83 protein-coding genes, 2 tRNA genes, 1 other RNA gene and 1 pseudogene (1 of these 87 running past the window's edge) are annotated in these 115,343 nt (G+C 66.7%); 51 read left to right on the top strand and 36 right to left on the bottom strand.

The features are described 5' to 3' along the window. Window positions 1-77 precede the first annotated feature (77 nt). Complete coding sequence (locus tag BP26_RS0108145) at window positions 78-1,457, bottom strand: DUF1254 domain-containing protein (protein ID WP_051748644.1); 1,380 nt, start codon at window positions 1,455-1,457, stop codon at window positions 78-80. A 54-nt stretch (window positions 1,458-1,511) separates the two neighbouring features. After that, window positions 1,512-2,882: a pyridoxal-phosphate dependent enzyme gene (locus BP26_RS0108150; RefSeq protein ID WP_029920084.1), complete on the bottom strand. Its 1,371-nt coding sequence runs from the start codon at window positions 2,880-2,882 to the stop codon at window positions 1,512-1,514. A gap of 205 nt (window positions 2,883-3,087) precedes the next feature. Between BP26_RS0108150 and orn the strand changes: the two genes are divergently transcribed. Then, entirely contained in the window at window positions 3,088-3,645 is a 558-nt protein-coding gene (gene orn / locus BP26_RS0108155; protein WP_029920085.1) for an oligoribonuclease, read from the top strand. Between the two features lie 127 nt (window positions 3,646-3,772). Here orn and BP26_RS0108160 read toward each other — a convergent pair whose 3' ends face one another. The 9 genes from BP26_RS0108160 to BP26_RS0108200 form a co-directional block, all read right to left on the bottom strand. Beyond that, entirely contained in the window at window positions 3,773-4,927 is a 1,155-nt protein-coding gene (locus BP26_RS0108160; protein WP_084182914.1) for a PilT/PilU family type 4a pilus ATPase, read from the bottom strand. A gap of 172 nt (window positions 4,928-5,099) precedes the next feature. Continuing rightward, window positions 5,100-6,443, bottom strand: a complete 1,344-nt coding sequence (locus BP26_RS0108165) for an ATP-binding protein (protein ID WP_029920087.1) — start codon at window positions 6,441-6,443, stop codon at window positions 5,100-5,102. Between the two features lie 137 nt (window positions 6,444-6,580). Then, the gene (locus tag BP26_RS0108170; protein WP_029920088.1) at window positions 6,581-7,258 is read right to left on the bottom strand and encodes a response regulator transcription factor; all 678 of its coding nucleotides are present in this window, start codon (window positions 7,256-7,258) and stop codon (window positions 6,581-6,583) included. A 38-nt stretch (window positions 7,259-7,296) separates the two neighbouring features. Further along, a complete protein-coding gene (locus BP26_RS0108175) occupies window positions 7,297-7,653 on the bottom strand; it encodes a hypothetical protein (RefSeq protein WP_029920089.1) in 357 nt (118 codons plus the stop codon). A 30-nt stretch (window positions 7,654-7,683) separates the two neighbouring features. Continuing rightward, window positions 7,684-8,244, bottom strand: a complete 561-nt coding sequence (locus BP26_RS0108180; RefSeq protein ID WP_084182915.1) for a glycine zipper 2TM domain-containing protein — start codon at window positions 8,242-8,244, stop codon at window positions 7,684-7,686. Window positions 8,245-8,382: 138 nt separating this feature from the next. After that, window positions 8,383-9,732, bottom strand: a complete 1,350-nt coding sequence (locus BP26_RS0108185; protein WP_029920091.1) for a DUF1329 domain-containing protein — start codon at window positions 9,730-9,732, stop codon at window positions 8,383-8,385. Between the two features lie 25 nt (window positions 9,733-9,757). Next, on the bottom strand, window positions 9,758-12,295 hold the full coding sequence (locus BP26_RS0108190) for an efflux RND transporter permease subunit (RefSeq protein WP_051748648.1): 2,538 nt from the start codon (window positions 12,293-12,295) through the stop codon (window positions 9,758-9,760). A gap of 912 nt (window positions 12,296-13,207) precedes the next feature. Continuing rightward, window positions 13,208-13,831 (bottom strand): CDP-diacylglycerol--serine O-phosphatidyltransferase, encoded by a 624-nt coding sequence (pssA, locus tag BP26_RS0108195; RefSeq protein ID WP_029920093.1) that lies wholly within the window; start codon window positions 13,829-13,831, stop codon window positions 13,208-13,210. Between the two features lie 7 nt (window positions 13,832-13,838). Then, on the bottom strand, window positions 13,839-14,465 hold the full coding sequence (locus BP26_RS0108200; protein ID WP_029920094.1) for a TetR/AcrR family transcriptional regulator: 627 nt from the start codon (window positions 14,463-14,465) through the stop codon (window positions 13,839-13,841). A 48-nt stretch (window positions 14,466-14,513) separates the two neighbouring features. Between BP26_RS0108200 and BP26_RS0108205 the strand changes: the two genes are divergently transcribed. From BP26_RS0108205 to BP26_RS29330, 5 genes are all read left to right on the top strand, one after another. Beyond that, window positions 14,514-15,137, top strand: a complete 624-nt coding sequence (locus BP26_RS0108205; protein WP_036516319.1) for an FMN-binding negative transcriptional regulator — start codon at window positions 14,514-14,516, stop codon at window positions 15,135-15,137. Beyond that, complete coding sequence (locus BP26_RS0108210) at window positions 15,134-15,931, top strand: NAD-dependent deacylase (protein ID WP_036516322.1); 798 nt, start codon at window positions 15,134-15,136, stop codon at window positions 15,929-15,931. The genes BP26_RS0108205 and BP26_RS0108210 overlap by 4 nt, the downstream gene beginning before the upstream one ends. A gap of 209 nt (window positions 15,932-16,140) precedes the next feature. Next, window positions 16,141-17,949 (top strand): vWA domain-containing protein, encoded by a 1,809-nt coding sequence (locus BP26_RS0108215; protein ID WP_029920097.1) that lies wholly within the window; start codon window positions 16,141-16,143, stop codon window positions 17,947-17,949. 333 nt (window positions 17,950-18,282) lie between these two features. After that, window positions 18,283-18,798, top strand: coding sequence for an RNA polymerase sigma factor (locus BP26_RS0108220; RefSeq protein ID WP_051748650.1), 516 nt, complete (start codon window positions 18,283-18,285; stop codon window positions 18,796-18,798). Beyond that, window positions 18,791-19,855, top strand: coding sequence for a hypothetical protein (locus tag BP26_RS29330; protein WP_157572422.1), 1,065 nt, complete (start codon window positions 18,791-18,793; stop codon window positions 19,853-19,855). The genes BP26_RS0108220 and BP26_RS29330 overlap by 8 nt, the downstream gene beginning before the upstream one ends. Before the next feature lie 155 nt (window positions 19,856-20,010). Here the strand turns inward: BP26_RS29330 and BP26_RS0108230 are convergent, their stop codons facing one another. Further along, window positions 20,011-20,802 carry an SDR family NAD(P)-dependent oxidoreductase gene (locus BP26_RS0108230; RefSeq protein WP_029920100.1) on the bottom strand — a complete coding sequence of 264 codons (792 nt, stop codon included), beginning with the start codon at window positions 20,800-20,802 and terminating at the stop codon, window positions 20,011-20,013. 206 nt (window positions 20,803-21,008) lie between these two features. On the opposite strand from BP26_RS0108230, the gene BP26_RS0108235 reads away from it, so the two are divergent. The 5 genes from BP26_RS0108235 to BP26_RS0108255 all read left to right on the top strand — a co-directional run bounded on the left by BP26_RS0108235 (window position 21,009) and on the right by BP26_RS0108255 (window position 28,154). Continuing rightward, on the top strand, window positions 21,009-22,454 hold the full coding sequence (locus BP26_RS0108235; protein ID WP_029920101.1) for a TolC family outer membrane protein: 1,446 nt from the start codon (window positions 21,009-21,011) through the stop codon (window positions 22,452-22,454). Between the two features lie 31 nt (window positions 22,455-22,485). Next, window positions 22,486-24,822 carry an HlyD family secretion protein gene (locus BP26_RS0108240; RefSeq protein ID WP_029920102.1) on the top strand — a complete coding sequence of 779 codons (2,337 nt, stop codon included), beginning with the start codon at window positions 22,486-22,488 and terminating at the stop codon, window positions 24,820-24,822. Further along, window positions 24,810-26,339, top strand: coding sequence for a hypothetical protein (locus BP26_RS0108245; protein WP_211254865.1), 1,530 nt, complete (start codon window positions 24,810-24,812; stop codon window positions 26,337-26,339). Before BP26_RS0108240 ends, BP26_RS0108245 begins: the two co-directional genes overlap by 13 nt. Then, window positions 26,336-27,241: a sulfotransferase family protein gene (locus tag BP26_RS0108250; protein WP_029920104.1), complete on the top strand. Its 906-nt coding sequence runs from the start codon at window positions 26,336-26,338 to the stop codon at window positions 27,239-27,241. Before BP26_RS0108245 ends, BP26_RS0108250 begins: the two co-directional genes overlap by 4 nt. A gap of 157 nt (window positions 27,242-27,398) precedes the next feature. Next, window positions 27,399-28,154 (top strand): SDR family NAD(P)-dependent oxidoreductase, encoded by a 756-nt coding sequence (locus BP26_RS0108255; protein ID WP_051748652.1) that lies wholly within the window; start codon window positions 27,399-27,401, stop codon window positions 28,152-28,154. 30 nt (window positions 28,155-28,184) lie between these two features. Here BP26_RS0108255 and BP26_RS0108260 read toward each other — a convergent pair whose 3' ends face one another. The 3 genes from BP26_RS0108260 to BP26_RS0108270 all read right to left on the bottom strand — a co-directional run bounded on the left by BP26_RS0108260 (window position 28,185) and on the right by BP26_RS0108270 (window position 31,224). Beyond that, window positions 28,185-29,669: a WS/DGAT/MGAT family O-acyltransferase gene (locus BP26_RS0108260; protein WP_029920106.1), complete on the bottom strand. Its 1,485-nt coding sequence runs from the start codon at window positions 29,667-29,669 to the stop codon at window positions 28,185-28,187. Window positions 29,670-29,780: 111 nt separating this feature from the next. Further along, window positions 29,781-30,242: an ion channel gene (locus BP26_RS0108265; protein WP_051748666.1), complete on the bottom strand. Its 462-nt coding sequence runs from the start codon at window positions 30,240-30,242 to the stop codon at window positions 29,781-29,783. A 223-nt stretch (window positions 30,243-30,465) separates the two neighbouring features. Beyond that, on the bottom strand, window positions 30,466-31,224 hold the full coding sequence (locus BP26_RS0108270; protein WP_029920108.1) for an SDR family oxidoreductase: 759 nt from the start codon (window positions 31,222-31,224) through the stop codon (window positions 30,466-30,468). A 149-nt stretch (window positions 31,225-31,373) separates the two neighbouring features. Between BP26_RS0108270 and BP26_RS0108275 the strand changes: the two genes are divergently transcribed. Together BP26_RS0108275 and BP26_RS0108280 are read left to right on the top strand one after the other, a co-directional pair. Further along, the gene (locus BP26_RS0108275; protein ID WP_029920109.1) at window positions 31,374-32,090 is read left to right on the top strand and encodes a hypothetical protein; all 717 of its coding nucleotides are present in this window, start codon (window positions 31,374-31,376) and stop codon (window positions 32,088-32,090) included. A 1-nt stretch (window position 32,091) separates the two neighbouring features. Continuing rightward, window positions 32,092-32,739, top strand: a complete 648-nt coding sequence (locus tag BP26_RS0108280) for a MalM family protein (protein WP_029920110.1) — start codon at window positions 32,092-32,094, stop codon at window positions 32,737-32,739. Window positions 32,740-32,823: 84 nt separating this feature from the next. Here the strand turns inward: BP26_RS0108280 and BP26_RS27460 are convergent, their stop codons facing one another. The 9 genes from BP26_RS27460 to BP26_RS0108330 all read right to left on the bottom strand — a co-directional run bounded on the left by BP26_RS27460 (window position 32,824) and on the right by BP26_RS0108330 (window position 57,662). After that, window positions 32,824-33,729, bottom strand: coding sequence for an alpha/beta fold hydrolase (locus tag BP26_RS27460; protein ID WP_051748667.1), 906 nt, complete (start codon window positions 33,727-33,729; stop codon window positions 32,824-32,826). A 267-nt stretch (window positions 33,730-33,996) separates the two neighbouring features. After that, on the bottom strand, window positions 33,997-34,299 hold the full coding sequence (locus BP26_RS0108290) for a hypothetical protein (RefSeq protein ID WP_029920112.1): 303 nt from the start codon (window positions 34,297-34,299) through the stop codon (window positions 33,997-33,999). 11 nt (window positions 34,300-34,310) lie between these two features. Then, entirely contained in the window at window positions 34,311-35,912 is a 1,602-nt protein-coding gene (locus BP26_RS0108295; RefSeq protein ID WP_029920113.1) for an alkaline phosphatase family protein, read from the bottom strand. Between the two features lie 45 nt (window positions 35,913-35,957). After that, on the bottom strand, window positions 35,958-40,880 hold the full coding sequence (locus BP26_RS0108300) for a type I polyketide synthase (RefSeq protein WP_051748668.1): 4,923 nt from the start codon (window positions 40,878-40,880) through the stop codon (window positions 35,958-35,960). Beyond that, a complete protein-coding gene (locus BP26_RS0108305; protein ID WP_029920115.1) occupies window positions 40,880-50,422 on the bottom strand; it encodes a type I polyketide synthase in 9,543 nt (3,180 codons plus the stop codon). Before BP26_RS0108305 ends, BP26_RS0108300 begins: the two co-directional genes overlap by 1 nt. Before the next feature lie 81 nt (window positions 50,423-50,503). Then, the gene (locus tag BP26_RS0108310) at window positions 50,504-51,322 is read right to left on the bottom strand and encodes a sulfatase-like hydrolase/transferase (RefSeq protein WP_029920116.1); all 819 of its coding nucleotides are present in this window, start codon (window positions 51,320-51,322) and stop codon (window positions 50,504-50,506) included. Window positions 51,323-52,295: 973 nt separating this feature from the next. Next, the gene (locus tag BP26_RS27465) at window positions 52,296-54,362 is read right to left on the bottom strand and encodes a hypothetical protein (RefSeq protein WP_029920117.1); all 2,067 of its coding nucleotides are present in this window, start codon (window positions 54,360-54,362) and stop codon (window positions 52,296-52,298) included. Window positions 54,363-54,720: 358 nt separating this feature from the next. After that, on the bottom strand, window positions 54,721-56,427 hold the full coding sequence (locus tag BP26_RS27470; protein ID WP_169740664.1) for an alpha/beta hydrolase fold domain-containing protein: 1,707 nt from the start codon (window positions 56,425-56,427) through the stop codon (window positions 54,721-54,723). Between the two features lie 194 nt (window positions 56,428-56,621). Continuing rightward, window positions 56,622-57,662: an acyltransferase family protein gene (locus BP26_RS0108330; RefSeq protein WP_169740665.1), complete on the bottom strand. Its 1,041-nt coding sequence runs from the start codon at window positions 57,660-57,662 to the stop codon at window positions 56,622-56,624. Between the two features lie 338 nt (window positions 57,663-58,000). Here BP26_RS0108330 and BP26_RS0108335 point away from each other — a divergent pair, with 338 nt between their 5' ends. Beyond that, window positions 58,001-58,270 carry a DUF2277 domain-containing protein gene (locus BP26_RS0108335; protein WP_029920119.1) on the top strand — a complete coding sequence of 90 codons (270 nt, stop codon included), beginning with the start codon at window positions 58,001-58,003 and terminating at the stop codon, window positions 58,268-58,270. Between the two features lie 25 nt (window positions 58,271-58,295). On the opposite strand, the gene BP26_RS0108340 is transcribed toward BP26_RS0108335, so the two are convergent. After that, window positions 58,296-58,913, bottom strand: a complete 618-nt coding sequence (locus BP26_RS0108340; protein WP_029920120.1) for a hypothetical protein — start codon at window positions 58,911-58,913, stop codon at window positions 58,296-58,298. Window positions 58,914-58,981: 68 nt separating this feature from the next. Between BP26_RS0108340 and BP26_RS29335 the strand changes: the two genes are divergently transcribed. The 3 genes from BP26_RS29335 to BP26_RS0108350 all read left to right on the top strand — a co-directional run bounded on the left by BP26_RS29335 (window position 58,982) and on the right by BP26_RS0108350 (window position 66,192). Continuing rightward, window positions 58,982-59,170 (top strand): hypothetical protein, encoded by a 189-nt coding sequence (locus BP26_RS29335; RefSeq protein ID WP_157572423.1) that lies wholly within the window; start codon window positions 58,982-58,984, stop codon window positions 59,168-59,170. A 393-nt stretch (window positions 59,171-59,563) separates the two neighbouring features. Beyond that, the gene (locus BP26_RS0108345) at window positions 59,564-60,748 is read left to right on the top strand and encodes a M48 family metalloprotease (protein ID WP_029920121.1); all 1,185 of its coding nucleotides are present in this window, start codon (window positions 59,564-59,566) and stop codon (window positions 60,746-60,748) included. Window positions 60,749-60,756: 8 nt separating this feature from the next. Next, window positions 60,757-66,192, top strand: coding sequence for an AAA domain-containing protein (locus tag BP26_RS0108350; protein ID WP_029920122.1), 5,436 nt, complete (start codon window positions 60,757-60,759; stop codon window positions 66,190-66,192). A gap of 159 nt (window positions 66,193-66,351) precedes the next feature. On the opposite strand, the gene ssrA is transcribed toward BP26_RS0108350, so the two are convergent. The 4 genes from ssrA to smpB form a co-directional block, all read right to left on the bottom strand. Further along, window positions 66,352-66,710: a transfer-messenger RNA gene (gene ssrA / locus BP26_RS28375) on the bottom strand. Between the two features lie 151 nt (window positions 66,711-66,861). Beyond that, window positions 66,862-68,298 carry an alkaline phosphatase family protein gene (locus BP26_RS0108355; protein ID WP_169740666.1) on the bottom strand — a complete coding sequence of 479 codons (1,437 nt, stop codon included), beginning with the start codon at window positions 68,296-68,298 and terminating at the stop codon, window positions 66,862-66,864. Window positions 68,299-68,479: 181 nt separating this feature from the next. Beyond that, window positions 68,480-69,580 (bottom strand): alpha/beta hydrolase family protein, encoded by a 1,101-nt coding sequence (locus BP26_RS0108360; RefSeq protein WP_029920124.1) that lies wholly within the window; start codon window positions 69,578-69,580, stop codon window positions 68,480-68,482. A gap of 496 nt (window positions 69,581-70,076) precedes the next feature. Next, the gene (gene smpB / locus BP26_RS0108365) at window positions 70,077-70,550 is read right to left on the bottom strand and encodes an SsrA-binding protein SmpB (protein WP_029920125.1); all 474 of its coding nucleotides are present in this window, start codon (window positions 70,548-70,550) and stop codon (window positions 70,077-70,079) included. Between the two features lie 10 nt (window positions 70,551-70,560). Here smpB and BP26_RS0108370 point away from each other — a divergent pair, with 10 nt between their 5' ends. Continuing rightward, the gene (locus BP26_RS0108370; RefSeq protein ID WP_245611753.1) at window positions 70,561-70,884 is read left to right on the top strand and encodes an RnfH family protein; all 324 of its coding nucleotides are present in this window, start codon (window positions 70,561-70,563) and stop codon (window positions 70,882-70,884) included. Between the two features lie 100 nt (window positions 70,885-70,984). Here BP26_RS0108370 and BP26_RS26505 read toward each other — a convergent pair whose 3' ends face one another. Continuing rightward, window positions 70,985-71,449, bottom strand: a complete 465-nt coding sequence (locus BP26_RS26505) for an outer membrane protein assembly factor BamE (RefSeq protein ID WP_084182918.1) — start codon at window positions 71,447-71,449, stop codon at window positions 70,985-70,987. A 107-nt stretch (window positions 71,450-71,556) separates the two neighbouring features. Here BP26_RS26505 and fur point away from each other — a divergent pair, with 107 nt between their 5' ends. Together fur and BP26_RS30315 are read left to right on the top strand one after the other, a co-directional pair. Then, the gene (gene fur, locus BP26_RS0108380; protein WP_029920128.1) at window positions 71,557-72,003 is read left to right on the top strand and encodes a ferric iron uptake transcriptional regulator; all 447 of its coding nucleotides are present in this window, start codon (window positions 71,557-71,559) and stop codon (window positions 72,001-72,003) included. A gap of 64 nt (window positions 72,004-72,067) precedes the next feature. Further along, window positions 72,068-72,415 carry a hypothetical protein gene (locus tag BP26_RS30315; RefSeq protein WP_051748674.1) on the top strand — a complete coding sequence of 116 codons (348 nt, stop codon included), beginning with the start codon at window positions 72,068-72,070 and terminating at the stop codon, window positions 72,413-72,415. A 39-nt stretch (window positions 72,416-72,454) separates the two neighbouring features. Here BP26_RS30315 and recN read toward each other — a convergent pair whose 3' ends face one another. Together recN and BP26_RS0108400 are read right to left on the bottom strand one after the other, a co-directional pair. Next, window positions 72,455-74,125 carry a DNA repair protein RecN gene (recN, locus tag BP26_RS0108395; protein ID WP_029920130.1) on the bottom strand — a complete coding sequence of 557 codons (1,671 nt, stop codon included), beginning with the start codon at window positions 74,123-74,125 and terminating at the stop codon, window positions 72,455-72,457. A gap of 16 nt (window positions 74,126-74,141) precedes the next feature. Next, a complete protein-coding gene (locus tag BP26_RS0108400) occupies window positions 74,142-75,071 on the bottom strand; it encodes an NAD(+) kinase (protein ID WP_029920131.1) in 930 nt (309 codons plus the stop codon). Window positions 75,072-75,210: 139 nt separating this feature from the next. On the opposite strand from BP26_RS0108400, the gene hrcA reads away from it, so the two are divergent. The 4 genes and pseudogenes from hrcA (at window position 75,211) to dnaJ (ending at window position 80,103) form a co-directional block, all read left to right on the top strand. Beyond that, window positions 75,211-76,251 carry a heat-inducible transcriptional repressor HrcA gene (gene hrcA / locus BP26_RS0108405; RefSeq protein ID WP_029920132.1) on the top strand — a complete coding sequence of 347 codons (1,041 nt, stop codon included), beginning with the start codon at window positions 75,211-75,213 and terminating at the stop codon, window positions 76,249-76,251. 86 nt (window positions 76,252-76,337) lie between these two features. Continuing rightward, entirely contained in the window at window positions 76,338-76,880 is a 543-nt protein-coding gene (gene grpE, locus BP26_RS0108410) for a nucleotide exchange factor GrpE (protein WP_029920133.1), read from the top strand. A gap of 73 nt (window positions 76,881-76,953) precedes the next feature. Beyond that, window positions 76,954-78,897, top strand: a pseudogene (gene dnaK / locus BP26_RS0108415) (molecular chaperone DnaK); the annotation flags it as partial. A 78-nt stretch (window positions 78,898-78,975) separates the two neighbouring features. Next, window positions 78,976-80,103 carry a molecular chaperone DnaJ gene (gene dnaJ, locus BP26_RS0108420; protein WP_029920135.1) on the top strand — a complete coding sequence of 376 codons (1,128 nt, stop codon included), beginning with the start codon at window positions 78,976-78,978 and terminating at the stop codon, window positions 80,101-80,103. A gap of 136 nt (window positions 80,104-80,239) precedes the next feature. On the opposite strand, the gene BP26_RS29345 is transcribed toward dnaJ, so the two are convergent. Continuing rightward, a complete protein-coding gene (locus tag BP26_RS29345) occupies window positions 80,240-80,437 on the bottom strand; it encodes a hypothetical protein (protein ID WP_157572424.1) in 198 nt (65 codons plus the stop codon). Window positions 80,438-80,576: 139 nt separating this feature from the next. Between BP26_RS29345 and dapB the strand changes: the two genes are divergently transcribed. From dapB to BP26_RS0108450, 5 genes are read left to right on the top strand one after another with little or no spacing between them, the layout of a single operon-like run. Then, entirely contained in the window at window positions 80,577-81,380 is an 804-nt protein-coding gene (gene dapB / locus BP26_RS0108430; protein ID WP_029920136.1) for a 4-hydroxy-tetrahydrodipicolinate reductase, read from the top strand. Between the two features lie 54 nt (window positions 81,381-81,434). Continuing rightward, entirely contained in the window at window positions 81,435-83,306 is a 1,872-nt protein-coding gene (locus BP26_RS0108435; protein ID WP_211254867.1) for a potassium transporter Kup, read from the top strand. 6 nt (window positions 83,307-83,312) lie between these two features. Further along, complete coding sequence (locus BP26_RS0108440; RefSeq protein ID WP_029920138.1) at window positions 83,313-83,792, top strand: GNAT family N-acetyltransferase; 480 nt, start codon at window positions 83,313-83,315, stop codon at window positions 83,790-83,792. Window positions 83,793-83,794: 2 nt separating this feature from the next. Continuing rightward, window positions 83,795-84,535, top strand: a complete 741-nt coding sequence (locus BP26_RS0108445; RefSeq protein ID WP_029920139.1) for a class I SAM-dependent methyltransferase — start codon at window positions 83,795-83,797, stop codon at window positions 84,533-84,535. A 53-nt stretch (window positions 84,536-84,588) separates the two neighbouring features. After that, on the top strand, window positions 84,589-85,653 hold the full coding sequence (locus BP26_RS0108450; RefSeq protein WP_029920140.1) for a PA0069 family radical SAM protein: 1,065 nt from the start codon (window positions 84,589-84,591) through the stop codon (window positions 85,651-85,653). A gap of 25 nt (window positions 85,654-85,678) precedes the next feature. Here BP26_RS0108450 and BP26_RS0108455 read toward each other — a convergent pair whose 3' ends face one another. After that, window positions 85,679-86,686, bottom strand: a complete 1,008-nt coding sequence (locus BP26_RS0108455) for an acetamidase/formamidase family protein (RefSeq protein ID WP_051748677.1) — start codon at window positions 86,684-86,686, stop codon at window positions 85,679-85,681. A 391-nt stretch (window positions 86,687-87,077) separates the two neighbouring features. Between BP26_RS0108455 and carA the strand changes: the two genes are divergently transcribed. From carA to pnp, 19 genes are all read left to right on the top strand, one after another. Further along, window positions 87,078-88,217 (top strand): glutamine-hydrolyzing carbamoyl-phosphate synthase small subunit, encoded by a 1,140-nt coding sequence (gene carA / locus BP26_RS0108460; protein WP_051748679.1) that lies wholly within the window; start codon window positions 87,078-87,080, stop codon window positions 88,215-88,217. After that, entirely contained in the window at window positions 88,214-88,879 is a 666-nt protein-coding gene (leuE, locus tag BP26_RS0108465) for a leucine efflux protein LeuE (RefSeq protein ID WP_029920143.1), read from the top strand. The genes carA and leuE overlap by 4 nt, the downstream gene beginning before the upstream one ends. Before the next feature lie 16 nt (window positions 88,880-88,895). Further along, on the top strand, window positions 88,896-92,126 hold the full coding sequence (gene carB / locus BP26_RS0108470) for a carbamoyl-phosphate synthase large subunit (RefSeq protein WP_029920144.1): 3,231 nt from the start codon (window positions 88,896-88,898) through the stop codon (window positions 92,124-92,126). Window positions 92,127-92,147: 21 nt separating this feature from the next. Beyond that, window positions 92,148-92,621, top strand: coding sequence for a transcription elongation factor GreA (greA, locus tag BP26_RS0108475; RefSeq protein WP_084182919.1), 474 nt, complete (start codon window positions 92,148-92,150; stop codon window positions 92,619-92,621). A 26-nt stretch (window positions 92,622-92,647) separates the two neighbouring features. Next, window positions 92,648-93,277 (top strand): RlmE family RNA methyltransferase, encoded by a 630-nt coding sequence (locus BP26_RS0108480; RefSeq protein ID WP_029920146.1) that lies wholly within the window; start codon window positions 92,648-92,650, stop codon window positions 93,275-93,277. 70 nt (window positions 93,278-93,347) lie between these two features. Further along, complete coding sequence (gene ftsH, locus BP26_RS0108485) at window positions 93,348-95,273, top strand: ATP-dependent zinc metalloprotease FtsH (protein ID WP_036516332.1); 1,926 nt, start codon at window positions 93,348-93,350, stop codon at window positions 95,271-95,273. A gap of 113 nt (window positions 95,274-95,386) precedes the next feature. After that, window positions 95,387-96,178: a dihydropteroate synthase gene (folP, locus tag BP26_RS0108490; protein ID WP_084182927.1), complete on the top strand. Its 792-nt coding sequence runs from the start codon at window positions 95,387-95,389 to the stop codon at window positions 96,176-96,178. Next, window positions 96,175-97,515: a phosphoglucosamine mutase gene (glmM, locus tag BP26_RS0108495; RefSeq protein ID WP_084182920.1), complete on the top strand. Its 1,341-nt coding sequence runs from the start codon at window positions 96,175-96,177 to the stop codon at window positions 97,513-97,515. Before folP ends, glmM begins: the two co-directional genes overlap by 4 nt. Before the next feature lie 161 nt (window positions 97,516-97,676). Continuing rightward, the gene (gene tpiA, locus BP26_RS0108500) at window positions 97,677-98,447 is read left to right on the top strand and encodes a triose-phosphate isomerase (protein WP_029920150.1); all 771 of its coding nucleotides are present in this window, start codon (window positions 97,677-97,679) and stop codon (window positions 98,445-98,447) included. Between the two features lie 51 nt (window positions 98,448-98,498). After that, a complete protein-coding gene (secG, locus tag BP26_RS30980; RefSeq protein WP_029920151.1) occupies window positions 98,499-98,969 on the top strand; it encodes a preprotein translocase subunit SecG in 471 nt (156 codons plus the stop codon). A gap of 67 nt (window positions 98,970-99,036) precedes the next feature. Further along, a tRNA-Leu gene (locus BP26_RS0108510) sits at window positions 99,037-99,121 on the top strand. A gap of 413 nt (window positions 99,122-99,534) precedes the next feature. Further along, window positions 99,535-99,611 (top strand) — tRNA-Met (locus tag BP26_RS0108515). 107 nt (window positions 99,612-99,718) lie between these two features. Further along, window positions 99,719-100,195 (top strand): ribosome maturation factor RimP, encoded by a 477-nt coding sequence (gene rimP, locus BP26_RS0108520; RefSeq protein ID WP_245611755.1) that lies wholly within the window; start codon window positions 99,719-99,721, stop codon window positions 100,193-100,195. Window positions 100,196-100,205: 10 nt separating this feature from the next. After that, the gene (gene nusA, locus BP26_RS0108525) at window positions 100,206-101,696 is read left to right on the top strand and encodes a transcription termination factor NusA (RefSeq protein WP_029920153.1); all 1,491 of its coding nucleotides are present in this window, start codon (window positions 100,206-100,208) and stop codon (window positions 101,694-101,696) included. A gap of 15 nt (window positions 101,697-101,711) precedes the next feature. Further along, on the top strand, window positions 101,712-104,348 hold the full coding sequence (gene infB / locus BP26_RS0108530; protein ID WP_029920154.1) for a translation initiation factor IF-2: 2,637 nt from the start codon (window positions 101,712-101,714) through the stop codon (window positions 104,346-104,348). Beyond that, window positions 104,348-104,776, top strand: coding sequence for a 30S ribosome-binding factor RbfA (rbfA, locus tag BP26_RS0108535; RefSeq protein ID WP_084182921.1), 429 nt, complete (start codon window positions 104,348-104,350; stop codon window positions 104,774-104,776). The genes infB and rbfA overlap by 1 nt, the downstream gene beginning before the upstream one ends. Window positions 104,777-105,001: 225 nt before the next feature. Next, a complete protein-coding gene (truB, locus tag BP26_RS0108540; protein ID WP_051748683.1) occupies window positions 105,002-105,964 on the top strand; it encodes a tRNA pseudouridine(55) synthase TruB in 963 nt (320 codons plus the stop codon). A gap of 110 nt (window positions 105,965-106,074) precedes the next feature. Beyond that, a complete protein-coding gene (gene rpsO / locus BP26_RS0108545; protein ID WP_029920157.1) occupies window positions 106,075-106,344 on the top strand; it encodes a 30S ribosomal protein S15 in 270 nt (89 codons plus the stop codon). A gap of 73 nt (window positions 106,345-106,417) precedes the next feature. Next, complete coding sequence (gene pnp, locus BP26_RS0108550; protein WP_029920158.1) at window positions 106,418-108,520, top strand: polyribonucleotide nucleotidyltransferase; 2,103 nt, start codon at window positions 106,418-106,420, stop codon at window positions 108,518-108,520. Window positions 108,521-109,120: 600 nt separating this feature from the next. Here pnp and phaR read toward each other — a convergent pair. Both phaR and gluQRS read right to left on the bottom strand, forming a co-directional pair. Then, a complete protein-coding gene (gene phaR / locus BP26_RS0108555; protein WP_029920159.1) occupies window positions 109,121-109,618 on the bottom strand; it encodes a polyhydroxyalkanoate synthesis repressor PhaR in 498 nt (165 codons plus the stop codon). A gap of 67 nt (window positions 109,619-109,685) precedes the next feature. Beyond that, window positions 109,686-110,693, bottom strand: coding sequence for a tRNA glutamyl-Q(34) synthetase GluQRS (gene gluQRS / locus BP26_RS0108560; RefSeq protein ID WP_157572425.1), 1,008 nt, complete (start codon window positions 110,691-110,693; stop codon window positions 109,686-109,688). 49 nt (window positions 110,694-110,742) lie between these two features. Here gluQRS and BP26_RS0108565 point away from each other — a divergent pair, with 49 nt between their 5' ends. The 3 genes in view from BP26_RS0108565 to BP26_RS0108575 are tightly spaced (at most 32 nt apart) and all read left to right on the top strand, a layout consistent with a single transcriptional unit that may run on beyond the window. Then, window positions 110,743-112,335, top strand: coding sequence for an FAD-binding oxidoreductase (locus BP26_RS0108565; protein WP_029920161.1), 1,593 nt, complete (start codon window positions 110,743-110,745; stop codon window positions 112,333-112,335). A gap of 32 nt (window positions 112,336-112,367) precedes the next feature. Then, window positions 112,368-113,900, top strand: a complete 1,533-nt coding sequence (locus BP26_RS0108570) for a glycerol-3-phosphate dehydrogenase/oxidase (RefSeq protein WP_029920162.1) — start codon at window positions 112,368-112,370, stop codon at window positions 113,898-113,900. Continuing rightward, a protein-coding gene (locus tag BP26_RS0108575; RefSeq protein ID WP_029920163.1) for an FGGY-family carbohydrate kinase crosses the window boundary here: on the top strand, window positions 113,897-115,343 show its 5' portion. Its footprint extends 113 nt past the window's final position; 1,447 of the gene's 1,560 nt are visible here — the first part of the coding sequence; its start codon is at window positions 113,897-113,899; the stop codon falls past the right edge of the window. Before BP26_RS0108570 ends, BP26_RS0108575 begins: the two co-directional genes overlap by 4 nt.

The raw sequence follows: 115,343 nt of genomic DNA on the forward strand, positions 1-115,343 counted from the left end.
ACCATGCCGCACTCTGTCCGACTTGCACTGCGCAAAAATGACCGCCGTCGCAGGCGCGATTCATTCTGTTACAGGCTCTAAGGATCGATCCGCTCGATGGCCGGATAGCGGAATTGCCCCTCCAGCAGTTCCCGCCGCGGCTGGTAGGCGCGCATGGTCAGGCGGAACGGGCCGGCCGGTGCCGGCAGCCAGTTGGCCTGACCAGCCTCGTCCGGCGCCTGCCGCTGGATCAGGATGTCGAGGCTGCCGTCGGCGTTCTTCTTCAGGCCGGGGGTGCGGTCGCCGATGGCATACCGATGGATCGGATTGTCGACGAAGTAGCCGTGGCCGTCCGCTTCCATCGAATACAGGCCCAGCGACCAGAAGGCATCCGCCGGCACGCCGCCCGGCGGCAGGCGCAGCCGGTAGCGGTGGGTGCCGTTCAGGGGCTTGCCCTGGCTGTCCTTGAGGCCGTTGGCGTACAGCGCCTCTTCCGGCGGCAGCGCCATCAGGCCGAGCAGGGCTACGGCGGCGCGCACGTCGTAGTCGGTGCCGAAGTTGCCGATGTCGGCCGGCAGGTAACTCCAGCCCTGGACCAGGTGGCGCGGCCGCGCTACCGCATGGGCCAATAATTTCTGCGCCAGGCCGAAATCCTTGTCCCAGTCCGCGATGACGGTTTTGTCGGGGGTCTGCGTGACGGGGGCGATGCCGGCCTTGGCGATGCGTTCCAGCATGGGCGCGTCGTCGCGGGGCGGCGGGTTCTCGGCCAGGGCGCGGTCGACGATCTCGACGAAGTTGCTGCCGCTGTTGGCCACCGGTGCGATGGCGACGGCGGCACTGGCCGGCGCGCCGCGTGGCGGGGTGAGCTTGAAGCCGTCCTGCAGGGCCGTGACCGCGGCGACATCGTCGGGGCCGTCGACCAGGATGCGCACCAGCAGCAGCACGGTGTTGGTCGGCGCATGGATCAGCTGCGGGCCGTCGTCCGGTGTATTGCCCTGCCAGCCCGGCCCGGCGATGAAGAAGCTCGCGGCATGCGTGCCGGTGGTGCGCCGGCCGATGATCGAGAAATTGTTGGTGTACGCGTCCATCAGCGCCGCCGAGTAATAGCGGTCGCCCGTGTCCGGCACCTCGAAACGCACCGGCCCCGACGACAGATCGAGTACGGCCAGCGAATACAGCGTGTCGTTGTTCGGCATCGTCACCAGGCGGTCGCCGGCCTCCGTCAGCCGGCGCCGATGGGCGAAGGTGTTGAGGCCCACACGATGCGGGTTGTGGGTGTCGAACACCGCGGCGTAGCGGACCCGCATCACCTCGTACAGGGGCAGGGCATAGCGGTAGGCCACGCCGATGGTCCAGGCGGTGCGCGCTTCGTGCACCAGCGAAACCGTCGCCACGCCGAGTACCAGCAGCAGGGCGATGATGATGGGGCGGCGGGAGAGGCGGGAGGTGACGGCGGTCCCGGTTGTGGTCTTTTTCATTGGCGGTATTCGGATCCGGCCGCCCGAACGGCGGCCGGATGTTCGCTGGAACGGTTAGCCGATCTGCTGTCTCAGGTAATTCAACAGGTCGATCTTGGTGATCAACCCGACGAAGCGCCCGCCGTCGGCAACCACCGCGACATGGTCGCGCTGGAAGATCGGCAGCAGGTCGGACACCGGCGCATCCGGCGTGATGGTCTCGACGTTGTTGACCATGGCCGTGCTCACCGCGTCCTTGAAGCGCGCCGGGTTGCTGTGCACGTGCAGCAGCAGGTCCGATTCGTCGAGGATGCCGATGACCTTTTCGCCCTGCATCACCGGGATCTGCGACACGTCGAACAGCTTCATGCGGCGATAGGCCAGCAGCAGGTTGTCGGTCGGCGCCAGCGTCACCGCGCCGCCTTCCTGGTAGCGGCGCACGATCAGGTCCAGCAGGTTGCCCTGCTTGGGGCGGTCGAGCAGGCCCTGCTCGAACATCCAGTAATCGTTGTACATCTTGGTCAGGTACTTGTTGCCGCTGTCGCAGACGAAAGTGACGACGCGCTTGGGCGCGGTCTGCTCGCGGCAGTAGCGCAGCGCCGCCGCCACCAGGGTGCCGGTGGAAGAGCCGCCCAGGATGCCTTCCTTGCGCAGCACCTCGCGCGCGGTGAAGAAGCTCTCGGCGTCGCTGATCTCGTAGGCCTGTTTGACGCGGGTTAGGTCGCAGTTGGGCGGAATGAAGTCCTCGCCGATGCCCTCGATCAGCCAGCTGCCGGCTTCCTTCTGTATCTTGCCGGTGCGCACCACGTCGGCCAGGATCGAACCCTTGGGGTCGGCCAGCACCATCTCCACGTGCGGCGCGACGCGGGCGAAATAGCGCGACAGGCCGGTGAGGGTGCCGCCGGAGCCGACACCGGCCACCACCGCATCGAGCATGTGGTCACTTTGCGCCCAGATCTCCGGCCCGGTCGTCGCCTCGTGGGCGAGGGGGTTGGCCGGGTTGGAAAACTGGTTGACGTAGAAGCTGTCCGGAATCTCCTTCGACAGCCGCTCGGCGATGTCCTGGTAGTAGTCGGGATGGCCCTTGCCCACGTCGGAGCGGGTCAGGTGGATTTCGGCGCCGAGCGCACGCAGGTGCAGCACCTTCTCCTGCGCCATCTTGTCCGGGATCACCAGGATCAGGCGGTAGCCTTTCTGCGCCGCCACCAGGGCCAGGCCCAGGCCGGTGTTGCCGGCGGTGGCCTCGATCAGGGTGCCGCCGGGCTTGATCTTGCCCTCCCGTTCCGCCGCCTCGACCATCGACAGGCCGATGCGGTCCTTGATCGAGCCGGTGGGGTTCTGGTTTTCCAGCTTGACGAACAGCCGGCACATCCCGGTGTCCAGATTCTTCAATTCAACCAAGGGCGTATTGCCGATGGTATTCAACACGGAGCCATCTCGTGGCATGAATCCTCCTGCTTATTTGGACAGTCCGGTCATGGATGACCGGTTCTTGGACATGGATGTCCACTATTCCACCAGCCTAGCACGGCGGTCTGGGCGACTCCGAGACGTGTTTGCGGAGTCAGGCGCGGTTCAGACCGCCGACGCCCGCTCCCGCACCCACCGTTCCGGGCACCGTGTCGCGGGCGTCCCTGTTAACCTACTGCTTATGAACCCGAACCCCACCAACCTGATCTGGATCGACCTCGAAATGACCGGACTGGTGCCTGAGCGGCACCGCGTCATCGAGATCGCCACCCTGGTCACCGACCAGTACCTCAACGCCCTGGCCGAAGGGCCGGTGATCGCCATCCACCAGTCCGACGCCGAACTGGAAGCCATGGACGAGTGGAACACCACCCAGCATGGCCGCTCCGGCCTGACCCGTCGGGTGCGCGAGAGCCGCATCGACGAGGCCGAGGCGCAGCGCCTCACGGTGGAATTCCTGCGCCAGTGGGTGCCCGCCGGCCGTTCCCCGATGTGCGGCAACTCCATCTGCCAGGACCGCCGCTTCCTGGCGCGCTGGATGCCGGAACTGGAGAAGCATTTCCATTACCGCAACCTCGATGTCAGCACCCTGAAGGAGCTGTGCCACCGCTGGGCGCCGACGATCGCGCGCGGGTTCAACAAGGATTCTCGGCACCTGGCGATGGACGACGTGAAGGACTCGATCGCCGAGTTGCGCTACTACCGCGAGAATTTCCTGCGCATCCAGTCGCCGGGTTGAGGACGGCATGGCATTGGTGGCGGGCTGAAAGCAGCAGGAAGCAGCCCGGCGAGCGGGCAGTGCACAGGGGAAGCCCGTCCGGATCGGCTATCCCGCGTGGCCCCGCTCATCTCCCGGATCAGGTCGGCTACGTGCGCTTGTAGTGCCTGCCCGGGTTTTCCGCAGCGGCCTTGGCCTCCAGATCGACCATCGTCAGATTGGGCGCATCGGCGACGGTAAGCGGCGCGGACAGGCGTATGCGCAGGCCCAGATCGGTGCGCGAATCGGCATTGCGCAGGGCTTCTTCCGCGCTGATGCGGCCTGCCTTGTAGAGCTCGAAAAGAGACTGGTCGAAGGTATACATGCCGCTTTGGCTGCCCTTGCTCATCGCATCCTTGAGTTCGTTGGCGCGGCCCTGGCGGATCATCTCGGAGATCTGCATGGTCGATACCATGACCTCGGTCGCCAGCGCCACCTTGCCGTCGATCGAGGGCACCAGGCGCTGCGAAATCACCGCCTTGAGGTTAAGTGAAAGGTCCATCAGGATCTGCTGTCGCGCGGGCTCGGGAAAGAAATTGACCAGTCGATCGACGGCCTGGTCGGCGCCGCTGGCGTGCAGGGTGGACAGGCACAGGTGGCCGGTTTCCGCGTACGCGATCGCGTGCCGGGCGGTTTCCTGGTCCCTGATTTCGCCGATCATGATGACGTCCGGCGCTTCGCGCATGGCGTTGCGCAGCGCGTCGCCGAAGGTGCGCGTATCCACTGAGACTTCACGCTGGTCTACCAGCGCGCGGCTATGGCGGAACAGGAATTCGATCGGATCTTCGATGGTCAGAATGTGGCCGTCGCCGTTGGCGGCCCGATAGGTGACCATGGCCGCCAGCGAGGTGCTTTTCCCAGACCCGGCCGCGCCCACAAACAGCACCAGTCCGCGCTTGGTCATGGCAAAGTCAGCGCACTGAGCCGGCAAGCCGAGCTGTTTGAACGACGGCACCTGCGACTTGATCTGGCGGATGACCATGCCCATTTCGCCACGCTGCAGGAAGACGTTCATGCGGAATCGACCGGCCTGTCCGAAGGAGTAAGACAGGTTTGCCTCCATCGTCTCGTCGAAAGCCGCTTTCTGGCGCTCGCTCATGATGCTGTAGGCCATGTCCCGCACTTCGCCACGCTTCAGGATCGGGACGTTGAGAGAATGGGTGACCCCTTCGATCTTGATGCGCGGTGTGGCGCCGCAGGTCAGGAACACGTCGGACGCCCCGCGGTCGATCATTAACTGGAGCACTTTTTGCAGGTCGGGCATGAAAGAGATACCAGTGGAACGCGATATACAAGGCATTGCCACGCTTCGCACAGTGGCAGCTGACAGCGGCGCCCGCCGCTGATTTGCCTCATCCTACTCCCGGAGCGCTGTCAGCACATCCGCCCGAATTGACTGGTGCGCCGCCAGCGCCGCCGCAATCCTTGCGATCCGCTCAGACGGACAAGGCTACATCGACCTTGCCGCCGCCCAGCTCCGAGCGCCCCAGTTCGATGCTGCCGTCGTAGGCCCGCACCATCTCCGCCACCGCGCCCAGGCCGATGCCCTGGCCGGGGGTGAGGCTGTCGGCGCGCATGCCGCGTTGCAGGAGATTCCCGGCTTCCTCGGGGAAGCCCTTGCCGTCGTCCTCCACGCACAGGTGCAGCTTGCGCTCGGCGTAGCGGGCGCTGACGCGGATGCGCTTGTGACACCACTTGCCGGCGTTGTCCATCAGGTTGCCGAGCATCTCGTAGAGGTCGCCCTCGTCGGCGCGCGCGCGCAGGCGCTCGTCGATATCGAAGTCGAATTCCGGCTGCTTGTCGGCGTAGACCTTGGCCAGGGCGCCGGCGATCTTCTCCACCAGCGGCCGCAGCCGCACCGGCTCGGCGAAGGCGCGGCGGCCGGCGGTGGCGGCCTTGCGCAGCTGGTGGTCGGTGATCTCGCGGATGCGGCCGACCGGATCGCGCAGGCGTTCGCGCAACGCCGCATCGGCGGTCTTGTCGTCGATCAGGCCGCGCAACACCGCCAGTGGTGTTTTCAGGCTATGGGCCAGGTCGTCCAGTGCGTTGCGGTAGCGCGACTGCTGGTTGCGCTCGCCCTGGATCATGGTGTTGAGGCCGGAGGCCAGCGGCATCAGCTCGTCCGGATAGGTCGACTCGATCTGCGTCTGCTCGCCGCTTTCGACCCGGCGCAGCTCCTTGGCCAGCCGACGCAGCGGCGCCAGGCCCCAGCGCAGCACCAGCAATTGCAGCAGCAGCAGGGCGCTGGCGGCGAAGCCCAGGCCGATCCACAGGGTGCGGCGGAACACGCCGAGCTGGGTGCGGTAGGGCGTCTTGTCTTCCAGCACCGCCACGGTGTAGCGACGCGGCTTGGGTGTGCTGAAGATGTGGGTGCTGCTGTCCGCCGCCCAGCGCACGCCGTAGCTGAGGGCGAACTGGTCGTCGAACTCGGTGAACTGGGTGCCGCCGATTTCCGGCGCCTGCAGGTTCGGCACTTCGCCCTCGAAATTGGACGAGCGCCAGATCACCTTGCCCTTGGCGTCGAAGATCAGTGCCGCCAGGCCGGACTGCACCCGTCCCAGCCGCGGATCGGGCAGGGCGTTGGCGGGGATGGTGAGCATGTCGTTCTCGCCGGCGTCGGCGGCGCCGAGCAGGGCGTAGACCAGGGCCTGCATCTTGTCCCGCTGCACCTGCTGCGCGCTGCTGCGGAAGGCCTGTTCCAGCGCCGCGCCGGACAGCAGCATGAACACCACCAGCACCAGCGTGGCGGCGAGCAGCAGGCGGGCGCGCAGCGATTTCATTGAAGACAGTGATTAGTGGTTAGTGACTAATGGTTAGTGACTAGTGGTTAGTAAAAGCAGTGGCGCGAGTCCCACAGACCCTATCAAAACCAAGACCCCGTCGCTTTTACTGGCCACTGACCACTAATCACTGGCCACTAGTTTCTCGGCAGGTCCCAGCGGTAACCGCTGCCGCGCAGCGTGGTGATGGGATTGAGCTGGCCTTCCGGGTCGAGCTTGGTGCGCAGGCGGCGCACGAACACCTCGATGACGTTGCTGTCGCGCTCCTCTTCCTCGTTGTAGAGGTGCTCGGTCAGCGTGCTCTTCGACACCACTTCACCCGCGTGCAGCACCAGGAACTCCAGTACCCGGTACTCGTAGGCGGTCAGTTCCACCGGCTTGCCGGAGAGACTGACATTGCGCGCGGTGGTATCGAGCACGATGGGGCCGCATTCCAGCAGCGACTGGCTCCAGCCGCCGCTGCGCCGCACCAGGGCGCGGGCGCGGGCCAGCAGTTCCTCGCGGTGGAAGGGTTTGACCAGGTAATCGTCGGCGCCGGCCTCCAGGCCCTCGACCTTGCTCTGCCAGCCGTCGCGGGCGGTGAGGATCAGGATCGGGAATTTGCGCCCGGCCTTGCGCACCGCCTTGATGATGGCGATGCCGGGGGTCTTGGGCAGGCCGAGGTCGACCACGACCAGATCGAGGGGGTACTCGAGCGCCATGAACTGGCCCTCGTCGCCGTCGCCGGCGGAGTCGACCGCATAGCCCTCTTCCTCGAGGTATTGGCTGACCTGCTCCCGCAGTTGCGGATCGTCTTCGATGACCAGTGCGCGCATGGGTGATTGTTCGGGTTATTGAGGGTATAAGAGCCGGGTTATTGGCCCGGTATGTAGACCGAACGGACTTCGCCGTCCTTGAGCACGCGCACACGATAGCCGCTTTCCGCCGGGTCGGCGGCCAGGACGCGGCCGCCGCCGTTCATCTGCTGTGCCCGGCGCATCGCCTCGCCGCGGGAAACACCAGGGCCTTGCGGGCGCTGTTGCGGCGGCGGAAACATCTGCTGCCGCGGCGGCTCGGGCGGGCGGTACTGCTGCTGCTGGGGCGGCATGCGCTGCTGTTGCTGTGGCGGCCGTGGCGGTTCGCGCCGCTGCTCGTGTCCCCAGCCGCCGGCCATGACCGGCTGTAAAGCCAGTCCGGTCAGCAGCAGGAGGGTCGCGAGTCGGGTGCGCATGGTCTTACTTTAGGCTGTCGGCCGCTCCGATTAATAGCCCGCGGGGCCGACGTTTACGTTCACCAGCAGCTGCGGGCCGGGGTCGTAGCCCAGGCGGGTGCGATAGACCTGGCCGCCGTAGCGGTAGGTCACGTCGTAACCCTGCAACTGCTGCTGTACCTGGTAGTCGTTGACCACGGTGCACTGGCGCTGGTAGCCGACGCGCTGCACGTCGTTGGCGCGGCCGATGTTGTTGCCCACGCCGGCACCGACCACGGCGCCGATGCCGGTGGCCCAGGCATTGCCGGAGCCGCGGCCGAAAGCGTGGCCGATCAGGCCGCCGGCGAGGCCGCCGAGAATGGTGCCGCCGACCGAGGGGCGGTTGTCGGTGTAGGCCACCTGCTGGTCGTAGCATTCCTGGCGCGGCATCGCCACGTTGATCTGCTGGTAGATCGGGCTGCTGCTCAGGACCTCGGCATAGGCCTGCCCCGGGGGCGGGTAGCCATAGCCGTCGCCGTAGTAGGGATCGGCGAGGGCCGCCGTGCTCACGCCCACTATGGCCGCCGCAACGAAGAATTTGCCCAAACCCTGCCCAACTTTCAGCCTGCTCATGGTCCTGCTCCGGTCCACGCACGACCTTTCGTGCGTTTCTTACGGCAAATCTACGCTTGCAAGCTGAATTGGGGCTGAACTGGGGCGCTGTTGCGGGGATCTTTACCCTTTGTTTTTCCGGAGCTTGGCGGTGTTTTCCTACTTCCCGGCGGTGGCGAACTTCTGCAGCTGCTGGGGCGTGAAGTAGGAAGGCGGCTGCTCCCAGTCGTATTCCACCTGCTGCGGTTCCTCGTTGAACAGGTTCACCGCGACGTAGCGGCGCGACTGCAGGTCGTAATGCACCTGCACGCCGTTGACCACCACCGGCACGTTGGCGAAGGTGATGGCGTGGGCTTCGGCGAAGCGCCAGAACTGGTCGCGGTTGTCGTAGATGTCCTGGGCCAGCACCAGCCAGCTGTCCTCGTCGAGGTAGAACACGCGCTTCTTGTAGATGTGGCTGAAGCCGGGCTTGAGGTCGGCTTCCATCACCCACACCCGGTGCAGCTCATAGCGGGCCAGGTCCTGGTTGATGTGGCCGCCGCGGATGATGTCCTTGTACTTGAGCTTGTCGCTGTACAGCACGTAGTCGTTGTAGGGGACCAGCATTTCCTTCTTGCCGATCAGCTTGACGGTGTAGCGGTCGAAGGGGCCGTTGAACATGTCGAGCTGGTCGTGGGTCATCAGGCCGTCGAACAGCGGGTTGTCGTAGCCGACTTCGCCGATGCGCCGCACCCGGCCCAGCGCCGGGTTGAATTCCCATACGCCGGTCTGCTCCTTGATGCGGTCCACCGGCACGTGCAGGAGGTCGGCGGTGCCGGCCTTGTTGGGCGGCGCCAGGGTCTTGACCATGGCGTAGAGGTTCTGGTTCTTCAGCGTATCGACGGTGGTCTTGGGATTGTTGTAGATGAAGGTGATCTCGCCGTAGGCGCGTTCCAGCACATAGCTGCCGTCCGGCTGGGTCTCGGCGGCGTTGACGTAGCCGCGGTAACCCTTGGTGTTGTAGCGCAGGATGTGGTTCCACATCAGCTCGGTGCCGTTCTTCGGGATCGGGAACGGGTAGCCTTGTGCCGCGCAGCAGAAGCCATAGCCGTTGTCGTTCAGTTCGACCCCGGTGGCGTTCTTCTTCGTCGCGTCGTAGAACCACTGCGGGTAGGAGGCGCTGCGGTGCGTCGGGTAGACGATCATCTTGTAGTCGGGGAAGGTCTGGAACAGGGCCTTGTAGCCTTCCGTCAACTGCGCCGAATATTGCTTGTAGTTGGCCGCGGTGATCGTATACAGCGGCTTGTCCGCCGCGTAGGGATTGTCACTGCGCTTCATTTCCTTCTGCGGCAGGCCGCCGTCCCAGGCGGGAATGGTGCCGGCGGCATTGCCGGCCTTCTCGGCGCCGATCGGGGTGAGGGTGGTGCCGAGCTGGGCGGCTTCCTCCGGGGTGACCTTGGCCAGCGCCGCCAGCGGCAGCGCCAGCAGCACGCCGAGCAGCAGCGTCATCCTGTTTTTCTTGTGAGCCATCGAACACTCTCCTCCAGCGGTACCGCTATTTGACCAGCAAACCGGACTTTGATTGCAGCGGGCTGACCAGATGGCACAGCCAGCCGAGGGCCGGCATCATCAGGATGGCGCCGAACAGGTTGGTGGTGAACATGAACAGCAGCAGCAGGCCCATGTCGGCCTGGAACTGCAGGCCCGAGAACAGCCAGGTGCCGACGCTGACGATCAGCGCCAGCGAGGTGAAGGTGGTGGCCTTGCCGGCCGCGCGCAGGGCGTGGCGGAAAGCCTCGCGGATGCTGTCGCCCTGGCCGAGGTAGCGGGTCAGGGCGCCCCACAGGTAGATGCCGTCGTCGACGCCGATGCCGACGCCGAAGGCCGCCACCGGCAGGGTGGCGCTCTTCATGCCGATGCCCATCATGGCCATGAAGCCGTAGGTGAGCAGCGAGCAGCTCACCAGGGGCGTGATGATGCACACCACGCTGGCCCAGGAGCGGAACGAGATCCAGACGAACACCAGCAGGGTCAGGTGCACCCACAGGATCACCAGGATCTCGCGCGACTCGATCTCCTCGTTGGTGGCGGCCATCACGCCGACGTTGCCTGAGGCGAGGGCGAAGTTGACGCCGTTGCTGAGGTTGTCGAGGTTGTAGCGCTTGACCGCGTCGACGATGCCGCTGAGCGTTTCGGCGCGGTGGTCGGTGGTGAAGATCAGCACCGGCATGGCCGAGCAGTCGGCGTTCTGCAGGCCGGTGCCGGAAGGGATGCGGCCGGTGAGCTGGGACAGCGCGGCCTGGTTGCGCGGCAGCACCGCCCACTTCGGCGAGCCCTCGCTCCACAGGCTGCGCGCCTGCCGCGCCAGCACCGGCAGCGAGATGGCGGAGAGCACGCCGGGGGTGTTCTGCATGCGCCAGTTGAAGCGGTCCACCGTGTCGATGACGTTGCCGTTGAGGCAGCCGTAGGGCTTGGCCTCGGCGATCACCTTGAGGATGTCGACGCCGATGGCGAAATTGGCGACGATGGCGTTGGAGTCCTGGTTATAGCGGCTGTCCGCCTTCAGCTCCGGCACGCCGGCCTGGGTGTCGCCGATGATCAGCCTGGGATACATCCAGATGGCCCAGGCCAGGGTCGCGGCGACGATGCCCAGGGTCAGGATGGCCCAGCGCGGTTCGGTGATGGCGGCGACACGCCGCCACAGCTGGTCGCCCCAGCGGTCGCGCGTGGCCATGCGCTGCTTGAACTTCTCGATGTCCGGCAGCCGCACCCAGGTCAGCACGATGGGCAGCATCATCTTGTTGGTGACGATCACCGCCGCCATGCCCAGCGCCGCGTTGATCGCCATCTCGCGCACGATGTCGATGTGAATGAAGGTCAGCGTGGCGAAGCCGATGACGTTGGTGACGATGGCCACCGTGCCGGGGAGGAACAGGCGGCGGAAGCTGGACACGGATGCATCGAAAGCGTTGACGCCGTTCTCGCAGACCTCGTTGCCCCAGGCGTTGATGTACTGCACGCCGTGCGATACGCCGATCGACATGATCAGGAACGGCACCAGGATGGCGAAGGGGTCGAGGCCGAAGCCGCAGAGCTGGAGCAGGCCCAACTCCCACACCACCGCCGTCACCGCCGCCGACAGCGGCAGCAGCGACAGCCGGAACGAGCCGCAGAACAGCCACAGCAGCAGGATCACCAGCAGCATGGCGACGAAGAAGAAGCCGATCACTTCGATGCTGGCGTCGGTGACGTCGCCGATGACCTTGGCGAAGCCGATGATGCGCACCGCGTATTCGGGCGAGTAGTCCGGGTTGGGCTGGGCCGATACCGTCACGTCGCGGCCGGAAACCAGGATGGCCTGGCCGTCGTCGTCGCGCTGCGCCGCCTCGAAGGTCTGCCAGCCGAGCTTCCAGCCGTAGTCGGTATAGCCGGTCCAGACCACGTCTCCCGCCTTGTACGGCGGGCGATCGGCCTTGAGCTTGTACTGGTATTCCTGCTGGCTCTGGATGCGCCCGCGCAACTGGTCCTCGAGCTGGCCGGCGAGGCGGTCGTAGTCGAGCCGTTCGCCGGTGACCGGGTGCCGCTCCAGCAGCGAGGCGACCACCATCGCGCCCTGCTGGTTGAGCGAGACGAAGCGGCCGATCACCGCGTCGGCCTTGCCGACGTGCTCACGCACCTTGGAGATCATCTCCGGCGTCGGCGCGTAGTTGGCCGGGATCACCGTGCCGAGGTTGATGCCGTCCTCGACGATCTCCAGGTAGGTCAGGTCCGGGGTGAAGAGGGAGGTGACGTGGGCGCGGTCCACGCCCGGCAGGAAGAAGGTGGCGTCGGTGAGCTTCTTCAGCTTGTCGAGGAAGTCGGCGTCGTAGATGTCCTTGCCGTCCTTGCGCATCAGGGCGACAGAAATCAGGTTGGCGCCGCCGAAGGCCTGTTCGTACTTCTTGAACACCTTCATGTAGGGGTGGTCGAGCGGGATCTGCTTCTCGAAGCCGGCATCCGGCCGCAGCTTCAGCGCGTGGAAGCCGAGGAACAGGGTCAAGGCCATCAGCAGGCCGAAAGTCAGCCAGCGCCGCCCGTAAATCAGCGGAATCACCGCCCGTAGTATCCCGTCCGCGGTAATTCGCACCGCGCTCCTCCGAAAAAAGTGTTGGCTTACCTGTACTTAGTCAGCAGTAAAGACTGTTTTGCCGCATTCGGCAACCTCCACGTAGCGTGCGTGCCGCGGGGGTTCCCGTGCGACGCAGATCACGGATTGCGCAACTGCATTTTGACACCTTAACCGTGTTCCACGATTCCGGAACCTGAACTAGGAGAAATACATGCTTAAGCTGTCCAGCCCTAGTTTGCTCGTCGCTCTGGTCCTTGAGATGTTTGACGTGCGGTGGATGTGTTGAAGTTTTTGCCGGCTTCTAAGAGCCTGTAACAGAATGAATCGCGCCTTCGCCCGCTCCCGCACCCACGCTGACGCGGCACCGTGTCGCGGGCGATCGTTGTCAGCCCCAGCCATGCAATCACCATGGCTGCGGCCTCCGCCTTGCCTGACGCGATTTTGGACTGCAACGCAGGTGCGATTCATTCTGTTACAGGCTCTAAAGGCTTTTGTTCCATTCCGCCACCCGCATCGCGAGCGTCGTGCAGTAGCTCAGGTTTGACTCAGTTCGCGGACCGCACAGCAACGTTTTGATACTCTGAATGCGTTCCTCGGTTCCGGAACGAGAAGGGAGAAAAACGCGCTGATGCGCGGTACCAGGCGCTGGCTGGCGTGACGGCGAAATAGGGCGGGAAGGGAAGAGATCCGCAGGTCCGCTGCAGCAGGTCCGCGGCCGATTCTGGGCCGTTTTTCGCCATGCGTGCCATGCGTGCCATGCGTGCCAAGGGTTTTTGTTGGCACGCATGCGGTGAGCGGGTTGAGCCGGCGGCGGATTTTTCGCGGATTTTGAGGCTTTCCGCGCGGCACCTCCCGGGTAGCGCTGCGCGCTTCCCGGGCTACGGGGGAACCCTGGATTCAGAGCTTGGGAATGCGGATGCGGCTGATCATCAGGGAGCCCGATACCGCGAACATCAGGGCCAGGGGGTGCAGGGTGAAGTGCAGGGCCTTGGTGGCGCCGAACCAGAGGTCTTCGCCGATGGCGCCCTGCCAGGTCGCCACCCACAGCACCACGACCAGCAGCAGCGAGGTGGGGATGGGGGTGCCTTCGAAGTACTTGACCTTGCCGGTGCCCTCGGAGAGCGTTTCGGCGGTGACGTTGTAGCGCGCCAGGCGCGACACGCCGCAGGCGACGAAGTAGCCCAGCACGATGCGGTCGATCAGGCCCTGCATGCCGCAGCCGTAGCCGATGACGGCGGGGACCACGCCGAAGGAGATGACGTCGGCGAGGGAGTCGAGTTCGCGGCCCAGAGCGGAGCTCTTGTTGCGCCAGCGGGCGATGCGGCCGTCGAGCACGTCGAACACCAGGGCGGCGACGACCAGGGCGCAGGCGTAGTAGACGTGGCGCGGCTCGCCGACCTGGAGGTAGGTCATCATCGAGAACAGGGCGCCGACGCCGCAGACGGCGTTGCCCAGGGTGAACCAGTCGGCGAGGTGAAACTCGCGGATCATCGAGAAGGGCTTTTTCTTTTGCTCGTCCATGCGGTGCTCAGAACTGTGGCAGCGGCGCCTTCCTGGCGTAGGCGCGGAACAGGGTACGGGCCAGCACGCCGAGGATCTGGCGCACCTCGGCGGGCGTCTGGTGGCGCAGCGGCAGGATCACGGCCTCGCCCAGGGACATCACGGCGCGGGCGAACTCTTCCAGTTCGCCGCCGAGGTCTTCGAACTGGCCCTGGTCGACGCCGCGGCGCAGGGCGGCCTCGATGATCTTCCAGGAGCGTTGTTCGAAGGCGCGCTGGGCATCGGACAGTCCCGAGGTTTCCGGGCCGGAGGGCACCAGCCAGTAGCCGGCGACGCCGTTGAGCACGCGCGGATCGCCGAGCAGCTTTTCCAGGCCGTGGAACAGGGCCAGCACGGCCTTGGCGCCGTCGGCCTCGGCGGCCATCGGCTCGAAGATGTAGTGGTCGAACAGGGCGTGCAGGCGCTGCAGGCAGTCCAGGTACAGCGCTTCCTTGCCGGTGTAATGCCAGTACAGCGCGCCCTTGCTCAGGCCGGTGGCGCTGGCGATGTCGCCGATGGAGACGCCGTCGAAGCCATAACGGGCGAACAGTTCGAACGCGCTGTCCTGGATGGCTTTGAGGGTGTCGATCTGCTTATGGGCGGGCTTGCGCGGCATTTGCGATAAATTAGGGCAAATCAACGATGTGCTGCGAGAGACTCCGATATGTACGTGCCGTCCCACAACCGCATGGACGACCGCGCTGAACAACTGGCATTCATGCGTCAGTATAGCTTTGCCACGCTGGTGACCGCCGGTTCCGGGGCGGTTCCGCGCGCTACCCATCTGCCGTTCGTGGCGGTGGAGGAGGGGGCCGGGCTGCGCCTGGTGGCGCACCTGGCGCGGGCCAATCCGCAGTGGCGGGATTTCGGCACGGGGGCGGAGGCGCTGGTGATCTTCCAGGGGCCGCATGCCTATATTTCGCCCGGCCTGTACGAGCGGCAGCCGAGCGTGCCGACCTGGAATTACGCGGCGGTGCACGTCTACGGCAAGCCGCGGCTGCTGGAGGGCCGGGAGGACAAGCTGTCGGCCCTGCGCCAACTGGTGACGGCCAACGACGCGCCCTGGCTGGCGGAGATGGAGCGGCTGCCGGCGGACTTCCTCGAACTCAAGCTGGGCGGCATCGTCGCCTTCGACATCGCGGTGACGCGGCTGGAGGCGCGCTGGAAGCTGAGCCAGGACCGCACGCCGCAGGAGCGGCGCAACATCGTCGAGGAGCTGAACGGCAGCGAGGATGGCGCGGCGCGGACCCTGGCCGGGATGACGCCGCTGGAGGAGGCGGGAGCATGACCGACTTCGTGCCCTTGCGGGCGCTGGCCGCGGAGCTGGGACGGGCGCGGCGGGTGCTGGTCATCACCGGGGCCGGCATGTCGGCCGATTCCGGGCTGCCGACCTATCGCGGCGTGGGCGGCCTTTACGACAACGGCCCGACCGCGGATGGCGTGGCGATCGAGGAGGCGCTGTCCGGCGAGATGATGGGGGAGCGGCCGGAGCTGACCTGGAAATACCTGGGCGAGATCGAGCGGGCCTGCCGCGGCCGCCAGCCCAATGCCGGGCATAACGTGCTGGCCGAGCTGGCGCCGCGCTACGAGCAGTTCACGGTGCTGACGCAGAACGTGGACGGCTTCCATCGGCAGGCGGGCAGCCGCGACCTGATCGAGATCCACGGCAACCTGCATCGGCTGCAGTGCGGCTTCTGTCCCTATGAAGTTGAAGTGGAGGATTACAGCGGGTTGGAGATTCCGCCGTCCTGCCCGTATTGCGCCGGGCTGGTGCGGCCGCGCGTGGTGCTGTTCGGCGAAGCGTTGCCGCAGCGTGAATTGGAGCGGCTGTACCAGGTGATCGAGCAGGGTGTGGACCTGGTGATCAGCATCGGCACCACCAGCGTGTTTCCGTATATCGCGCAACCGGTGATCGCGGCGGCGCGGCGCGGGGTGCCGACGGCGGAGATCAACCCGGGGGCGAGCGAGGTGTCGCATCTGGTGCGGTACCGGGTGCGGGAGGGGGCGGCTGCGGCTTTGCAGAAATTGGCGGTGATGCTGGATGAGGTGGCGGGTGCTGCGTGGAGGACAAAGACGGGGTGAATGCGGGTTAGCTACAAAAAGGCGTCATACCGGCGAAAGCCGGTATCCAGGGGTTCGGGGGCACTCCGTTGCTCTGGATACCGGCTTTCGCCGGTATGACGTAATTAATTTTTGTAGTGAGCTTTAATCAGTAGTGAGCTTTGATCAAGCCTTAACCCCGTTTCCCGGATTGCACCGTTTATACCGGTACCGATCCTGCGGAGACCGCGATGCGCAGCCCCACCTGTTCCTCCTTGTTGCTGGCCCTGATCACCGGCGCCGGTGTGATTGCTGCCGCCTGCTCCGTGCCGGAGCAGGCTTCTCCGCCGCAGAAGGTCGAGACGACCGCGTCGGCGGCGGAGCCTCAGGCCTTGCCGCCGCCACCTCCGCCGCTGCCGGTAGCGCAGCCCATGGCTGACATGACGGCACACGCCGGCCCGGCAAAACCGGGCGAGGAAGCCAGGACCTATCAGCGGAAGAGTGCGACTGGCGTGATGACTTCCGCACCTGCACCGTCGCTCGCACTGAACCGGAGCTACGCCGCCGGGGCTGCGTTCCGGGTGATGCCGGCGCAGCCGGAAGAGCGTGAAAACTATGGCCACTACGATTCCAACCCGGTGCAGCGCGTGGCGGAGAACCCGGTTTCCACGTTCAGCATCGACGTCGATACCGGCAGCTATGCCAATGTGCGGCGCTTCCTCAACGCCGGCAGCCTGCCGCCGGCCGATGCGGTGCGGGTGGAGGAGCTGGTCAACTACTTCGACTACGACTATGCGCCGCCGCGCGACCTGGATACGCCGTTCGCGGTGCATACCGAGATGGCGCCCACGCCGTGGAACGCGAAGACCCATCTGCTGCAGGTCGGCATCCAGGGCTGGAAGCCGCAGGGCGAGTTGCCTCCGTCGAACCTGGTGTTCCTGGTCGACGTCTCGGGCTCGATGCTGGAGCCGGACAAGCTGCCGCTGGTCAAGGCCAGCCTCAAGCTGCTGGCGCACCAGATGAGTCACGAGGATCGCATCAGCCTGGTGGTCTACGCCGGCAACACCGGCGTGGTGCTGGAGCCGACGCCGGGCGACGATACGGCGCGGATCGACGCGGCGCTGGACCGCCTGGAAGCCGGCGGCTCGACCAACGGCGGCGCCGGCATCCGCCTGGCCTACCAGGTGGCGCAGCAGGCCTTCATCAAGGGCGGCAACAACCGCGTGCTGCTGGCCACCGATGGGGATTTCAATGTCGGCACCACCAGCTTCGAGGCGCTGCTGGACCTGGTGAAGGAACGGCGCAAGAGCGGCATCGCCCTGACCACGCTGGGCGTGGGTACCGGCAACTACAACGACCGCCTGATGGAGCAGCTGGCGGATGCCGGCGACGGCAACTACGCCTACCTCGATTCCTTGAAGGAGGCGCAGAAGGCGCTGGTGGAGCAGCGTACGGCGACGCTGCTGACCATCGCCCGCGACGTGAAGATCCAGGTCGAGTTCAACCCGGCGCTGGTGTCCGAGTATCGCCTGATCGGCTACGAGGACCGCCTGCTCAAGCGCGAGGACTTCAACAACGACAAGGTCGACGCGGGCGATATCGGCGCCGGGCACCGGGTCACGGCGCTGTACGAAGTGACCCTGGCCGGCAGCGGCGGCGAGCGTATCGATCCCTTGCGCTATGGGCCGTCCGCGGCGACGGCCTCACGCGGCGACGAGCTGGCTTTCCTGCGCCTGCGCTACAAGCGTCCGCAGGACGGCATGGACGCATCGAGCCGGCTGATCGAGCAGCCGATCCTGAAGAGCCGTATCGAGTCCGCCGATGCCGCCACGCCTGCGTTCCGCCTGGCGGCTGCCGTGGCCGGTTACGGGCAGTTGCTGCGCGGCGGCACCTATACCAATGGTTTCGGGTACGCTGAAGTGGTGCGCCTGGCCCGTGCCGCGCGCGGCGACGATGCGCAGGGTTATGCCGGGGAGTTCATCCATCTGGCGCAGATGGCGGACAGTCTAGGCACCAAGCAGGCGCGGGCGGATGCAACCGCGGTGAAGCAGGAGGAGTAGGGCCTGCTAACGCTACTTTGGTCGCTGCGACGGGGTCTATCTTCGCGCAGTGCAAGGAACGAACGACGCGATGTACTTGATGTGCATAAGGAGTGAGTGACGTGGCAATGCGCGAAGATAGACCCCGTCCCGGAGGGTTGCCCCCGGATTTGCGCCCATGCGGCGTTGCTCGTCGCTCGCGTATTGGTAATACGCCACGCTCCTCGCGCCTTGCCTGGACACAAATCCGGGGGCAACGCAGCGATCAAAGTAGCGTTAGCAGGCCCTAGACTGGAAGCAAGCCTCACGGCGGAGCGGCCGACCCTGGTCGCCGCTCCGACCGACGAAGACTTGATGATGCAGTACCGGGGCGGGGAGCTGGCGGCGTTCGAGGCTTTGTATCGGCGCCACAAGGACCCGCTGTACCGGTATCTGCTGCGCGGCTGTGCCCATGCGGATGTGGCGGCCGAGCTGTTCCAGGATGTGTGGGCCAGCCTGGTGCGGGTGCGGGCCAGCTATGAGCCGCGGGCGAAGTTCAGCACCTGGCTGTACCGCATGGCGCACAATCGACTGATCGACCACCTGCGGCTGGCGCCGCGCGCGCCGCTGCCGCTGGAAGAGGAACTGATCCCCGCCGCGGCCGAACACGAACGGCCGGAGGCGCAGGCCCTGGCGGGCGAAAGCGCGAGCCGTTTGCGGCGCGCGCTGGCGGCCTTGCCGGTGGAGCAGCGCGAGGCCTTTCTGCTGCACGAGGAAGCGGGTTTGAGCCTGGAGGAAATCGCCGAAGTGAGCGGAGTGGGACGCGAAACCGTGAAGAGCCGGCTGCGCTACGGCCTGGCCAAGCTGCGTGAGGCGCTGGCCGATGACTGAGCAGAAACAGACGCCGCCCGACGATCACGAGCTGGAGCAGTTCCTGGCCCGGCGCAGCGAGTTGTCGCAGCGCTATCGTGCCGATGTGGGCGCCGATGCGGCGGGCGAGGGCGCGCCGCCGGAACTGGATGCGGCGGTACTGGCGCGGGCACGGGCGGAGTTGCAACGGCCTGCGGCGAGTTCGCGGCGCTTCCTGCGTTGGGGCCGGCCGCTGGCGGTGGCTGCTTCGCTGATGCTGGTGGTGAGCCTGGGCTGGATGGCGCAGCAGAAGCCCTTGCCGCAGGAGATGGCGCAGAATGCTACGCCTGCGGTGGTGCCGAAGGAAGTGGCCGTGTCGGCGATGGATGCCATTCCGGCGCCGCCGGTTGCCAGGAGGGCGGAGGAGGCGGAGCAGAACAAGGCGTTGGCAAAGGCCGCGCCGCCGGCACGATCACGGCAGCCAGGGTCGGCGCCTGCTGCCGGTGCATTGGCGCGGCGACCAGAGGCACAGGCACAAGCGGACATTCCGCCACCGCCACCGCCACCGCCGCCGGCAGCCGAGCCTCCGCCGCCCAAGCCAGTGTCAGTGCCTGCGCCCGCGCAGTTGGCTGAGCCGATCGCCACGACCAAGCCCGCTGTGCCGGAAGGATCGCGTGACCAGGCTTATGCGTACAAGCGGGAGTCACGCTCTGCGCTGGCGGCGTCGAGTGCCGGCGCGGCGGCGGAGTCCGCACCGGTACCGGCTGCGCCCGCTGCCGCGACCGCGTCACCTGCTCCGGCCCCATTTGCGCCTGCGCCGCCTCCGCGGGAAATGGCGGCGCCCGTTTTGGCGGCGCCGGCTGCGAACTCGGCGCCAGCACCGAATCCTTGTGCGTCATCCCCCGTGCATGGTGCGGCTCTGGAGCAGGTGCGGGTGGCGCGTGGTCCGAATGCCGCGGCGTGGTTGCAGCAGATCCGGCAATTGCGGGATGCGTCGGATTTGGATGGGGCGCGGGCGGAGCTGGCTTGTTTCAGCTATCTGCATGCACCCGGTGATGTTCCGGAGGATCTCAGATCCTTGTTGCAACCGGTTCCCTGATGCTTGTCCCGATTATGTTCCGGTTGCCTGCATGACGGAGCGTATCGGCCAGGGTGCAAGATCCCTCGATACACCTTGCTTCGCAAGGCACTCGGGACGAACGGGGGAGTGGCGGGTGCTGGTGAACAGCAACGTCACCTGCACCTGACTTTGAGTTAGTCGTTCTTCATCAGCAGATAGCCTGTCGCGGCTGCCAGTGAACGCGGCGTGAAGCGCACGCTGAAGGCGGCGAACCAGTTGAACAGCCCGATCACGGCGCTGGAGCGGCGGGCCAGCATCCTGCGGATGCCGATGCGGGCGGCGTCGGCACTGCTCATCATGGTGCGGCGCTGGTACCAGGTGAGTTTCTGGCCGGAGACCTGGAGGAATTCGGTGGCGGTGACGCCGGGGGAGACGACGGTGCAGGAGACGCCGCTGCCGCGCAGTTCGTAGTTGAGGGCTTCGCCGTAGCTCAGGACGTAGGCCTTGGTGGCGGCGTAGGCGGCATAGGTGGGGGTGGGCTGGTAGGCGCCGGTGGAGGCGATCTGGAGGATGTGGCCGTTGCCGCGCTTGACCATGTCGCGGGCGAACAGGCGGGTCAGTTCGGTCAGGGCCAGCATGTTGAGCTGGAGCATCTGGCGGGTCTTGGGCCAGGGCAGGTCGAGGTCCTTGCCGAAGAGGCCGAAGCCGGCGTTGTTGACCAGCACGTCCACGGCCAGCCCCTGTAGCCGCACGAGGTCGTAAAGCGCCTGCGGGGCTTCGGGGGTGCCGAGGTCGAGGGTGACGATGGCGACCTTGATGCCGCACTGCAGCAATTCCGCCTGGACCTGCTTGAGCAGCTCTTCGCGGCGGGCCACCAGGACGAGGTTGCAGCCCCGGGCGGCGAGTTCGCGGGCGAAGTCCACGCCCAGGCCGGAGGACGCGCCGGTGACCAAGGCGGTTTTGCCCTTGAGAGCAGCGTTTGCCATGTGTGTTTCCCCATGCCGGGTACGGCGTTTGCGAAAGGAGCCTAGCACGCGTTTCCGGCGCTGATTGTCACACCAGTAATGTAAAGGAATGCACTTACGAAAAAATCCTAAGTGACTGTTTAATGAGGCTGAGCCATAATCGACTTGGGAGTTGAATCACGTCCAAAGGCGCCACTCAAGCGCATACCGATCAGGGTGAGTCATCAATGATTCCGTCGCGCCTGCCGCCGTCGACCAAACGGCTGGCTTTCACTCGTGCCCGTGCCTTGTTTCTGGGTGCCGCGCTGTTCCCCGCGCTGGCCGGCGCCGCCGACACGCAGCCAGCCGACCTGATCGGCATCTACGTCAAGGCGCTGGATGCCAACCCGAAGTATCAGGCGGCGGTGGCCGGGTTCCGCGAAGCGGCGGAAGCCAAGCCGCAGGCCCTGGCCAAGTTGCTGCCGCAGGTGGGCGCGGGCGCCACGGCGGGCGAGTTCGAGCAGGCCGTGAGCGGCAATTACTTCCGCGGCGTGCTGGACAATACCGGCGCCAGCACCGGTAGCGGCGGTGAAGGCATCAACGTCAACCACCGCGACCAGTTCTACAGCGTCGGCTACCAGGTCGGGCTGACCCAGGTGCTGTTCAACTGGGGGCTGTTCAAGACCTACGACCAGTCCGAACTGAAGGTGGGGCAGGCCGGGGTCAAGGTGTACGAGGCGCTGGACGGCCTGCGCCTGCAGATCGCGCAGGCTTATTTCGATGTGCTTTCGGCCCAGGACGGGGTGCGCTTCGCCAAGGCGGAGACGGACGCGGTCAGGCAGCTGCTGGACCAGGCCAACAACAAGCTGGCCAACGGCATCGTCACCGACGTCGAGGCCAAGCAGGCCCAGGCCGAGTACGACCTGTCGGAAGCGGAGCTGATCGACGCGCAGAACACGCTGGATGTGGACCTGACGCAGCTGCAGCTGCTTACCGGCGGCCAGAGCTACACCAAGCTGAAGACGCTGGGCCCGAACTTCCAGCCGGCGCCGCCGGATCCGAACAAGCTGGACGTGTGGCTGGAACGCGCGCAGTCGCAGAACCTGGCGCTGCAGGACAAGCACTACGGCACCGAGATCGCGCAGAAGGAGATCGAGAAGCAGAAGGCGGCGCGCCTGCCGACGCTCGACGCCGGCGCCAAGCGCAGCTATGCCTACGCCGACGGCGGCATCAGCAACGGCATCGCGGCGGGCAACAACCACGGCCTGGACGAGAGCATCTATCTCAATCTCAAGGTGCCGATCTATACCGGCGGCGCCATCAGCTCCGCGGTGCGCGGCGCCGAGGCCGGCCTGGAGATGGCGCAGTACGAGGAAGCGGCGGCGCGCAACGACGCCAAGCACGGCACCCAGGTGGCCTTCCTCAACGCCACCGCCGGCCTGTCGCACATCAGCGCGCTGAACCAGGCGGTGCAGTCCGCCGCCGCCGCCGAGGACGCGGCGCATGTCGGCTATAACGTCGGCACCAAGACCTATTCCGACGTGCTGCTGGCGGTGCGCAGCCGCTACAAGGCGGAGCGTGACTACGCCCAGTCGCGCTACGCCTATATCGTCAACTTCCTCAAGCTGAAGCAGTCGGCCGGGGCGCTGAGCCACGCCGACCTGCTCACCATCAACCGCTGGCTGCAGCAGTAAACAACAGAACAACTTAGGGAATCGACCCCAGATGGAAACGCCGCGCCACCCCTATCGCAAGTTCGTCTTCGCCGCCGCCACGCGCACCGCGGCCGGCTACTACTCGGTCACCAGCCCGCGCCACGGCCGCTCGTTCCGGCTGGAGCCGGCGGAGTTCGAGCTGGCGCGCCTGTTCGATGGCGACCGCAGCGGCAGCGAGATCCGCGGCAGCTCGGCGCGCCTGACCGGCCGCGAGTTCAGCGCGCCGGAGCTGGAACAGTTCGCCAACGAGCTGGCCCTGGCCGGCCTGCTGGCGCCGGGTACGCAGGAGCCGCTGCCGGTGCCGCCGCAGAGCGACGAGGAAGCCACCGCCGCCGGTTGGCTCGGCCAGCGTGCTGCGCCGGGGCCGGATGTGGCCGCGCCTTCCACAGTGCCGGGTTCGCTCAGCGGCGGCGGCCGCATGGGCACGCTGACCTCGCTGTGGGGCGCCTTCCGCGGCCAGTCCGATCCGCTGGCCTGGTCGTTCCCGGTCAAGCCTTTCCTGTGGCTGGGCGCGCTGCTCGACTGGGCTCTGTATTCCAGCGTGCTGGTCTATGCCCTGATCGCGATTTCCTTCGGCGCGGTGTTCGCGCTGTGGGCCAACAAGGTCGGGGTGGCCGCCGACGTGGTGCGGCTGGCGCATCCGCTGACCTTCTTCCTGATGGCGGTCGGCTGCCTGTTCCTGCTCGAATTCCTTGGTGAAGTGGCCCGCGCGGCCGCGGTGCGCCGCGCCACCGGCGTGGTGCCGCGCTTCGGCATCCAGCTCGGCGTCGGCCTGGTCCCGTTCTTCAAGACCGACACTTCCGGCCCGATCGAAGCGGCCGACCGCGCCACGCGCATGCGCGTGGTCGGCGCCGCCATGGTGTCGACGCTGACGGTGGAAGTGCTGGCCATCGGCGCCTGGTTCGTGTTCCACCACACGCCGGGCTTCCTGCCGGTGTTCTGCATCGGCCTGGCCGTTGCCGCGATGGTGTGGATGTTCATCCTGGTCAACCCGCTGGCCAAGCGCGACGGCTACCATGTGCTGGCCAACTGGATGCAGGCGCCGGACCTGCGCGAGCAGGCGCTGATCGCCCTGTTCGGCTACCGCAAGCCCTGGCTCGATACGCGCCGCCTGCCGGCCACCACGCTGGTGGTCTACGGCGCGCTGTGCTTCGCCTACCTGGCGTGGATCCTGATCTGGCTGGTCGTCTTCCCCGGCGAATGGCTGGCCGGCGGCTGGGGCCCGGCGGGCGTGGTGGTGTTCCTGGCGGTGCTGGGGTACTACATCTACCTCCAGGTCAGTCGCATGCTGTCGCAGCGCGCGAACATCGGCGGCGAGATCGTCATTCCGCCGCCGAACCGGCTGGACTGGATCATCATCGGCGCCATCGTCGCCGTGGCGCTGTTCCCCTGGCCGTACGAGCCGAGCGGCGACTTCACCGTGCTGCCGCATGCGCGCGCCGACGTGCGGGCGCTGATCTCCGGCGACGTGCGCAAGGTGCTGGTCAAGGAGGGCGACCTGGTCAAGGCCGGCGACGTCATCGCCGAACAGGCCGACGACGAGGAGCAGGCGGCGGTCGCCACCAGCAAGGCCGACATCGCGCGGCTGTTCGCGCAGCTGCAGTTGCTGAAGAGCGGCGCGCGTCCGGAAGAGGTCGACCTGGCCAAGCAGGAAGTGGCCACGGCGCAGAAGAAATACGACTACGCGCAGTCCGAGGCGCAGCGCCAGGAAAGGGCCTACACGCAGAAGGCGGTCAGCGAGCAGCAGTACCAGCATTTCCTGTCGGAAGCGCAGGTCGGCCAGCAGCAGTTGCTGGAAGCCAAGCGCCACCTCGACCTGGTGAGCGGCGCGGCGCGGCCGGAGAAGCTGGACGAGATCAAGGCCGAGCTGGCCAGCGCGCAGGCGCAGTTGCAGTACCACACGCAGCAGCTCGAATACACCAGGATCCGCGCCCCGGTGGCCGGCCGCGTGGTGTCCAGCACGCTGCTCTTCGCGGTGGGCGATTACCTGGAGCGCGGCGCCCTGCTGGCGCGGGTGGAGGACAGCGACAAGCTGCAGGTGGAGATCCGCCTGCCGGAAACCTCCATCGGCGAGATCGCCGTCGGCAACCGCGCCTGCGCCAAGGCCTGGGGCGTGCCGTTCGATTGCTACGGCGGCACGGTGACGCAGATCGCGCCGAGCGCCGACAACACGCCGGACGGCCGCGTCGTCCGCGTGCTGATGCAGGTGGACAAGGTGGACGGCCAGCTGCGGCCGGAGATGACCGGCTACGCCAAGGTGCATGCCGCGACCTATCCGCTGATCGTCGCCTTCACCCGCCCGGTGATCCGCTTCTTCCTGGTCGAGATCTGGTCTTGGCTCCCCTAGGAGAACTGCCCGGAGGATTGCGGGGCGAGTTGCCCCGCACCGGCCCGCTGGCGCCGCAGACCGGCGGCAGCGGGTTGCGCGAGTCCGACTTCCGCCTGATCAACCAGAGCGGCTTCGGCGACGGCCTCAACAACTACGCCCACAGCATGGCGTGGTTCGAGGGGCGGCTGTACGTCGGCACCACGCGCGGCACCTGGGCGATGACCAAGATCAACACGCCGGTGCCGGACCTCAAGCCCTGGCCGACCGAGTGCCCGGACGACGTGTATGAGGTCGACCGTCGCGCCGAGATCTGGGCCTACACGCCCGAAACCGATACCTGGATCCGCGTGTTCCAGGCGCCCTATGTGAAGGGCCGCACCAAGGCGGTGGTGCCGCGCTATATCGGCCTGCGTGGCATGACCGTGTTCCAGGGCCCGAGCGACGCCAAGCCCTGCCTGTATGTGTCCACCTGGGCGCCGCAGCAGGCGGAGCCGCCGGACATCCTGCGCTCCGAGGACGGCGTCGCTTTCGGCAATGTGCCGCGCCCACCCTGGGACGTGACGGTGCGCTCGTTCCGCACCCTGCAGGTGTTCAAGGGGCGCGTGCATACCAGCCCCACCGGCTCCAGCGGCGCGCCGGGGAAGTCGCAGGAATGCGTGGCCTCCGAGTCGGCGATCTACTGCACCGACGACATGCAGGGCGCGCGCTGGGTGGCGGCGAGCCCGGACGGCTTCGGCGATCCGACCAACCTCACCGTGTTCGAGATGGCGCAGTTCAACGGCCATCTCTACGCCGGTACCGTCAACGCCGAGCAGGGCTTCCAGCTGTGGAAGACCGAGGGCGAGGGCGGCCCGCCGTACAAGTGGAAACGGGTGCTGCAGCACGGCGCCTGGCGCGGCCCGCTCAACGAGGTCTGCGGCAGCCTGTGCGTGTTCAAGGGCGCGCTCTATGTCGGCACCGGCATCGTCAACGGCGGCTACCACCGCACGCTGCGCATCGGCCCGGCGGCGCCGGAGCTGATCCGCGTCTACCCGGACGATTCCTGGGAGCTGCTGATGGGTTATTCGCGCCTGACGCCCGACGGGCTGAAGGTGCCGCTGTCCGGCTACTCCGGCGGCTTCGACAATTTCTTCAACGGCTATGTCTGGCGCATGGCGGTGCATGGCGACTGGCTGTATGCCGGCACCATGTCCTGGGCCAACGTGATTCCCTACCTGCATGTCGAGGTATGGCCGGAAGAGATGCTGGTGCTGATGCAGCGCTGGGGCAAGGAAGAGATGGTGCGGCGTTACGGCGGCTGCTCGCTGTGGCGTTCGCGCGACGGCATCCGCTGGGAGCCGGTGACGCGCTCCGGCTTCGGCAACAAGTACAACTGGGGCATCCGCAATATCGTATCGACCGAGCACGGCTTGTTCGTCGGCACCGCCAATCCCTTCGGCCCCACCGTGGCGATCCGCCGCGACAACCGCTGGGTCTATGTCGACAACCCGCGCGGCGGTTGCGAGGTATTCCTCGGCAAAGATCCGAATCCATGATCGCTTCCGCGCCCTTGCTGGTGTTGTCCGCGCCCGGCGCCGAGGCGGCGCGCCTTGCCGCCATGGTGGGGCGCCATCCGGATGCCTATGGCCTGCCGGAACTGAACCTGCACCTGGCGCCGACGGTGGAAGGCCTGCTGTCGGTGTTCCGCATCACCCAGGGCAATGTGCAGGACGGCCTGTTGCGCGCGGTGGCGCAGCTGTATTGCGGCGGCCAGGATGCGGCGGGCGTCGCCGATGCCGGCCACTGGCTGAAGCGCCGCGCCGACTGGAGCAGCATGGAATTGCTGGACGAGCTGGGCGGGCGCATCGCGCCGAAGCTGCCGGTGCTGGCCGAGAGCGGCCTGGCCTGGCGGCCGCACGACGTCGAGGGCTGGCTGGCGCAGGTGCCGGACGTGCGGGTGCTGCACGTGGTGCGCCATCCGCGCGCGCAGTGCGCCGAGGTGGCGGTGCGCCTCAACGGGCCGCTGTTCGTGCCGCCGGATTACAAGGACTACGGCACCGATCCGGCGGTGATCGATCCGCAGCTGGCCTGGTACCGCATCAACCGCAACATCGAGCAGGCCACGGCGATGCTGCCGGCGGCGCAGTGCCGGCGGGTGCAGGCGGAAGACCTGTTCGCGGCGCCGGAGGATACGTTGCGCGTGATCTGCCGGTGGCTCGGCCTGCCGTTCGGCGATGCGGCCCTGCAGCGCATGTCGCATCCGGAGGACGGCCCTTATGCCCGTGTCGGCACCGCCGAGGCGCCGTACGGGATGGAGCCGGAGTTCCACGCGGCCCCGGCGTTCAGCGGGCGGCTGCGGCCGCGGCAGATGCTGGAAGGGGCGGCGGAGTGGCGCGGCGATGGCAAGCCGCTGGCGGCGGAAGTGGTGTCGCTGGCGCGGAGTTATGGGTATCGCTGAGGCGGGCCACTGTTTTGTGCGGGGCCTGCTCCGACGTCGTCGTTACCGTGGAAGCGGAAATCCAGGCGGGATGCGCCGAAGCAAAACCGGATTCCCGCCTTCGCGGGAATGACGATGAATTGAAAATGTATCGCAGATTCCGGGATGGAATTTTCCAATGACCGTTGCCAAGAAAGCCAAAGCGAAGCCCAAGTCCGCCAAGAAATCCGGCGCCATCGACTGGAGCAGCAAGACTGCGCTCGTCACCGGCGGCAATCGCGGCATCGGCCTCGAAGTCGCGCGCCAGCTTGGCGTGGCCGGCTGCAGGATCATCCTGGCGGCGCGCGATGTGAAGCTGGGCGAGGAGGCGGCGCAGCCGCTGATCGACGCCGGTCTGCGCGTGCGGGTGGAGCAGCTCGACGTGTCGGACGAGCAGTCGGTGAAGGACTGCGCCAAACGCCTGAAGAAGGCGCGGGTGACGGTCGACATCCTGGTCAACAATGCCGGGATCTACGACCGCACGCCGATCATGGAGCTGGACACGGAGACGTTCATGAACGTGTTCCGCACCAATACCCTGGGCGCGCTGTGGTGCAGCCAGGCCTTCATTCCCGGCATGGTGGAGCGGCAATGGGGCCGGGTGGTGATGGTCAGTTCCGGACTGGGCACCTTCAGCCGCGGCATGCTGGGGCATCCCTGCTATGCCATTTCCAAGGCGGCGCTGAATGCGCTCACCATCAAGCTGGCGCAGGCCACGCCGGACGTGGTGAAGATCAACGCGGTGCGGCCGGGCTGGGTAAAGACGCGGCTGGCCGGGGCGATGGGCAAGGATTCGGTGGAGACCGGCGCAGGGCGCGTGGTGCATCTGGCCATGCTGCCGGATGACGGCCCTACCGGCGGCTACTTCCGGGGCAAGGTATCCAGCCGCTGGTAGCGGCGGCTGGACCCGGGATCAATCAGGGCACTAGATCGACGACAGTTCGGGGCGGCGCTTGCGCGGGCTGCTGTGCCGTGCCGCCACGCGGGGCTTGCGCGGCGCTCCGGATTGCCGCCGCGCGGTGGGGTGGAGCACCAGCGCGGCCAGCTCTTCGAAGGCGTCTCCGGTGTAATCGGCCAGATGTTGTACATGTGGAATCGCCTTGGCGCATGCGGTGAAGCCGATGTGCAGCTGGCCGGCGTAGGACAGCACCGTGATGTTCAGCGACTGGCCGTGCGTCAGGATCGACATGGGGAAGATCGCTTCCAGGCGCGCGCCGTTGAAATACAGCGGCTCGGCCGGCCCGGGGACATTGGATACCACCACGTTGAACACCGGATGGCCGTGGCCCCCCAGGCCCGTCAGCAGCTCGATGGCATAGGGGGTCATCAGCAGCAGGGTGTAGTCGGTCAGGGCTTCGCGCCGAAGCCCGTGCAGATGCTCCTTGGCGGCATGGGTCGACCGGTGGACTTCACGCAGCCGCCGCAGCGGGTCTTCCTCCTCGGTACCCATCGAAGCCAGCATGAAGGTGACTGCGGTGCATGCCGAGGTGTCTCCCTTGGCTCGTACCGAAACCGGAATGCCGGCGATCAGGGCCTGCTCCGGCAGGGCATTCAAGTCGGCCAGGTAGCGCCGCAGGGCCCCGCCGCACACCGCTAGGAAGACGTCGTTGACGGTCACTCCGGCACGGCTGGCGACGGCATGCAGCCGCTCGAGGGGCAGTTGCCGCGAGGCGAAGCGCCGCTGTGTCGAGGTGCGCCCATTGAACGGGGTCTTGGGCGCGAGATAGGGTACCGACAGATCGCTGCCGGCCTTGACCCGTGCCGAATGCAGGAACGCGCCGAAGGCGTGGTACAGGTCGGGAGCGCTCTTGACCTGCCCGAAGACGAAATCCAGAACGTGCTTGAGGCCGCTGTGGGGATGTTCGCCGGGGCCGGCCGGCGGTGCCGCGTGTTTCCTGTGCAAGGACCAAGGCGCCGGCATGTGACGGCTTTTCCGGTCCGTGCTCAGGCCCTGCTGCAGCAGGTGCATGCCGGAGACTCCGTCCATCAGCGAATGATGGATCTTCATGAACAGCGCGAAGCGCCGATGCGCCAGGCCTTCGATGACGTGGCATTCCCACAGCGGCAACGTCATGTCCAGCGACCGGCTCTGCAGTTCGGCGACCAGCGCGGACAGCTCGGCGTCTCCGCCCGGCGCCGGCAGGGCAATGTGCTGGATGTGGTATTCCAGGTCGACCTTTTCGGCCTCGACCCAGGCCGGCACCAAGCCGCTCAGGGCCCAGTCCTTGAGTTTCTGCGAATACGGCGGCGCCAGGGGTTCCGGTTTGCGCAGTTCCGCCACCACGCGTGACACATAGTCCTGCCCGGCGCCGGCGGGCAAGGAATAGATTTGCAGGGAGCCGAAATGCATCGGGCTTTCGGCCGATTCGATCAGCACCCAGGCGGCATCGATGGGGGGGACGATTTTCATGTTGCTCCGGGGCTATTGGTGGCTGCACCCATAGGGCAGTGAACCGGAGCGCGGGCCCGCGGGCTATGACCCAGGTCATTGCGCCCGGAAGCAGGGTGTCGTTGCCGCCGCTCAGTTGCGCCAGAATCGCTGCATCTCGAGATAGGTGAACGAGGCTGACCAGGTGATCAGCACGAAGCCGGTCAGCGCCTCGCTGCCCATGATCAGTCGCAGGGGACCGTGTGGTTCGAGGTCGCCGTAGCCGACCGTGGTGTAGGTGGTGGTTGAGAGATAGACCGCGTCGAGCAGCTTGAAGCTGGGAGATCCGGTCACGAAGCCCAGATCTGGGAACTGCACGGCCTGGTAGATGCCGATGCCGAAGATCCAGATCTCCGCAGTGTGCAGGCTGATGATGCCGATGATGAGGATCAGGACGCGCATGCGCGGCGGCATGGTCCAGTGCGGCATCCACCGGTTCAGCCGCTCCAGCGCTTCGTAGTGGAGGCCGACGCAGGCGCCGATCAGGCCGAAGGTGAGCACCACCACCACCCAGTAGGTCGGGATACGGATGGCAAGCAGGAAGTCCGGGGTCATGTCGGTGCGGGCGGGGTGCTTGTGGAACTGCCCCGTTACTGTGCCCCCGCTGCCCGCAACCGGCCTTGATCTGCGTCAAACGGGGCTGTGCGCGATCCGGCGCCGGGCCCCGTCGCGTCCCATCGATCTTGATGCGGCGGTTGTCGGGCACATTGGCCTGGATCCGGGCGGCTTCGACGTCGGCTGGGGCGGAGCATTCGACTCCGCTTGCTGCGGTGGGAGTTCAGTGGCTGCTGTAGCCGCCGTCCACCGGCATCATGTGGCCATGGATGAAGGAAGCCTCGTCCGAGCATAGCCAGAGTACGGCGTTGACCACTTCCATGGCGGTGCCGGCGCGGCCGATCGGGTGCAGGGACAGGAATTTGCGCAGGGCGTCTTCACCGCGCCTGATGACGTTGAGGCCGAGGCCGGCTTCGATCAGGCCGGGACAGACGGCGTTGACGCGGATGCCCTTGGCGGCGTAACTCACGGCCGCGGATTTGGTCAGGCCGGCGATGCCGTGCTTGGTGGCGGTGTAGGAGGCGTTGGCGCCGCCGTTGATGCCGAGGATGGAGCAGTTGTTGACGATGGCGCCGCCGCCCTCTTGATTCAGCATCATCCTGATTTCGTGCTTCATGCAGCGCCAGGTGCCGCTGAGGTTGATGCGCAGGTTGCGCTCCCAGTCTTCCTCGCTGATGTCGGCCAGGGGGATGCCGCCGCCGCCGATGCCGGCGTTGTTGAAGGCGGCGTCGAGGCGGCCGTAGTCGGCGGCGATGCGTTCGAACAGGGCGGCGACCTGGGCGGCGTCGCCGATGTCCGCGCCGTAGGCGTCCGCCTGGCCGCCGGCGCCGCGCACGGCGTCGACGGTGAGCTGGGCGGCGTCGAGGCGGATGTCGCAGACCGCGACGCGGTAGCCGCGCGCGGCGAAGGCACCCGCGGCGACGCTGCCGATGCCGCCGCCGCCGCCGGTGATCAAGATGGTGGGCTTGTTCGTCTGGCTCATACCGTGCAGGTCCGGGTTGGGTAAAGCAGTGGGGCTTTCGTCGATTTGTTCACATTATCCGATTTGCCGGCTCCGATGGCGCTTTCTGTGCCGGTACAGGGCCTGCTATCATTTTGGCGGGGATTCATTACAAACATGGGGAAAATCCGATGCTTTATCTGCGAGCCGCCGCAGCGGCCATTGCTGCTGCCTGCCTGCTGTCCGGCTGCGCCGGTCAACCGGAGGTACCGTTCGACCATAGTGCCAATACCAATCTCAAGACCATTGCGGTGCTGACGCCGAGTTATCCCAGCGGCCCCGGAGTGGTATTGGCGAGTACCGTGGGACAGAGCTTCGGTTTGGTCGGCGCCTTGGTCGATGGCGCCATGCAGTCCAACCGCGAGAGCAAGTTCTCGGAGCTGCTGAGCGCGCAGAAAATCTCGGTGCAGGACACCTTCATGCAGGACATCGGCCAGGTTCTGCAGGCGCAGGGGTACCAGGTGGTGTTGCAGCCAGTGACCCGTGACAAGGCGGACTTCCTGTCGCAATATCCGCCGGCGGCGAGCACGCATGCCGATCTGTATCTGGACATGGTGGTCACGGGCTATGGTTACATCGCCGCGGGAGTCCGCTCCTCGACGCCCTATCGCCCGGCGTTTTCGGTACGTTGCAAGCTGGTTCGCGCCAGTGACGGGGCGGTGTTGATGGAGGATACGATCGCCTACAACCCGCTCGGCCAGCCCAAGAACATGGTGACCATCGCTCCGGATGCCGACTACGTGTTCAAGGATTTCGACACCCTGATGGCCGATCCGGACAAGGCTGGGCAGGGGCTGAAGGTGGCGATGCAGAAGTCCACTGACAGCATCGGCCTGTTGCTGCGCTGACATGAAGCCTCCGTTCGCGCGCCAGGCGGCGACTGCGATCTGCGCGGCACTCCTGGCCGCCTGCGCCAGCCACCCGGCGGAACCGCCGATGCTCAGCCTGGTGGATCGGCAATGTGCGCGGCAGCCCGATCTGTCCGCTCCGAAGGTGCTGACGCTGGAGGGCGATGCCAGTTCGGTCAGGCAGCCGATCGACAATACGGTGTCCTGCGTCGAAGCCGCAGATGGCAGCAGGAGCCTTTATCGCGTATTCCTGTTGCCGCAAAGCGCCAGGCCCTACATGGTTGCGATCGCCAGTGAACCGTCCGGTCACGGGCTGTTTTCACCGCGCCTGATCCTGCTCGACGCGTCGGGTGCGAAAGTGCGGGAAGTGTCGCGCGACATGTTCCTGTTTCATGGCGCCTCGCTTTACGTGGCGCTGCGGATCCATCCTGGGGAGCATTTCCTGGTGGTGGCCTCCGATCCACAGAGCACCGGTCAGACCGTGTCGCAGATCGTCGGCTCGACCCAGGCGACGACCATCAGTAACGGTGTCGGGGGGATGTTCATGATGTACAGCGGCAAGGAAGCGAACAACATCTATACCTATGCACACAACGGGATCGTGACAGTGAGTGCGAAAGTGATTCCAGGCGAGGAAGGCACGAAATAGCCGCCGGGTGTCCAGCACACGCGCGGCACTACCGATGCCGTCGGTGCCGGGTTTGAGCCGAACGACGGTACAGGGATTCCGGACTTATCCGGGAGCAGGCGTAGTGGCGGCAGCGTCCGCGGCATCGCTGTTCGGCGCCGGCAGCTCGATGCCGAGGAATTGCGCCAGGCGGCGCCGCACGATGGCGGCGTGGCTGATGGGGAAGAAGTGGCCGCCCTGCGGGATCAGTTCCACTTCGGCTTGCGGCAGCAGTGTTTGCAGGGCGCGGCAGGTGGGCATGCAGCGTGAGTGCTCGCCGTAGACCAGCAGCAGGGGCATCGGCAGCGCGGCGATGGCCGCGGCTTCGAGGCCGGGCATGATGAATTCCGGCGCGGCGCCGGTGTTGTCGAGCAGGCTGATCCACTGCTTGGCGGCGCGCTGGGCGCCGCGGCCTTCGCCGAATGGAGTGAAGGCATCGCGAGCGGTGGATTCGCCGCCCTGGAGACGCCAGCGCGCCAGCACTTCGAGGAACAGCAGGCCGACCTGCTTCTCGTTGTCCCAGTCGTGGCCGGACTTGGCGGCGACTTCGATCTCGAAGGGTGACAGGTGCGGGCAGTCGGACAGCTTCTGCTCGGGCTGGAGGCGGTTGACCTTGGTGTCCATGATCACCAGCCGCGAGACGCGCGCCGGGTGGCGGCCGGCGTATTCCAGGGCGATGCCGCCGCCGTAGCTGTGGCCGATCAGCACGCAGCTGGTGATATCGAGGTGATCGAGCAGGGCGGCCAGGTCTTTCGACATGGTCACGGCGTCGTAGCCGGAGGCCGGCACGTCGCTGTAGCCGTGGCCGCGCAGGTCGTAGAGGGTGACGCGGAAGTGGCGCGACAGCGGCACGGCGTAATGCAGGAACCAGAAGGCGCGGCTGGCGGCCAGGCCGTGCACCAGCACCAGGTCGGGGCCTTCGCCCATCTGCTGGTAGGCGAGGTTTACGCCGTTGAGGGTGGCTTCAGCCATGGGAGTTATGCGCCGGGGTCAAATGACGGCGTCGATCCCGCGGAGGCGGGAATCCAGTTTTACGCGGGTGGCGGCGGGCGCGCTGGTTGGATGTTGCATTGCTGCCGTCCCTGGATTCCGGCTTTCGCCGGAATGACGATGGTTGAGAGAGTGGCGCCGGTTCAAAACCGGATCCCCGCCTGCGCGGGGATGACGTTGATTGATTGACGGGGGCGCTTTTCTCCGGGCTGCAACTGCCTGGTCAGCGCCACCCGCAACTTCGCAACCTCAGAGCTGCGTGGCCAGGAAGTCGGCGATCTGGCCGATGGAGAGGTCGTCGACATAACGGCCGTCCTTCATCAGCAGCTTGTCGAAGGCCACTTTCTTGTGGGTGATGTCTTCTTCGATGGCGACCACCAGCTGGATGATGTCGATCGATTCGAAGCCCAGGTCGGCCAGCAGCGTGGTGCCGCGGTCCATCTGGCCTTCGAACTCGCTGTCCCAGTCCTGGGTGAAGTCCTTGAGCAGGGCGGCGAGCTTGGGCACCAGCTGTTCGCTGGTGAGTTTGCCGTTGGAAAGGTCGTTGGCCATGTTCTCTCGCATCATTCCATGTAACCGAGCATCTGCAGCTGCTCGATGATCTGCTTCTTTTCGTTGTCGTCCATTTCCTCGGACTTCTCGCGCTCGCCGCCGCGCACGGTCGGCGCGCCGATCTTGACCGGGTTTTCCGACAGCCAGGCGCCGCTGAAGAAGGTTTCAGCCACCTTGCCTTCGAAGTCCGAAGGGGTGGGCAGGCCCAGGCTGTGCAGCAGGGTCGGGGCGACGTCGACGATCTTGCGCTTGCCGACCATGCCTTCGGCGCTGATGCCTGCGCCGTAGGCCATGAAGATGCCGTCCGGGTGGTGAGTGCCGATCGGGTTGGGGCGCTTGACCACGGGCGGCTTGACGTTGCGGATGGAGACGAAGCCGTTGTCGCGCAGGACCAAAGTCAGATCACAGGCGTCCTTCATGTGGGCGCCCTGGAACCAGTCTTCGCGCTTGAGCACGTCGACGATGACTGGCTCGCCGTCGTCGTTGCGCAGCTTCTTCAGGTCCTCGATCAGCTTGTCGCGGACGCGGTTGTAGTCCTTCTTCGGGATGCCCGGGTCGCCCGGCTTCTCGGCGACGCGGATGTAGATGCCGTTGGAGGAGGGGGTGCGGCAGTAGGCGACGGTCTTGCTCCAGTCCAGGTTGGCGAAGTCCGAGGCTTCGCGGCGCAGGGCCTGCTCGCTGCCGTCGCTCTCGGCCCACTTGAGGTAGCCGAGGTCTTCCAGGTAGCTGTTGATGCGCAGCACTTCGACGGTGGCGGTGAAGCCGTGGTCGGAGGCGAAGAACACCTGCGCGTCCGGGCCGACCAGTTCGACCAGGCGCTTGATGTAGCGGTCGACGTTGCCGAAGTATTCGCGGCAGACGCCGCGCACGCGGTTGTAGAGTTCGCTGCGCTCGGCCGGCATCAGGCTGGGGTCGAGGAACTGCCAGGCCTGGTGCTGGATCTTGTCGGTGCCGTCGAACATCACCGCCATCAGGTCGGGCTTGTCGTTGGCCAGGATGTATTCGGCGATGTGGAACCACTGTTCTTCGCGCGGCAGGTGGTAGCGCACCCAGTTTTCCATATCGGCGTCGGACAGGCTTTCCATGGCCTGCTTTTCCTTGTCGAAATCCCAGGCCAGTTCCTTCGGGTCGAAGCCGGGGATGGCCTGCTTGATGCGCTCGAACAGGCCGGCGGGATGGGAGTTGCGGCGCAGGTGCTTGGCCGGGATGAAACCCGGCACGATGGCGCCGTTGGTTTCCTTCGGCGGCGGCGCGGTCAGCGGGAAGTTGAGCGCGGCGATGGTCTTGCCGGCGCGCGAGGCGATGGACCAGATCATTTCGGCGTCGACGTCGCGGCTGTCGTAGAGGGTCCAGTAGACTTCGCCGCCCTTGTCCTCGGCGCGGATGAAGTCGAACACGCCGTGCTCGCCGGGGCCCTTGCCGGTCATGATGCTGGTCCAGGCCGGCGGGGTCAGGGGGTTCGGGGTGGAGCGCAGCTTGGCGCGCACGCCCTTGGCCATCAGGCTGGCCAGGAACGGCATGGCCACGCCTTCGCCGGGCAGGTCCTTGGTCATCTCGTTGAGGACGGTGTAGGTGCAGCCGTCCATGCCGATGAAAAGCGTCTTGGTCGTCATCTCGTGCTTCCGTTCGATCCCTTAACTATATTGATGTAATGACACTCAGGCCCGCGCCTGCAGCGGCGCGGCGCCCGTCTCCCCTTCGGCGCGGCACAGGGCGAAGATTTCCGCCGCCGCGTTGTGCAGTTCCACCCGGTACTCGACGCCGCCATGGCGCACCCGCGCCAGCAGCTGCCCCGCTCCGCCGCCGGCTTCGACGGCGGTGATGGTCCAGTCCAGCGGCCGGCCTTCGAGTCCGCCGCCGGAGGCCTTGGCCGCCGCTTCCTTGGCGCACCACAGCGCCACCGCGGCCTGCTTCTGCGCGGGGGCGGGCAGGCTGCGCAGGAACTGCTGCGCCTCGGCGGCGCTGAAGGCGCCGGCGATGAGGTCTTCGGCCTCGATGCGTTCGATGCGCTGGTAGTCTACGCCAAGCCGTGCGCCGGCCGGCGCGCAGGCGGCGAGGGCGCCGCGGCTGCTGTGGCTGATGGAGACCGCCGGAGCGGTGATGCCGGCCGGCAGGCCCCAGACGCGCGAGACGTAGGGCTGGCCGTTGGGGGCGTTGGCGATCTCGATGTCGGCGCTGGCCAGGTGCAGGCCGTGCTGCTGCGCCAGCCATTCGCGCACCGCTTCCTTGGCGGCGATGCGGCCGACCAGCCATTCCTCGCGGCGCGGGCCATTGGGCGGCAGCTCGCGGTAGAAGATGCGGCGCTCGTCGGTGTTCAGCACCAGGTTGGCGATCATGCGCTGCCACAGGCCGCCGCCCTGGTCGAGGTAGCCTTCGGCGAAGGGCTGCAGCAGGCGCGCGGCCATGCCGCGCTGGGCCAGGGCCTGGGTCATCCACGGATCCGACATGAAGCGCGTCACCGGATCGATGCGGAAGTGGTGCAGGTTCTTGGCGATGGTGAAGGTGCGGCTGCCCCAGTTGGCGGCGCGCACGATCAGGCGGCCCTGTTCGTCGAACACGTCGAAGTGGGCTTCGATGCGCACGCCGTCCTTGTGGGCGACGTCGCCGCGGCAGATCAGGCGCGTGCCGGCGGGAGGCGGATCGGCGTACTGCGTGTAGTGCCCGACCTGGAACGGGAAGCAGGTCCAGTCCCAGGAGAATTTCTCGGTGAGCCAGTAGGCGGCGAGCTGGCCCACGGCGTCGAGCAGGGCGCCGTCCATGCGCATGGTCGGCTGGGTGGTGAAGCTGAAGTAGTCGGCGGTGGAGATGGCCGTCATGTCGGCTTCGATGGCCGTCTCCGACCAGCGCCGCAGATGCGTCACGCCTTGCAGGCGCGGGCCGTGGAACATGCCGTGGCTGTACAGCTCGCCGGCCGGGTTGTTGATGGCGCCGCGTTCCTTCTGGCTGGTCCAGGCGCGCACGGCGGGCGCCGCCGGGAAGGCGGCGGCCAGCACCACCAGGCCTTCGAAGACGGCGACGCCGAGGGCCGGGCCGCGGCCTTCTTCCTGGAGGAACAGGCGCACCATCACGCGCGCTTCACCGGCCGCGCCGGCGGCCTGCTTCTCGGCGACGATGCGCAGGCGCAGCGGGCCGTCTTCGGCGCCGAGCCAGCGGCTGCCGCGGGCGTTCTCGATGCCGACGACTTTCAGATGGCTGCCCGCGAGACTGGAGCCGGCCTCGGCCAGGATCTCCATGCTCAGGGTGAAGGGCATGACGATGAGCGAGCGCAGGCCCGGCTGTTGCGCCGAGGGCGCGGGGCCGATGGCGTGGTCGCGCAGGAACAGGTGCGTGTCCGGGTCGTAGCTGCATTCCATCACCAGCCGCTCGGCGCTGCGTTCGACCACGCGGCCGAGCAGGGGATAGGCGGGATCGCCATTGCCACCGGCTGGGGCGGCGACGGCTTGCGGCTGGCCGGCGAAGGCACCAGCTTGCAGGCCGAGGACGCGCGACTGGCTGTCGAGGAAGTCCTGCATCAGGCTGAAGTGCGTTTGCAGGGCTTGCAGGCGCGGATCGGCGGGAGCGGAAGGCTTGGCCGGCGCGGGCGCGACGATGGCGGCGGGCTGCGCCGCCGGCACCGCGGGCACGGCGGCGGGCGTTGGGCGCTCCAGGTAGACCACCTTGGGCTTGGCCTCGGCGGCCTGCTGGGCCGGGAAGGGCTTGCTCCAGCCTTCGGGCACATGGATGCCGGGCATCTGCAGCTTGAGGCGGTACTTGGCGCGGGTCGGCAGGCGCGGCACGGCGGCGAGGTCGACGTCGTCGATGTCGCGGTGCGTGTACAGCGCTTCCGGGCGCAGGGTCACGCCGGCGGCGTAGACCTGGGCCAGGGTGTGGTGCAGCTGGGCCACGCCGGAGCGGCGGCGGCTGTTGCTGGCCACGGCGACGACATCGTCCTTGTCGCGCAGGGTGTCGGAGACGAAGGAGGTGAGGTTGCCGCTGGGGCCGACTTCGATGAACACGCGCACGCCGTCGGCGTAGAGGCGTTCGATGGTTTCGACGAAGCGTACCGGGTGATCCCACTGCGCGGTGGCCAGCTCGCGGATGGCGGCGGCGTCGTGCGGGAACGGCGCGGTGCTGCAGGCGCTGTAGAGCTGGGCGCGGCCGGGGCCGAAGTCGAGGCTGTCGTAGTAGGCACGGTAGGCGTCGGCCACCGGCTTGAACTGGGCGGTGTGGTAGGGCCGGCCGAAGGGCAGCTCGGCGCAGACGGCGCCCTCGGCGGCGAGCTGTTCGCGCAGCGTGTGAACGTCGGCGGCGCTGCCGTAGAGCACCAGCTGGTTGGGGCAGTTGTCCATCGCCAGCAGCATCGGCGTGGTGCCGTCGGCGATGCGCGCCAGCAGTTGTCTGCGCGCGTCGGGGCGCAGCGCGCCGATGGTCAGCAGGGTGCCCTGGCCGATCTGGCCGGACTGGTCGAGCTTGCGGAAGATGCGGTTGAGCTCGCCCACCGCTTCGGCGATTTCCTCGCGCCGCTCGAAACGGCGCACGCCGCTGACGGTGATGGCGGTGTTCTCGCCGGTGCTGTGGCCGAGCATGGCGTCGGCGCGCAGGCCGAGGTCGTCGAAGATGGTCTGCAGGCCCATGCTGGCGGCGAACACCAGCTCGGCCGCGACGTCCATGTCGTACAGCTGCTGGTCGAGCTCTTTCAGCGTGGCTTCGTCCACCGCGGTCGGCGGCGGGTTGAGGATCGGGGCGCGCGAGAGCGAGCCGCGCTTGTGCGCGGCTTCCTCGATGAAGTCGAACCAGTCGCGCACCTGCGGGAAGTTCATGCACAGGTCGCCCAGCATGTTGGGGTACTGCGAGCCTTCGCCGGGGAACAGGAAGCAGACGCGGCCGGGCGCGGTGCCGTGGCCGTAATACATGCCGGAGCGGGTCTTGAACGGCGCCGCGTCGGGGCGGCGCAGCTTGGCCACGCACTGTTCGAGCTTGGTGACGAGATCGTCGAAGCCGGTGCAGACCAGGGCCAGGCGGTATTCGCCCTTGGCCTGGGCGGCGGCGGCCTTGGCCACTTCGGCCAGGCTCGGCGGCGCGTTGCCGCGCAGGCGGGTGAGGATGCGCTCGGCGGAATCGGCCAGGGCGGCGGCGGAGTCGGCGGCGAACACCACCAGCTCGGAGACGCCGGGTGCGTGCAGCACCGATACCTGGGCGCGATGCTGCGGGCGGTATTCCTCGAGAATGATGTGGGCGTTGATGCCGCCGAAGCCGAAGGCGTTGACGCCGGCGCGGCGCGGATGCTCGGCGCCGTGGATCCAGGGACGCGCTTCGTTGTTGATGTAGAACGGCGTGCGCTCCAGCTCCAGGCCGGGATCGGGCTCGTCGCACAGCGTCGGCGGCAGGATCTTGTGGTGCAGGGCCAGCGCCGTCTTGAGCATCGCCGCCGAGCCGGCCGCGGGCAGGCAGTGGCTGATCATCGACTTGACGGTGCCGATGGCGATGTCCGGCAGCTTGCCGCTGCGCGGTCCGAACAGGGTGCTGAGCGACTGGATCTCGGTGCGGTCGCCGACGGCGGTGCCGGTGCCGTGGGCTTCGATCAGGCCGATGCTGGCGGGATCGATGCCGCTGCTCTCGTAGGCGCGCTTGAGCGCGAGCACTTCGCCTTCCAGGCGCGGCGTCAGCAGGCCCTTGGCCTTGCCGTCGGAGGCGATGCCGATGCCCTTGATGACGGCATAGACGCGGTCGCCGTCGCGTTCGGCGTCGGCCAGGCGCTTGAGCACCATGACGCCGACGCCTTCGCCCAGCAGGGTGCCGTTGGCGCCCTTCTGGAACGGGCGGATCTTGCCGTGCGACAAGGCCTGGATCTGGCAGAACTGGATGTAGAGCTGCGGCGGGGTCTGTGCGTGCACGCCGCCGGTGAGCATCAGGTCGCAGCGGCCGGAGACCAGCTCCTGCACCGCCTGGTTGACGGCGATCAGCGAGGAGGCGCAAGCGGCGTCGACGATGTAGTTGGGCCCCATCAGGTCGAGGCGGTTGGCGATCATGCCGGTGATGACGTTGGGCGTCAGCGGCCCGACCATCTCGCCGCTGTACGGCGGCAGCTGCTTCTTGAAGCCGGCGCGCAACTCTTCCAGCTCGGCCTCGCTCATGTCCGGGCGGACCTTGCGCACGATGTCCATGGCCTGGTCCATGAACATGCCGTGGAACAGCACGTTGGCCTGGCCGCGGTTGGAGTAGGTGCCGCGGCCGAGCACGATGCCGGCGCGCTCGCGGTTGAACGGTGCGTGCAGGTAGCCGGCGTCGGCCAGGGCGTCGCGCGCGTGCTTGAGGGCCAGCAGGTGATCGGGATCGCCGCCGTCGGCCATGCTCGGCATCACGCCGAACTCGGCCGGATCGACTTCCGCCAGGTCGCGCAGGAAGCCGCCCATGGTGGTGTAGATGCGGTCGTTGCGCCGGGAGCAGTTGGCCACGTCGAGGTAGGGGCCGGCCCATTCGGCGTCGGCCTCGCCCACCGAATCGACCTTGTCGAGGATGTTCTGCCAGTAGGCGCGCAGGTTGCGCGCCCCGGCATAGCTGCCGGCGAGACCGACGATGGCGATGTCGAGCGTCTTGCTCATCAGGCGATCAGTCCGGCCGCCAGGGCGTTGCCGCCGGGAGACAGGCGGTTGAGGGCCTGGCTCATGGTGCTCTCGCCGTCGACGATCTGGATCCGCACGTTGCCGGAGGCGTCGACGATCTGGGCGTCGTAGATCAGGGTGTAGTCGTTGGGCGAGGGCTTGAGGCGCATGGCCAGCGACAGCGGGCCGTGCAGCGGCGCCACGCCGAAGCGGGTGACGCGGCCGAAGCGCGAGGGCAGGGCGCCCATGTCGCGGTGCACGCGGGCCCAGACCCAGGCGAGCTGCGGCGGGATGTCGAGCAGGCCCGGATCGAACAGCCAGCGGGTGTTGCGGAACGGCTCGCCGAGGAAGCTGCGCGGGCTGGACGGCATCACGTCGGCGTCGATGCCGCTGGCGCCGATGCCGCTGATGCGCTGCACCAGGCGGAAGCGCGGGCCGTGGAACAACAGTTCGTTGTAGGCGCGGCTGGCTTCCATCGGCACGGCATCGGCCAGTGTTTCGATGCGCGCGGTCGGCATTTCCGGCAGCTGCGCCATCAGCACGGCGGTGGCGCGGTAGCAGGCCGCCTTGCGGTGCGGGTCGAGCAATTCGATGGTCACGGCCTGCTGGCCGGGCTCGGAATGGGTCGAGGCGCGGGCGCGGAACACCAGTTCGCGGCCCTGCTCGCTGTCCAGCACGATGCCATTGAGGGCGCGCACGTCGCGCAGCTCGGCCACCTGCCATTCCGGCCAGCCGGCGGCGACGAACTGCGCCATGTATTCCAGCGCGGCGGCGGCGGGCAGCACCGGCTTGCTGTCCATCACGTGATCGCCGAGGTAGTGGTCCTCGTCGACGCTGAGCAGGTGCTCCAGGGTGACCGCGCCGCCGACGCCGATGCGCAGCGGACGGCGGATCAGCGGCAGGCTGCGGGCGTCCGTATCCGGGCCCCCGCTTTCAGGCGCGGCGGCAACCGGCTCGCTGGCGGGCGCCTGGTGCTGCCAGGGACCGATGCCGGCGACGAGCTCGACGTCGTTGCGCGAGCCGTAGGCCAGCTCGTCGAGGAAGAAGCGGCGGCCGGACATCACCGGGATCGGTTCGACGCCGCGCGAGCGGAAGCCGGCGATGATCGCATCGGTGGCCATGCCCGCGGCCCAGGGGCCCCAGTTGATCGAGACCACGCGCACGCCGGGCCATTCGCGGTGCAGCTGCCAGGCGAGGCGGTTGAGGGTTTCGTTGGCGGCGCCGTAGTCGCCCTGGCCGACGTTGCCGAAGCGGCCGGCGACGCTGGTGAAGAACGACAGCACCTTGAGGCTGTCCGGACGCAGGCGGCGGCTCAGCACGTAGGCGCTGTCCACCTTGGTGTCGTAGACGCGGTCGAAGGATTCGGCGGTCTTGTCGGCGATACGCTTGTCCTCGATCACGCCGGCGCCGTGCAGCACGGCGTCGATGCGGCCGTACTGCTCGTAGAGCGAGTCGATCATGGCGGCGAAGGCGGCGGCGTCGCGCACGTCGCAGGCGCGGTAGTCGACCTGCGCGCCGGTGGCGGCGAGGCGGGTGATGTTGCCGCGGATCTCGCGATCGGCAAGTACCGCGCGGTATTCACGCTCCAGTTCGGCCGGGGTGGGCTTGCGGCCGGCGGCGAAGGCCGCGTCGAGCAGCACCTTCTTCAGCGCCGGGCCTTCGCCGTGGGCGGCGGTGGCGGAAGCTTCGGCGCCGGGCAGCGGGGTGCGGCCGAGCAGCACCAGGCGCATGCCGGGACGCGCCAGTTCCTCGGCGATCTCGGCGGTGATGCCGCGGGCGCCGCCGGTGATCAGTGCCACCCATTCGCCGTTCGGCTGCAGGTGCGAGGCGAAGGGATGGTCGCCGATGCTCTCCGCCGCATGGACGAAGCCGATGCGGCTGGCTTCGGCGGTGCCGGCGTTGATGTAGCCGACTTCGCTGCGCTGGTCGGCGACGGCCAGTTCGTCGAGCAGGGCGTCGGCGATCTGGTCGGCCTGCGCCGCGTCCTCGAAGTCGACCATGCGCGCGCGCAAGGAAGGCCACTCGGCCATGGCGCAGTTGAACAGGCCCACCGCCGCACCGGCCGCGGCTGCGCCGCGGCCGGAGGCATCGCGGCCGAAGCTGCCGCCGAGGCGGCCGACCGCGAGGGCGACGGAATCGCGCGTGGACAGGTCGGGCCCGCACAGCTGCAACAGCTTGAACAGGGTCTTGGCCTGCGCCGTGGTCTGCTGCTTCCAGCCGGCGAGATCGCCGGCGGTTTCCTGCAGGCCGGCCAGGTGCACGATGCCGTGGATGGCGCCGTTGGCGCGGATGCGTTCGATGGTGGCTGCCAGGGCCGGCGCATCGGCGCAGGTTTCGGCGGAGAGGATCACCGCCTGGCCGCCGACGCCGACGATGCGATCGGCCAGCCGCTCGGCCACGCCTTCATGGTCGGCGGTCAGCAGGTAGCTGCCGCTGATGGGATGACGCTGCTGCGACAGCGGCGCCGGACGCGCGCGCGGTGCGAAGCGCGGCGTCTTGGCGGGCGCGGCCGCGACGGCGGGCTGTACCGTCGCGGCAACCGGCTGCGGTGCGGCGGGCGCGGCGGCGGGGAGTGCCGACGCCAGCGCCATGGCCGCATCGAGGATGGCATTGAGGCTGCGGGCCTTGGTGAACTGCTCCATGCCGGCCTGCATCGCTTCGGAAGCCGAGGCGGGCAAGCCTTTCTGCAGGGCGCCGAGGATTTCCACGCGCTTGATCGAGTCGATGCCGAGTTCGGCTTCGAGATCCTGGTCCATGCCGAGCATGTCGGTCGGGTAGCCGGTGCGCTCGGCGACGATGTTGAGCAACTGCGTCTGCAGGCCGGTGCGGTCCATGACGGGTATGGCCGCGGTGGCTGCCGGCGCTGCTGTGGGCGCTGCGTGCGCGGCTACGGCCGGTGCTGCGGCAACGGTCACTGCCGGAGCCAGGGCCATGGCGGCGTCGAGGATGGCGTTGAGGCTGCGGGCCTTGGTGAACTGCTCCATCCTGGCCTGCATCGCTTCGGAGGCCGAGGCGGGCAAGCCTTTCTGCAAGGCGCCGAGGATTTCCACGCGCTTGATCGAGTCGATGCCGAGTTCGGCTTCGAGGTCCTGGTCCATGCCGAGCATGTCGGTCGGGTAGCCGGTGCGCTCGGCCACCACGTTCAACAACTGCATTTGCAGGGCGGCGCGGTCCATCGCGGGAGCGGCCGGAGCGGCGATTGCCGAGGGAGCGGCATGCGAGGTCGCCGCCGCAGCGTTCGCCGCTGCCGGCGCCGCGACGCTGGCCGCCGGTGCCAGCGCGAGGGCGGCGTCGAGGATGGCGTTGAGGCTGCGGGCCTTGGTGAACTGCTCCATGCCGGCCTGCATCGCTTCGGCGGCCGGGGCGGGCAGCTTCTTCTGGAGGGCGCCGAGGATTTCCACGCGCTTGATCGAATCGATGCCGAGTTCGGCTTCGAGGTCCTGGTCCATGCCGAGCATGTCGGTGGGATAGCCGGTGCGCTCGGCGACGATGTTGAGCAACTGCGTCTGCATCGCCGCGCGGTCCATTGCCGGGGCTGCGGCGGCCGGGATCGGTGCGGTGTAGACGGTATTCGCCGCTGCCGGCGCCGCGATGCTGGCCGCCGGTGCCAGTGCGAGGGCGGCGTCGAGGATGGCGTTGAGGCTGCGGGCCTTGGTGAACTGCTCCATGCCGGCCTGCATCGCTTCGGAAGCCGGGGCGGGCAGCTTCTTCTGGAGGGCGCCGAGGATTTCCACGCGCTTGATCGAGTCGATGCCGAGTTCGGCTTCGAGGTCCTGGTCCATGCCGAGCATGTCGGTCGGGTAACCGGTGCGTTCGGCGACGATGTGGAGCAACTGCGCCTGCATCGCCGCGCGATCCATTGCGGGGGCGACTGCGACGGGCGCTGCCGCGACGACGGCGGGCGGAGCGGCGGATGCTGCTTCTGTCTTCGCCGCCGGTGCCAGGCTGGCCAGGTCGAGCTTTGCCTGTTCGAGGATGGCGTTGAGTGTCTTGGCGCGGGTGTAGCGCTCCATGCCGCCCTGCATCGCTTCAGCGCCGGCGCCGGGCATGCGCTTCTGGAAGGCGCCGAGGATTTCCACGCGCTTGATCGAGTCGATGCCGAGTTCGGCTTCGAGATCCTGGTCCAGGCCCAGCATGTCGCTGGGATAGCCGGTGCGCTCGGCCACGATCTCAAGCAAGGTTGCCTGCGCGTTGAACGCGGGCGTGACGTTGGCCACGCGGGCAACGGCGACCGGCTGCGGCGCCACGGCCACAGCAGCGACCGGAGCGGGCGCGGGAGTGGCGACGGGTGCCGGGGCGGCGATGACGGTCGGCGCCGGCATGGCGACGGGCGCCACTGCGGGTGCCGGCATGGACGGCAGCGAAGCGGCGACGGGTGCCGCACCTCCACCGAGGTATTGCTGGATCACGCGCTCCTGCAGATTCAGGAACTGGCGCATGGTTTGCTGGTAGGCGATCAGGGCATCGGCGTTCATGGCGGGCGCCATGCCGCCGGCGATGGCCGGTGCCGCCAGCGGAGCCGGCTGCGCGATCGGTGCAGGCGATGCAACGGCGGGCTGCGCCGCGATCGGCGCGGCAACAGGCATCGGAGCGGGCAAGGGTTTCGCAGCCTGCTTCGCCTTCTCGCGCGCTTCGGTGGACGTGCGCAAGTCCAGCGCCGGCAGTTTGCCGGTGCGCATCATCGGATCGTCCAGCGGACGGGCACAGCCGCCGCTGACCCACCAGGCGTGCTTGGGCAGGGCCACCGGCTTGATCAGTTCGGCCAGGCGGTTGAGGTCCAGGGCCGTGGCTTCACGAGTGTCGAACAGCTTGGTGATCTGCACGTCGACGCCGGCGGCCGTCAGTTCGGCCAGGCCGAGCAGCAGGCCGCGCAGGCCGCCGCCCTGGCCGTCGAGCGAGACGGCGATGGCATCGCGGCCGGCCAGCGTCTGCCTGGCCATGTTGGAGCAGGTGCCCTTGGGGCCCAGTTCGACGAAGACGCGGGCGCCGGCGGCGTACATGGCCTCGATCTCGGCGACGAACTCGACGCTGTTGAGCAGGTGCCCGTCCAGCGTGCTGCGGATGCCGCCGATGTCGGCGGGGTAAGGCATGCCGGTGGTGTTGGAATAGACCGGGAAGCGCGGCTCGCTCAGCGGCGCAGCCTGGATGGCGGCGGAGAGGCCGATCTGCGCGCCGGCCACCAGTTCGGTGTGGAACGCGCCGGAAACCGGCAGGCGCGACACGCGCACGCCGGACGCTTCGAGGTTCTTCGTTGCCTGTTCGACTTCGGCGGCGGCACCGGAGATGACCGACTGATCCGGCGAATTGTGGTTGGCGATCTTGACGCCGCTGAAACCGGCAATGGCCTGCTGCACCACCTCGCGCTTCGCCTGCACCGCGACCATGGCACCGGGTGCGCTGCTGCGCGCGGCCTCGCCCATGCAGCGGCCGCGCACGGCGGACAGGCGCAGGAAGTCCTGCGGCGACAGCACGCCGGCGGAGAGCAGCGCGGCGTATTCGCCGTAGCTGTGGCCGGCGGCGGCCATGGGCGAGAGACCCAGGCGTTCGGCCAGGCGCAGGTAGCCCAGGGCGAGCGCGCCGATGGAGGGCTGCGCCACGCGGGTGTCGGTGAGCGCGGCGGCCTGCTGCTTGTCGGTCTCCACGTCGAAGGCGGCGTGCGGCAGGATGGTGCGGGACAGCTGCTGCGGGAAGTCGCTGTGCAGGGTGCTGTCGGCCAGCTCCAGAGCGGCGCGCAGCTCTTCGATGTAGACCGCGGCCTCGCGGCCCATGTTGACGTACTGCGAGCCCTGGCCGGGGAACAGGAAGGCCACCTTGGGCGCTTCGCCCTTGAGGTTGCGGCCGAGGCGGACGCTGGCGGGAACCGGCTTGCCGTTGCCGCCCAGACTGGCCAGTACCGCTTCGATGTCGGCCAGCAGGCCGGCGAAATCCTTGGCGACGATGGCGAGGCTGACCGCGCTGCCGCGGCGGCTCTCGGCCTGGCGCGCCAGGCTGTAGGCGAGGTCACGCAGCTTGAGGTTGGTGCCCTGGCGCAGGGCCGTGGCCATGCGGCCGAGATCGGCGCTCAGCGCCGCTTCGTCCCTGGCCTTGAACAGGAACAGTTCCAGCGGCCAGCGCGCCGCGCCCGGCGCGGCAGAAGCGGCGAAGTTGCCGCGGTACTCTTCCAGCACGGCATGGAAATTGGTGCCGCCGAAGCCGAAGGCGGAGACGCCGCCACGGCGCGGGTAGTCCGGATTGGCCAGCCAGGGACGGGTGTCCTTGAGCAGGTACACCGGCGAGTTGGCGTCGGCGATGGTGTCGATCGGCTTGCTCACGCCGTAGTGCGCGGGCAGGGTGCGGTGGTGCAGCGACAGCGCCACCTTGATCAGGCCGGAGACGCCGGCGCTGGCCTTGGTGTGGCCGAGCAGGGTCTTGACCGAGCCGATGGCGCAGCTCTTGGGCAGGGCGCCTTCGGCCTGGAGGGATTCGGTGATGGTCTTGGCTTCGGCGCGGTCGCCGACCGGCGTGCCGGTGCCGTGAGCTTCGGCCAGGCCCAGGGTGGCGGGCGAGAAGCCGGCGCGGGCGTAGGCGCGGCGCAGGGCGCGCTTCTGGCCTTCGGGGCGCGGCGCGGTCATGCCCAGCGCCTTGCCGTCGGAGGAGCCTGAGACGGCTTTGATCACGGCGTAGATCTTGTCGCCGTCGCGCTCGGCGTCGGCCAGGCGCTTCATGGCGATGACGGCCAGGCCTTCGCTGATGGCGATGCCGTCGGCGGCGGTGTCGAAGGTCTTGGGCCTGCCGGTGGGCGACAGGGCCTGGGTCTTGGAGAAGCAGAGGAAGCCGAACGGGCTCTGCACCGTGTCCACGCCGCCGGCGATGGCGAAGTTGCTGCGGCCGGTTTCCAGCTCGTTCACGGCCATGCCGATGGCGGCGAGGGACGAGGCGCAGGCCGCGTCCACGGTGAAGTTGAGGCCGCCGAAGTCCATGCGGTTGGCGACACGCCCCGCGGCGACGTTGAGCAGCGCGCCGGCGAAGGACTCCTCGGTCCACTCGGGCAGGCGCTCCCAGACGCTCTCGTCCGGGTTCTCGATGAAGCGCGGGATTTCCGAGCGCACGGCGTATTGCGTGCCCAGATCGCCCAGGCCGCCGCCGGCGCCGAGGATGATGGAGGTGTTCTCGCGGTCGAAGTCGCCGTTGGAGTAACCGGCGTCGGCCAGCGCGCGCTTGGTCACTTCCAGGGTGAGCAGCTGCATCGGGTCGATGACCTTCATCGACTTCGGCGGGATGCCGTAGGCGATCGGGTCGAACGCCACTTCGTCGAGGAAGCCGCCCCAGCGCGAGTAGACCTTGTCGCGGGCGCGGCGGTCGGCGTCGAAGTAGAGCTTCCAGTCCCAGCGCGACTCGGGCACTTCGCCGAGCACGCAGACCTGTTCCAGGATGTTGTGCCAGTACTGGTCGGCGTCGTGCGCCTTGGGCAGCAGGGTGCCGAGGCCGACGATGGCGATGTCGCAGGGCTTGGCCGCTTCGACGCGGATCTCGCGCCGCTCCAGGTGCTGATTCAGGATCGCGGTGCCGCCGACGCAGACGTCGCTGTGCAGCTCGTCGATGGTTTGGGTCTTGTCGCGCAGGGTGGCGACCTGGCCGATCATGTACATGCCGTCGCTGAGCTGCTGCGCGGCTTCGACGGCGACGATGGCGCCGCTGCTGTCGCGGTTGACGCCCTTGGAGGCGATGCGCAGGCGGCCCATGTTGAGGTCTTCGAGGACGTCGCGGATCTCGTCGGCGGAACGGCCCTCGCGCAGCAGGGTGCGGCGGGTCTGGTAGAAGTCGCGGGCGAAGGTGGTGTCGGCGCAGCGGGTGGAATGGCCGGGGCCGGATTCCAGGTTGACGGTGCGGGCGCATTCCAGCGCCTGCGCCTGGAAGCCTTCGACGATGGCGCCGGAGTGCACGATTTCCTTGGTGAACAGGTAGGCCGTGCCCATCAGGCCGCCGACCTTCATGCCGCGCGCCGCCAGCGGCGCGGTGAGCGCGGCGAGCATGGCGCCCGAGCGGGCGTCGTGCAGGCCACCGGCGAACAGCAGGTGGTACTCGCCCTCGGTGCCGGGCTTGACGTCGGCCAGCAGCGCCTCGGTCATCTGCTCCCACAGCGGGAAGCTGGCGAGCGGGCCGATGTGGCCGCCGCACTCGCGGCCTTCGAAGACGAAACGCTTAGCGCCCTGCTCGATGTACATCTTGAGCAGCGCCGGCGCCGGGGCGTGGATGTAGGTAGGGATGCCGCGCTTCTCGAACTCCGCCGCCTGGTCCGGACGGCCGCCGGCAATGAGGGCGTAGGTGGGCTTGCACTGCCAGATGGCCGCGCACTGCTCCTCGCGCAGCGAGTGCGGCACGAAGCCGAGCATGCCCACGCCCCAGGGCAGGTTACCCATCTTGGCTTTGGTCTGCTGCAGCATCTCCAGCACCTGCGGACCGCGCATCAGGGCCAGGGCCAGGAACGGCAGGCCGCCTTGCAGCGACACTTGATACGCGAATTCGGGGCTGTCCGAGACGCGGGTCATCGGACCCTGGGCCAGCGGGTAGCGGGTGCCGTGCGACTGGGCCAGCGGGCCGCCTGGGGCCATGAAGCCCTGCTGCGCGGCGCTTTCGATCTGGCGCAGGCTGGACTTGCCCAGGGCCTGCACGAAGCGGCCGACGGTGCGGTACTGCGCGCGGTAGATGGCGGCGACGCCGATGCCCTGGCCCAGCGGCATCAGGTTGTCCGCGCTGCCGCTCCAGGACAGGCGGGCGTCGAGGCGGCTGCGCCACTCGGCCAGGTCCAGCGCGCCGGATTCGGCGGCGCGATTGTCCTCGTCGGACGCCTTCAGCGCCGCGGTGCCCGGGCGCGAGTAGACGCGGCAGGGTGCGTCGATCAGTTCGCCGAACAGCTTGGTCTCGGCGCCGTTGAGGCGGGCGAGTTCGTTCTGCTGCGCTTCCGGCAGGGGCGATTCGGCCAGCAGAAGCAGTTGGTCGTCCACCACCACGCCGGCCACGCCGAGGATGCGGCAGGCGGCGGCGCTGTGGATGCCGATGCCGCCGTGGACGTAGATCGGCTGCGAGATCTTGCCGGCCAGTTTCTGCAACAGGATGTAGCTGGTATCGACGCCGACCCAGCCGCCGGCCTCGTGGCCCTTGGCGACGATGCCATGATGCGGATAGGCGAGGGTGGCGGGAACGGCGGCGTCGGTGATTTCGGCCAGGACCTGGTGGGAAGCGGCGGGCTGCAGGGCGGCGTGCATCTGCGCCTGCGCCTCGGCGCTGCCGGCGAAGACCAGGGTGAGGGCTCGGCCCGGCGCAAGCAGGGCCAGCATCCGCCCGGCCAGCTCCGTGCTACCGGCTGTCAGACGCAGCCCGACGCGGGCCTCAGTGGCATCCAGCAGACGCCGGAAGTTGGCCAGGGCCCGGCTGCCGTCGCGGCAGAACTCCAGGTCCAGCAGGCCGATGCCGCCGGAACGCGCTACCGCCACGGCGATGCCGGGGTGGGCCGAATCGGCCGGTGTCAGGCCGAGGACGTCGAAGTTTTCCATGGTGCTCATCCCGCTTCTCCCCTACAACTCATTCCCTTGCTCTTGACCATCTGTCGTGGTCGCAGCCTGTAACCCGCCGTGGAGCGGGTCTTAGCGTTTCTTGCCTTCCAGGAAGGGTACTTCCAGCACTTTTTCGTGCACGATCGGTCCGTGGCCAAAGTAACCACTTTCGCCGAAGCACTCTCCGTGGTCGGCGGTGACGATGAAATGGGTGTTCTTCGGCGCCTTGTCGATCAGGGCGCCGAGCACTTCGTCGACGTATTCCACGCACTTCACCTGCTGATCGTGCAGGGAGCGCATCTGCTCGTCGTCGAAGAACTTGTCCTCGGTGGTCTTGCCCAGCTCATCATCCAGGCGTTTGAACACGCCGTGTACACCCGAGATGTGGGGCAGGCCCTTGGGATCCAGCATGTAGGGGTAGTGCGTTTCGCCCAGGTTGAGGAAGTAGAACTGGGGCTCGGACTCGTCGAACTCGATCTCCTTCACCATGCCGGCGAAGTCGTTGTGGTTCGCCATCAGCTTGTAGTCGTCGAAGTGGCGGTTCAGGTGCGACAGCGGGTTGAGCACCGGCAGCGACACCTTGGCGCTGGTGCGGTAGCCGTTTTCCTGCAGCACGTGGGGCAGGGACAGTTGCGGCACGAAGCTCTTGAACGAGAGATCGGGGACGTTGAGGCGATCCACCCACAAGGCGAAGTCCTTCTTGTAGACCTCGGAGGCGAATACCCCCTGTGGGCTCTGGTGGGGGATCATGCCCATCAGGTAGGTGTAATGCGAAGGGCTGGTCCAGGAGGCGAAGGAATAGCGCTTCTCGCCCAGGCCGATGCGGTCCATGTTGGGACGCTTGGCACGGAGGTAGCTGTCATAGCGGCAGCTGTCCATGACGATGAAGATCAGATTGTTCTCGCTCATGCGCGGGCCACCCCATGACGCCGCATTGCACCGTTTTCGGACAAGACTTCGCGCTGATGCGCGATAGTCAGCGCAAGTGTTTGATGCTGCATGGTATTGCTATCCCTGAACTCAATTGAATGTTGTGGTAGGTCCAATTCTGGTTATTCCAGATACCGGCCCGGAAAATACGACGCTTTCGTCAGGTCGTTGCACTTAGCGTAAGCCTCGTACTTTCCGAAAATTCATATGCTTAGAAGTCTAGTCTAAGGTGCCGAAGATGTCTGCAAGAATCAAACCAGAGGCTGCTTTCGCACCCTGGGCCCGAGGCTGGTCAAACAGTAAGTAATTTCAGTCATTTGTACTGTGTTGCAGGTATCACGTTGCGCCGAAAACGGCACCGGACGCACGGATGTGACAATTCATGTCCAGGCTGGCCGCGATAGGGCGGCGGATATGTCCCAGACTAGGCATGAAACCCGCTCCGCGGCCTCATCACACCGGACGAGCACAAGGGCAAAGAAACCATGTCGCATATCGTGACGGATTGTTCAGGTTTCCAGGACGGCGATCCATTGTGGTGCATCAGTCGATAGCTGCCTGTGACCGTAGCGACACTGTCACAAATGACTTTCCAGGATGTCTTGAACGATTCCCGCGAACCCGCTTTTGCCGCTTGTGGCCAGGTCATTGCGTTTCCTGTCCCACATGGTGAGCCTCTTGGGTGTGAGTTTTTTGACAGGCTTTGGATGCCGAGGGCTCACGCCTGATCTTTTGCACCGGTGAGGTCCACTGTTTGCCGAAGGCTGTTTTACCTTGGGCACGCGACAGCGTGCAGTATGTTTAAAACTTACGTCAAAAACCGCCTTTAAAAGAAAGGCATTGAACGGATTGAGAGAGATTGAAAAGCGAAAAACATTGAAGGGTAGAAATCGGGAATGAAAGCGGACGCTCGGCTGCTTCGCGAATGGTGGCCCGGGACACGACGATCCGCCTACTGCGAATGCCCCTCGACCAGCTTGCCGAAGCGCGCATCCTGCCGCAGTCCATCCCATTCGGGATTCAGGCGCAGACTGGCGGGTGTCAGCAGGGGATCGAACTCGCTGTCGCTGAGGGTGGGGCCCGACAGCAGGCCGCCCAAGGTCTTGAAGGCGCCGTCGCGGTCGCCGGCGGCGGCCTGCAGGCGCGCCAGGGTGTACTGCGTTGTGGCCAGGGTCAGGGCGTCGCCGCCGGGCGGCACCGTCTGCATGGCTCGCCTGGAATCGTCCATCGCCGCAGCCATGTCGCCGAGCCGGGCGTGGATCAGCGCCTGGCGATTGAGCAGGGCCGCATTGCGGGGCTGCTCGGCCAGGACCTCGGCGGCGTCGGCGCCGGCCTGCCGGTAGCTGGCCCGCGCGGCATCCGTGTCGCCGGACATGCGCTGGAACTCGCCGAGCTGGAACACCAGGAACGCATGCTCGCGATGCTGCGCGGGTTGCAGGCGCTCGAGGTATTTGCGCATCAGCGCGGCGCCTTCCGCGTAGTGCCGCTGAAACAGCTGCTGGAAGCCCAGCACGAGGATTGTGCGCAGGTCGCTGGGATCGGCGGCGACGCCGTTCAACAAGGATTCCGCCAGGTCGGGCCGGCCTTGCGCCAGGTGTAGCCAACCCCCCAGGCCCTGGACCGAGGGCTCGCCGGGGGCCACGTCGCGGCAGCGCTGGTAATAGCGCCAGGCCAGGTCGAAGTTTCCCGTCCCCGCCGCGGTGGTTACCGCCTGATCCAGGTATTCGAGGTTGCGCGGGTCCAGCGCCAGGGCCTGGTCGAAGTAGTCCAGGCTTCGCGGCCAGCGCCCCTGGCGCCGGCTGAGAAAGGCCAGCGCCGAAATGGTGTCGGCGTTGCCCGGAGCCTGCCGCAGCGCCAGCTCGAAGCTGCGGCCGGCGGCTTCGTAGTCGCGCCCCACGTAGAACTGATAGTAGGCCTGCGCGGCCAGGGTCTCGGCAGCCGACGGCCGCAGCCGCTGCGCCTGCTGCACGGCGTGCAGCGCCTCGGCGCGGCCGACGTCGGAGGTATCCCAGTCCTCGATGCTCTCGGCCGCCTTGATCTCGGCGAGCAGCGCCCACGCGGTGGAGAAATCCGGATCGAGGCTCACGGCCTCCCGCAACAGGCCTTCCGCCTGGCTGGCGGCCGCGGCGGATTCCGCGTGCATGTTGTACAGGACCAGGGCGCGCAGGTAGTTGTCCCAGGCGGCGGGATTGTGGGTGGCGCGCGTGGCGAGCTCCTGCTTCTCCGCGCCGCTGAGCCGCGCATTGAGCGCCTGGGTGATCGCTTCCGCCACCTCGCTTTCCACGCCGAAGATGTTGTCGAGGGTGCGGTCGTAGGTTTCCGCCCAGCGATGCTCTTGTCCCGCGGCGCGGATCAGCTGGACATTGATGCGGACCGAGTTGCCGGCCTTCTGCACGCTGCCCTCGAGCACGTAGGCGACGCCGAGCTGGTGGGCGATGTCCGCCACGCTGCCCGGTTTGGAGGCGTACTGCCGGGTGGAGCTGCGGGAGATCACGCGCAGGTCGCCGATCTTGGCGAGCTGGGTCAGCAGCTGGTCCTGGATGCCTGCTGCGAAGTAGGCATTGGACTTGTCGTCGGAAAGGTTCTCGAACGGCAGCACGGCGATGGACTTGTCGCCATCCGTGGCCACTGCTGGCTTCGGCCCGATCCAGCCCAGCCGCTCCGCGACCGGATACAGGCAGGCGCATAGCAGCAGGATGCCGAGCAGGTAGTTGAGCTTGCGGTCCATGCCGCTGCGCTGGCGCGCCGTCGCCTCGTTTTCGCCCTCGCCGGAAACGTCCGGCGTGCGCACGATGCCCTTGGGCGTGATGTCGAACAGCCAGGCCAGCACCAGCGCCACGGGAAAGCCGGCGACGACGATCAGCACCAGGATGCGCTGGCCCAGCGTCGAGATGTCGAATACCGGCAGCACCTGGGTGACGATCTGCACCAGCAGCCAGCCGGCGACGCAATACATCGCCCCCACCTTGTAGACGCGGCGGCGCTGCAGCTCGGCGAAGAAAGAAGGCTTGGCGCTCATGCCAAAGACGGACCGCCCGCGAACCCGCCTGGAACGCTGCGGCGCAGAAATCCCGAAACGAAAGACGGCATCCCCGATCCCTTCTCGTATGGCGCTACTCTACAGCGCTTTGCAAGCGCCGGCAGCAGGGTGCGTGCCGCGCATGCGTCACTCTCCGAAGTCACCGGAGACACCTGCAATGCCGCCCCAGTCTTCGGCGTAAACGCCCGAACGAACATGGCGATGAAACGTCGGGTACGGCCACTCGGCGGCCTGACGAACGTGGCCGTGCTTGACCGGGTTCAGTGAATAGTCGACAGGACGCGCGAAGTCGGCTGCGTCGCGGATATGGTATCCGCGTGCGCCGCGGCAGGAATGGTTATGGTTTCAGCTGCCGATCGAGAAAAGCCAGGGCAGGATCCATGGCGCCTTCGGTCGAGCCCGCATGCTCGGCGCCGTGCACCATGTACAGCTCCACTGGCGCTCCCGCGTCGGCCAAGGCCTTGCGCAGTACTTCCGCCTGCTCTGGCAACACGGTCGTGTCCGCGGTGCCGTGGTAGAGGAAGATCGGCGGCGCTTTCGCCGAGGCGTGATACAGCGGTGAGGCATGGCGGTACAGGGCAAGGTCCTGCGCGGCGGTGACGCCGAACAGCGCCATGCCGTCGTCGGGATTGAAGTGCTCCAGATCGGTGGGCGCGCCACCGGCGACCACGGCGCGCAGCGGCGGCTTCGGCGCACCCAGGGGATCGGCGGGATCGAGGGTCGCCATCAGCGCGGCCAGGTGTCCACCGGCGGAAAACCCCCAGGCGCCGATGCGCGTGGAGTCGACGTGCAGCCGCGTGGCGTTCTGATCGAGCCAGTGTATCGCCTGCTCGGAGTCCTGCAGCTGCGCCGGAAAGCGCGCCATCGGCGCCAGGCGGTAGGTGACGGTGATGGCGACGTAGCCGCGGCGCGCCAGGGCGACGGCGATCGGCCCCATCTCCTGCCGGGTGCCGAGGCGCCAGTGCCCGCCGTGCAGCAACACCACCGCCGGCCTGGGGCCGTCGAGCTGCGGCGTGTACAGGTCCAGTTGCAGGGGGCGCGGCCAGTCGGGTGGGGTGTAGACGATGTTGCGGTCCACGCAATAACCGTATTCCTGCGACCAATTCAGCGGGTTCCAATCCGATAGGGGACCGGTACAGGCGTGCATTGCCAGCATCGAATCATGTTCCGCCCCGGGATTCATGACGTCCTGCATGGCCTGCCAGTTGGTCAGGCTGTAGTCGCAGACCAGGCCAACAAAGATTGCGGCGCCGAAGCGCTGGTTGTTGAGGAAGGCCTTGATGTAGGACTTGCGCTCGCCATCGCGAGTCAGGCGTTGCTGGTGCAGGGCGTAGCCGGCGGCGGCCAGCAACCCCGCGTTGTACAGAATGCCGCGCCCGGCACGAAAGCCGACGACCACCAGCAGCAGCAAGGCCAGCGCTTGCAGCACGCCGGCTATGGCCCGCGCCTTCGGATCCGGCGCTCCCGACACCTCTCCGCCGGCACCAAACACCGGGTTGATCGGGGCGCCGGCGACGCTGTAAGTGTTGTAAGCGAGGATCCAGCACAGGGATGCACTCATCAACAGGCCGACCTGAATCCAGGGCACGTCGTCGGTCACCGCGGCGTATGCCATCGGGATGCCGAAGCTGAACACCAGGCCTAGGTGGGAGCGCGAAAAGCCGTAGAAGCGGCCAGTAGCAGCATTGCCGGCGGCCAGCGTCACGGCGAGCAGGAAAGGCCACAGCACCAGATTATTGAGCTTGCCGAGCAGGACCAGGCTGCTGGCGCACAAGGAGGCAAACAGCAGCAGCGCATCCCAGGTTCTCACCTGGCCGAGCCGGCGCAGCGCGGAGCCGTCCGGCGCGTTGCGGGCGAGCGGGGTGGCCACATAGTTGGCCGAGCGCATCAGCAGGGTGCCGAGCAGGAATGCGGCAAGCACGCCCAGTGGAGGAATCCCGCCAGCCGCCAGCCACAGTGCCCACAGGATCGGCCAGAGCAGTAGCAGTATTCCGGCCGGTTGATGCAGGCGCAGCAGCTTCAAATAGTCGCGTATTCGCCTCATGCGTTGATCCTGAGCAAAATCTTCCCAAAGGCCCTCGTGATCCCTCATCCCGCCGATAGGATACCTGCAGCGGCAAATCCGGGAGCCGGGAATCTGAAACCTGGTTGATTCTTGCTTTTGCAAGACTTCGAGTCGAGCGGTGGAGCTTGAGGATGACGCCGAGCGCGAAGCCCGCTCCGATCGGCGCCGCTGTTTCAGGGTATGACAGCTCCGGAGTCCCGCACCGCGGGCCGCAGCAGGCCGAAGTCTTGCGGTTCATCCGGCCGGAAGCTCGCGGATGACTTCAGATTCAGCATCGGGCGCTCGATCAGGAACCACGAGGCGACCGCGCAGAGCGATGTGGCCACGAAGGCCAGCGCCAGGTGTGGCCAGAAGGAGGCGATGCCGGCGAAGCGCACCACGCAGTGCTGGCAGAGCATGCCCCAGATATAGAATCCGTAGGAGTAGTCGTTCTTCTTGATGTGATTGAGCAGCGCGGGAGTTCTGCGCAGCCCCAGCCAGATGGCGGCGTACGGCAGACACAGGGTCCAAAGCATCCCGCTGAGCCCCAGGAGCCACTGCGCCGCCAACGCCGCCAGTGCCAGCGCCATCAGGCCGGGGTTGAATGGCAGGGAATTGCGGAATTGCCAGATCAGGGCGCCGCCCAGGAAGTAGCCGGCCAGATCGGCCGCCACTTCCGAACCGGTATGTACGGCCTGCATCCCGAGCAGAAGCAGCCAAGCGGCGAGCAGCAACCAGCGAAGGTGCGGGCCCAGCAGAAGACCCAGGGTGGCCAGCCCGACGTAGAACAAGGCCTCATGCATCAGCGTCCACAACGGCATATTGACGGGGGCGTACGACTGGCCGGTGAAAACTCCGGGCAGTTGCAGCTGCAGATCGAAGACGGCGTTGAGCAGATAGCGCCAGGTTTCCGGTTCGGCGAAATAGCGGCCCGGCGCCAGATGCGTGGCGAGGGGGCCGATAACGAAGGTGGTCGCCAGCACCGCCACCCATAGTGCCGGCAGGATACGCAGGCAGCGATTTTGAAGATACTGCAGCACGCTGCTGCGCCGATCCCAGGAGCGGGCGATGAGAAAGCCGCTGATGGAAAAGAATACAAAGACGCCCAGCTCGCCGTTGGGCGCCCAGGCGGCGCCCGTCATCAAGTGTTCGTGACTGAGGAAAACCCAGAATGCAGCGGCAAGGCGCAAAAGATTGAAGGCGTTGTCTCTGCCTCGATCGGACACGGCTTCCATACAACTCCCACCAAAAAGCAAAAGCATTCAGACTTTCTCGGGCCGGAACTTGTCGGTGCTTGCTTCCGGTGCGACATCGTCCAAGTTTGCCATTTTCCAGCCTGTCGTGAAAAGAATCCATCAGGTCGGGCGCCTTTCCTGTTTTGCTGTTTGGCAGCCTATCTGCAAGCAGCTCCGGCGGCACTCCTGATTCGGTTCTCCATTCCAGTCATTCGCGACAGTCGGCTCCCGGCCGAACCCAGTCGGTCAGCGTGATCAACAAGCATTGTCAATGCTGGCAAGATTGTGCGGCAGGTCGATCCGCCCGCAGTCCAGGACATTTTTCGCAGGAGGTCCGCATGTGCCGCAACATCAAGACGCTGTTCAACTTCGAGCCGCCGGCGACGGATGAGGAGATCCGCGCGTCCGCGCTTCAATTCGTGCGCAAGCTCAGCGGCTTCAATGCGCCGTCGAAGGTGAACGAGGCGGCATTCAACCGTGCGGTGGAGGAGGTCAACGACGCCGCGCGGCTGTTGATCCAGTCCCTGGTGACGCTGGCGCCGCCGAAAGACCGTGCAGTGGAAAAGGCGCGGGCGATGGCGGAGTCGGCGAAGCGGTTCGGCCGCTAGTGCGGCTGGGGAAAGCTACCGACCTTCAATGCAGGCGGTCATCGGCGGAGTCGTCTTCCAGGTCGGCGGCGCTCCATTCGTCGGCCTCGATCTCGATGGTCTGCCCGGGGCCTGTGAACAGTTCGGGGTCGAGCACCTCGCTGATCCAGCGGAGTTGATCCTCGTCGAGTTCCCCGCCTTCGGATGCGTCCTCATCGAACTCGTCGGTGCTGCGTTCGAAGCTGGTGCCGTCTTCCGCCAGGAGGTCGTCGGCGCTCTCGGGGAATTGCTCGTAGAGGCTGCCGATTTCCAGGCCGCGCTGGAGGTTGCCGTCTTCGTCGGTCGAGACCGTCAGGCAGACCAGCCAGCAGTAGCGCATGCCGTCGGGGCAGGCGGGCTCCAGTCCCTGGTGCCCGCCGGCCTGCCAGGTGAGCAGGGCGGCTTCCCAGTCGACCAGTTCGTCGTCGACGACGTCGACCGCGAAGTCGCGCGAGATGGTCCAGTCCGCCACCGGCAGCCGCCGCAGGGCGGCCTGTACCGCACGGATGGTCTTGCGGTGCGCCGCGGTGGTGATCGACATCGCCGCCAGGCGGTCCCCGAGCGCGATCGCCGCGTCAATGAGGGGCTGTTCTTCAGGGGAAATGTGGATCTGCTGGGTTTGCATGACCGGGCGCCGTTTGAATTGGCCGTAAGCATAAGTCCTTCCCGTGCGGGCCGGGGCATATGGCGGTCGTGGACGGCCTGACGACAGAAAGACACCAACAAAAAGGGCGCCGCGAGGGCGCCCGTTTCGTTGTTGGTGGGGTGGCGGCAATTGCACAGTGCGGCCAGGGTTTTGATTTTGCTGAATTAACCGCGTTCGATTTTCGCCACATGCCCCAGCATGTGCCCCAGGAACGGGGCACTAAAAATCGCAACTGAACCGGTGTCCGTCAGAGATTGGAGCTAGCGGTTTGTGGGGAGGAGGCGGGGCGATCTTGGATCGCCCCGGATCTCGGCGGTTACCAAAATACTCCACTCGCGCGTGTCCCTTTTAGGGTGTGCGGAAAAGTGAAGGCGACCTGAAGCGCCACTGTGCGGTCCTCGGGCGTGCCCCCAAGGATAATGCCGCCGACGCAAGTGTGGTCAAGAAAGCAATTCCTGCTGTTATGATTCTGGTTCGCAAGAGCCTCCACGAGCGCCGCCAGGGTGAGCTTCGGGGGCGCGGCATGGATTCAGGTCTTCACGTCGGGCGATGGGGAGCGCGGTGGGAATACTCAGGCTTACGACTATCCCGGCTTTTGAGCGGGCGGGGACGGGCATGGAATCGTGCCCATGAATGAAGCCGTGGCGCGGGCGCTGGAGCCGCTGCCCTACCATGTCGCGGTGGTGCGCCACCTGCGCGAGGTAGAGCCGGAGGTGTGGCAGTGGGCCTCCTCGGTGCGAGCGCAGCAGGATCATGCGGACCACGTGCGCGAGCAGTTGCTGCGGCACACCTATCGCCTGGGCGAGCAATCCCATGGCGCGGCCCATGCTGCCGTTACGCTGGCGGCGCAGCGCCTAGGTCTAACCGTGCCGATCACCCTATACCAGGGCAGCGACGGCGCCATGAACGCCTCTCTATACTTCCTCGCCGACGAGGCCCACATTGTGTTGACCGGCCCGGTGCTGGAAAAGCTATCCGAACCGGAGTTGCTGGCGCTGTTCGGGCATGAGCTGGCGCACCATGTGCTGTGGACCTGCGAGAACGGCGCCTACCATGCGGCGGACCGCATTTTGCAGCAGTGTGCGCACGAACCGAGCGCTTCCACCGCGCACATCCAAACGGCGCGACTCTTTGCGCTGTATACCGAGATCTACGCAGACCGCGGCGCGGCGCTAGCGGCGCAATCCGCCGATCCGGCTATCTCGACGCTGGTCAAGACCCACACCGGCCTCGCTTCGGTCGATCCGCAGGCCTATCTTCAGCAGGCCCTGGAACTAGACGCGCGCAACAAACAGCCCTCGCCGCAACAGACCCATCCGGAGTCGTTCCTGCGCGCACAAGCGGTGCACCTCTGGTGGCAGCAGGATGAGTCGGTGCACATCTGGGCCTTCAACCGGATCGAGGGCGGGTTGACTATGCAGCGCCTCGACATGCTTGGTCAGCAGCGGCTGCGGGCGCTGAGTCGGGGTCTGATTGCGCATCTACTGCGCACTCCGGGGTTGGACAGCGAGCGGGCGCGAACCCAGGTGCGCGCCTACTTTCCGGATTGGAGCGAACAGGAGCGGCCGCTGGATGGAGCTGAGCTGAGGCCGGAGGCGCTGGATGACAGCGTGCGCGACTACCTCTGCGCCGTGCTGCTCGACTTCGCTCTCGTCGATCCGGACATCCGAGACGATGCGCTGCCTCATGCTGGGCGCGTCGCCGGCGCTCTCGGTCTGGAACGGCAGTTGGCAGCCGCGCTGCGCAAGCACCTGGGCATGACGAAGCGCGCCGTCGACAAGCTGGCGAAGCAGTGGCCAACGCAACCGGGCTGAGCGCGACCATGGCCAATCTCGCCACGCTGCGTGAGCTACTGTCTTCGGAGGCCCTGTCGAAGCTGCAAACGGATGACGTGTTGTTCCTGCTGCTGCCGTTGATGCGCAGGGTCGCCGAGCTTCATGCCCTAGGCCTCGTCGCCGACCTCGCCTCCGGCAACATCTTGCGCGGCGAGGACGGGGCGCTGCAGCTGCGGGCGTCGCACGGCGAGACGCCGGTCCATGAAAACGACGCGATCCGCCGCATCCAGCCTCCGCCAGCGACAGCGCTCAACATCGTAGGCGAGACTCGCGTCACCCGGGAGTTGGGAGCGGGTCCGGACGCGCACAACGCTCTGGTGCTACGCGAACCGTGCGAGGAGCCTCTTCGCAAGCCGGTGTATCTGCCGGGCCTCGGCGCCTGGGAGCTCGCCGTAGGTCATCACGATGAGATCACCGATATCTTCGTGTTGGGCCAATTACTAGCTTGCCTCGCCTGCGGCCTGGACTTCCACGACGCCGATGACCTGGAGATTTTCGCCTCGCACCGCCGTGATCTGTTCCGGTTGAACCCACGCCTTTCACCAGTGGTCGCGAGCGTCATTGTCGAAATGACGGCGCTCAACCGTCACGATCGCGCGAAGGACCTGCGCGAGCTGATCCGCCGACTCGAAACCTGGCGCGACCAGCCGGTGGAGCTTGATGTGGAGCGCGTGCTGGCTCGGGCGCAGGGGGCCGTTTCGCGCCGTTCGGCACTGATGTCGCACCTGCGCGACCGCCTGTTCGACCTGTCGCGGCGCAACCGCCTGCTGCATTTTCGCCCGACGCAGTCGAGCGTGAACCTCACCGTAGCCAGCGTGCCGGTGGTGCTGCAGCTGGAGACGATCAAGGCGGAGGAGCTTTGCACCTGGGATAGCGCGTTCAGCGCTGAGGTGTTGAGTGGTGGCGATGTGCCCTTGCGCAAATGGCTGCGCTTCGAGGACCAGACCTACCTGACGACGACACTCGATCACGTGCTGCACGAGACGCGACGCGACCGCGCAGAATACGGCTTCTCGCACCTGCGCCTGGTCGTCGCCTTTTTGCGCTGGCACAACCTCAAGGAAGACCCGGAGGAGCGTATCCAGTCGCCGCTGCTGTGGCTGCCGGTGGAGCTGCATAAGAAGAAGGGCGTGCGCGACCAGTTTGTGCTGAGCTGCCCGGAGACGGAAGCCGAGATCAATCCCGCCCTGCGTCATTACCTGCGCCAGCTCTACGACATCGAGCTGCCCGAGGTGATCGACTTGTCGCAGGTCTCGCTGGAATCGATCCACGCCGACTTGCAGGCGCAGATTCGTCGTTCGGAGCCCGGCGTAGAGCTGCGCTTGCAGCGTAAGCCCTCGATCCAGCTCATCCATCAGAAGGCAGTGCAGCGCATCGAGCAGTTCAACCGGCGCCGCCGCCCGCTACGGCCGACGGCGGCCGGTGCGGCGGGGCTTCCCGATTTCTCCTACGCGGCGGACGATTTCCGGCCGCTGGGCCTGGCTTGGTTCCGGCGCGATGTGGAGCACGCGCCGCTACCCCTGCGGGGTGCCGTTGGCGGCGCCGTGCCACGGCACCCGTCGATGGCGCCCGTTGGCGTGGCGCAATCCACTACTTACGCTCTGCACGAGGACCCCGGCCACCGCTACGCCTGGGACTTCGACCTGACGCAGGTGACGCTGGCCAACCTGAACTACAAGAAGATGTCGCTGGTGCGGGACTATAACCAGCTGATCGAGGAGCAGGTACAGAACCATGCCTTCGACCGCGTCTTCTCGATCGAGCCGCGGCCGGTGGAGACTGAGCCGCCGCCGCCCCTGCCGCTGGCCGAGCAGTGGGGCGTGGTCGCCGCCGATCGCACGCAGAATGCCGCCGTGGGCCTGGCGCGCACGCGGCGCAGCTTCATCATCCAAGGTCCGCCGGGCACCGGAAAGTCGCAGACGATCACTAACCTGATCGCCGACTACGTGGCGCGCAACGAGCGCGTGCTGTTCGTGTGCGAGAAGCGCGCAGCCCTGGACGTGGTGTTCCACCGCCTCAAGCAGAGCGGGCTCGACGAGCTGTGCTGCCTGATTCACGACTCGCAGACCGACAAAAAGTCCTTCGTCACCAACCTGCGCGAGAGCTATGAGCGGTGGATCGGGCAGCCCGACCGTTCCGGGCAGCTGGCGACTGGCCGCGCCGGCACGCTGGAGGCGCTAGGCCGGTCGCTGGCGCAAATTGAGGACTTCGAGAACCTGATGGCGTCGATTCCGGCGCCGCTGGCGGTAACCGTGCGCGAGTTGACGCGCCGCCTGGTCGAGCTTGGCTCGGCCGGCGTCGAACTGCCGGCGGTTGAGCGCGAGGCGTTGCCGGACCATGGCGCCTTTACAAGACAACGGGAGCTGGTCGATCGCATCCACGCCTTCGTGCGTGAGCGCTTTGGCATGCAGGGGTTGGCCGAGCATCCGTTCCGCTTCCTCTCTGCTGCGCTAATCGGCCAGCCCGCGCCGGTGCGCGCGGTGGAAGCCGCGCTCGACGAGACCGAGGCGCTGCTCGACAGCCTGGATTCCGTCCTCGGCGATGGCAGCCGGCTGCTCTCGGCCGACATGCCGTTAAGCGATGCCGTGGCCCTCACCCAGACTTTGCAGACTTTGATTGAGGCGCGGGTCGCGAACCATCCGCAACTGTTGGACGAGCACTCCGGGGAGGCGGTGGCATTTACCCAAGAGCAGGCGCGGATCGGCGTACTGGCCGGCGCGGCCGGCACCGCACTGAGCGCCAATCCCCACTGGCGTGAAAAGCTTTCCGCGGATGACACGGAGGCCGCGCTGGCCTTCGTCAAGCTGCGCGAGGCCTCCCTCTTGCGATGGTTCATGCCGGCCTGGTGGCGCTTGCGCGGCCGGCTGAGACTAGCCTTCGACTTCAGCGGCTACGCGGTGCGGCCCACTTTCCGCAAGATCCTGGAGGCGCTCTCCGCCGAGCATTCGGCGACGGCGGCGCTGACTCACGCACAGCAGGAAGTGCTCCAGCGCTACGGCGTCGCCGACGTCGACAGCTTCGCCAAGGCGGTGGAAGCGATCCGGCAAAGGGTCATGGCGCTGCCGATCCTGCGCAAGCTGCGGCAAAAGCTAGCCGCTGCCGCCGATCCCGCAGTGGAAGCACAACGCGAGTCCACCAGCGGGGCTGCGGTAATCCGGCTGCAGGCGTTGGCATCCACGCACTTCCTGTTCTCCGACGGGACGACACTCGAGCAAATCGGCGAGCACGTTCGCGATCTGCGCGAACGGCTGGAGGAACTGCCCGACATGCTGCCGCTGCTGCAGGCGTTGCATCAAGCCGAGCCGGCCTGCGTTTCGCTCTTGCTGCGCCACGCGCTTGCGCCGGCACGCCTGGAGGCCCTGGTGGCCTGGGAGTCGCTGGCGCGCATCCAACGCGCGCGGCCGGAGCTGGCGCGCTTCGACGAGGGCTCTCTGACACGGCTGGCGGCGAACGCCGCCGCCGGCCAGAAGGCCCTGCTGACACAGAACGCGGCGTTGATTCAGGCGCGCCGCCACCGCCTGTTCCTCGACCACGTGCGCCACTCACAGCTGTCGACGACGCAGCTCGATGCCGATGGCAAGCTGTTCAAGAAGCAGTATGCCAACGGTCGCCGCGAACTGGAGCATGAGTTCGGCAAGAGCATGCGCTTCCGCTCCATCCGCGAGCTGGCCGGCGGCGATCCCGGCGTGGTGGTGAACGACCTCAAGCCGGTTTGGCTGATGAGTCCGCTGTCGGTGTCGGACACGCTGCCGCTGCTGCCGGATCTGTTCGACGTGGTGATCTTCGACGAGGCCAGCCAAATCCCGATGGAGGAGGCGGTGCCGGCGTTGTGCCGGGCTGGCCAGGTGGTGATCGTGGGCGACGAGATGCAGCTGCCGCCGACCAGCTTTTTCGCCGTGTCCGGCGTCGAGCAGGAAGTTGTCGAGGTGGGCGACGGCGAGCAGGGCATCGGTGTGACGCTCGACGCAGACAGCCTGCTCAACCAGGCGGCGCGCAATCTCCCGGCCACGCTGCTGGCCTGGCACTATCGCAGCCGTTATGAGGCGCTGATCAGCTTCTCCAACGCGGCGTTCTACGACGGCCGCCTTATCACCATCCCCGACCGCTCGGTCGAGCAAGCCGGGGGCGGCGAGCTGCTGCTGCGCTCCACCGCCGAGGACGCGGCCCGACTCGGCGCCGACGCAGTGATGGAGCGGGCGATCAGCTTCCACATACTGGGCGATGGTGTCTACGTTGCTCGCAGCAACGTGCCGGAAGCCGAGTACATCGCCCGCCTGGTGCGCGAGCTGCTGAACCGGGGCTCCGGGCTGAGCCTGGGCGTGGTCGCCTTCTCCGAGGCGCAGCAGGGCGAGATCGAGGCCGCACTGGACCGACTGGGGGGGGAGGACTCCGCCTTCGGCGCGAAGCTGGACGCCGAGTATGCGCGTGAGGACGAGGGTCAGTTCAACGGTCTGTTCGTGAAGAACCTGGAAAACGTCCAGGGCGACGAGCGCGACATCATCCTGCTGTCGATCTGCTACGGCCCCGGGCCCGACGGCCGCATGCTGATGAACTTCGGCCCGATCAACCAGCGCGGCGGCGAGAAGCGGCTAAACGTGATCTTCAGCCGCGCGCGACACCGCATGGCGGTGGTCTCGACGATCCGCGCCGATGCCATCACAAACACCCACAACGACGGCGCTGCGGCGCTGCGCTCGTTTCTGCAGTTCGCTCAGTTCAGTGCCCAGGGCCAGGTGCAGCGCGCGCAAGCGACCCTGGCCTCGCTCAATCCCGGTGCGCGGCAGTCGTTCTCCCAAGAGGCGCCGCGGGAAGCCTTGCGCCAGACCTTGGCAAGGGCCCTACGCTTGCGCGGGTACGAGGTGGACGAGTGCGTGGGCCGCTCCAGCTTCCGCTGCGACCTCGCGATCCGTGACCCGCTTGGCGACGGCTACGCGCTTGGCCTGCTACTCGACGGCGGTGCCGGCAACGATGCGCGCGAGCGCTACGTATTCCGGCCCGGCATCCTGCGCACTTTTGGCTGGCGCGTGCTGGAAGTGCTGGCGACGGACTGGCTGCGCGAGCCGATGCAGGTGGTGGAGCGCATCGAGGCGGTGCTGACCGGTCGCGTCGAAGCCGAAGTGCCGGCGGAGGAGGCGCCGCTACCGCCGGAACTGGTTGAGGAAGCAATTGTAACGGCGCCACTCGCAGTAGCGGTGACACCGGACTTCGCCAGCCGCGAGTTTCGCGTGCAGGAAGGCAACTCGAACAAGTTCTGGCGTATCGGCGTGCGCGACAGGGACGTTGTTGTCACCTATGGTCGCGTCGGCTCCAGGGGCCAGACTCTCACAAAATCATTCGACACGCCCGAGCGCGCGGCGCTGGAGATGCGCAAGCTGATCGCCGAGAAGCAGAGGAAGGGCTACTTGGAGCAGGTCTCGACCTGAGCCAGGGCTGGCCATGGAGTAGCCAAGTGCCCCCAAACATGCCCCTATGTGCCCCTGGATTGCAACGGATTTTGCCGAACCTGCCCGGACCACCGACAACAAAAAACCCCGCGATTTCGCGGGGTTCTGTACTTCTCCGGATTGCTCCGGACTCTCAATTGGTGGAGGTGGCGGGAATCGAACCCGCGTCCGACAACCTTCCATCCTTCGATCTACATGCGTAGCCCGTTCTTTGATTTTCATCGAACACTCCCGGATGGGCACGGAACGTGTTCGCCTATCTACTTTAGGGTTTTAGCGGGTCGGCCAGTAGCCTGCTTTCACCGCGAGTTGATGAGAGTCGACGACTGAGTCAGGGGCATCAACACCGTCTGGTCAATCGCTCGCCGGGATTAAGCGGCGAGGGCGTAGTTAGCGTCGTTCGCAACTAGCTTGTTTGCGGAAGAGTTTAACGAGGGTCTACCGCACCTCGGCATGCACGTTGGATTTCCTGTCATCGTCGAGCCCAGGTCACCCCCGTTACAGATCACAGTGTAGCACCCTGAACATCACTCGATGTCTGGAGTGCTGTTGCGAACATTACTGAATTTAGGGTGTGTAGCCTGGAAATCAAGTGGTCAGGCCAGCCGCGGCAGGCAGCGCGGTCAATCCGCGCTGCCTGCCCGTGCCTTACTCGGCCGGCGGCACGAAGCCGGCGTCGAAGGCGGCCTGGATCAGGCCCTGCCATTCGTCCAGGTGCTCGGCATGGCGGCGTTCGACTTCGGCGTACACCTCCGGGCTCATCGTCGCCTGGGCCGCCTGCATCTGGGAGGAGCAGGACTGGCCGAAGGAGGAATCGTCCGGCACGGTGAAGGCGGGCGCCGGGCTGGTGTTCGGCGGCGAGCTGAAGTCGAGCGCCTGGGCGAAATTGAGCGAGGTGGCGCCGCGGGCGCCGAGCGGGGCGAAGCCGAAGCGCCAGGCGATCATGTTGAGAATGGAGTTCGGGTCGTACTGGTTCTTTTCGACATGGTTGCGGCGCGCGCGCGGGCCGATGGCCATGCAGGGCACGCGGAAACCGAGGCGGCCGTCGTTGCCGGTGGCCTGGAATTCCTCGAAGGTGACCGGGGCGATCGGCGGGGGCACGTGGTCGTAGAAGCCGCCCCACTCGTCGTAATTGATGATCAGCAGGGTCTTGTCCCACTGCGGGCTCTGGCGCACGGCGTCGTAGACCGAGTTGAGGAAGGCCTGGCCCTTGCGGATGTCGGCCAGCGGATGGTCGTCGTTGGAGGTGCCGGCGCCTTCGCCGAGCATCGACGGATCGATGTAGCTGACGTCGGCGAGCTTGCCGTTCTTGGCATCGGTGAGGAATTGCGAGAAGGGCAGGATGTTGCCCACGCCGGGGTTGTGCCCGGAGAACTCCACCGAGACCAGGGCCCAGCCGGCGAGGTCGCCGTAGTAATAGCGCCCGGTGCGGCCCACGCTCTTCAGCGCGTCCCACACGGTCGGCAGGTCGAAGTGGTTGGTGGTGTTGTCCTTCTTGTTGGTCTGGCCCGCGTGCATGTAGTAGCGGTTGGGCTGGGTGGGGCCGAGGATGCCGCAGAAGTATCGGTCGCACAGGGTCCAGTTTTCGACCACGCCCTTGTAGAAGGGCAGGCTGTCGGCGGTGTAGTAGCCGATGGGGAAGGTGTCGCCGGCGGGCTGCGTCTGCAGGAAGCCGTCCATCTTGCCGTTGTTGAACTGGGTGCGGCCACCCTCGTAGCTGTGGTCCGGGTCGGCCAGGGTGCAGTTCTGGAAATTGGGGGCGAGGTCGTGGGTGGTCTGCACCTTGCCGGCGGTGTCGGTGAAGCTCAGGCCCGGCTGCTTGCCGTCGGCGCCGGGGACCCAGCCGAAGTAATGGTCGAAGGAGCGGTTTTCCATCATCACCACGATGATATGGTCGATGCCGGACTGGTCGGGGGGTGGCAGGGTCTGCAGCTGCGGCGCGCCGCTGCTGCCGCCGTCGCTGCCCGTGCCGTCCGAGCTGCCGCAGGCGGCCGTGAGTCCTGCCGCGCCGGCGGAGGCGGCAATGCCGGCCAGGAATTTGCGCCGGGTGAGGTCGACCGGCTTGCCGGAATCGTTGTTGTTCAAGGTGATCCCCATTGAATGATTGTTCAAACGGGGGAGCTTATCGGGCCTGCTTTACATGTTCTTGACAATGGACGCCGGAAACGGCCCGTCGGAGGCGGGTTCGATTCCCGCCACCCCATCCACGAGCGAAAGGCACCGCGGCTGGCCGCCTGATGCCGGCCCCTCGATCGGTGCGGCGCCGCTATTGCTGCGGATGATCCCTGAAATATTGCAGGTACTGGTCGTTCCAGCCGAGCGGCCAGATGCCGTGGATATAACCGCCGAAAGCCTGCCGGGCAGGATTGCCGGTGATGTCGTCGCAGCTGGCGTCGCACTGGTACACCCGGGCGGTGCCGTAGTCGTTGAGGATGGTCTCGTCGAGCATGGAGACGGGGAGCACGCCATTGGCCAGCTCCTCGACGAACTGGGTGCCGTACTTGCAGGCGGCGCCGGTGTCGCAGGCGCGCAGGATCAGGTTGTAGGGGCGCTGGTTGGTGGCGAAGGGCTTCACCGTGCAAGGGTCGCTGCGGGTATCGTCGAAGGGGCTGGTGGTGGAGTAGGGTTCGGTGGCGGCGACGCCGGGCGTGTTGAGGCCGTAGAGGGTGGCCATGTCGGCGCCTTCGGACCAGCCGGAGACGAATACGCGGTTGGTGTCGACGATGCCGCGCTGCTTGACCACTGCGATGAAGTGGTCGATGGCCGCCACGTCGACGTTGAGGTAGGGACTGTTGCGGTCCATGTTGCGGTACCAGTGGTCCCAGCTGATGCCGGTGTTGAGCGGAAACGGCAGGAACTGGTCGATGACCCGGCCCATCGGCAGCAGCAGGATGTAGCCGGGGCGCTGCGGATCGGCGCTGAGATCGGCCGTGGGAATGGTCTTGAGCAGGCTTGTGGTGAAGAAGCCGGTGGAGGAGGCCAGCGTGGCGTGCAGCCACACCAGCATCGGCAGCTTGTGCTGCGGCGTGGCGCCGCCGGTATTGATCATGCAGGCCTTGCGCGGCGTGCCGTCGGCGTCGCTCCAGCCTTCCAGTACCTCGCCGTTGTAGGCGGCGCAGCTGAATACGGTCTGCAGGATATCGTCCAGCGTCCCATCCAGGGAGACCTGGGCCAGCGGCCGCGGTGGATCGCCATAGATGGTGCAGCCCTTGTTGTCGACCACCGGCGGCCCCGCGTCGGCAAGGCTGACGGGATCGGAACCACCGCCGCCGCCGCAGCCGACGAGCAAGGCCAGCAGCAGCACCGGCAACGCAAGGATGCCGCGTGCTTCGCCGCTCCGCGCGCCGGCAGTGCGACTTTTCGGCATGTATATGCCCTCTGGCCTGCTGATTTTTTAGTGCGCGACTGTACCGTACCCCTGTTGCCGAAATGCTATCAAGAGCACAGGCGCGCCGCCGCATGTTTTTGGGGCAAGATCAGGGCCAATGTGCGGTGCATCATCAATTGCGCGGGCATAGGCAGCGAGCTCCCCCCAACCAGCGGGCCAGGCGAGTCGGCGTGGACTGGAAGCAGGCGGAAACCGGATCGAAGCGCCGGGATCTCAGTGCCGCAGGATCCGGCCCTGTTCGCGGTTCCAGTACCGACGCGAGCTACCCCGCCGGCGGAGCCAGCGGGCAAAGCGAGTCGGCGTGGATTGGAATCAGGCGGAAACCGGATCGAGGCGCCGGGATCTCAGTGCCGCAGGATCCGGCCCTGTTCGCGGTTCCAGTACCGACGCGAGCCACCCCGCCGGCGGAGCCAGCGGGCCACGCGAGTCGGCGTGGATTGGAATCAGGCGGAAACCGGATCGAGGCGCCGGGATCTCAGTGCCGCAGGATCCGGCCCTGTTCGCGCTTCCAATCCTTGTCCTTGTCCGCCGCCCGCTTGTCGTGCTGCTTCTTGCCCTTGGCCAGGCCGATCTGGACCTTGGCCAGGCCGCGGGTCCAGTGCAGATCCAGGGGGACGATGGTGTAGCCGGCGCGCTCGACCTTGCCGATCAGCTCGGCGATCTGGCGGGTCTGGAGCAGGAGCTTGCGGGTGCGGATGGCGTCGGGCCGCACATGGGTGGAGGCCTGGCCCAGGGGGATGATGTGGGCGCCCAGCAGCCAGGCTTCCTCGTTCTTGATGATGACGTAGGCTTCGGCGACATTGGCCTTGCCGGCGCGCATGGCCTTCACTTCCCAGCCTTCCAGGACGATACCGGCCTCGAAGGTCTGTTCGATGAAATAATCGAAGCGGGCGCGCCGGTTGACGGCGATCTGGCGGGGTTCGTCGCCCTTCTTGTCGTTCTTGCTCATGGTTAATTATATGAATATGGATGGGACTGGCGCCGTACAAGGCATCGGCACGGGCATCGAAGTGGCTTATGCCACCCCGGAACGGCAGGCCCTGATCCGCATCGAGGCGGTGCCCGGCTGCACGGTGCGGCAGGCGATCGAGCGCTCCGGCATCCTGGCGCGGTTCCCGGAAATCAGCCTGGAGCGGAGCCGGGTGGGCGTGTTCGGGCGGCTGCGTGAACTGGATGACCCCGTGGAGGCCGGGGACCGGGTGGAGATCTACCGGCCGCTGACGGCGGACCCGAAGCAGGCGCGGCGCTTGCGCGCGCGGAAGAAGGCGAAGGCCGGGGTCTAGCTAGTAAAGTCCGCTTGTTTCAACAGCTGACGCCCTAGCGCGCCCCACTTGTTTCAACAGTCCGGGCCACGGATGGCCCGGTGCTTGTACAGGGACGTACCTACGGCGTGGGAATCGGCATGCCTACGCCGGTTTCCGTGCGTCCCGTGCCGTTGCTCTTGGCGCCGCTGTTCCCGTGGCGGGAATTCTCGTTCTCGTCCTTCTTCACCTGGTTGGCGAGGGTGTCGACGTCGGGGTTGCCGATGTTCTTGGTTTCGTTGGAGGCGATCTGCACGCCGTCCATCTTGGACAGCTTGTTGTCGTCGAAATACAGGGTCACGGTGCGGGTGCTGACCTGGCCGCGCGGGCTCTTGTAGTAGCCGAAGTAGTCCCAGCGCTCGCCGCGGAAGGGGTCGGTGGCGATCGGCGTACCCATCAGGAACTTGACCTGGTCGCGGGTCATGCCGAGCTGGAGCTGGTCGAGCTGCTTCTGCTCGATGACGTTGCCCTGGCGGGTGGGGAGCTTGTAGATGATGGAGCAACCGGACAGGCCGAGCACCAGCAGGGAAATCAGGATCGAGCGCATGAATCTCAATGAGTCTCAGTTGACGCGGCGGTAATCGCCGGCGGTTGTCGCGGGTAATACACTATGGGTGCGATAATAACCCAACATTCTTCACGGCGGACCCCCCAGTGGAATCTCAGGACCTCAGAAACGCCGGCCTCAAGGTCACGCTGCCCAGGCTCAAGATTCTGGAAATGCTGGAGCATAGCGATACCCGCCATCTCTCCGCCGAAGAAATCTACCGGCAGCTGATGGATACCGGGGAAGACATCGGCCTGGCCACGGTGTACCGCGTGCTGACCCAGTTCGAGGCGGCCGGCCTGGTCACCCGCCATCATTTCGAGGGCGGCCACGCGGTGTTCGAGCTGGAACGCGGCCACCACCACGACCACATGGTCTGCATCAAGTGCGGCCATGTGGACGAGTTCGAGGACGAAACCATCGAAAAGCGCCAGCGCGAGAAGGCCGAATCGCTGGGCTACCGGCTGATCGAGCACAGCCTGATCATGTACGGCGAATGCGTGCGCAAGAACTGCCCGCACCTCAAGGCGGGGCAGCAGGTACGCAAGATCTGAGGGCGGTCGCGCCCGGCGCCGGGCGCGGAACTGGCCCGGTATGGATGATTAGGGGGTCCTAGCCATGATCAAACAGTTCGCCATTGCGGTACTGGCCCTGGCTGCTTCGGCCGCCCAGGCGGACGAGGCCCAGCCGAGCATCGGGCAGGACATCAAATCCGGTGCCACGGCGATCGGGCACGGCTTCAGGGACGGCGCCAAGGCAGTGGGCCACGCCGGCCGTGACTTCGGCCATGCGGTCGGCAAGGGCGCGAAAACCGTGGGCCATGGCATCCGCGATACCTCCAAGGACGTGGGGCACAAGGTGGGGCATGCGGCCAAGTCCACCGGTCATGCCATCGGCAACGGGGCGCACAAGGCCGGGACGGCGATCGGCGATGCCGCGCACAAGGCGACAGGCGAAGAAAAGTAAAGTTATCGGGCCGGCTCAGGCTGGCTGATGGCCCGGCGGTCAGCGGGCGGCCCGTTTCAGCAGATCCTTGGCCAGCGCCTGCGTCGCCCCGGTCATTTCCTTTCCACCCAGCATGCGGGCCACTTCGCCGACGCGGCCGGCGCTGTCCAGGCCGTTGACCCGGGTGAAGGTGGCGCCGCCGCGCACTTCCTTGTGGATGCCGAAATGCTGCTGTCCCTGCGCCGCCACCTGGGCCAGGTGGGTGACGCAGAGTACCTGGCGGTGCGTGCCCAGGGCGCGCAGCTCGCGGCCCACCACCTCGGCGGTGGCGCCGCCGATGCCGGCGTCGACCTCGTCGAAGATCATGGTGGCGGCGCCTTCGCCCTGGCGCAGACTGACCTGGATGGCCAGGCTGACGCGGGACAGTTCGCCACCGGAGGCCACCTTGGCCAGGGCGCGCGGCGGCTGGCCGGGGTTGGCGGAGAAATCGAAGCGCACCAGGTCCTCGCCCTGGGGGCTGGGCCGCTCGCGGCCGGCCGGCTCGACGGCGGGGATGAAGCTGGCGTTGGGCATGCCCAGTTCGCGCACGCGGGCGGTGACGTCCTTGGCCAGACCCAGGGCGGCCTTGCTGCGTGCCTGGGTCAATACCTTGGCCGCTTTCCTGTAGATGTCGAGGGCGGCCTGACGCTCGCGTTCCAGCGCATCCAGCCGTTCGGCAGCGCCTTCCAGTCCGCCCAGTTCCTCGCGTAGCTGGGCCTGCCGGGCGGTCAGCTCGTCGGCGCGGACGCGGTGCTTGCGCGCCAGGTCGTGCACGGCGGCGAGTCGGCGTTCCACCTCGGTCAGGCGCTGCGGATCCAGGTCGAGCTTTTCCAGCAGGCGGCGCAGGGTCTCGGCGGCTTCCTGCGCCTGGGTCTGGGCACTGATCGCCAGGGTTTCGATCTCGGCGAAGTCCGGGTGCAGCGGCACCAGGCCGTGCAGGGCGGCGAGGGCGGCGGAGATCTGGTCGTAGGCGCACTGGTCGCCGCCATAGAGGAGCTGTTGGGCGTTGCCGCCGTCCTCGATCAGGCGGCCGGCATTGGCCAGGGTCTTGTGCTCGGCGTCGAGCGCTTTCAGCTCATCTTCCTGCAGGCCGAGGGCGTCCAGTTCCTGCAACTGGAAACGCAGGTAGTCGAGCTGGGCCGGGTCGCGGGTCTGCGCGGCGCGCACGGCATCGATCTGGGCCTCGATGCGCTGCACGCCGGCAGCGGCAGCGGCCACCGCGGCGAGGGCGTCGGCATGCTGGCCGTAGTCGTCGAGCACGCTGCGCTGGGTATCGGCGCGCAGCAGGGTCTGGCTCTCGCCCTGGCCGAACACTTCCACCAGGGATTCGCCCAGGGCGCGCAGGTCGGCGGCGGTGACCAGGCTGCCGTTGACGAAGGCGCGGGTGCGGCCTTCGGCCTGGACCACGCGGCGGATGGTGCAGAGGTCGCCGTCGCTCAGCTCGCGCTCGGCCAGCCAGGTGGCGGCGTAGGGAGAGTCTTCCAGCGAGAACTCGGCCGAGACTTCGGCCTTGTCGCTGCCGCTGCGCACCAGGGCGCTGTCGGCGCGGGTGCCGATGACCAGGCCCAGGGCGTCGATCAGGATCGACTTGCCGGCGCCGGTCTCGCCGGTCAGCACGCTGAAGCCGGCGGCGAAATCGAGGCTCAGCTCGTCGATGATGGCGAGGTTGCGGATGTGCAGGTGGCGCAGCATGGATTCTTTGTGGTCTTCAGAGTCGTTCGGCGCCGCCGGGGCCGCGGCCCCAGTGCAGCTTGTTGCGCAGCAGCTCGAAGAAGCTGTAGTTGCGCGGGTGGATCAGGCGCAGCCGGTGCGGCGAGCTGGTCACTTCCACCGAGTCGCCGGCGTCCAGGGTGACGCTGACCTGGCCGTCGCAGGTGACGCTGACGCCGCTGACCTCGCCGCGCAGCACGATGCGGATGGTGCCGCCGGCCGGTACCACGATGGGCCGGTCGGACAGGGTGTGCGGGCAGATCGGCACCAGGGCCACGGCGTGCAGGGAGGGGTGCAGTACCGGACCGCCGCCGGACAGGGCGTAGGCGGTGGAGCCGGTGGGGGTGGCGACGACGATGCCGTCGGCGCGGTGCTGGCTGATGAACTCGCCGTCCAGCCAGGTTTCGAACTCGAGCATGCGGATCGAGGCCTGGTTGCGCACCACCACGTCGTTGACGGCGTGCAGCAGGGGCAGGTTGCTGGTGTCGGCGCGGCGCAGGGTCGCTTCGAGCAGCAGCCGCTCCTCCACCGGCAAGTCGCCGCCGAGCACCGCGTCGAGGGTTTCGTTGAGATCTTCCGGCAGCACGTCGACCATGAAGCCGAGGCGGCCCTGGTTGACGCCGAGGATGGGCACGCCGTGCGGCGCCAGGGCGCGGCCGGCGCCGAGCAGGGTGCCGTCGCCGCCGACCACGATGGCCAGGTCGCTGCGCGAGGCCAGGGCGCCCATCGGCAGGAATTCCACGTCCAGGCCCGGCATTTCGGGACGGTTTGCGTCCGGCGCCAGCACCGCCGCGATCTGGCCGGCCTGGCGTCGCGCCAGCAGCGCGGTGGCGACCGAACGCAGGGTCTCCGCGGCGCGCGCGTCGTCGCGCTTGCCGATGATGGCGATCGTCGAGTACCTGGCCTTTGCGGCCTTTGCTTGGCTCATTTGCTTGAAATTCTGGCCCCGGCGCAAATTATCATGAACAGATGTCGGAAAGTGGGCGATGTGGAGCCGTGTTAAGGGTATTCTTGACACGCTTTTTGCTGCATTGCCAGCATTGTCAGAACGTGGGGTCGTGGAGAACATGCCGCAACAGTTGGATGCCAGAGCCGCTGAGCTGCTGAAGTTGCTGATCGAGCGTTACGTGCACGACGGTCTGCCGGTCGGTTCGCGCACCCTGGCGCGCGCTTTCAGCGTCGAGCTGAGCCCCGCAACCATTCGCAACGTGATGGCGGACCTGGAGGAATTCGGCTTCGTCTCTTCGCCGCACACTTCCGCCGGCCGCGTGCCGACCACCCGCGGCTACCGCTATTTCGTCGATTCCCTGCTGGCGCCGGAGCAGCTCTCGGATTCCGAGCAGTCGCGCATCGCCGAGGACCTGGTGCCGGGCAGCAAGTCGCCGGCCGACCTGCTGCACGCCGCCTCCAACCTGCTGTCGCGCCTGTCGGCCATGGCCGGGGTGGTGACGGTGCCGCGGCGCAACCTGGCGGTGCTGCGGCGCATCGAGTTCATGCCGCTGTCCGGCGGACGGGTGCTGGCGATCCTGGTGGTGAACCAGCGCGAAGTGCAGAACCGCGTGCTGGACATGGGGCGCGACTATTCCGCCTCGGAGCTGGAACGCTACTCCAACATCATCAACGAGAATTTCGCCGGCCGCGAGCTGACCAGCCTGCGCCGCACCCTGGTGGAAGACCTCAGCGAGGCGCAGAAGCGCGTCAACCAGATCCTGGGCGAGGCCGGTGTGCTGGCCGAGCGGGCGCTGGGCGCGCAGCAGGACGCGGAAGATTACGTGCTGGCCGGCGGCACCAACCTGCTGGCTTTCCAGGAGCTGGGCGACATCAACCGCCTGCGCAACCTGTTCGAGGTGCTGGACCGCAAGCGCGACCTGCTGGAGCTGTTCGACCAGTGCCTGACCGCCTCCGGGGTGCAGATCTTCATCGGCGGCGAGTCCGGCTACCAGGTGCTGGACGAGTGCAGCGTGGTCACCTCTCCTTACTATGTGGACGGGCAGGTGGCGGGGGTCCTGGGGGTCATCGGCCCCACCCGGATGGCATATCCGCGTATCATTCCGCTCGTTGCCGAGACCGCCCGCGCGCTCAGCGCGGGGTTGAAAGCCGAAAGCTGAGTCCCCAAGAAGTTGTTGTCTGACAGTCCGCCTAGGGGGTGGGCTGAAGTCGTTTTGCCTCCCAAAAACCAGGACCGCAGTAACCAATGACGGAAAACATCGATCCGAACGCGACCGCGCCTGCGGTCGATCCCGCGACTGACCTGGCCGCGCTCCAGGCCCGGCTCGCCGCGGCCGAGCAGCAGGTTTCCGCCCTGCGCGACCAGAACCTGCGCACCGTGGCGGAAATGGACAACGTGCGCAAGCGCGCCGAGCGCGAGATCGCCACCGGCCTCAAGTACGGCGCCGACCGCGTGCTGGGCGACCTGCTGGCGGTGATCGACAGCCTGGAACTGGGCCTGAAGGCCGCCGCCTCCCCGGAAGCCACGGCCAAATCCATCGGCGAAGGCCTGGGCCTGACCCACAAGCAGCTGCTGAGCTTCTTCGAGAAGCATGGCGTGAAGGTGGTGGACCCGGCCGGCCAGCCGTTCAACCCCGAGCTGCACGAGGCGGTGTCGGCGGTGGAATCCGCCGATGTGGCGCCGAACCACGTGGTGGCGGTGATGCAGAAGGGCTATCGCCTGCACGAACGCCTGCTGCGCCCCGCCATGGTGATGGTGGCGCGCGCGCCGGCCGGCGCGGCGTCTTGAACCCTGTCAATTGAGCCATAGATAAAGGCTCGTAGCAAACAACACTTTCTTATTCGATTCAGTACCAACCCGAACCAGAGCGGAACAGAACATGGCGAAGATTATCGGCATCGACCTCGGCACCACCAACTCCTGCGTGGCGATCATGGAAGGCGGCAACGCCAAAGTCATCGAGAACAGCGAGGGCGAGCGCACTACGCCGTCCATCGTGGCTTACGCCGATGACGGCCAGGTCATCACCGGCCGTCCGGCCAAGCGCCAGGCGGTGACCAACCCCGCCAACACCATCTACGCGGTGAAGCGCCTGATCGGCCGCCGCTTCGAAGATGGCGTGGTGCAGAAGGACATCGCCATGGTGCCCTACAAGATCTCCAAGGCGCCGAATGGCGACGCCTGGGTCGAGGTCAAGGGCAAGAAGATGGCGCCGCCGGAAGTCTCCGCGCAGATCCTGGCCAAGATGAAGAAGACCGCCGAGGACTACCTGGGCGAGAAGGTCACCGAGGCCGTCATCACCGTGCCCGCCTACTTCAACGACGCGCAGCGCCAGGCCACCAAGGACGCCGGCAAGATCGCCGGCCTCGACGTCAAGCGCATCATCAACGAGCCGACTGCGGCCGCGCTGGCGTTCGGCATGGACAAGGTCAAGGGCGACCGCAAGATCGCCGTGTACGACCTGGGCGGCGGCACCTTCGACGTCTCCATCATCGAGATCGCTGAAGTCGACGGCGAGCACCAGTTCGAAGTGCTCTCCACCAACGGCGACACCTTCCTCGGCGGCGAAGACTTCGACATGCGGGTCATCGACTACATCGCCACCGAATTCCAGAAGGAACAGGGCATCGACCTCAAGCGCGATCCCCTGGCCCTGCAGCGCCTGAAGGAAGCGGCGGAGAAGGCCAAGATCGAGCTGTCCTCCACCACCCAGACCGAAATCAACCTGCCGTACATCACGGCGGATGCTTCCGGCCCGAAGCACCTGAACATCAAGCTGAGCCGCGCCAAGCTGGAATCCCTGGTCGATGAGCTGATCGACAAGACCATCGGGCCGTGCCAGACCGCGCTGAAGGATGCGGGCCTCAAGGCCGGCGAAATCCAGGAAGTGATCCTGGTCGGCGGCCAGACGCGCATGCCCAAGGTGCAGGACGTGGTGAAGACCCTGTTCGGCCGCGAGCCGCGCCGCGACGTCAACCCGGATGAAGCCGTCGCCGTGGGCGCCGCCATCCAGGGCGCGGTGCTGACCGGCGAGGTCAAGGACGTGCTGCTGCTCGACGTCACCCCGCTGTCCCTGGGCATCGAGACCATGGGCGGCAAGATGACCAAGCTGATCGAGAAGAACACCACCATCCCGACCCGCAAGGCCGAGACTTTCACCACCGCCGACGACAACCAGACCGCGGTCACCGTACACGTCCTCCAGGGCGAGCGCGAGATCGCCAGCGCCAACAAGTCGCTGGGCAAGTTCGACCTGTCGGACATCCCGCCGGCCCCGCGCAGCGTGCCGCAGATCGAGGTGACCTTCGACATCGACGCCAACGGCATCCTCAACGTCAGCGCCAAGGACAAGGCCACCGGCAAGTCGCAGTCGATCGTGGTCAAGGCCAACTCCGGCCTGACCGAAGATGAGATCAAGCGCATGGTCAAGGACGCCGAGGCCCATGCCGACGAGGACCGCAAGTTCAACGAGCTGATCACCGCGCGCAACCAGGGCGAGCAGATGGTGCACGCCGTGGAGAAGTCGCTGAAGGATCTGGCGGCGGAAGTGCAGGAAGACGAGAAGAAGCAGATCGAGGAAGCCATCGCCGAGTTGCGCGGCGTGCTCAAGGGCGAGGACAAGGACGCCATCACCGCCAAGACCGAGGCGCTGGCCCAGTCCTCCGCCAAGCTGGCCGAGCGCGCCTACGCCAAGGCTTCGCCGCAGGGCGACGCCGGCGCGGGAGCCGGTCCGGCCGGCGGTGCCTCCGCTCCGAAGGATGATGTGGTGGATGCCGAGTTCACCGAGGTGAAGGACAAGAAGTAAAGCGGTATCACCAAAAGGCGGGCGCGAAACTTGCGCCCGCTTTTTGCGTTTCTGACGTAGCCAGGGGAGCGGTACGGCGTGTCCAAGCGTGATTACTACGAAGTCCTCAGTGTTTCCAAGGAAGCCGGCGACGACGAGCTGAAGAAGGCTTATCGCAAGCTCGCCATGAAATACCACCCGGACCGCAACCCGGGCGACCACACGGCCGAGGAGCGCTTCAAGGAGGCCAACGAGGCCTATGAGGTGCTGTGCGATCCGCAGAAGCGCGAGGTCTATGACCGCTACGGTCACGAGGGTCTGCAGCGCGGCGGCGGTGGAGCCGGCGGCGCCGGTTTCGGCGCCGGCTTCGCCGACATCTTCGGCGATGTGTTCTCGGACATCTTCGGCGGCGCCGGTGGGCGCGGCGGCCCGCGGCGCGGCTCCGACCTGCGCTACACCATGGAACTCACGCTGGAGCAGGCGGTATTCGGCACCGCCGAGACCATCCGCATTCCCACCGTCGAGGACTGCGAGCCCTGCCACGGCAACGGCACCGCCGACGGCAAGCCGGCGCGCGAGTGCACCACTTGCCGCGGCGCGGGCCAGGTGCGGGTCCAGCAGGGTTTCTTCGTATTGCAGCAGACCTGCCCGGCCTGTCGCGGTCGCGGCACCGCCGTCACCGATCCCTGCAAGAGCTGCCGCGGCGCCGGCAAGGTGCGCGGCGAGAAGACCCTGGAAGTGAAGATTCCGGCCGGTGTCGATACCGGCGACCGCATCCGCCTTACCGGCGAGGGCGAGCGCGGCGAGCGCAATGCGCCCGCGGGCGATCTCTACGTGCAGGTACAGGTCAAGCCGCACGACATGTTCGAGCGCGACGGCAGCGATCTCTACTGCACCGTGCCGGTGAGCATGGTCACCGCCGCCCTCGGCGGCGAACTCGAAGTGCCAACCCTGTCCGGCAAGGCCACCCTGAAGATCGGCGAGTCCACCCAGAGCGGCAAGCAGTTCCGCCTGCGCGGCCTGGGCGTCAAGCCGGTGCGCGGCGGCGCCACCGGCGACCTGCTGTGCAACGTGGTGGTCGAGACGCCGGTGCACCTGACCAAGAAGCAGAAGGAATTGCTGCGCGAGCTGGGTGAATCGCTGGGCGAGAAGAAGCACAGCCCGCAGACCAGTTCATGGCTGGACAAGGCCAAGCATTTCTTCGACGAGCATCTTAAGGCGCCGTAGGGCTGGATAAAGCGTGCCCGCAAGGCCATGCCTTGCGGGCGCTGAAGAGATGAATCATCCGTAGGTCGGCTCAAGCGTAGCGGAGCCGACGTTGCGTCAAGGCCTGTCGGCTCCGCTACGCTTGAGCCGACCTACCTCAGGGCAGCACTGCGACCAGCGCCCGCATTACCCGCTCCACATTCTCATGCGTCGTGCGCCAGTTGCTGAAGGCGGTGCGCAGGCACCAGCTCCCTTCGTGGACGCTGGGGATCATGAACACCTCTCCCGCATCGCGCAGCGCCCGCACCAGGGCCTGCAAGCGGGCTCTTGCGGATCCGATGCCCGGCCTGCTCAATGCGCGGTTCCGGTCCGATCCGGGTAACGCCGCCTTTTTCACGCAGGGCCTTGCGGCAGGCAGCGGTGCGGTGGAACGCGCAATACAGTTCGATGGTCAGCTACTTATAATGGCGGCGACTACACTCACAACCATTCCAATGACCCGAGTAGCCATCCTGGGCGCCGCCGGCCGCATGGGCCGCGCCCTGATCCAGACCCTGGCCGCCGAACCGCAGGCGAGCCTCGCCGCCGCGTTGGATCGCGCCGGTGCCGCCGACCTCGGGCGCGACGCCTCCGCGCTCGCCGGCCTGCCGGAGAGCGGCGTGCTGCTCGGCGCGGACCTTCCGGCGGCGCTGCCGGGTGTGGACGTGGTGATCGACTTCACCCGGCCCGACGGCACCATGGCCGCGCTGCAAGCCTGCCTGCGCCAGCGCAAGGCGCTGGTGATCGGCACCACCGGCCTCGACGCGGAGCAGAAGGCGGCCATCGCCGAGGCGGCGAAGACCATCCCGGTGTGCTTCTCCGCCAACTACAGCGTCGGCGTCAACGTCTGCCTGCGCCTGCTGCGCATCGCCGCGCAGACACTTGGCGAGGGCTACGACGTGGAGATCGTCGAGGCGCACCACCGGCACAAGGTGGACGCGCCGTCCGGTACCGCGCTGCGCATGGGCGAAGCGGTAGCCGATGCCTTGGGCCGCAAGCTGGAGGACTGCGCCATCTACGGCCGTGAAGGTCACACCGGCGCGCGCGACGGCAACACCATCGGCTTCGCCACGGTGCGCGGCGGCGACGTGGTGGGCGATCACACCGTGATGTTCCTCGGCGAGGGCGAGCGCGTGGAGATCAGTCACAAGGCCAGTAGCCGGACCAATTTCGCCCGCGGCGCCCTGCGCGCGGCGGTGTGGCTGGCCGGGCGTCCGGCCGGCTTGTACGACATGCAGGACGTGCTGGGTCTGAAGTAGTCGGCTGGAGCGGGCATCGTGGCGGGGCGATTCCCGCGGATGGAAGCGGCGGGCATGGAACAGAACTCGAAGAAAGAGACGCTGCGGCTCAGCATCGGCGCGCTCGGCGTGGTCTACGGCGACATCGGCACCAGTCCGATCTATGCACTGCGCGAGTGCTTCTTCGGCGACGGCCACGTCACGCCCGATCCGGCCAATGTGCTGGGCGTGCTGTCGCTGATCGTGTGGTCGCTGATCCTGGTGATCTCGGTCAAATACCTGGTGTTCGTGATGCGCGCCGACAACCACGGCGAAGGCGGCATCATCGCCCTGGTGGCGCTGCTCAATCCCTGGAAGGCCAAACCCGGCACCAGTCGCTACCTGCTGATGATGCTCGGCCTGTTCGGCGGCGCGCTGCTCTACGGCGACGGCACCATCACCCCGGCCATCTCCGTGCTGAGCGCGGTGGAGGGACTGAATGTCGCCACGCCGGAATTCCAGCCCTACGTCATCCCCATCACCCTGGTGCTGCTGATCGGCCTGTTCGTGCTGCAGGCGCGCGGCACCGGCGGCATCGGCGCCGTGTTCGGGCCGGTGCTGATCGTCTGGTTCCTGGCCATCGGCGCGCTCGGCGTCGGCGGCATCCTGCGTCACCCGGAAGTGTTGCGCGCGGCCAATCCCTGGCATGCGGTGGATTACTTCCTGCGCCATGGCTTCGCCGGATTCGCCGTGCTCGGCTCGGTGTTCCTGGCGGTGACCGGCGGCGAGGCGCTGTATGCCGACATGGGCCATTTCGGCCGCAGTCCGATCCGCTACGCCTGGTTCTGCCTGGTGCTGCCGGCGCTGCTGCTCAACTACTTCGGCCAGGGTGCGCTGGTGCTGGGCGATCCGCAGGAAGCGCACCAGCCGTTCTACCACCTGGCGCCGTCCTGGGCGATCTACCCCTTGGTGATCCTGGCCGGCGCCGCGACGGTGATCGCCTCGCAGGCGGTGATCTCGGGTACCTTCTCGCTGACGCGGCAACTGGTGCAGCTGCGCCAGTTGCCGCCGCTGGATATCGTGCAGACCTCGTCCGACGAGCAGGGACAGATCTACATCCCCTTCGTCAACTGGCTGCTGATGCTGGCCACGCTGGGACTGGTGCTGGGCTTCAAGTCTTCCGACGCGCTGTCCTCGGCCTATGGCATCGCCGTGTCCGCGACCATGGTCATTACCACCGTGCTGGCGTTCTTCGTGGCACGCCGCTACGACTGGCATCCCATGCTGGTCGGCTTCCTGGCCGCCTTCCTGCTGATCTTCGACGTCTCCTTCTTCGCCTCGAACCTGGTCAAGATCGCGGACGGCGGCTGGTATCCGATCGTCACCGCCATCCTCGCCTTCTCCATCATGTTCGCCTGGGCCAGCGGTCGCCGCGTGCTGGGACTGAAGTGGGGCCAGCAGGCGCGGCCGGCGTCCGAGCTGGCGCAGGAGATCGAACGCGATCCGCCGTACCGCATTCCCGGTACCGCGGTGTTCTTCTCGGCGCAGGGCCTGGTGTCGCCCAACGTGTTCCGCCACCTGAAGCGGCATCGCGTGCTGCAGCACGAAGTTTTGCTGCTCACCGTGCTGACCAGCGACCAGCCGCGCGTGCCGGGTACCGAACGGCTGCAGCTGATCGGTGTGTCGCCGGGCATCACCCGCGTGCTGGTCCGCTATGGTTTCATGCAGACCCCCAATATCCCGGTGGCGCTGCGCCTGTGCGAGAAACTGGGCCTGCGCATCGACGAGGACAACATCACCTATTACGTCGGCCGCGAAACCCTGATTCCGTCGCATAAGGTCAGTGTCTGGTGGCCCTGGCGCCGGCACCTGTTCGTGTTCCTGTCGCGCAACGCCATGCGCAACACCGCTTTCTATCACCTGCCGCCGGAAGACATCGTTGAACTCGGGTTCCAGGTTGAAATCTAAGCGTCCATGTCATTAGTAATCCGCAGCGCCATCATCGAAGACGTGCCGGAAATCCTGCGCCTGATCCGCGGCCTGGCCGAGTACGAAAAGCTCGAACACGAAGTGGTCGCCAGCGAGGACAAGCTGCGCCGCTCGCTGTTCGGCGAACGCCCTGCGGCGGAAGCGGTGCTGGGCTGCCTGGAGGGCAGGGCGGTGGGCTTCGCCGTGTTCTTCCACAACTACTCCACCTTCCGCGCCTGCCCCGGCTTGTACCTGGAAGACCTGTTCGTCGAACCGGCGCATCGCGGCAGCGGTTACGGCAAGGCGCTGCTGCTGCACCTGGCGCGGCTGGCGGTGGAGCGCGGCTGCGAACGCATGGAATGGTCGGTACTGGACTGGAACCAGCCCGCCATCGGCTTTTACCGGAGCCTGGGTGCGAACGTGATGGACGACTGGCGTATCTGCCGCCTCACCGGTGATGCGCTGAAGGACGCGGCACGGACGTGAACCTGCCGGTCCCGGCGGTGCGCGACGAAGCCGGGCTGCGGCAGGTCAACGAACGCTTCTACGGTGCGCTCTGGAGTACCGCGCGGCTGGTGCAGCCGCAGCGCTTCAATACCTGGCCGCTGGTCAGCGCCTTGATCGAGAGCGCCCGGCGCCGGCTGGAAGTGGCGCCTGGGCTGCGGCCGCGCCTGCCGCTGGAGGAAACACAGTTCGTCGATCTCAGCCCGGAGGCGTTGCGGGTCCTGCGCGGCAGCGGCGCCAGCGTGGCGCAGGGGCTGATCGGCGCGATCCCGTTTCCCGACAAGGCCTTCGATCTGGTCTGCGCCCTGGACGTGGTGGAGCATGTCGAGGACGACGAGCGCGCCCTGGCGGAGCTGGTGCGGGTGGCGGCGCCGGGCGCGGTGCTCCTGCTGTCGGTGCCGCTGCACCCCGAGGCCTGGACCGCCTTCGACGACCTGGTCGGGCATCGTCGCCGCTACGAGCCCGCCGCGCTGCTGGCTCAGCTGGAAGCACACGGGCTGACGCTGGAGCGGAGTGCCGTCTACGGCATGCAGCCGCGTCCCTCGCGCATGCTCGACCTGGGCATGTGGTTCCTGGTGAACCGGCGCGAGCGGGCCATGTGGTGGTACAACCGGGTGGGGATGCCGCTGGCCCTGTACTTCCAGAAACCGCTGGAACTGGTGCCCGGCATGGTGGTAACCGAAGGCGTCGACGAAGTGCTGCTGGTGTGCCGCAAGAAGGCTTGAACGAGGGCTGGGCGTTGCCAGGATAACTGTACGTTTGTATAGTAGTCCCTGCCATGGTTCAGCCCATCAAAGGACGCGGTACCGCTCTCCGGCCACCGGGCCGCTTCGAGTCCCGGGATACGGCGCGGGTGGACGATGGCTGGGGCACCATCGAGGAGGAGTTGCCGCCCTTCAAAACCACGGTGACGCCCGAGCGGGCCAAGTCCATCATCAGCCGCAACGATTCGCCGGACATCGGCTTCGACCAGTCGATCAACCCCTACAAGGGCTGCGAGCATGGCTGTATTTATTGCTACGCCCGCCCCAGCCACGCGTACCTCAATCTCTCGCCCGGCCTGGATTTCGAGAGCAAGCTGTTCTACAAGCCCAACGCGGCGGAATTGCTCGACCGGGAATTGCGCAAGCCGGGCTACCAGGTGCGGAACATCTCCCTGGGCGCCAATACAGATCCCTACCAGCCGATCGAGCGCAGGCTGGAGGTGACGCGGAGCATCCTGCAGGTGCTGGCGCGCTTCCGCCATCCGGTGGGCATCATTACCAAGGGTTCCATGATCGAGCGCGATCTCGACCTGCTGATGGACCTGGCGCGCGACCGGCTGGTCAGCGTCGGCATCACCTTGACCACGCTGGACCCGGAGTTGAAGCGCACCCTGGAGCCGCGCGCCAGTTCGCCGCAGGCGCGGCTGCGGGTGATGCGCAAGCTCAGCGCCGCAGGCATCCCGGTGCGGGTGATGTTTTCGCCGGTGATTCCCTGCGTCAACGACGCCGAACTGGAACGGGTGTTGGAAGCCGCGGCGGAGGCGGGTGCCGGTACCGCCAGCTACGTGCTGTTGCGCCTGCCTTACGAGCTGAAGGAGTTGTTCCGCGAATGGCTGGATGCGCACATGCCCTTGCGGGCGGCGCACGTCATGAGCCTGATCAACCAGTCGCGCGGCGGCAAGGATTATCAGGCCGAGTTCGGCAGCCGCATGCGCGGCAGCGGACAGTTCGCCGAGCTGATCGCCAGGCGCTTCGCCCTGGCGCGGCGGCGCTACGGCCTGGACCGGTCCGGAGAGGCTTCCAATACCGCCGCGTTCCGGGTGCCCCCGGCGGCGGGGGACCAGATGGGCTTGTTCTGAGCGACTCACCCGCCGGCGGGTGCGCCTACTTGTGGAAGATCGCCTTCGGAATCTCCGCCTTCACTTCCTTGGTGCCGTCCACCGCCTCGGCGACGATCAGCTTCATCGCGGCGCTGCACAGCAGGTAGGCGTCGTCGCGCGGGATGCCCTTCACGGTGGCGAGGAAATCCACCATGTCGCTGGTGGCGAGGCGCGCGGCCTCGTTGAGGTCCGGGCTGAGGCCGATGCTCATGTAGTCGGTGGGCGTTTCCGCCCGCGGGGTCTTGAGGTGCATGCCCTTGTGCAGGATCACCTGGACTTCGCCCTTGAGCGAGGTTTCCACCGCCGACAGGGCCACTTCGCCTTCACCCTGCACGGCGTGCCCGTCGCCGATCGAAAGCAGGCCCCCATGGGCCTGCACCGGCAGGAACAGGGTGCTGCCGGCGCCCAGTTCCTGGTTGTCGAGATTGCCGCCGAAGACATCGGGCGGCCCGCTGGGAACCCGGCCGCGGCTGGCTTCCGGGGCCACGCCGATCACGCCCCAGAACGGCTTGATCGGCACTTCCACGCCCGGTGCATATTCGATGCTCCGCTTCTTCAGGTCGATCCACACCACCTTGTCCTTCTGGTAGTTGAACTCGTCCGGCAGTACGCCCTTGCCCGGGCGGAAGCCTTGCCCGGCGATGGGGAAGCGCACGTCCACCTTGATGATGCGGATTTCCAGGGTGTCGCCCGGTTCGGCGCCGCGTATGGCGATGGGGCCGTCCAGGGTATGGTCGCCGCGGCCGTCGTTGTCGACGTCGGCGAAGGCCGCGTACAGTTCCGGCGGGATCTTGTCCTTCGGCACGCCCAGCTTCTCGAAGTAGTGGGGATTGCCGGTGGCCGTTTCCAGGCGGATGGTATCGCCGGAGTCCACTGTCAGGATCGGCTTGAGCGAGGCGTCGAAGAAACCGCGGTGCACCGTGGCGGGCGTCGCCTTCACTTCATAGATGGTGGCGTGGGCGGCGGTCTGGACGCCCAGGGTCAGCAGCAGTGCGAGCGGCGCGATTCTCAAGTTCGGGTTCCTGTTGTGCGCACCACGGCGGCGCGGCCTCTGTGGAAGGAGACGCGGGCCGGCGGGTTTACCCCACCCGGACAGGGCAGGCGGCGGGCGAGGTCGCCAATCCGGTCATTTCCCGGCCGTTTCCGGCCGAGGCTGGCCAGATAGCCCTTTTTGATGTTTTTTTGAGCAAATTGACCGGAATAGACCGCCGCTCGGCAAATATATCGGTCCTGCGCGATTTCAAGCGTGGACGCTCCAAGGGGCCTGTTCACAATTAATTGATCGATCTAATTAATTGTGAACAGGCCCCAGGGCAGGTAAAATGCCGACTTAATCCTGCAAAGGGGGCGCAAGCCCCCTTTCTTGTGTGCACCGCCCCATTTCTCAGGAAGACCACGGACCGATGACGCCTACAACCCCGGCCCTGCTTGCACTCGCTGACGGCAGTGTTTTTCGGGGTGTTTCCATTGGCATCGACGGCAGCACCGTCGGTGAAGTGGTGTTCAACACCGCCATGACCGGTTACCAGGAGATCCTCACCGATCCCTCCTACCGCGAGCAGATCGTCACGCTGACCTATCCGCATATCGGTAACGTCGGCACCAACGACGAGGACGCCGAGTCCGAAAAAGTACAGCTGGCCGGCCTGGTGCTGCGTGAAGTGCCGCGCCCGGCCAGTTCCTGGCGCTCGCGCAAGGACTTCCGCCAGTACCTGCACGACCAGAACGTGGTCGCCATCGCCGGCATCGACACGCGCCGCCTGACCCGCATCCTGCGCGACAAGGGCGCCCAGAACGGTTGCATCCTGGCCGGCCCGGACGCCACCGAGAAAGAGGCGCTGAAGCGCGCCCGCGCCTTCCCCGGCCTCAAGGGCATGGACCTGGCCAAGGTGGTCAGCGTCACCGAGCCGTACGCCTGGACGCGCGGCTCCTGGAAGCTGGAAACCAATGTCGAGACCGAGCACGCCGGCGGCCAGCGCCACGTCGTGGTCTACGACTTCGGCATCAAGCGCAACATCCTGCGCATGCTCACCGACCGCGGCTGCCGCATCACCGTGGTGCCGGCGCAGACCCGCGCCGCCGATGTGCTGGCGCTCAAGCCGGACGGCGTGATGCTGTCCAACGGCCCCGGCGATCCCGAGCCCTGCACCTACGCCATCGACGCCACCCGCGAGTTCCTGGAGCGCAAGACGCCGCTGTTCGGTATCTGCCTGGGTCACCAGATTCTCGGCATCGCCGCCGGCGGCAAAACGCTGAAGATGAAGTTCGGCCATCACGGCGCCAACCACCCGGTGCAGGACCTCGAGTCCGGCCATGTGCTGATCACCAGCCAGAACCACGGCTTCGCGGTGGACGAGGCGACGCTGCCGGCCAACGCGGTGATCACCCATCGTTCGCTGTTCGACGGCTCCAACCAGGGTATCCGCCTACTCGACGCGCCGGCTTTCAGCTTCCAGGGCCACCCGGAGGCCAGCCCCGGCCCGCACGACGTGGGCTACCTGTTCGACAAGTTCGTACAGCTGATCGAGGCGCATCGCGCATGAGCGAGAGCTTCTTCGGCGTCATCCACCTGCCGACCTACCTGCTCGGCACGCTGATCATCGTGCTGCTGCCGGGGCCGAACTCGCTGTTCGTGCTCAGCACCGCGGCCCGCCGCGGCATGCGCGCCGGTTATCGTGCCGCCTGCGGTGTGTTCATCGGCGACACGGTGCTGATGGTGCTCGCCTCCGCCGGCGTGTCCTCGTTGCTCAAGGCTTATCCGGCGCTGTTCCTGGCGCTGAAGTATGCCGGCGGCGCCTACCTGGCCTACCTCGGCGTGAAGCTGCTGCTGGCCGCCTGGAAGGGCAGGCTGGCCACTTCCGCCGCTCCCGCCGGGGCGGCGGCGGAACTGCCCGCCGCCGAAGGCGACCCGCTGCATCGCGCACTGGGCATCAGCCTGATCAATCCCAAGGCGATCCTGTTCTTCATCGCCTTCTTCATCCAGTTCGTCGATCCGGCCTACGGCCACAAGGCCCTGTCCTTCGCCCTCCTGGGCCTGATCGCGCAGTGCTTCAGCTTCCTTTACCTGAGCGCGCTGATCTTCAGCGGCGCCCGCCTGGCCGCGGCTTTCCGTCGCTGGCGCCGCACCCGCACCGCCCTGACCGGCGGCGCCGGCGCCGCCTTCGTCGGCTTCGGCGTGAAGCTGGCTACCGCCAGCGTGAATTGATCGACTTGAGACCCAGATGCCGAAACGCACAGACCTAAAAAGCATCCTGATCATCGGCGCCGGGCCGATCGTCATCGGCCAGGCCTGCGAGTTCGACTACTCCGGCGCGCAGGCCTGCAAGGCGCTGCGCGAGGAAGGCTACCGGGTGATCCTGGTCAACTCCAATCCGGCCACCATCATGACCGACCCGGAGATGGCCGACGCCACCTACATCGAGCCGATCCGCTGGCAGACGGTGGCGCGCATCATCGAGAAGGAGCGCCCGGACGCGGTGCTGCCGACCATGGGCGGCCAGACCGCGCTGAACTGCGCGCTGGACCTGGCCCACAACGGCGTGCTGGAGAAATACAAGGTCGAGCTGATCGGCGCCAACGAGCACGCCATCGACCTGGCAGAAGACCGTCTCAAGTTCCGCGACGCCATGACCGAGATCGGCCTCGGCTCGGCCCGCTCCGGCGTGGCCCACAGCATCGAGGAAGCGCGCGCCATCCAGGCGCAGATCGGCTACCCGGTGATCATCCGCCCCAGCTTCACCATGGGCGGCTCCGGCGGCGGCGTGGCCTACAACGTCGAGGAGTTCGAGGAGATCGTCAACCGCGGCCTCGACCTGTCGCCGACCACCGAGGTGCTGATCGAGGAATCGCTGCTCGGCTGGAAAGAGTTCGAGATGGAGGTGGTGCGCGACCGCAAGGACAACTGCATCATCATCTGCTCGATCGAGAATTTCGATCCGATGGGCGTGCATACCGGCGACTCCATCACCGTGGCCCCGGCGCAGACGCTGACGGACAAGGAATACCAGATCATGCGCAACGCGTCCGTCGCGGTGCTGCGCAAGATCGGGGTGGATACCGGCGGCTCCAACGTGCAGTTCGCGATCAACCCCGACGACGGGCGCATGATCGTGATCGAGATGAACCCGCGCGTGTCGCGCTCCTCGGCGCTGGCTTCCAAGGCCACCGGCTTCCCCATCGCCAAGGTCGCCGCCAAGCTGGCGGTGGGCTACACCCTGGACGAGCTGCGCAACGAGATCACCGGCGGCGTCACCCCGGCCTCGTTCGAGCCCTCGATCGACTACGTCGTCACCAAGATTCCGCGCTTCACCTTCGAGAAATTCCCGCAGGCCGACTCGCGCCTGACCACCCAGATGAAGTCGGTGGGCGAGGTGATGGCCATCGGCCGCAATTTCCAGGAGTCGCTGCAGAAGGCCATGCGCGGCCTGGAAACCGGCTCCGACGGCTTCGAGCCGCAGGTCGCCTCCGAGCATGGCGTGTATTCCGAAGCCAGCCTGACCAGCATCCGCCAGGAACTGGCGATCCCGCGGGCCAAGCGCCTGTGGTTCGTCGGCGACGCCTTCCGCGCCGGCATGAGCCTGGAAGAGGTGTACCGCACCTCGAAGATCGACTGGTGGTTCCTGGAGCAGATCCAGGAACTGATCGCCACCGAGGCCGAGATCCGGCAGCAGAAGATCAGCACGCTGGGCAAGGCCGACCTGCGCCGCTACAAGCAGCTGGGCTTCGCCGACCGCCGCCTGGCGGCGCTGCTCAACATCAAGGAAAGCTCGGTGCGCGCGCGCCGGCACAAGCTGGGCATCCGCCCCGTGTACAAGCGCGTCGATACCTGCGCCGCCGAGTTTCCGTCCTCCACCGCCTACCTGTATTCCAGCTACGACGAGGAATGCGAGGCGCAGACCACCCAGCGCGACAAGATCATCGTGCTCGGCGGCGGCCCCAACCGCATCGGCCAGGGCATCGAGTTCGACTACTGCTGCGTGCACGCGGCGATGGCGCTGCGCGAGGATGGTTACGAGACCATCATGATCAACTGCAATCCGGAGACCGTGTCGACCGACTACGACACCTCGGATCGCCTGTATTTCGAGCCGCTGACCTTCGAGGACGTGATGGAAATCATCGACCTCGAGAAGCCCAAGGGCGTCATCGTGCAGTTCGGCGGCCAGACGCCGCTGAAGCTGGCGCAGGCTCTGGAAGCGGCCGGCGCGCCGATCATCGGCACCAGCCCGGATTCGATCGACCTGGCGGAAGACCGCGAGCGCTTCCAGCAGCTGGTGCAGAAGCTGGACCTGCGCCAGCCGCCCAACGCCACCGCCCGTTCGCAGAAGCAGGCCCTGGCCGCGGCGCAGGAAGTGGGCTACCCGCTGGTGGTGCGCCCGTCCTACGTGCTGGGCGGCCGCGCCATGGAAATCGTGCATGACGACGACGACCTCAAGCGCTACATGACCGAGGCGGTGAAGGTCTCCAACGATTCGCCGGTGCTGCTCGACCGCTTCCTCGGCAATGCCATCGAGATCGACGTCGACGCCCTGGCCGACGGCACCGACGTGGTCATCGGCGGCATCATGGAGCACATCGAGCAGGCCGGCGTGCACTCAGGCGATTCCGCCTGCTCGCTGCCGGCCTACAGCCTGCAGCCGCATGTGCTCGACGAAATCCGCCTGTGGATCGACAAGCTGGCGCGGGCGCTGAACGTGGTGGGCCTGATGAACGCCCAGCTGGCGCTGCAGGGCGACACCCTGTACCTGCTGGAAGTGAATCCCCGCGCCTCGCGCACCAGTCCCTTCGTTTCCAAGGCCACCGGCCGGCCGCTGGCCAAGATCGCCGCGCGCTGCATGGCCGGCAAGAGCCTGGCGGAGCAGGGGGTGCGCACCGAGATCACGCCGCCGTACTTCTCGGTCAAGGAATCGGTCTTCCCCTTCGCCAAGTTCCCCAGCGTCGATCCGCTGCTGGGCCCGGAAATGCGCTCCACCGGCGAGGTGATGGGCGTGGGCAAGCACTTCGGCGAGGCCTTCAACAAGGCCCTGCTGGCGGCCGGTATGATCGTGCCGAGCGGCGGCAGCGCCTTCCTCAGCGTGCGTGACGGCGACAAGCCCAAGGCCATCGACCTGGCGCGCCTGCTGGCGGCCAAGGGCTTCCGCATCTTCGCCACCCACGGCACCGCCGCCGCCATCCAGGCCGCGGGCGTGGCCTGCGAGGGCGTCAACAAGGTCAAGGAAGGCCGTCCGCACTGCGTCGACATGATCAAGAACGGCGAGATCCAGTTCATCGCCAACACCACCGAGGGCAAGAAGTCGATCGAGGAATCGCACTCGATCCGCGCCGCGGCGATCCAGCAGAAGCTATGCTATTTCACGACGATCGCCGGGGCCTATGCCGCGGCCATCGCCATGGATCACCTGGATCGGGTCGAGGTCAACCGCCTGCAAGACCTGCACCAACAAGTCACCTAATCAAAACGCTTAACCAGTCGCATGAAAACTCCAATGACCCTGCGCGGCGCCGATGCCCTGCGCGAAGAGCTACGCTACCGCAAGGGCGAACTGCGCCCGAAGATCATCGCCGCCATCGACGAGGCCCGTTCGCACGGCGACCTGCGGGAAAATGCCGAGTACCATGCCTCGCGCGAGCAGCACGGGTTCAACGAGGGCCGCATCGCCGATATCGAGGCCAAGCTGTCGGACGCCCAGGTCGTCGACGTCACCCAGCTGCCGAAAAGCGGCCGCATCGTTTTCGGCACCACCATTGACCTCGCGGACACCGACAGCGGCGACGAGCTGTGCTACCAGATCGTCGGCGAGGACGAGGCCGACATCAAGAAGGGCTTGATCTCGGTCAATTCACCCATCGCCCGCGCCCTCATCGGCAAGAATGCCGGCGACGTGGTGCAGGTGAAGACCCCGGGCGGGACGCGCGAATTCGAAATCATGAAGGTTCAGTACATTTGAGTTCCATTCAGGAACTCTGAGGCGATTTGGGCAAGAAAAGAACACCGAGCAGCAAGCGCTGGATCGCCGAGCACGAGGCGGACCACTATGTGCAGGAGGCACGCCGGCTGGGCTACCGCTCGCGCGCCATCTTCAAGCTGAAGGAAATCCAGGAGCGCGACCACATCCTCAAACACGGGATGACGGTGGTCGACCTTGGCGCCGCCCCGGGCGGCTGGAGCCAGTTCGCCCGCCCCCTGCTGGGGCCGAAAGGGCGGCTGGTGGCCCTGGACATCCTGCCGATGGAGCCGCTGCCGAACGTGGAGTTCATCTGCGGCGACTTCCGCGAGGACAGCGTCCTCAAGCTGCTGGAGGGCGCCGCCGGCGAGCGCACGGTGGATCTTGTGATCTCCGATATGTCCCCCAACATCACTGGTATCGAGGTCGCCGACCAGGCTTCCGGGGTGTATTTGTCGGAGTTGGCACTGGATTTTGCATGCAAACACCTGAAACCGGGTGGCGACCTGCTGGTGAAGATGTTCCAGGGTCTGGGATTCGAGGGCTATCTGAAGGACTTGAGAGGGCGTTTCGACGTCGTTCATATCCGCAAGCCCAAGGCCTCCCGGCCCCGTAGTCCAGAGGTCTATTTACTGGCGCGAAACTATGCTGTGCTGTAGTGTCTAAACTGAGCCGGAATGCGCCACCGATGACGGTGGGCATACTTGAGGCGGTCTTGAGGGTCCTGCATTGAACGATTTGGCTAAAAATCTGCTGCTCTGGGGCGTCATTTTCGTGGCGCTGATGCTGGCTTTCCAGAGCTTTTCCGGGCGCAACAGCGTGCAGCCGCCGCTGAAGTATTCCGAGTTCTACGATCAGATCAAGCAGGGCAACGTCGAGGAAGTGACGATTGCCGGCCAGAACATCTCCGGCCAGCTCAAGAACGGCAGCAAGTTCACCACCATCAGCCCGGAAACCGACAACCGCGCGATGGTCGGCACCCTGATCGACAACCATGTGCGTTTCGAGGGCGAACTGCCCAAGGAAACGCCGCTGATCGTGCAGTTGCTGATCAACGCCTTCCCGATCCTGCTGCTGATCGGCGTCTGGGTCTACTTCATGCGCCAGATGCAGGGCGGGGCGGGCGGCCGCGGCGCCATGAGCTTCGGCAAGTCGCGCGCGCGCATGCTCAGCGCCGACCAGGTCAAGATCACCTTCAATGACGTCGCCGGCGTCGAGGAAGCAAAGCAGGAAGTGTCCGAACTGGTCGACTTCCTCAAGGACCCGGGCAAGTTCCAGAAGCTGGGCGGCAAGATTCCCCGCGGCGTGCTGATGGTCGGTTCGCCCGGCACCGGCAAGACCCTGCTGGCCAAGGCCATCGCGGGCGAGGCCGGGGTGCCGTTCTTCACCATTTCCGGTTCCGACTTCGTCGAGATGTTCGTCGGCGTCGGCGCCTCGCGCGTGCGCGACATGTTCGAGCAGGCCAAGAAGCACGCGCCCTGCATCATCTTCATCGACGAAATCGACGCGGTCGGCCGCCATCGCGGTGCCGGCCTGGGCGGCGGTCATGACGAGCGCGAGCAGACCCTGAACCAGCTGCTGGTCGAGATGGACGGCTTCGAGGGCAACGAGGGTGTCATCATCATCGCCGCCACCAACCGTCCCGACGTGCTCGATCCGGCGCTGCTGCGCCCGGGCCGCTTCGACCGCCAGGTGGTGGTGCCGCTGCCGGACGTGCGCGGCCGCGAGCAGATCGTGCGCGTGCACATGCGCGCCGTGCCGCTGGCCGACGACGTCAAGCCGGAAGTCATCGCCCGCGCCACCCCCGGGTTCTCCGGCGCCGACCTGGCCAACCTGGTCAACGAGGCGGCCCTGTTCGCCGCGCGCTCCAACAAGCGCCTGGTCGACCAGAACGATTTCGAGAAGGCCCGCGACAAGATCCTGATGGGCGCCGAGCGGCGCTCCATGGTGATGAGCGAGAACGAGAAGAAGAACACCGCCTACCACGAGGCCGGCCACGCCATCGTCGGCCTGAACGTGCCCGAGCACGACCCGGTGTACAAGGTCACCATCATCCCGCGCGGCCGCGCCCTGGGCCTGACCCAGTTCCTGCCCGAGGACGACCGTCTCAGCTACAGCAAGCAGCGCCTCAACAGCATGATCTGCTCGCTGTTCGGCGGGCGCCTGGCCGAGGAACTGATCTTCGGGCCGGACAGCGTCACCACCGGCGCCTCCAACGACATCGAGCGGGCCACCGACATGGCGCGCAAGATGGTCACCAAGTGGGGCCTGTCGGAAAAGCTCGGCCCACTGTCCTACAGCCAGGACGAGGACGAAGTGTTCCTCGGCCGCAGCGTGACCCAGCACAAGAACGTGTCGGACAGCACTGCGACCACCATCGACAGCGAAATCCGCCACGTCATCGACACCAACTACCAGCGCGCCAAGGAAATCCTCGAGTCGCACCTGGACAAGCTGCACGCCATGGCGGCGGCACTGATCAAGTACGAAACGCTGGATTCCGACCAGATCCACCGCATCATGCAGGGCAAGGAACCGGGCGCTCCGGGCAGCTGGACCGACAACGGCGGCCGTCCGCCGGCGTCCACCTACAAGCCGCCGGCGGCGGGTGGCGTGGCGCCTCCGGTGGCGCCCAAGCCCGCCAACCAGAGCTGATCCCGGCTCCGGCCGCATCCGCCACGGGGTCGACGCCCAGCCGTCGACCCCGTATTCGTTTTGTGATCCTGCAACTCCCGAACCGCACCCTGGACCTGGGCGAGCCCCTGGTCATGGGCGTGCTCAACGTCACGCCGGACTCGTTTTCCGACGGCGGGCGCTATGCCGGGGTCGAGGCCGCCTTCGGGCGTGCCCGCGCCATGCTGGCGGAAGGCGCCGTCATCATCGACGTCGGTGGCGAGTCGACCCGGCCGGGCGCGGCGCCGGTGAGCGAGCAGGAAGAGCTGGAGCGGGTAGCGCCGGTGATCGAGCGCATCCGGCGCGAACTGGACTGCGTGGTGTCGGTCGACACCATGAAGCCGGCGGTGATGGATGCGGCCTGCGCCGCCGGGGCGGAGCTGATCAACGATGTGTACGCCCTGCGCGCTCCCGGCGCCATCGAGGTCGCCAGCCGTCATCGCGCCGCGGTCTGCCTGATGCACATGCTGGGACAGCCACGCGACATGCAGCAGGATCCGCAGTACCGCGACGTGGTGGGCGAGGTGAGCGATTTCCTGGCGCAGCGGGCGCGGGCTTGCGAGGCGGGCGGCATCGCCCCGGACAGCATCCTGCTCGACCCGGGCATCGGTTTCGGCAAGACGGACGCGCATAATCTGCGCCTGATCGCCCGGCTCGATGCTTTCGCCGCGCTGGGCAAGCCCCTGCTGATCGGGGTGTCGCGCAAGTCGATGTTCGGGCGGTTGCTGGGCTTGCCGGTGGACGCCAGGCTGCACCCGGCGCTGGCGACGGCGGCGGTGGCGGTGTGGCAGGGCGCCAGGATCGTGCGGGCGCATGACGTGGCGGCGACGGCCGAGGCCGTGAAAATGACTAATAAAATACTGATGGCCAGGGCGGAGCAGGACTGATGAGCCGGAAATATTTCGGTACCGACGGCATAAGGGGGCGGGTCGGCCAGCCGCCGATGACCCCCGAATTCGCCCTCAAGCTGGGCTGGGCCGCCGGCCGCGTGCTGGGCGGAGCCGCCGGTACGCACGTACTGGTGGGCAAGGATACGCGCCGTTCCGGCTACCTGTTCGAATCGGCGCTGGAAGCCGGCTTCGCCGCGGCCGGGGTGGAGACACACCTGCTGGGTCCGCTGCCGACACCGGCGGTGGCTTACCTGACCCGCGCTCTGCGGGCCAAGGCCGGTGTGGTGATTTCGGCCTCGCACAACCCGCACTACGACAACGGCGTGAAGTTCTTCTCCGCCGAGGGCGACAAGCTCAGCGACGAGCTGGAAGCGCAGATCGAGGCGCAGCTGGAGCACGAGCTGGTCTGCGTGGCGCCGGAGCAGCTCGGCCGCGCCCGCCGCATCGACGACGCGCCGGGCCGTTACATCGAGTTCTGCAAGGGCAGCTTCAGTGGCCGCTCCCTGCAAGGCCTCAAGCTGGTGGTGGATTGCGCCAACGGTGCCGCCTACCGCGTGGCGCCGGCCGTGTTCGAGGAGCTGGGCGCCACGGTGTCCGTCATCGGCAATCACCCGGACGGCCTCAACATCAATCGCGGCTACGGCTCCACCCACCTGCAGGCGCTGAAGACCGCGGTGGTGGAGCGCGGCGCCGACCTGGGCATCGCCCTGGACGGCGACGCCGACCGCTGCCTGCTGGTGACGGCGGAAGGGAAGGAGGTCGATGGCGACGAGATCCTCTTCGTCATCGCCCGGCAGCGCCTCAAGTCCGGCACCCTGCGCGGGCCGGTGGTCGGCACGGCCATGAGCAATCTTGGGCTGGAGCGGGCCTTCGCCGCCCTGGGCGTGCCGTTCGAGCGCGCCGCGGTGGGCGACCGCTATGTGCTGGAGCGGCTCAAGGCCAGCGGCGGCGTCATCGGCGGCGAGACCTCCGGCCATACCCTGTGCCTGGACCGCACCACCACCGGCGACGGCATCATCGGCGCCCTGCAGGTGCTGGAAGCGATGCTGGCCGAGCAGGTCACGCTGGCGCAGCTGGTGTCCGGCATGAGCAAGTTTCCGCAGGTGCTGATCAATGTGCCGATCCAGGGCAACGCCCGGGCGGTGATGGAATTGCCGCAGGTCGCCGCCGCCCTGCAACACTGCGAGGCTGCCCTGGGCAGCCGCGGTCGCATCCTGCTGCGCCCTTCCGGCACCGAGCCGCTGATCCGCGTCATGGTGGAAGCGCAGGACGCCGCCGAGACGCGGCAGACCGCCGAACGCCTGGCCGAGGCGGTGAAGCAGGCGGCGGAGTGAAGCAGTGGTCAGTGACTAGTGATTAGCGGTTAGTAAAAGCACATTTGCCGTTGTGTGCCTGTTTCGGCTTTTACTAAGCACTAATCACTGACCACTAACCACTGATCCCTTCCCGGCAGGGAACCCCTTAAACTCCAACACGAAATATCCAAGGAGCACCCATGTCGCGTCGTTACCTGATTGCCGGCAACTGGAAAATGAATGGCTCGCTGAGCGCCAATGCCGTGCTGCTGAGCGAGCTGTCGCTGAAGCAGGACCAGTATTCCGGTATCGACATGCTGGTGTGCCCGCCGGCGCCGTACCTGGAATCGGTGGGGCGGCAACTCGGCGGCGGCATCCTGCTGGGCGCGCAGAACCTCAGCGACCAGACCAAGGCCGGCGCCTATACCGGCGAAGTCCTCGGCGAGATGCTGGCGGAACTGGGCTGCCGCTATGTCATCGTCGGCCATTCCGAGCGGCGCGCCCTGTATGGCGAGGACGATGCCACGGTGGCGCGCAAGTTCATCGCCGCCCAGGCCTCCGGCCTGATTCCCATCCTCTGCGTCGGCGAAACCCTGGAAGAGCGCGAGAGCGACGCCACCGAGGCGGTACTGGGGCGCCAGCTGGGCGCGGTAGTGGCCGCCGCCGGCGTTGGCGCCTTCGCCAAAGCCGTCATTGCCTATGAGCCGGTATGGGCCATCGGCACCGGCCGCACCGCCACGGCGGAGCAGGCCCAGGCCGCCCACGCCTTCCTGCGTGGCCAATTGGCCGCGCAGGATGCTAAAATCGCAAATTCGACGCAGCTTCTTTACGGAGGCAGCGTCAAGGCCGACAACGCGGCGTCGCTGCTGTCCTGCGACGATGTCGATGGCGGCCTGATTGGCGGGGCTTCGCTGAAGGCCGCCGATTTCCTGGCGATCTGTGCCGCGGCACAGGCGCTGAGCAAAAACTGAGTTTCAATCAATTAAAGCGGGCCGCCCTGAAGTGGCCCCCCATCGAGCGATATGTATACGTTCCTGATCGTGGTTTATGTGCTGGTCTCCGCCGCGCTGATCGGCCTGGTACTGATCCAGCACGGCAAGGGCGCTGACGCCGGCGCTGCCTTCGGCAGCGGCGCGTCCGGCACCGTGTTCGGTTCGCGTGGTTCGGCCAACTTCCTGAGCCGTACCACCGCCTGGCTGGCGGCGGTGTTTTTCGCCCTGAGCCTGGTACTTGCATACTTCATGCATGGCCGTGCCGCGCCGCACAGCGTGGTCGATGCCATCCCGGCCCAGCCTGCCGCCGCGGTGGAAGTCCCCGCACCGGTACCGGTTGCCCCGACGGCGAAGACCGACGTGGTGCCGGCCGCTCCGGCCGCCCAGCAGCAGGCGGCTCCGGTGACCGACGCCAAGCCCGCGCCGGCCACCGCCGCGCCCGCGCCGACGGATGCTGCCAAGCCGGCCGCCCAGCCCGCCACGCCCAAGGTTCCGCAGTAAGCGACAAATAATCCCGCCAGCCGCAGAGACAAGCGGCCTCGGCGGGATTAGAATTCACCCCCCATTTGCCGACGTGGCGGAATTGGTAGACGCACTACCTTGAGGTGGTAGCGGGGAAACCCGTTCGAGTTCGAGTCTCGACGCCGGCACCAGTTACGAAAAACCCCGCTCCATGCGGGGTTTTTTGTTTTCATGGCCGGGCGGTTTTTCCGAACTGCTTTTCCGGGTACCCGGCAGCTTCCTGGATCATTCGCCGGGATGTCTCGATTCATCGGCCGGGACAGACGAAGTGCGACGTCGAGCCATGCGATCCGGTTTCCGGGGCGCATCGGTTGCGGTGTTTGAAGGGGCAGGGTGGTGACACGCGGCGAGCTTGTTGCGGCCTGACCGCAGAAGGCGGAAACCCATATCCCCAATGCCCTGCTGATCAAACGTTAAATAGTTGATTCATCGGGCATCTTGAATATTCGCGGAGCGCCTCAATTCAGTGCTCTGATGCAATGATTTGGAGCGGAATTTTCCTTGCCTGTGCATGGCCGGTCCATTACAATAGCGGACTCAGTGGTGCGGGGTGGAGCAGTCTGGCAGCTCGTCGGGCTCATAACCCGAAGGTCGTAGGTTCGAATCCTACCCCCGCTACCAATTCTGGTGATTTGGTGCGTGTGCCAGGCCCCTTGAGGGCCTTTTTTGTTTGTTTTGGTTCGTCATAAACATTTATCTGGTTCGAGTAATCAAACAGGAGGTTATCGGTGCTGCGTGAGCGCTTGACCGCCCTGCTGGAGCCCGTCATAGCCGACCTAGGCTATGAGCTGGTGTTGCTCGAATTCAGTCCCAACAAAAGCTCCGCCATGCTGCGCCTGTTCATCGACAGCGCGGACGGCATCAATCTGGACGATTGCGCCAAGGTCAGCCGCGAAGTCGCGGCGACGCTGGATGTCGAGGATCCGATCCGGCAGAGCTATCAGCTGGAAGTGTCTTCGCCGGGCATGGATCGTCCGCTGGTGAAGCCTGAGCATTTCCTGCGTTTCCGCGGCGAGTTGGTGCGCATCGAGACCCTGGCTCCGATGGCGGGCAACCGTCGCCGCTTCCGCGGCACCCTGCTGGAAGCGACCGATCGCGATGTGACGCTGCAGATGCCGGAAGGTCCGGTGACGCTGGCGTACGCCGATATCGAAAAGGCGCGGCTGGTGCCGAATTTCGAAAACACGAGTTCCGAGAAAGAATAAGGGCCGATTGATGAACAAGAATGTATTGCTCATGGTTGACGTCGTCTCCAACGAGAAGGGCGTCGAGCAGGAGATCATCTTCGAAGCACTGGAAGCGGCCCTGGCCTCGGCCAGCAAGGAACACTACGGCGCCGACTGGGACATCCGCGTCTCCATCGACCGCGAGACCGGCGACTACGAGACCTATCGCCGCTGGACCGTGGTGGACGACGAGGACGAGAACTTCGAAACTCCGGCCCGTCAGATCCTGCTGGCGCGCGCCCTGGAAACCATGCCCGACGCCAAGCCCGGCGATGTGCGCGAGGAACCGCTGCCGTCGATCGAGTTCGGCCGCATCGGCGCGCAGAAGGCCAAGCAGGTCATCTTCCAGCGCGTGCGCGATGCCGAGCGCTCCCGCGTGGTGGACGCCTACAAGGAACGCGTCGGCGAATTGATGACCGGCCTGGTCAAGCGCATCGAGCGCGGTGCCGTCATCGTCGATCTGGGCGGCACCACCGAGGCCATCATCCCGCGCGAGCACGTGATTCCGCGCGAGCCGGTGCGCCCGGGCGACCGCGTGCGCGGCTATCTGTATGAAGTGAGCCCGCAGACGCGCGGTCCGCAGTTGTTCCTGTCGCGCACCAGCCCCAAGTTCCTGATGGAGCTGTTCAAGCTGGAAGTGCCGGAAATCGCCCAGGGCCTGATCGAGATCAAGGGCGGCGCCCGCGATCCCGGGCTGCGCGCCAAGATCGCGGTGCAGGCCAAGGACAAGCGCATCGATCCGGTCGGCGCCTGCGTCGGCATGCGCGGTTCGCGCGTGCAGAGCGTGTCCAACGAGCTCGCCGGCGAGCGCATCGACATCGTGCCCTGGGACGACAACATCGCCCAGTTCGTCATCAACGCGATGGCGCCGGCGGAAGTCGAATCCATCATCGTCGACGAAGAGGCGCATGCCATGTCGATCGCAGTGGCCGAGGACAAGCTGGCCCAGGCCATCGGGCGCGGCGGCCAGAACGTGCGCCTCGCTTCCGAGCTGACCGGCTGGGTGCTCAACGTGATGACCGCGGCCGAGGCCGAGTCGAAGAAGGAGCAGGAGAACCAGTCCCTGCAGCAGATGTTCATGGACAACCTCGACGTCGACGTCGACATCGCCAACATCCTGGTGCAGGAAGGCTTCGAGTCGATCGAAGCCATCGCCTACGTGCCGGACGAGGAGCTGCTCGGCATCGCCGAGTTCGACGAGGGCGTGGTGCAGGAGCTGCGTACCCGCGCCCGCGACGTGCTGCTGAACAAGGAGCTGGCCAAGGCCGAGGCCGCGGCGTCGGTGAAGCCCGCCGACGACCTGCTGACCGTGCCGGGGCTGGATGAGGATCTGGCGTACAAGCTGGCCGGCGCCGGCATCGTCACCCTCAACGACCTGGCCGACCTGGCTACCGATGAATTGCTGGAAAAAGTGCCGATGGATGAAGCTCGTGCCGCTGAGCTGATCATGAACGCGCGCAGTGTGAACGAGCAGGCCTAAAGGCCCGGAGACAGAATGAGCACCCTCACCGTATCCGACCTCGCCACCGAGCTGCACAAGCCGGTGCCCGAGATGTTGGCCCAGCTGAAAGAAGCTGGCGTAGCCGTGGACAACGAAAAGTCGCCGATCAGTCCGGCGGACAAGCTGGCGCTGCTGAGCCATCTGCAGAAGACCACCCGTGGCACCACCCTGGGTGCCGGCGGCGCCGGGCGCATCATGCTCAAGCGCAAGGAAACCACCGAGCTCAAGCTCGGCGGCGCCCGCGGCGCGGCCGCCAAGACGGTCAGCATCGAAGTGCGCAAGCGCCGTACCTATGTCAAGAACGACATGGTGCAGGAGCCTTCCGCCCCGGCGCCGACCGACGCGGTTTCCGAAGCGGCCGCAGCCGCAGCGGCTGAAGCCGCCGAGGCCCAGGCCCAATTGCAGCGCGAGGCCGAGGCCCGCGCGGCCGCCGAATTGGAAGCCAAGCGCCACCGCGAGTTGCAGGAACACCAGCTGCTGGCCGAGGAACAGGCCCGCGCCGCCGCCGCCGCCGAGGAAGTGGCGCGCAAGGCCGCCGAGGATGCGGAGCGTTTCAAGAGCGATCCGATCTACCGTGCCCGCATGGAAGCCGAGTCGGCGCGCCGCCGCGCCGCCGAGAACCTGCGCCGCGCCACCGAAGTGCCGATCATCGTGACGCCGCCGCCCGCCGCGTCGACGCCGTCGCAGCCGCCGGCGCTCAAGCCGGAGCGTGACCGCGGCGGTTCGCATCACCGCAACGAGCTGCACCTTGCCGCCGGCAAGGGCGGCAACCGTCGCGAAAAGAAATCGAAGAAGCCGACCGGGCAGATCCGCGTCGACAACCTGCACATGTTCGAGAAGCCGACCGCACCGGTGGTGCGCGAGGTGGAAGTGCCGGAAGCGATCACCGTGGGCGAGCTGGCCAACCGCATGGCGGTGAAGGCCACCGACCTGATCAAGGCGATGATGAAGAGCGGCGTGTTCGCCACCATCAACCAGATCATCGACCAGGACACGGCGGCGATCATGGTGGAAGAGCTGGGCCACAAGGCCAAGATGGTCAAGGCCACCGACGCCGAAGAGGCGCTGGAGCAGGCCGCCACCGCCGGCGACAAGAGCCTGGCGACGGAAGCGCGTCCGCCGGTGGTCACCATCATGGGCCACGTCGATCATGGCAAGACCTCGCTGCTCGATTACATCCGCAAGACCCGCGTTGCCGCGGGCGAGGCGGGCGGCATCACGCAGCACATCGGCGCCTACCACGTCACCACCGACAAGGGCGTCATCACCTTCCTCGACACCCCGGGCCATGCCGCGTTCACGCGCATGCGCGCCCGCGGCGCGCAGATCACCGACATCGTGGTGCTGGTGGTGGCCGCCGATGACGGCGTGATGCCGCAGACCAAGGAAGCGATCCAGCATGCGCGCGCCGCCAAGGCGCCGATGGTGGTCGCCATCACCAAGATCGACAAGCACGAAGCCGATCTCGACCGCGTCCGCACCGAACTGTCTGCCGAACAGGTGATTTCCGAGGAATGGGGCGGCGACACCCAGTTCATCGGCGTCTCCTCGGTCACCGGCGAAGGCATCGACAAGCTGCTCGACGCCATCCTGCTGCAGGCCGAAGTGCTGGAACTGAAGGCCCCGCTGGACGGACCCGCGCGCGGCACCGTGGTCGAGTCCTCGCTGGAGAAGGGACGCGGTCCGGTGGCGACGGTGCTGGTCCGCTCCGGCACCCTGCGCCAGGGCGACGTCATCCTGACCGGCCCGTATTTCGGCCGTGTCCGCGCAATGTTCGACGAAGCCGGCCAGCCGGTGAAGGAAGTCGGTCCCTCGATCCCGGTGGCGGTGCTCGGCTTGTCCGGCGCGCCGGATGCCGGCGACGATGTGGTGGTCGTCTCCGACGAACGCAAGGCCCGTGAACTGGCCCTGCTGCGCGAGGTCAAGCAGCGTGAAGCCAAGCTGGCGCAGACCCAGGCCGTGCGCATGGACCAGGTGTTCGCCCGCATGGGCGAGGCCGGCGAGCAGAAGTCGCTCAACCTGATGGTCAAGGCGGACGTGCAGGGCAGCGCCGAGGCGCTGACCGAATCGCTGCGCAAGCTGCCCAGCGCCGAGGTCAAGGTCAATGTCGTGTCCAGCGGCGTCGGCGGCATCAGCGAGTCCGACATCGAGCTGGCGCTGGCTTCGCGCGCCATCATCATCGGCTTCAACGTCCGTGCCGACAGCGTGGCGCGCCGCCGCATCCAGGACACCGGTGTGGACGTGCGCTACTACAGCATCATCTACGACGTCATCAACGACGTCTCGGATGCCATCGGCGGCCTGCTCGGCACCGAGACGCGCGAGCAGATCGTCGGCACCGCCCAGGTGCGCGACGTGTTCCGCTCCTCCAAGTTCGGCGCCATCGCCGGCTGCCTGGTCATGGAAGGCGAAGTCCGCCGCGGCCTGCCGATCCGCGTATTGCGCAGCAATACGGTGATCTACGAAGGCGAGCTGGAATCGCTGCGCCGCCACAAGGACGACGTGTCCAAGGTCGTGGTCGGCACCGAGTGCGGCATCGGCGTGAAGAACTACAACGACGTCAAGCCGGGCGACCAGATCGAGTGCTACGAGCGTATTGAAGTGCGTCGCACGGTTGGCGCGGAAGCCTGATGCCGAGGGAGTTTTCGCGAACGCTGCGGATCAACGCGCAATTGCAGCGCGAGTTGAGTTCGCTGATTCGCGAACAGCTCACCGACCCGCGGGTGGCGCTGGTCACGGTCACCCAGGTCAGCGTCTCGCCGGACATGCGCAATGCGCGCATCTCGATCAGCCAGCTCGGCAGCGATGCCGAGCTCAAGGCTGCGGCCAAGGCCCTCAACGGCGCGGCTTCGCTGCTGCGCCGGGCCATCGGCAAGTCGCTGAAGCTGCGTTACGTGCCGATGCTGCGTTTCTTCGCCGACGAGGCGCTGCGCGAGGGCGACCGCATCGGCAGCATGATCCGTGAAGCCACCGCGCGCGACCTCGCGCACCCGGTCGCGCCGAGTGCGGCGGTGGTTCCAAAGAAGAAAATCGCACCCCCTGAAGATGGCGAAGGGTAGGAGCTTGTCCGTGAGTAAATCGCGCCTGCGTTGCCGCCCGAAATCGCGGCAGGCAAGGCGGAGGGCCTGGACCATGGTCAATCCATGGTCCAGGCCTGACAACGCAGCATGGCGCGATTTCGGGCGCAACCCGGAGGGACGGGGCCATTTTTGCGCATCGCTACGTCGGCCGGTGCTTGCATGGAATCACCATGCTGCGCCCCATCCGACTAGCGCTGCGCAAAAATGACCTCCGTCGCAGGCACGATTTACTCACGGACAAGCTCCAGGTCGCGGCGCCGCAGCGTCGACGGCATCCTCCTGCTCGACAAGCCCCTGGGCTTGACGTCCAACGCGGCGCTGCAGAACGCCAAGCACCTGTACAACGCCGAGAAGGCCGGCCACACCGGCAGCCTCGACCCGCTGGCCACCGGCCTGCTGCCGATCTGCCTGGGCGAGGCGACCAAGCTCAGCGCCTACCTGCTCGATGCCGACAAGCGCTACCAGGCGCGGGTGCGCCTGGGCGTGCGCACCAGCACCGGCGACGGCGAAGGCCAGCAGGTCGCGACTTCCGACCCCTCCAGCCTGAGCCGCGAGCAGCTGGAAGCGGCGATCCCGCAATTCCTCGGCACCATCGACCAGGTGCCGCCGATGTATTCCGCCATCAAGCGCGACGGCCTGCCGCTCTATACACTGGCCCGCGCCGGCATCGAGATCGAGCGCGCGCCGCGCCAGGTGCGGATCCACGAGCTGCGCGTGCTGGCCTTCGACGGCCTGCATTTCGAATTCGAGGTGTCTTGTTCCAAGGGTACCTATATCCGCACCCTGGCCGAGGACTGGGCCGCGGCGGTGGGGCAGCAGGCCCACCTGGCCGCCCTGCGCCGCACCGGCCTCGCGCCGTTCGACGCCGGCGCCATGGTCAGCCTGGAACAGGTGGAGCGGACCGAACCGGGCGAGGCGCGCGACAGCCTGCTGCTGCCCCCGGGCACGGCGCTGCGGGACTGGCCGCAACTGACGGTGGACGATACCCTGGCGCACCGCCTGAGCCGCGGGCAGACCTTGCTGATGGCGGACGCGGGAGCTGCCGGCCTGACCGCGGTTTTCGACCAGCGGCAGCGCCTGCTGGGGATCGCCGAAAGCGACGGCGCCGGCCACCTGGTACCCCGCCGCTGGATGAATCGGCCGGAAAACAGGGCAAATTCAGGCTAAAGCCCTGAAACAGCGCCCATAAATAGAGCGAATGTGTTGTGGGGCGGGGCAATCCCCGCTAAAATGTCAAATTCATCAGACGAATTCAAGTCCAAATTTCGGAGCATGTGATGCCGTTGTCCATTGATCAAAAGAGTGCGGTGGTTGCCAAATACCAGCGTGCCAAGGGTGATACGGGTTCGCCGGAAGTCCAGGTGGCCCTGCTGTCCGAGCGCATCACCAGCCTCGGCGGTCATTTCGAAGCGAACAAGAAGGATCACCATTCGCGCCGCGGTCTGCTGAAGATGGTCAACCAGCGCCGCAAGCTGCTCGATTACCTGAAGCAGGAAGACCAGAGCCGTTATGCCAAGCTGATCGCCGACCTCGGTCTGCGCCGCTAAGCCACGCCAAGCCGCGTTCCCCTCGGGCGCGGCTTCTTCCGTTTCACCGCCTGCAAAATTAATCGAGCCAGCCATGGTCTATCCCGTCACGCCCATCAAAAAAACCTTCCAGTACGGCGCCCATAGCGTCACCCTGGAAACCGGCGCCATCGCGCGCCAGGCCACCGCCGCCGTTATCGTCACCGTCGCCCAGACCGTGGTCATGGTCACCGTGGTGGCCAAGAAGGAAGCGAAGGAAGGCCAGGATTTCTTCCCGCTGACCGTCGATTACATGGAGCGCACCTATGCCGGCGGCCGCATCCCCGGCGGCTTCTTCAAGCGTGAAGGGCGTCCGACCGAGAAGGAAACGCTGACCTCGCGCCTGATCGACCGTCCGCTGCGCCCGCTGTTCCCGGAAGGCTTCTTCAACGAAATCCAGGTGGTGGCGACGGTGCTGTCGCTCAACCCGGAAGTCAACGGCGACATCCCCGCCATGATCGGCGCCTCCGCCGCCATGGCCCTGGCCGGCGTGCCCTTCGCCGGCCCGATCGGCGCCGCCCGCGTCGGTTACCAGGATGGCCAGTACATCCTCAACCCCAGCGCCACCCAGCTGACCACCTCCGAGCTGGACCTGGTCGTCGCCGGCACCAAGGATGCGGTGCTGATGGTGGAGTCCGAAGCCAAGCAGCTGTCCGAGGCCGTGATGCTCGGCGCCGTGCTGTTCGGCCACGAGCAGATGCAGGCCGCCATCAACTCCATCAACGAACTGGTCGCCGAAGCCGGCAAGGCCAAGTGGGACTGGCAGCCGTCCGCCGCCGCGCAGGAGCTGACCAGCGCCATCAATGCGCATGAAGGCGCCGTCACCGAAGCCTACGCCATCGCCGACAAGCAGCAGCGTTACGAGAAGCTGGCCGCCATCCGCACCACGATCAACGCCGCCCTGTGCTCCGGCGACGCGCCGAAGTTCTCCGCCGGCAAGGTCAAGGACGCGTTCGGCGAGCTGGAATCCCGCGTCGTCCGCAACCGCATCCTCGACGGCAAGCCCCGCATCGACGGCCGCGACCTGAAGACCGTGCGTCCGCTGACCATGGGCGTCGGCATCCTGCCGCGCACCCACGGTTCCGCCCTGTTCACCCGCGGCGAGACCCAGGTGCTGGCCGTGACCACCCTGGGCACCGGCAAGGACGCGCAGCTGATCGACAGCGTCGAGGGCGAGTGGCGCGACATGTTCATGCTGCACTACAACTTCCCCCCGTACTGCGTCGGTGAAACCGGCCGCCTCAACGCGCCGAAGCGCCGCGAAATCGGCCACGGCCGCCTGGCCAAGCGCGGCGTCGCCGCCGTGATGCCGGATCTGGACAAGGAATTCCCCTACGTCGTGCGCGTCGTCGCCGAAGTCACCGAGTCCAACGGCTCCAGCTCGATGGCCAGCACCTGCGCCGCCAGCCTGGCGCTGATGGACGCGGGCGTGCCGATCAAGGCGCCGGTTGCCGGCGTGGCGATGGGCCTGATCAAGGAAGGCGACCGCTGGGCGGTGCTGACCGACATCCTGGGCGACGAGGATCACCTCGGCGACATGGATTTCAAGGTCACCGGCACCACCAACGGCGTTACCGCGCTGCAGATGGACATCAAGATCACCGGCATCACCGGCGAGATCATGAAGGTGGCGCTGGACCAGGCCCTGGCCGGCCGCCTGCACATCCTCGAGGCGATGGTGAAGACCATCGACAAGCCGCGCGCCGAGATGTCCGAGTTTGCGCCGCGCATCACCACCATCAAGATCCACCCGGACAAGATCCGTGACGTCATCGGCAAGGGCGGCGTCACCATCCGCTCCATCACCGAAGAGACCGGCACCAGCATCGACATCGACGACGACGGCACCATCAAGATCGCCGCTGTCGACGGCGACGCCGCCAAGGCCGCCATCGCCCGCATCGAAGCGCTGACGCGCGACGTGCAGGTCGGCGAGGTCTACGAGGGCAAGGTTGCCAAGCTGATGGATTTCGGCGCCTTCGTCACCATCCTGCCCGGCAAGGACGGCCTGGTGCACATCTCGCAACTCTCCGACAAGCGCGTCGAAAACGTGGCCGACGTGGTGAAGGAAGGCGAGACGGTGCGCGTGAAGGTGCTGGAAATCGACAAGCAGGGCCGCATCCGCCTGTCGATGAAGGCCATCGACGTCGTCGAGTAAAAACAGCAATTGAGTAAAGGCCTGACGCGGACTTGATCTGCGTCAAGGTTTTGGTCACAATCCGGGGCGGCTGAAGAAGCCGCCCCGATTTCCGCAGCCCTCGGCGCGGGATCGACAGTCAAAAAAAACCCCCTGGTCTCAGGGGGCAAGGTGCGAGAAAGGCGCAAGGCCTTTCTGGAGGAGACTTCCGCGGTGTCAACTAAAAATTATTCTAGACACCGCATCTTGCATTCATTTTGTTGCAGTGCAGTATAAGCAGGCTCCGGTTTGCCTGTCAAGAAATTGGAAATTATAAAAGTATAATTAATTCAACTACTTGAAGTTGATTGGCTGCAATATTTGACGTTCTCGTCACCGTTTTTGTGGCGCCGCACAAACCAAATTTGATTAATTGATCAAACGATCATTCAAGATCAGATGGCTGTGAGCCAAGCCGGTGTGGGCGTTGAAAGCAGGCGAGCCAGCTGGTCGGAAGGCATGGTGCTTCCGGATCATGACTTCGCACTCGAATCACATCCGTCTCAGGGCATTGCACCCTGCGTTCACATCCGTGCGCATAAAGCTCTGGCCCGCCTGTAGCGGGCGCGCGAGCTGAAATCCCTAGACTTCCTCGTCGCTGCGTTCCAGCAAGGGTTTGATCACCTTGGAGCGCGACAGCCCCTTGAGGAATTCGCGGCGCACCGAGCGCCAGATCGGCGCCTGCCGGTCGGCGATGTCCTTCAGGCGCTGCACCGGGTGCTGCGCCTGGCCCAGCAGGCCGCGCAGCTGTTCGGCGAAGTTGTGGTTCTGGTCCATGAACAGCTGCATCGACAGTTCCAGGTAGCGGCTGATGCTGGTTTGCATCGGATCGCCGTAGAACCGGATGATATGGGTCAGCAACTCCGAGCTGAAGATCGGGTTGCCGCCTTCCTCCTGCTCCGAGATCACCTGCAGCAGGATGCTGCGCGTGATGTCATCGCGGGTGCGCTTGTCCTCGACACGGAACTTCACGTTGCTCAATACCAGCTGGCGCACTTCTTCCAGCGTGATATAGCGGCTGACGTTGGTGTCGTAGAGCCGGCGGTTCGGGTATTTCTTGATGACGCGGATGTCGTTCATGCGTTTCGCTGTGCTGCAACACCCTAAGCATGCCAGATGCTGAAGCGCAGTGCAGCAAAGCACCCGTTCAGGCAGCGCTGACCCTATGTTGCAGTCCCATGGGTACCGCTGCCGCATTCCAGTGTTCCAGCCCCCAGCGCAGCATTTCGCCGGTCCTGGCGCCGCGCAGCGCAGCAGGCGGCGCCTGTCCGAGCAGTTCCAGGCAGTAATGCAGATTCTCCGATGCATGTAGTGCGTCGATCGGGCGCGCATGGTTCTGCTTGCTCAGCTTGCGCCCGTCCGCGCCCGTCAGCACCGGCAGATGGCGGTAGTCCGGCGTGGGCAGTCCCAGAAGGCCTTGCAGATGACGCTGGCGGAAACTCGAACCGATCAGGTCGGCGCCGCGCACCACTTCGGTGATGCCCTGCGCCGCCTCGTCCACCACACACGCGAGCTGATAGCCGATCTGGCCATCGGCGCGGCGCAGCACGAAGTCGCCGATATCGCGTTCCAGATTGCGCTGCAATGGGCCTTGCCAGGCGTCGTCCATGCGCAAATCGCCGGCTGAGACGCGCAGGCGCCAGGCCAGCCGCTCCGCCAGCGGCGCGCTGTCCCGACAGGTGCCGGCATAGACCGGACCGTCGATGCCGGCGAGCGAGTCCTGCACCAGTTGCGCCCGTGTGCAGGCGCAAGGGTAGAGCAGGCCGAGGTCGTGCAGTTGTTCGCAGGCTGCTTCGTACGCATCCACATGCCGCGATTGCAGCCGCGGCGGTTCGTCCCAATGCAACTGGTGCGCTTCGAGCTGCCGCAGGATCGTCTCGATGTGTTCGGGGCGGCTGCGCCCCTCGTCGAGATCGTCGATGCGCAGCAGCCAGCGCCCGCCGGCGCTGCGTGCCTGCAGGTAGCTGGCCAGGGCCGTGAGCAGCGAACCGAGGTGCAGAGGCCCGGATGGCGTCGGCGCGAAACGACCGCGGTATGAGGTGGAAACAGTCATGGCGATACTGTAACTGCGCCGTGCCAGGATGGGCGGGTTGCAGCGCTCTTGCGGCGCCGCGCGGCGGCGATTCCGCGCCTCACCCGCTGCCGTCTTGAGCATGCTAACTTTCACCCCGCCTGCATGGGCTGGTACGACGGACAAACATCGAATGCGGTCTTGGAACGGCTGGGGTGAGGAAGGACGCGACGATACGTTGACGGAGAGCGCGCAGGCCTTCCTGTTGCAGACGGTGGGTGCCGCCACGCCGACCCGTGACGCCACGCTGGCCGATGCGCTGGCCGCCGCACCGGCGTCGCGCCTGCCGGCCAACACCCCGTTCGAGACCGCGCCCGAGTTGCGGCTGCGCCGCGCGCGCGGGCAGAGCTTTCCGGACTGGATCGCATTGCGCTACGGCAGGCTCGGCCCCCTGGCCGACGGCGTCGCGCTGCCCGGCAGCCACGAGGAAGCGGCGCAGGCCCTGGCCAGCGCACAGAAGCTGGGGGCGATCGTCATCCCCTACGGCGGCGGCACCAGCGTGGTCGGGCACCTGCAGGTGCCCGCCTCGGACCGCCCGGTGGTCAACATCTCGCTGGAGCGCATGAACCGCCTGCTCGATCTCGACGAGACCTCCTTGCTGGCCCGCTTCGGCGCCGGCACGCCGGGGCCGCAGGTGGAAGCGCAGCTGGCGCAGCGCGGTTACCTGCTCGGTCATTTCCCGCAGTCCTACGAATACTCCACCGTCGGCGGCTGGGTGGTGACCCGCTCCAGCGGCCAGCAGTCGTTGCGCTACGGCCGCATCGAACAGCTGTTCGCCGCAGGCCGCCTGGCGACGCCGCGCGGCGAGTTGCGCGTCGGCGGCCATCCGGCTTCCAGCGCCGGCCCCGACCTGCGCGAATGCGTGCTCGGCAGCGAGGGCCGTCTCGGCCTGCTCAGCGAGGCCACCCTGCGCGTGCGCAAGCTGCCCGAGCGCGAGGACTTCCACGCCGTGTTCTTTCCCACCTGGGATACCGGCCTGGAAGCCGTGCGCCTGATGGTGCAGGCCGACATCCCCTTGTCGATGCTGCGCATGAGCAACCCGGTCGAGACCGAAACGCAGCTGACCCTCGCCGGCCACGAAAAGACCATCGCCTGGCTCAAGCGCTACCTGCGCCTGCGCGGCTCCGGCCTCAAGCCGGTGATGCTGATGATCGGCTTCACCGGCCTCAATCGCGACGTGCTGCGCAGCCGCCGCGAGGCCCTGGCCATCGCCAAGCAGTGCCGCGGCGTGCACGCCGGCAAGATCATGGGCAAGGCCTGGGCGGCGAAGCGCTTCTACGGTCCTTACCTGCGCAATGCGTTGTGGCGCGCCGGCTACGCCGCCGACACCGCCGAGACCGCCATCAACTGGCCGCAGGCGACCAACACCATGGAAGCGATCGAGGAAGCCGCGCGCCAGTCGCTGAAGGGCGAGGGCGAGCGGGTGCATGCCTTCACCCACCTGTCCCATGTCTACCGGCAGGGTTGCAGCATCTACTCGACTTTCGTCTTCCGCGCCGCGCCGACCTACGAGGAAAACCATGCGCGCTGGGTCAAGCTCAAGCGCGCCGTGTCCGAGGCCATCGTCGCCAACGGCGGCACCATCAGCCACCAGCACGGCGTCGGCATCGACCACGCGCCTTACCTGGAAGCGGAGAAAGGCCCGCTCGGCATGGACCTGATCCGCGCCATGGCGCGCGAGTTCGATACGCAGGGCATGATGAATCCGGGCAAGCTGTTTCTCTGAATGTTCACCATCCCGCAACGGCGGCTGCCGCGATGAGCCCGCGCCCGGCACTGGCGGATCTGCCCGCGCGCTTCGACCTGGTGGTGATCGGCGGCGGCATCACCGGCGCCGGTATCCTGCACGAGGCGGTGCGCGCCGGCGCCAGCGTGCTGCTGGTGGAGCAGAACGATTTTGCTTCCGGCACCTCCAGCGCCTCGTCCAAGCTGGTTCACGGCGGCCTGCGCTATCTCAAGGACGGCCAGTGGCGCCTGACCATGGAGTCGGTGCGCGAGCGCAATCGCCTGCTGCGCAGCCGCGGCGGCCTGGTCGAGCTGCAGCCCTTCCTGATGCCGATCTACCAGGGCATGAAGCCCGGCCGCGCGGTGATGCGCATCGGCCTGGCGATCTACGATCTCATGGGTGGGCAGTGGCGTTCGCGCTCGTTGTCCGCCGCGCAGGCGCTGCAACTGGAGCCGCAGCTGCGCCGCGAGGGCCTGATGGGTGCGGTGGCCTACGAGGATGCCCGCACCGACGATGCGCGCCTGGTGCTGCGCCTGATCTTCGAAGCACAGGAAGCGGGCGGGCGGACGCTGAACTACGTGCGCGTCAGCGAGGTGCTCAAAGCCGACGGCCGCGTGCGCGGCGTGGCCCTGCATGACCTGATCGGCGGCGAGCGGCGCGAGATCGAGGCCGGCATGGTGATCAACGCCGCCGGGGTCTGGTCCACCGGTCTGCCGGGCGATCCGGGCGGTGCGCCGACCTTGCGGCCCTTGCGCGGCAGCCACCTGATCTTCCCGCTGGCGAAGCTGCCGGTGAAGCGTGCGGTGTCCTGGCTGCACGTGCGCGACCGCCGGCCGATCTTCGTTTATCCCTGGGAAGGCGTGGCCCTGTTCGGCACCACCGATCTCGATCACGGCGACGGCGATCCGGCGCGGCCGGAGATGACGGCGGACGAAGCACAGTATCTGATGGAGGGCCTCAACCACCAGTTCCCCGATCTCGGATTGACCCTGGCCGATGCCACTTCCAGCTACTGCGGCGTCCGCCCCATCGTCGCCAGCGGCAAGGACGATCCTTCCGCAGAGTCGCGCGAATCCGCCAGCTGGTCCAGCCCCGGCTGGATCGGCATCACCGGCGGCAAGCTCACCACCTTCCGCGTCACCGCCGTGCAGGTACTGACGCTTGCGGCGAAGCAACTACCGGTGCTGACGCCGCTGGCCGAGGCGCCGCCGGCGCCCACCATTCCCGGTCGCCTGCAGGCCCGCCATGGTCCCGAGTGCGTCGCCTGGCTGGCGCGCTCGGCCTGGGCCGGCGACCGCGAGGATGTCCCCGGCACGCCCTACGTCTGGGGCGAGCTGCGCTGGGCCGCGCGCCATGAGGCGGTGATGCACCTCGACGACCTGCTGCTGCGCCGTACCCGCATCGGCCTGCTGCTGCCGCAAGGCGGGGTGACCGTGCTCGAAGGCGTGGCAGCGATCTGCCGCGAAGAACTGGGCTGGGACGAGGTGCGCTGGGCGCAGGAGCGCAGCCGCTATCTGGATCTGTGGCGGCGTCGCCACGCGATCGACTTCCCCGGATCGGTATGACTGCCGCACGCCTGCTGGCGATCGACGTCGGCACGCAAAGCGTGCGCGCCATCGTCTTCGACGAACAGGGGCGCTTGCTGGCCAAGGCGCAGGTGCAGCTGGATCCGCCCTACGTCTCGCCGCATCCCGGCTGGGCCGAGCAGGATGCGGAAACCTACTGGAACGCCATTGCCGCGGCCTGCGGCGAGCTGTGGCAACAGGGCGAGCTGCGCCCCGAATCGATCAGCGGCCTGTCGCTGACCACCTTGCGCAGCACCGTGGTCTGCGCCGACGAAGCGGGGCGCCCGTTGCGGCCGGTGATCGTCTGGCTCGACCAGCGCAAGGCGACGCGGCTGCCGCCGCTGGGCGCGTTCTGGAATGCCGCCTTTGCCGTGGCCGGCGCAGGCAGCCTGATGCGGCATTTCCAGACCGAGGCCGAGGCCAACTGGCTGGCGCAGAACGAGCCGGAGCTGTGGCGCGCCACCGACAGGTTCGTCTTCCTCTCCGGCTGGCTGCTGCGGCGCATGGTGGGGGAATGGGTCGACTCCAGCGGCGCCCAGGTGGGCTTCGTGCCCTTCGACTACAAGCGCCTGGACTGGGCCGCGCCTTCCGACTTCAAATGGCGTGCGCTGTCGGTGCGCAGGGAACAGTTGCCGCGCCTGGTGGCGCCGGGCGGCAAGCTCGGCACGCTGCTGCCGGAAGCGGCCGCGGCCCTGGGCCTGCCCGCCGGCGTGCCGGTGATCGCCGCCGCCGCCGACAAGGCTTGCGAGGTGCTGGGCAGCGGCGCGCTCGGTGCCGATGTGGCGCAGCTGTCCTTCGGCACCACCGCCACCATCAACACCACCCAAGCGCGCTACGTCGAAGTGCAGCGCCTGCTGCCGGCGTATCCGGCGGCGATTCCCGGCGCCTACAACACCGAGATCCAGATCTACCGCGGCTTCTGGATGGTGAGCTGGTTCAAGCGCGAGTTTGCCCACCGCGAGCAGGCCAAGGCGCAGGAACTGGGCGTGCCGGTGGAGTCCCTGTTCGACGAACTGCTCAAGCGGGCGCCGCCGGGTTCGATGGGCCTGACCCTGCAACCCTACTGGTCGCCCGGTGTGACCGATCCGGGTCCGGAAGCCAAGGGCGCCATCATCGGCTTCGGCGACGTGCACACGCGCGCCCACCTGTACCGTGCCATCATCGAAGGCCTGGCCTACAGCCTGCGCGGCGGCCGCCAACAGATCGAGCGCAAGCTCGGTCATCCCTTGCGCCGCATCATCGCCGCCGGCGGCGGTTCGCAAAGCGACATGGCGATGCAGATCACCGCCGACATTTTCGGCAGCGCCATCGAACGGCCTGACCTCTACGAGACTTCCGCCCTGGGCGCGGCGATCAACCTGGCGGTGGGCCTGGGCCTGTACCCGGATTACGCGCGGGCGGTGGCGGCGATGACCCGCAGCGGCCGCGTCTTCGTGCCCGATC

It is taken from the genome of Nevskia soli DSM 19509 (genome assembly GCF_000711955.1).
Classification (GTDB): Bacteria; Pseudomonadota; Gammaproteobacteria; order Nevskiales; family Nevskiaceae; genus Nevskia; species Nevskia soli.

What these genes read in the sequence shown, in the direction of transcription:
- BP26_RS0108200 (WP_029920094.1), bottom strand. Translation starts at nt 14,465, where the DNA reads ATGCCGCGCAAGCCCGCCCATAAGCAGATCGACACCCTCAAAGCCATC.
- BP26_RS0108290 (WP_029920112.1), bottom strand. Translation starts at nt 34,299, where the DNA reads ATGGCCAACGACCTTTCCAACGGCAAACTCACCAGCGAACAGCTGGTG.
- phaR (WP_029920159.1), bottom strand. Translation starts at nt 109,618, where the DNA reads ATGAACGACATCCGCGTCATCAAGAAATACCCGAACCGCCGGCTCTAC.
- BP26_RS0108165 (WP_029920087.1), bottom strand. Translation starts at nt 6,443, where the DNA reads ATGAAATCGCTGCGCGCCCGCCTGCTGCTCGCCGCCACGCTGGTGCTG.
- recN (WP_029920130.1), bottom strand. Translation starts at nt 74,125, where the DNA reads ATGCTGCGCCACCTGCACATCCGCAACCTCGCCATCATCGACGAGCTG.
- BP26_RS0108230 (WP_029920100.1), bottom strand. Translation starts at nt 20,802, where the DNA reads ATGGCAAACGCTGCTCTCAAGGGCAAAACCGCCTTGGTCACCGGCGCG.
- BP26_RS0108235 (WP_029920101.1), top strand. Translation starts at nt 21,009, where the DNA reads ATGATTCCGTCGCGCCTGCCGCCGTCGACCAAACGGCTGGCTTTCACT.
- BP26_RS0108305 (WP_029920115.1), bottom strand. Translation starts at nt 50,422, where the DNA reads ATGAGCACCATGGAAAACTTCGACGTCCTCGGCCTGACACCGGCCGAT.
- rbfA (WP_084182921.1), top strand. Translation starts at nt 104,348, where the DNA reads ATGCCGAGGGAGTTTTCGCGAACGCTGCGGATCAACGCGCAATTGCAG.
- BP26_RS0108260 (WP_029920106.1), bottom strand. Translation starts at nt 29,669, where the DNA reads ATGAAAATCGTCCCCCCCATCGATGCCGCCTGGGTGCTGATCGAATCG.
- smpB (WP_029920125.1), bottom strand. Translation starts at nt 70,550, where the DNA reads ATGAGCAAGAACGACAAGAAGGGCGACGAACCCCGCCAGATCGCCGTC.
- gluQRS (WP_157572425.1), bottom strand. Translation starts at nt 110,693, where the DNA reads ATGCTCAAGACGGCAGCGGGTGAGGCGCGGAATCGCCGCCGCGCGGCG.
- BP26_RS0108185 (WP_029920091.1), bottom strand. Translation starts at nt 9,732, where the DNA reads ATGGCTCACAAGAAAAACAGGATGACGCTGCTGCTCGGCGTGCTGCTG.
- BP26_RS0108255 (WP_051748652.1), top strand. Translation starts at nt 27,399, where the DNA reads ATGACCGTTGCCAAGAAAGCCAAAGCGAAGCCCAAGTCCGCCAAGAAA.
- hrcA (WP_029920132.1), top strand. Translation starts at nt 75,211, where the DNA reads ATGCCGCAACAGTTGGATGCCAGAGCCGCTGAGCTGCTGAAGTTGCTG.
- BP26_RS0108565 (WP_029920161.1), top strand. Translation starts at nt 110,743, where the DNA reads ATGCGGTCTTGGAACGGCTGGGGTGAGGAAGGACGCGACGATACGTTG.
- BP26_RS0108275 (WP_029920109.1), top strand. Translation starts at nt 31,374, where the DNA reads ATGCTTTATCTGCGAGCCGCCGCAGCGGCCATTGCTGCTGCCTGCCTG.
- BP26_RS30315 (WP_051748674.1), top strand. Translation starts at nt 72,068, where the DNA reads ATGATCAAACAGTTCGCCATTGCGGTACTGGCCCTGGCTGCTTCGGCC.
- dapB (WP_029920136.1), top strand. Translation starts at nt 80,577, where the DNA reads ATGACCCGAGTAGCCATCCTGGGCGCCGCCGGCCGCATGGGCCGCGCC.
- BP26_RS0108220 (WP_051748650.1), top strand. Translation starts at nt 18,283, where the DNA reads ATGATGCAGTACCGGGGCGGGGAGCTGGCGGCGTTCGAGGCTTTGTAT.
- BP26_RS0108280 (WP_029920110.1), top strand. Translation starts at nt 32,092, where the DNA reads ATGAAGCCTCCGTTCGCGCGCCAGGCGGCGACTGCGATCTGCGCGGCA.
- BP26_RS0108450 (WP_029920140.1), top strand. Translation starts at nt 84,589, where the DNA reads ATGGTTCAGCCCATCAAAGGACGCGGTACCGCTCTCCGGCCACCGGGC.
- BP26_RS0108215 (WP_029920097.1), top strand. Translation starts at nt 16,141, where the DNA reads ATGCGCAGCCCCACCTGTTCCTCCTTGTTGCTGGCCCTGATCACCGGC.
- BP26_RS0108180 (WP_084182915.1), bottom strand. Translation starts at nt 8,244, where the DNA reads ATGAGCAGGCTGAAAGTTGGGCAGGGTTTGGGCAAATTCTTCGTTGCG.
- BP26_RS0108160 (WP_084182914.1), bottom strand. Translation starts at nt 4,927, where the DNA reads ATGCCCGACCTGCAAAAAGTGCTCCAGTTAATGATCGACCGCGGGGCG.
- pssA (WP_029920093.1), bottom strand. Translation starts at nt 13,831, where the DNA reads ATGGACGAGCAAAAGAAAAAGCCCTTCTCGATGATCCGCGAGTTTCAC.
- tpiA (WP_029920150.1), top strand. Translation starts at nt 97,677, where the DNA reads ATGTCGCGTCGTTACCTGATTGCCGGCAACTGGAAAATGAATGGCTCG.
- BP26_RS0108250 (WP_029920104.1), top strand. Translation starts at nt 26,336, where the DNA reads ATGATCGCTTCCGCGCCCTTGCTGGTGTTGTCCGCGCCCGGCGCCGAG.
- BP26_RS0108145 (WP_051748644.1), bottom strand. Translation starts at nt 1,457, where the DNA reads ATGAAAAAGACCACAACCGGGACCGCCGTCACCTCCCGCCTCTCCCGC.
- BP26_RS0108570 (WP_029920162.1), top strand. Translation starts at nt 112,368, where the DNA reads ATGAGCCCGCGCCCGGCACTGGCGGATCTGCCCGCGCGCTTCGACCTG.
- BP26_RS0108440 (WP_029920138.1), top strand. Translation starts at nt 83,313, where the DNA reads ATGTCATTAGTAATCCGCAGCGCCATCATCGAAGACGTGCCGGAAATC.
- pnp (WP_029920158.1), top strand. Translation starts at nt 106,418, where the DNA reads ATGGTCTATCCCGTCACGCCCATCAAAAAAACCTTCCAGTACGGCGCC.
- BP26_RS27465 (WP_029920117.1), bottom strand. Translation starts at nt 54,362, where the DNA reads ATGAGCGCCAAGCCTTCTTTCTTCGCCGAGCTGCAGCGCCGCCGCGTC.
- BP26_RS0108295 (WP_029920113.1), bottom strand. Translation starts at nt 35,912, where the DNA reads ATGACGACCAAGACGCTTTTCATCGGCATGGACGGCTGCACCTACACC.
- BP26_RS0108340 (WP_029920120.1), bottom strand. Translation starts at nt 58,913, where the DNA reads ATGCAAACCCAGCAGATCCACATTTCCCCTGAAGAACAGCCCCTCATT.
- BP26_RS0108400 (WP_029920131.1), bottom strand. Translation starts at nt 75,071, where the DNA reads ATGAGCCAAGCAAAGGCCGCAAAGGCCAGGTACTCGACGATCGCCATC.
- BP26_RS0108345 (WP_029920121.1), top strand. Translation starts at nt 59,564, where the DNA reads ATGAATGAAGCCGTGGCGCGGGCGCTGGAGCCGCTGCCCTACCATGTC.
- BP26_RS0108335 (WP_029920119.1), top strand. Translation starts at nt 58,001, where the DNA reads ATGTGCCGCAACATCAAGACGCTGTTCAACTTCGAGCCGCCGGCGACG.
- secG (WP_029920151.1), top strand. Translation starts at nt 98,499, where the DNA reads ATGTATACGTTCCTGATCGTGGTTTATGTGCTGGTCTCCGCCGCGCTG.
- truB (WP_051748683.1), top strand. Translation starts at nt 105,002, where the DNA reads ATGACCTCCGTCGCAGGCACGATTTACTCACGGACAAGCTCCAGGTCG.
- BP26_RS29330 (WP_157572422.1), top strand. Translation starts at nt 18,791, where the DNA reads ATGACTGAGCAGAAACAGACGCCGCCCGACGATCACGAGCTGGAGCAG.
- carA (WP_051748679.1), top strand. Translation starts at nt 87,078, where the DNA reads ATGACGCCTACAACCCCGGCCCTGCTTGCACTCGCTGACGGCAGTGTT.
- BP26_RS27470 (WP_169740664.1), bottom strand. Translation starts at nt 56,427, where the DNA reads ATGAGGCGAATACGCGACTATTTGAAGCTGCTGCGCCTGCATCAACCG.
- BP26_RS0108350 (WP_029920122.1), top strand. Translation starts at nt 60,757, where the DNA reads ATGGCCAATCTCGCCACGCTGCGTGAGCTACTGTCTTCGGAGGCCCTG.
- BP26_RS0108240 (WP_029920102.1), top strand. Translation starts at nt 22,486, where the DNA reads ATGGAAACGCCGCGCCACCCCTATCGCAAGTTCGTCTTCGCCGCCGCC.
- BP26_RS0108330 (WP_169740665.1), bottom strand. Translation starts at nt 57,662, where the DNA reads ATGGAAGCCGTGTCCGATCGAGGCAGAGACAACGCCTTCAATCTTTTG.
- BP26_RS0108435 (WP_211254867.1), top strand. Translation starts at nt 81,435, where the DNA reads ATGGAACAGAACTCGAAGAAAGAGACGCTGCGGCTCAGCATCGGCGCG.
- folP (WP_084182927.1), top strand. Translation starts at nt 95,387, where the DNA reads ATGGGCGTGCTCAACGTCACGCCGGACTCGTTTTCCGACGGCGGGCGC.
- BP26_RS0108310 (WP_029920116.1), bottom strand. Translation starts at nt 51,322, where the DNA reads ATGAGCGAGAACAATCTGATCTTCATCGTCATGGACAGCTGCCGCTAT.
- leuE (WP_029920143.1), top strand. Translation starts at nt 88,214, where the DNA reads ATGAGCGAGAGCTTCTTCGGCGTCATCCACCTGCCGACCTACCTGCTC.
- carB (WP_029920144.1), top strand. Translation starts at nt 88,896, where the DNA reads ATGCCGAAACGCACAGACCTAAAAAGCATCCTGATCATCGGCGCCGGG.
- infB (WP_029920154.1), top strand. Translation starts at nt 101,712, where the DNA reads ATGAGCACCCTCACCGTATCCGACCTCGCCACCGAGCTGCACAAGCCG.
- rpsO (WP_029920157.1), top strand. Translation starts at nt 106,075, where the DNA reads ATGCCGTTGTCCATTGATCAAAAGAGTGCGGTGGTTGCCAAATACCAG.
- BP26_RS0108205 (WP_036516319.1), top strand. Translation starts at nt 14,514, where the DNA reads ATGTACGTGCCGTCCCACAACCGCATGGACGACCGCGCTGAACAACTG.
- BP26_RS0108210 (WP_036516322.1), top strand. Translation starts at nt 15,134, where the DNA reads ATGACCGACTTCGTGCCCTTGCGGGCGCTGGCCGCGGAGCTGGGACGG.
- BP26_RS0108150 (WP_029920084.1), bottom strand. Translation starts at nt 2,882, where the DNA reads ATGCCACGAGATGGCTCCGTGTTGAATACCATCGGCAATACGCCCTTG.
- nusA (WP_029920153.1), top strand. Translation starts at nt 100,206, where the DNA reads ATGAACAAGAATGTATTGCTCATGGTTGACGTCGTCTCCAACGAGAAG.
- BP26_RS0108300 (WP_051748668.1), bottom strand. Translation starts at nt 40,880, where the DNA reads ATGAGCAAGACGCTCGACATCGCCATCGTCGGTCTCGCCGGCAGCTAT.
- BP26_RS27460 (WP_051748667.1), bottom strand. Translation starts at nt 33,729, where the DNA reads ATGGCTGAAGCCACCCTCAACGGCGTAAACCTCGCCTACCAGCAGATG.
- BP26_RS0108175 (WP_029920089.1), bottom strand. Translation starts at nt 7,653, where the DNA reads ATGCGCACCCGACTCGCGACCCTCCTGCTGCTGACCGGACTGGCTTTA.
- greA (WP_084182919.1), top strand. Translation starts at nt 92,148, where the DNA reads ATGAAAACTCCAATGACCCTGCGCGGCGCCGATGCCCTGCGCGAAGAG.
- orn (WP_029920085.1), top strand. Translation starts at nt 3,088, where the DNA reads ATGAACCCGAACCCCACCAACCTGATCTGGATCGACCTCGAAATGACC.
- BP26_RS0108170 (WP_029920088.1), bottom strand. Translation starts at nt 7,258, where the DNA reads ATGCGCGCACTGGTCATCGAAGACGATCCGCAACTGCGGGAGCAGGTC.
- BP26_RS0108265 (WP_051748666.1), bottom strand. Translation starts at nt 30,242, where the DNA reads ATGACCCCGGACTTCCTGCTTGCCATCCGTATCCCGACCTACTGGGTG.
- BP26_RS0108370 (WP_245611753.1), top strand. Translation starts at nt 70,561, where the DNA reads ATGAATATGGATGGGACTGGCGCCGTACAAGGCATCGGCACGGGCATC.
- BP26_RS26505 (WP_084182918.1), bottom strand. Translation starts at nt 71,449, where the DNA reads ATGCGCTCGATCCTGATTTCCCTGCTGGTGCTCGGCCTGTCCGGTTGC.
- BP26_RS0108360 (WP_029920124.1), bottom strand. Translation starts at nt 69,580, where the DNA reads ATGCCGAAAAGTCGCACTGCCGGCGCGCGGAGCGGCGAAGCACGCGGC.
- grpE (WP_029920133.1), top strand. Translation starts at nt 76,338, where the DNA reads ATGACGGAAAACATCGATCCGAACGCGACCGCGCCTGCGGTCGATCCC.
- BP26_RS0108270 (WP_029920108.1), bottom strand. Translation starts at nt 31,224, where the DNA reads ATGAGCCAGACGAACAAGCCCACCATCTTGATCACCGGCGGCGGCGGC.